Genomic DNA, 115,343 nt, shown 5'->3' on the forward strand with positions numbered 1-115,343 from the left:
TCTCCCTAAATACAAGCGACGACCTCCTATCCCGATACTGTTATGTTTTGGCTACGCTACACCGAACCGATCCTCAACGTGATACGGAAACGACTCAGCCGAGGACAGTTTGTTATGGTCCTTGCAGCGCTTACCGGCATTACTTCGGGTGCAATTGCGGTCTTGCTCAAATCGTCGGTTCACTATATCCAACAGTTTCTAAGCAGTGTTAGTGTTTTTGGTTGGACCTATGTGTTTTTTCCGTTTGCCGGAATCCTCTTAACGGTTTGGGTCATTCAGCAATTTTTTGAAGGAAAATTGGAACGTGGCGTCCCAAGTGTGTTATATGCCATTGCCCAGCGATCCAGTTTCATTCCCCGCGTTAACACCTATCTTCATGCCATTGCCAGTGCCCTAACGGTTGGTTTTGGGGGGTCGGCAGGGCTTGAAGCCCCTATTGTGGCTACGGGATCGGCAATTGGCGCCAATTATGGTAAAATTTATCGAACCAATTACCCAGAAAGAACTCTTTTGCTGGCATCGGGTGCAGCAGGGGGCATTGCTGCCGCATTTAATGCCCCTATTGCCGGGGTGATGTTTGCTATCGAAGTATTACTCACCGAAGCAGCCGTGAGTCACTTCATTCCGTTATTAATCGCATCTGCAACTGGAGCGCTGTTTTCTAAATTACTCCTGAACGAAGGAATCTTATTTGCCTTTAGTATTTCGGATGGCCTCGAGGCGTACCACCTGCCTTTTTATTTATGGCTTGGGGTGCTGGCGGGGCTTCAGAGTGTGTACTACGCCCGTGTTACCCATTGGATTGAAAGCTTTTTTTTACGATATAAACGCCACCCCTACCGACGTGCTGCATTGGGTGGACTGGCCCTGGTTTTATTGTGTACCTTTTTTCCCCCCTTGTTTTCAGAAGGGTATTCCAGTCTTACGCTTCTGGCAGGAAATAATCCCAAAATGCTGTTACAACATCCGTTTCTACCCGATCTTCCGGAGACGGAGTGGATGCTATTGCTATTGGTCGCGGCCATTTGCCTCCTGAAAGTTTTTGCAACAGCCATCACATTGGCTTCTGGCGGCTATGGGGGGAACTTTGCACCTTCACTTTTTGTGGGGGCTTATCTGGGATTCTTCTTTGCCCGACTAATCAACTACTTTGATTGGATTCGGCTACCAGAAGCCAGTTTTACGGTGGTCGGTATGGCTGGTATCCTCAGTGGCGTCATGCATGCCCCCCTGACTGCCATTTTCCTTATTGCCGAAATCACCAGTGGTTATGCATTGTTTATTCCCCTGATGATTGTTGCATCGGTGGCACTGTTCATTTCACGACACTTTGAACAATATGCCATGGACACCAAAAAATTAGCCACCAAGGGCGATATTTTTACCACCGACCGAGACCATAACGTACTCACACGACTTAAACTAACCAAATTATTAGAAAAAGATGTGGCCATTGTCCATCCGGATGGAACGTTGGAAGACTTGGTAGAAGCCATACGCAATAGCAAGCGCAATCTTTTTGCAGTTGTAGAACGCTCCGGCACATTTGTGGGGGTGATTACGCTGGATGATGTAAAAGATGTGATCTTTGACCGTGACCTCTATCATTGGCTCGTAATCGAAGATGTCATGACACGTCCTCCCGTAACTTTAGAAGTACAAGAGGACATGGAAAGCGTCATGAAAAAGTTTGAAGAGACCAATAGCTGGAACTTACCCGTTGTAGAAAATGGGCAATATCTTGGAATTGTCTCCAAGTCTGGTATTTTCAACCAATACCGGCAGTCACTCTCGGCCCCAAGGGAGGTTCTATAGCCATACCGTCTCCGGGATTGTACATCCGCTCTACCATCACTTCGATCGCTTGGCGATGATGTCGAATGTGGTACATGGTGAAATAAATCAATTCGCGGACTGTGATCTTTCCGAGCAATGGATGGGGCACGAGAAACATATCCATCTGATCCTCTTTCCATTTACTTCTTAAAATCTTCAAGTGCAATTCCACTTCCACAGCAAAGGCCCGAAGTAAGGTACTGCGATCGCCGGTTTCATGTGGCTGATAACGTTCGGGGGCACGGCCTCCAGATTTTAAGACGTTCCGGTAGGCTACAACGAGCATTTCATAGGTAAGAGAATCCCGCTGGGATGTGCCAGACATGAGTTTCAGCAACATCTTAGGCAATCGAAGGCCCAGATTGGTCTGATTCAGACAGATATTCAGATGTTCCACATTTTCGGCAATAGACCATTTATCTGGATGAAGTTTGCGGAATAAAACCTCCTCCGGTAGGCTCTCGATATAAATCTGAAATTGCGTAAAGGTGGTCTGAATCTCTCGGATCAGATTACTTTTAGAAGGTTGCATTAGGTTAATCTACTGGTGGGGGCGTTGGTATTCCCTATGATACAGTTGGTCGCAAAAAGGATGAATACAAAAGAGGCTTACAAATATTTTTTGCAAGCCTCTTTTGTATTTTATGAGCATATTGGGTTAACGACGACGGTCGCCGCCACCTCTACGGTCACCACCACCGCCCCTACGATCGTCACGGCGGTCATCGCGACGTGGAGGGCGCGGTGAACGCTCCCGTTCCACATAACCTTCCGGTTTTTCGAGGAAAGGTTTGCGGGAAAGCCTGAGTTTTCCGTCTGGCAACACATCAATCAATTTCACCTTGAGGATATCCCCTACTTTCACCACATCTTCCACATTCTTCACATATTCGTAGCTCATTTCGGAAACATGAAGTAAGGCTTCTTTTCCTGGGAGAATTTCGATCAAAGGCCCAATTTCAAGGATTCGGGTGACAGGGCCTTCAAATTCATCGCCCACTTCAGGCTTGGAGGCAATACCTTTTACAATTTTGGCAGCAGCCTCGGCCTTTAATCCATCCACGGCGGCAATGGTTACATATCCTTTGCCATTCCGTTCGTCTATAGAAATCACAGTTCCCGTTTCACGTTGGATGCCTTGTACTACTTTCCCACCTGGCCCGATCACCGCGCCAATAAAATCGGCATCAATTTCGATCACCGTAAGGCGTGGTGCAAACGGTTTGAGGTCTTCCCGTGGTTCCGAAATGGTCTCGCGCATTTTATTTAGAATGTGCAAACGTCCAGCCTTGGCTTGATTCAGGGCGGTTGCCATTGTTTCGCGGGAAAGAGACTTGATTTTGATGTCCATCTGGCACGCAGTAATCCCGTCTTCGGTACCCGTAATTTTGAAGTCCATGTCTCCAAGGTGATCTTCGGTACCCAAAATGTCCGACAACACCGCAACATGGTCGTCTTCGGCGATCAGCCCCATCGCAATACCCGCAACCATTTTCTTGACCGGAACGCCTGCATCCATCAAGGCCATCATACCCGAACACACCGAGCCCATAGAAGAAGAGCCATTTGATTCGAGAACTTCGCACACGATACGGATGGTATAAGCAAAATCATCAATAGAAGGCAGAATATAAGAAAGGGCACGTTCCGCCAATTTTCCATGACCGATTTCGCGACGGCTGGTGCCTCGGATCGGCTTTGCTTCTCCAGTAGAGTAAGGCGGGAAATTATAGTGCAAAAAGAAGCGACGATCCTGATTTTCAAATAATTGATCTATGGATTGCGCATCTTTATCGGTTCCCAAGGTACAAGAGGCCAGCACCTGTGTTTCACCACGGGTAAAGATGGCAGACCCATGGACGCGGGGCAAATAACCCGCTTCGCACCAGATCGGGCGGATATCAGAGAGGGAACGACCATCTATGCGGCGACCATCATTCAGAATGGCCTTACGCATTACGTCTTTTTCTACGTTGCCTACGGCCTCTTTAATTTGCTTCAACGTCCAACCTTCTTCGGTTGCATCTGCCTGCACCGTACCCGCTTCTTCATCGGTTTTGCCGAGTAGAGTCGCCACCACGGTTTGGGTGATGGTTTCGATGCCTCCATAAAAGTTGGCTTTATTATAAGGTTGGTTCAGGTGTTCATCTATTTCATGCACACACAACCCGGCCACTTTTTCCACCAGGCCTTCCGGCAAAAGGTTGAGAGTATAGGCTTTGGGTTCGATCGTTCCTACTTGGGCAACCAAATCTAATTGTGCTTGCACGACCCCACGGATTACCCCGTGCCCAAAGTCTAATGCAGCCATCATATCTTCTTCGCTCACCTCCTTCATCTCCCCTTCTACCATCACCACCGAGTCGGCAGTACCTGCTACCACGAGATCAAAATCGCTCATGGATAATTGGGAGATCGTGGGATAGGGCACAAATTCCCCACCAATACGCGCAACCCGAACTTGGGCAACCGGTCCATGGAAAGGCGCACCCGACAACATCAGGGCCATCGAAGCCCCCGTAGCTGCAATTACATCAGAATCGTTTTCCCCGTCGGCAGAAAGTACCGTAAGCATAATCTGCACTTCATCCTGGTATCCATCCGAAAACATGGGACGAATGCAACGGTCGGTTAACCGTGCAGAAAGGATTTCTTTTTCACTTGGACGTCCTTCACGTTTGATAAAGCCACCCGGAATCTTCCCGCCCGCCGAAAAGCCTTCACGGTATTCAACGGTTAAGGGGAAGAAGTTAATGCCATCTCGTGGTGGACCTACCACAACGGTACAGAGGACCATCGTGTCTCCCAAACGGACAACAACCGAGCCATCGGCTTGTTTGGCCAAACGTCCGGTCTCAATAGATAATTCCCGGCCATCGCCGAGGTTCAGTATTTGGTTAATACCATTCATGTTTTTTTCCTTCGCGCGTTCACAACATAGAGGGCACAAGCCTAAGCCTGGGAAACATCAACATTACAACGCAGCTTGTTTAGTGGTTGGTTCAACAGACGGATTCCATACCCGCTTCAACTTGTATGACTTTTAACCAAAACAAGTATTTACAGACAGATGGATCCGTTAAAAGAAAGACAGCGACTCCCACCAAGAAGCCGCTGCCATTTTTGGATTCGATTATTTCCGGATACCGAGGTCTTTCAGAATTTGGCGATATTGTTCCACATCTTTTTTGTGGAGATAATCCAACATATTCCGGCGCTTCCCTACCAGTTGGATTAAGCCACGACGAGCGGCATGATCTTTCTTGTTTTTTTGCAGGTGCTCGGTAATTTCAGCAATGCGTTTGGTATAAATGGCGATCTGAACATGGGTTTTGCCCGTATTTTTTTCGTCGCCACCATAGGTTTTCACCAATTCGACAATTTGTTCTTTGGTCATCGTAGGTCTCCGTCTTCCGAATCGTCTATCCGGAAGAAGATTTTTGTGAATAAATTTATATAGACTAATTAATATAAGGAGGAGAAGTATGCTTTGCAATCCATCTCATCTTTCTTCAACGCTTCTTGCAACAAGGCCAGCGTGCCAAACCGTTCATCTGGGCGAATAAAGGCATGAAAATACACCTTGACTGTTTGCTGATAGAGGTTATCAGAAAAGTTAAACAGGTTTACCTCCAGCCCCCGTTCGCCATTGGATTCAACTGAGGGCCGTCTTCCGACATAGGCCATGCCTTGAAGGTGGACGCCACTTTCTAAGGTGGCCGTCACGGCATAGCTACCATTTGCTGGCAAAATTTTTCGCGGGTGTTCTATGAACATATTCGCCGTAGGGAAACCAATGGTTCGGCCCAGTTTACGGCCTACAACCACCACACCACGCACTTCATAGGGCCTTCCCAACAGCCGTGTAGCTTCTTCCACCTGCCCTTTTTTCAGATAACGCCGGATTACCGTAGAGGAAACCACCTCATCCGAGACCATTTGTGCAGGAATTTCGTAGGTCTCAAAACCAAAATCGGGGCCTTTTTGGCGGAGTAAAGAAAAGCCTCCTTCGCGCCCACGACCAAAACGATGATCATGTCCTATCACCAATGCCTTTAATCCGATTTTGTCCACCAGATAGCGACGAATGTATTCTTCCGGAGGAGTCTCTGCAAATTCACGGGTGAAAGGAACAACCACCATGCGGTCTAAGCCCAGATGTTCAAGATACACAGCCCGCTCTCGAATGGTTGAAAGTAGTCCTTGGGGTTGTTGGGTAAGTACCTCTCTTGGATGTGGGTCGAAGGTGACCACAGTACTCACCCCCCCAATCACACCCGCCCTCTGTTTCAAAAATTGAATAATGGCTGCATGCCCGAGGTGAACCCCATCAAAAGTCCCCACGGTCAAAACACTTTCCGGATTGGGACGAATCTGCTCCCAGCCTTCCTCTATTGTCATAATTACAATAATCTTTGATACCGCATACCTTATAAGCATGTTAAAATTAACCCTGCCCTCCGTTCGTAAAGCGGCATTAACGGATAATTCAGAAATATTATCGCCGTTAAGGTATAGAAGACCCTTTAGGAAGCGCTATTTCTCCAAAAAAATCATCACGGGCGCTTGCATATCCACCCTGTTTTATTACTAACTTTAAGAATCATTCGCATGAATGACTTTGCAGATGGCCTTTTACGGGGCCTTATGTTTCACAAAACGAAGGATTTACCTTCTCCGGCTTTGGACGACCCTTACCCTTCTGCTTATTTAGACTGGGCCATCTTTTCTGTTGCAACCCCGTGGTATTTCTTTTTGGAGATCGCCACCTTTGTAACGCTACTCATTCTTTCCGCACTGCTTTCCGGTGCAGAGGTTGCTTTTTTATCCCTTTCCGATCGAGAAAAACGTCGGCTAACCGAAGATTCCTCGGCACTGCACCGCCGGATGCTACACCTTGTTACCACGCCTGGCGAAACCCTCACGTCCATCCTCACGATGAACACCTTGGCCAATGTCGCCTTGGTGTTGTTAGGAACCGAGATCACCCGTCAGTTTACGCTACAACAAGACATTCTGCCAGAATGGGGTTTATTTGTAGAGGTCATTTTACTGGTACTCCTGCTTGTCGCTTTTGCAGAGATCATCCCCAAAATGTTGGCACACCATTTTGCACATGCCTATTGCCGCCTCATGTCTCTTCCGGTGTACTGGACCGTCCAACTAAGCGCTCCTTTTGGACGCCTACTTGCACCCCTATCTTCCCGAATCAATGAGCGGATGAATTATTCCAATGGCGGGTTAACCGCTGAAGACCTCAAATATCTGGCAGACATTGGTGAAAAACACGGCACAATTCTCGCAATGGAGCGCGACATGATCCATTCTATTGCAGAATTCAACGAAACTACCGTTCGGGATGTAATGACGAGCCGATTGGATGTGGTCGCGCTATCCACCGACCTTAGCTTTTCGCAAGTGCTGGATCTGGTCCGAGAGCACGGCTATTCCAGATACCCACTTTATGAATCCAATTTAGACCAGATTGTGGGATTGGTATATGCCAAAGATTTTTTACCTTTAATGAACAATGCTCCCTTTCCAGACAAAGTGGATTGGCAGCAACTCATGCGTCCCGAACCTCTTTACGTACCGGAATCCAAAAAAATCAGCGACCTCTTGGAGGAATTTCGTCAAAAACGCCTGCATATGGCCATTGTAATTGATGAACATGGCGGAACCGAGGGCTTGGTTACAATGGAGGATATTTTGGAGGAAATTGTGGGGGATATCTGGGACGAACTGGACGATGAAGAGGAAATCCTCTTTCGAAAAACCGACAATGGGGCTTTTTTGGTGGGAGGACGTATGCACATAGACGACCTTCAGGCAGAAATTCCGTTCACCTTTGAGGAAGAAGAAGAGGATATACAGACAGTTGCAGGTTTATTCCTTCATCGTTTTGGTGATTTTCCACAAGAGGGTGATTCCATCGCCTTGGATCACTTAAAAATGACAGTTAAAAAAATTACCCAGCACCGCATAGACGAAGTTTTTATAGAACTACTAACCCAAACCACAGCGCCTGAATGATATGAGTGCGACAAAACACCCCAAAAAATCTTTTTCGGCCATTTATACCCTCTTGGAATGGGTCGTTGTTCTTTTCCTGCTCTTTCCTGCACGGGCCGAGGCCCAATCCGTTACGCTCAGAGACCAAGAGGTACCCGCCGCCTATGCAACCACCGATCGGTTATTGGCCGTGCAATTACAGGAAGTCTATCACCCAAATGCTAAGGCAACCAAACCACACGATCCTTGGCTGGGATTCGACAAAGTGCAACACCTTGTTTTCAGTTACCTGCTGGTGCTGGGCAATCAATATGTACTGGTTAATAAAATGACCTTCTCCGAAACAGAAGCCTTAAAGTTCTCGGTAGGCTCTACAGCCATGATAGGATTGTTTAAGGAAATTTATGACCTAAAGCGGAGTAAATCCCGCTATTTTAGCAAACGGGATCTGGTGGCAGATGCCGCTGGCATACTACTTGCCGTCGGGGTGATCCGGATCAAAACCAACCATTCGTCTATCAATTAATCCTTTTCCTATGTGCGGAATTTTCGGAATTATCAATGCAGCAGATGCGGCCCGAAAGACCTATTACGGACTTCATGCGCTCCAACACCGGGGCCAAGAGTCTGCCGGCATCGTAACTACGGCCTATGATGCCTCGCGAAAGCGCCTCACGATGCCGGCCATGCGGAATTTTGGATTGGTGACCGATGTGTTTCGGGACGATTCTGTTTTCCAAAACAAACTTGCCGGGGACATGGCCATCGGGCATAACCGATATTCCACCAGCGGATCTTCGACCAATGCCGCCAACATTCAACCTTTTGTGGTGCATTACCGAAATGGAAATTTGGCCATTGCCCACAACGGAAATTTATCCAATGCGGCACAGTTAAGGCAATTGTTCGACTTAAACGGAACCCTCTTCCAAACCACTTCCGACACCGAGGTAATGCTCCATCTGATCGCGCAAAGCCGACAGTTCCGGCAACGAGACCAGATATTGGATGCGCTTTCACAGGTTGAGGGCGCATTTTCTTTGATCCTGATGACCGATGACAAACTGATCGCTGTACGTGATCCGCACGGATTTCGCCCCTTGATGTTGGGACGAATTGATGAGACCCATAACCAAGGAAAACCGGCATGGTGCGTCGCCAGCGAGTCTTGCGCGTTCGATTTATTGGGGGCAACTTATGTACGGGAAATTCAACCAGGGGAAATGCTGGTGATGGAAAAGGAAGCCTGTCAAACAGGTAATTTTGAATCTTACCTTCTTAAACCCACGTCCCAAACAGCACAATGTATTTTTGAATACGTCTATTTTTCCAGACCCGATTCCCGCATTTTTGGCGAGATGGTGGACAAAGTCAGGCGAAAATTTGGCAAAACCCTTGCACACGAAGCACCCGCCCCGTTCGATCCTAATGGTAAACGCACCATTGTGATCCCGGTGCCAGATTCCTCCAACACCTCGGCCATGGGCTATGCCACCGAATTGAATAAAATTTACAACCAAGAAGGTGACCGAGATCATTTTCGGTTTGAGTTTGGTCTTATCCGAAATCATTATGTGGGCCGGACGTTCATCTCCCCCGGACAAGACGCACGCGAACTGAAGGTCCGCCTTAAATTCAATACCGTAGAAGGCATCCTAAAAGACCGGATCGTGGTGATGGTGGATGACTCCATTGTACGTGGTACTACCTGTCGGCAATTGGTCAAAATGGTACGAGAAGCCGGCGCACGAGAAGTCCATTTTCGTGTAACCTCCCCTCCTGTGATTAGCCCGTGCTATTATGGCATGGATTTTCCAACACCTAACGAACTCTTCGCAAACCAATTCGAAGACATAGACGGGATGGCGGCATGGCTTGGGGTTGATTCGCTGGCCTACCTCTCGGAAGAAGGGCTGTTGGAGGCCGTCCGAGAGACCAATTCTATCCCACCTAATTATTGTACAGCATGTTTCACCAATAAATATCCTGTTCCGGTACAAATGCCCAAAGAGACGGAAAAAGAGGCATTTGAATTTGTATAAACAAGTGTAGTTAACTGGAGATTATAAACACAGAATCATAAATTAAATAGACCATATATAAGATCATTTATTAATTAGATGATGGTGTCGTAGATAAAAGTTTTCCGTCTTCGTATTGTTCGGTTCTTGACAGAATACCGTTCTCGCTATAGAATGTCCATGAGCCATGTTTTTTACCATTAAGCCAACTCGATTTAGATTTCAGCTGCCCGTTTGTGTAAAAAACCCTAAAAATCCCAACAGGAATATCCATATTATAAAACTCTTCTTGTCTAAGAACACCATTTTGGTGGTAGTATTCCCAAAGGCCATGACCCTTACCATTCATCCAATAAGCATTAAACTTTAGTTGACCGTTTTCATACCATTCTTGCCACAAGCCATTTGTGACTCCATCTTTTAACTCTTGCCAAGACTTTGGTTTCCCGTTTTGATATTTTTCTGTAACCACTCCTGTAACAGGTAGCCCCTCATAAAAGGTCAATTCGATACCATCTTTGGATTTCTTTTGGACCATTGAGTGATCCAAAATGGTTTGTCCAAATAAGTCTAAGGTACAAAAGAAAAGAATAAGGATAGAAAATAATTTTTTCATTGTTTTGATTTTTAATTGTTAAACAATTTATTTAGTCCTAAATATTTTGTTTCTACAAAATAAATACTCCAAATGCCATCAAGATTAGGATTTTCTTTTTCTTCTCTAGAAAAAAAGAAATATTTACCATCCCTTGAGAACCTTGCAGATCCTTCTTCATTTTTCGTATTAACAAGTTTACCTATACTTTTGGCTTTAGACCAACCTTTGCCTGTTTTTTGGGCTACATATATGTCTTCTCCTCCTTCCCCTAACGGAGTTCCATAAGCATTGAAAACAAGGTATTTACCATCTGGAGAAAGAACAGGATTAGATTTCCAATATTTGTCCTCATCAAAAAGTCCTTCTATTCGGGTTAACTTCGTAAATTCTTGATCATTTTTTTTCGTTTCAAATAGTTCGATATTTTGGGTTCCTCTTAGCATAGTAGCCAAGTAAAAAACCTTACCATTATGTGAGAAAAATGAATTCTCATTTGAAGATGGCCATTCTTCTTTTTCTAATTGGACTTGGTTAATAGATTCAGGCAATGGTATAGGAGCGCTCCAAATTCCATCAACCAATTCAACTTTCCAAATATTCATATCAAAATTACCCATATTTATTCTGTTTGGAATGGCTCTTTCTGATCCAAAATAAAGGGTTTTTCCATCTGGTGTTATGAACGGGTTTTCATCACGATCAGTTGAAAATGATGCGATTTTTGGTTTCTCCCATCTCTTATTAACAAAACTTGTAACATAAATTTTCTGCTTTTCATTTGCAACTCGTCTTGTAAAATAAGCCTTCTTTCCATCAGGAGAAAAACAAATATCAAATTCACTATTTTGTTTTGTAGAGATAACACCTTCTGCAAATAATTCAGGTATTTTTATTGACTTTTCTGCATAAGGAATCGAAATATTATTAGTTAAAATCGTTGCACAAGAAGATTGCAATAAAACTAATAAACATAATAATATAAATATAGGTATATTTTTACTACTATTACTATACAACATAATTATCGCATTTTTTTGAAACATAATATTTATTTAACTTTATTTTGATTAGTATTTGAACATGCTTATGACAATGATATAAAATTAAATTTGTATAAACAAGACCCAAGACTTTCTTAAAAGATGGATGGTAGGTTTTAAGGGCTGAGCGGTCTATCTGCCAGAAGTTATTGTAAACTTTTAGAGTAAAGGAGGGTAAACAGATGACATCTAACTGGTGTGGTTCTGATACCGGATGTATTTAAAAACTTCCTGTAATCAGCCTTACACATGCTATCTACATTGCACTTTAATAGGTGTAGGCTGTATGTGCTGTCGTACCTGTTTTTGAACTTGCTTCTGGCCGATTCTGTTGTAAATGACCAACTGATTTTGATGACTTCATCATTGCGTTGGTCTTTCCAAGCAAGTGCTTCTTTTTCAAGCATGTCTATCGTTTCAAGACGACGATCCAAGCATTGACGAGATAACGTTGAGAACTCGATTTCTGCCATATTTAACTACGAACCATGTTTGGGCGTGTTATGGATGCTCGATGTGGCGCAGTCCCCCGAAGGCGTTTATCGGGATTAAGCGGTAGTGTGTCCGTAGAACGGGAAGGCATTACAAGAAGAAAAGGGGCGTAGCCCTGACCCCTTCATAGATCATGTCACACGAGACCCCATAAAGGGGCATAGCCCTGACATCAACCATACGGTCAAAACCAAGCAAGATTACAGGGCTAACGCCCTTACCCTCTGTCGTTGTGGTCGCGGTGCTACGATGATTACAGGGCTAACGCCCCTTATAGGCAATAAAACGCGTCTAGGTGCTGCCGAGTCCTAAACGGTGGGTAGCACTACCCTTCGGTATAGCGCAGTTCCCCGAAAGGGTTATTTTGGAATTGTGTGGAAAACACTAAAATATGCAGACTTATCATAAAATATTTTTACGGCATCTTGACTTATCCTACGAACTATTGTAAATTCAACTTATCTCAACTTATCTCAACTTATCTCAACTTATCTCAACTTATCTCAACTTTAGATCTGTTTACGAACATGTGTTACTTTAACTGCAAAAATGGTATTATGGCATTGCTTTCAGTATTCTCCTTTCTTATGTGAGGGTGCGACTTCGCTTACGACGGCAATAAAGTTCCCACAACGCCTTTAGACACTGAGGAATTGCAGTATCTGAGAGGAATGGACACTTTGGCAAAAAGTATTGCTATGTTTACGACAGATACAGGCGTTACAAAGGAAGTGTATAAAAGTGTAAGAAAATCTTTTGATGGAGAAAAGAATGTACTCATGGTGGACTTATTAAACCACGAATCTTTTAAGAGAGGGTATAGCAAACAATTCCAAGACCTAAAGCTACAACAGTTTCAGCGTGCTTTTGAGACGAGGTTTCAGTTAGACCAAACGAAGCAATGGAAAACAGAAAGTGATACTTTGTACCAATGGCTCATTCAGCATAAAGTACAGATTTATTGGCCCTATGAGGAGTCGTGGGATGGGGTTTCTCGGCCTACGCTGGTAGTTGCGCCCCTAGAGGACAATGCAGAGTCGGCTATGGGTTATTCTTTAGATGTGGGAGGTAATTTACAACGTGTATTGGTGGATGAAACTGAAAGCCCATCCCGTCTGGGTGCTTAGCTCAAATGAGAGGGTGGAAGATGATTTAAGTTTGCAACAGACTATCATGCCCCCTGCAAGAATGGGGAAAACCCAATCATGGACTTTGGTGACCATTGCAGAATTGCAGGCAAGTAGCGGCTGGGAGTCTATATTTCAGGGAGGTCCGGAGTTTGTGTTTGTGCGGCCAGATGCAGGGACTTTTCAAAGTGGGGATACGAGCATTGGAGCCATACCTATAAGAAAGACCATAGAGGTTAGCAGTTCTAAAGGAACAACGTGGGGTTGGTATAATGCATTATTTGATGATGACTGGTCCGCAGATAAGACAAAGCTAACATTTTTGGTGTATGAAGCAGACAAAAGTCTGTTTGCATCTAATTATAAATTAGGTCTTGAGGTAAAAGTGGGGCCTGTAAGTTTTAAGTCGGAGATACCAGTTAATATAGGTAATCAAAGCGACCTTGCTTTCATAGAAGATTTTACCAGAGAAAACTTCATGGCCATTGCTCGCAATGGTTGGCCTGAGCCATTAGGTTGGGGCTGCCGCCCTGAATACCTTGCATGCTCAGATCCTAATAGTTGGGGCGTTTGGAAGGGTAGTAACTCAGGCCAAGAGGTTAGATGGACTTTTGCAGTAACCGAATGGTAGAAAAAGCATGCATGGTGGGAGGCATTGCAAAACTTTCTCCAATCAGCCTTACACATACACCACGCTAAATAACCTGTATAATATATGTGTAGCATATTTTAAAACGCATCCAGCGTTGTACGCCTAATCTGATGGTGCTACGGTAAAATGACATTACCATAGCACCCATCACAAAAACAATTACATACTATGAAACAAAACGTTTTACCGCTCGCACTATTTACGTGCATGGCTCTTTTTCCCCAAGTGTACCCGCAAGCGTTAGAACAAAAATTCCTTGGGGGGGCTGGTATCGTGCTACTGGGGACTGGCGACCATTTGGCTAAGGGAAGCTATGCCGGCTACCAACATCCTATCAACCCAATCTTCTATGTACCAATTCATGTAGGGCATTTCGTACATACAGACTTTAAGTGGAACTTTGATCATATTACGCTTGTGTATGGAAATTTGGGCATAGGTATTGTACCCGTTAAGTACGCTAAATTTTCATTGGAGTTAGAGAGTGGGGTAACTGCCCGACGCCGGAGTTATCTTCAAACCACAGACATTGGAATACTTGGGGAGGGAATCCCACCTAAATATGTAAAACATAATTACATAGACCAAATGGATGCGGGGTGGTTTCTTACCTTTGGGCTTAATCACTTGGCATCGGATAAAATAGATATTAAGATCTTAGCCTTGTTACAATCCTATCGCACAGGTACACCTGTTGCAGGATTTAAGATACAAGGTTCATTCAAAGTAAAAAAATAATAATATGAAAATGTTTAAATACGGTTATATTTTAGGATTATTATTTTCGGTATGCTATGGGCAGAAAAAACCATTATTACCGAAAGAAATCGGGCTTAGTGCTGGTGTTGTTACGCTGCCTGTCTATGACACAAGGAGTAGCAATACCCAAAACCTTAATCATATGATTATGGAGCCTTCTCTGTATGTAGGCGTTGTGTATGAGCACCCCTTAAAATCTTCTTTGCTTTGGGTATCCAAAATTGGTTTCATAGATGTTAATTATCATTTTGAAGACCCTTTGCATTTAATAGATCAGCGCTTAATTAGCAGAAAACACAACACCCTGTATAGCGGGCTTTATTATCCATTTCAGATTACAAAGCATTTTAAAAATAAAATAGGCATTGGCTTTGATTATCATATCGTGAAAGTTAATGAATATGATTATTATACGAATGGTAGCATTACTACCCCTGTTTTTCATTTTGAATACAAAGACGATGAAGGAGGTTTAGTGCTTACGTTAGGGGCTAAAAAAGCAATCCTCCCAAGGTTAACCCTTAGTGCAGATGCTTCGGTGCACCTCTTTTTTGGTGTTGAAGATGGAAGCATATCCTCAACAACGCTTTTGGCGCAATTGGGATATACATTTTAGGCAAATCAGTAATATGGGCTTTAGGCAATGGTATTGGTGCCAACTTTTCGGAAAATGGCACACCAAAACAGGCTTCCGTCTTCCTCGTATTCATAGGGCTGCTCTGCCACCGCCCATTCCCTGCCTGAAAAATAAAGTTGTAGCCCAACCGCTGTAAAGGCCAACGAATCCGCCCGTCCGTTTTGCATGGGTTGTTCCGGCGCTATTGCGGGCACACAGACGTACATCCACCCACCGTCCCGAAGCACACGGTGACACTCCTGCACCCAAGACAGGTACTGTGCCTCGGTACGTAGAAGATCAAAACTTCGGTGGGCAATTACCCACTCAAACGCTTCTTCACCTACGGGCAATACACCTTCAGGCGTTGGCGTGACCCATTTGATTCCAGAAGCAAGAGACGCTTCTTCCGCCGCTGATTGAGGTTTATTTGCGATACAAGTTACCCGAAAGCCAAGTTGTGCGAGGGGCAACCAGAGTAGGCGATCTGTAAGAGAAAGGTCTAATACCGGAATACCAGGCGGGATGGCTGCCAGGGTGTGCAACAAATGAGGATTGGCCATGTCATTAACCTGTTTGACGAAGCGAGGGTGCGGATGTTTTGTGCTTTGCCCAAGACTGTATCCAAATTGTGGCCCCATTTTGCTGTCTCAGTACCCAATCATCCGGACGATAAGCTGCTTTTGCTTTTTCCGGTGCGGAAATCTTTCGACAAACCATATCACCCAATGCTTCTAAAAACAAAGGATTTCCTTGAGGTGAGTAACTAACTTCATAGTACGAGACCTCTTTCTCTGTAGCATATGCCCGCAAAACAGTATCCAAAAAATAACTTACCTCAAACCGCTCGGTGATAAACGAAATGGGAACTACCAACACCGCCTGTTTGGCATGACCAGCCAGTTCGGTTACGACTTGTTTAATGCCGGGTAGTCCCACTTTCTTAGTCCCAGAAAGGATTTCAGACATACACCCAATGTGCCAGTCATTAGAGATTCCTTTGGCTTCCAACAATGCAGCAATGGTTTCTTTAATCAGGATAAGGGCTGGATCGTGAGGACTTCTATTGGCAGTTGTACAACCGAATGCTGCAAAAACCAATTGAACATCCTGACGGATATGCTTTGGAAAACGGGAAATGCCTTCACAAATGCGGTCTGCTAGAGCTTGTACATATTGTGGGTGACGGGCATATTCATGAACGAGCGCGATTTTGAACACCGCTCCTGCCCGTTCTATGGCCTCCCGAAAATGGGCCAATACAACCCCAGTGGTACTTTGGCTGAAGTGGGGGTACATGGGCAATAAAACGACGTGCTCGATACCATCCTGCTGAAGTTGTTCCACCACTTTATCATGCGTCGGATCCCCATATGAGTTGGAGATATAGACTTTATAAGTATGTTTCAGCGGATACCGTTCTTCGCGGTTCAAGTACTCATCCAGCATAAAACAAAGGTCTCGACGAATCCGGGCATAGGCTGCGCCCCCGCCCATTGCTTCCAATCCTAAAAGCCAGCTTTGTTTTTCTTTTCGTAAGCGCAGCTTAAAAATAAACTTTCCGATGGCAGATAGCCTGCCCGCAAAGCGACTGTGAAATAAAAAACTTTCTATTTCTGAGATGGAACGTGGTTCTCCGAAACTTAAAAGCACCACAGCCACCCGACGCCCGGACGGCACCTCTAAAGAGCGGGTGGGAAAAATGGCCCCATGTTCTTCGTAGAGGCGGGTTTGGTCGTTCAGATTGCTCAATTCGGTTTGGGCTGCAAGGTTTTGCCCATAATAACGCGAACTATCGGGATTCGGATATAGGAACCGTTGAAAAAAAGGCAAACGAACGTTGAAGATTTACCCCTGCAAAAAGCGCTTTCAAAAATAATTCGTTTTTAACGATTAATGCACGGTAGAAATTCGCACCACAGCACGAATCATTTGCTTCTGCATTTCTAAGTGACCGTGCTCTGCTTCGACGTTTATATATGGAATGCCAAAGTTCCCACAAAAGACCGAAAAAGAACCATCGTCGGTAACCGTGGCATTATTTTGCAAGGCCACATTATAGCCTTCGGACTTTAACAGTCGGAAATGTTTGGGATCGGTTACAAAGAAAAAGTCATCGGCATCACTTCCGGCAACAAAATTTACAGAAGCTGCATCTCGGGCATAGGTTCCTCTGGGCAAATAATCTTTCACGGTATAGTTGTCGGCAGAATTGTTGTGCAGGGCAACCACCAAGTCGCCTCGTCTCAGGCCAAAATCATTCACCAATGCCATAGAAAAGGCTTCTACCTCGGCAGCCGCATCAGAATCAAAACGGCTATTGGTCTCTAAGGTCTTTCGGATTCCGACTGGTGTAAATATCCGGTTAGGATCCACCTGATATTTTTTTCCCTGCACGTTAAAGGTGATATTGCGTTCGCCCGTATGCTGTACCTCTACCAATTTCCCCCCTTTTTCCCGAAGCACCTGCCAACCCGCATCTGCCGAAGTATTTTCATTATCGTGCATATTGAAATAGATCAGCGCTGCACCCGCTTTTTGGGCATAGATCACTCGAATTTGGGCATCTCCCAAATAATAATTATTCGTTACTTTGGGAATGATGTTATTTAATTCGAGCAATACTTGTACCGAGTCTTGTGCTGCTAAAGGGACCGAGGAAGAAAACAAAATCAGCCAATAGCACCGATAAAACGAACGCCCAAACATATAAGAAAAAGATTTCATGCCGAAGCGGGGTCTGGTGAAAAGGAGAATCAAGTCCAATTATACATTTTTTTGTATCTTCCCTTCAACCTTCCCCCATTAATTCATTCTGAACCCAACCGATTATGAAAGAAGCCTTAATTTCCGACCCGATGCTCATCTTGGCCTACCTCTTCACCGTCTTGGCCACGGTATTCGCATTGAGTACTGTAACGGCGTTTAAACGGTTCTTTGATTTTCTGCCCGCTGTGATTTGGGCCTATTTCATCCCCATGATTTCTACTTCGGTTGGGATTATTCCAGACACAAGCCCCCTCTATAGCTGGACTTCAAAATACATTTTGCCTTTTGCATTGTTTTTATTGATGTTAACCATAGACCTTAAAGCCGTTTTAAAACTCGGCAAGACAGGACTATTGGTGATGGTTTTGGCATCCATTTCCGTTTGGATTGCCGGAATAATGGCATATGCCCTTTTTGGCGCGTATCTACCTCCGGAGGCATGGAAAGAATTTGGTGCACTTACGGGTAGTTGGATTGGCGGCAATGCCAATATGGTCGCTGTTGGAAATAGCTTTGAACCTGTGGTGGACCTGAGCCGCATCATTGTAATGGACACCGTAGTGGGCTATGGCTGGTTGGGGATTCTCATCTGGCTTTCTACCTACCAAATGGCCCTTAATAAACATTTTAAGGCAGACACCCGTGTGATTGACGAACTCAATGCCCACCTTGCAGAAGCCGATACGGAAAAAAAACCAATCGAAACACTCCAAATTATGTATATCGTCGGGATTGGCATGGCCGTAACCATTGTTGTGGTTGCTTTGGCACAATTCATGCCCAAAGTTGGCAATCCAACACTGATTAGTGCTTCCACATGGGCCATTTTATTACTCACCACCTTGGGGATTTTACTTTCCCTGACACCCATTCGTAAGATCGAAATTTCTGGTGCATCACGATTTGGATACTTTGCCTTGTACTTTTTGCTTACGACCATTGGGGCACAAGGCGATATTACCAAGATTTTTAACACACCCCTTTATTTGGTAGCCGGTATTTTTTGGATGGTCACTCATGCCGGACTTTTGTATTTGATTGGCAAGATTTTCAAGGCTCCTTCTTTTATTTTAGCCACAGCAAGCATGGCCAATATTGGCGCCGCCGCCAGTGCGCCTGTTGTTGCTGTGGCCTATCAACCCGCAATGGCTCCGGTTGGCGTTTTAATGTCTATGCTCGGCTATGCGTATGGCACCTATTTGGGGCTTTTAGGCGCTTGGGTGATGTCGCAACTACAAGGTTGGTTTTAGACCAAAAGTTCTTCCGCGCCATTGGCCGTTACCACTTCATAAAGTTCGGGGGTTCGGTTAAAGCGGTTTGCATAAGAAGAAGCGATGTTTTGATAGAGAGCCTCCACATGATCTCGGTGAATGAGATTAATGGTACAGCCCCCAAATCCTCCACCCATCATACGCGCACCGAAAACATGTGGTTGTCCCCAAACAGCCTCTACCAGAAAGTCTAATTCTGGACAACTGACCTCATAGAGATACCGAAGGCCCTGATGGGTGGCGGTCATCAGACGGCCAACAGCTTGTAGGTCGTTATCGGATAGGGCTTGACTGGCTGCTTGAATGCGGAGGTGCTCCTCGAGTACATATTGACACCGTCGGTACACCACTGGGTCTAATCGGCTCCGGCTAGCCTGTAACCAAGTAAGCGGGACGGCAGTGAGATTTGTAAGAGTTGGATCAAAGTATTCCTGAAAAAAGGCCAATCCTGCTTCGCATTGTGCCCGACGTTCGTTATAAGCAGAATCCACCAAAGCGTGTTTCACCCCTGTATTGAACAAAACCAACCGAAAAGCCCCCAACGCTAAGGGTACATATTGAAAATCCAAAGTTCGACAATCCAATTTTAAGGTATAACCCGCTTTACCATTTAGGCTTGTGAACATATCCATAATACCACATTTGATGCCAACATATTCATTCTCTGCTTGTTGTACCAACAAAGCCAACTCTTTCCTGCTCAAGCCCAAATAAAAAAGCTCATTCAGACCAAAAGCAAATGCCGCCCCTAATGCAGCAGACGAAGACATGCCCGCCCCAACAGGAATATCTCCAGAGACCACCAAGTTTACAGATGAGACCACCAAGCCTCTTTTTTGGAACTGCTCCATCACGCCCAATAAATAATTGGCCCATGTTTTTTCTACTTGCTTTTGCCAACGAAGATCATCGGTTGTTCTAATGATAACGGACTGGTTCATGTCTAACGAGATCCATTCTCCATAATCGGAAATTGTAGGCAAAACTGCCAAATAAATCCCTTTATCAATGGCTGCCGGAAGTACCCAACCGCCATTATAATCCGTATGTTCACCGATGAGGTTTACCCGTCCCGACGCACGAAAAACACGAGGCATTTCCCCAAATTGGGCCACAAATGCTGCAATGACTTCTTCCTTGGCTACGTTCATCCTTATGATAGCAAAATGGTTGACGGATTCCGACATCTCACAAAGCCAGTACCAATGCCTCGTAGGGCCTTAGCACCGATTTGGCTTCTGGATCTGGATAATTTCCCAACAGAACGCGGGCGTTTTTGAGGTTAATCCCCAAGTTTACGGTTGCTTTTTGGGATTTAAAATTCAACAGAATTAAAAGTTTACGGCCATTCCACTCACGGGCATAGGCATAGATATCCGGATTTTCAGCGTCTAAGAGGGTATATTTTCCATAAACCAATGTTTGTTCTTTTTTCCGAAGTTGGTTCAATTTCCGAAAATAGTTTAACGGCGAATGGGGGTCTTTCTCCTGTGCCTCCACATTGATTTGGTTGTAATTGGGGTTGACGCCAATCCACGGTGTACCAGACGTAAATCCTGCATGTGGGCTTGTATTCCATTGGTGTGGTGTACGTCCATTATCACGATTATAGCGGGCAAATTGGGCCAATATCTGACTTTCCGGTACGCCCTTGTTTTTTAAGTATGTAAACTCGTTAAAAGTCGGTTTGTCTCGGTAGTCTTCGATGCGGCTAAAGCCGATATTCGTCATTCCCAGTTCATCCCCATAATAATAATAAGGCGTTCCACGCATGGTCAGGATAAAGGTACTCAGCATCATAGAAGACAGCGAGCGGAACTCTGGTGCATCATTTCCAAATCGAGAGACCATACGTGCCTGATCGTGATTAGACAGAAAAATAGAAATCCATCCTTTCTCTGCAAAATGGGCATCCCAACGGCTAAAGACTTCTTTAAACTGCGCCAAGGTCCAATTGGGCTTACTGCCTAAATCCACCCCTTCAAACGCATAAGCCATATTGAGTTCGTTTCGGTCTTCATCCACCAGATTATGGGCGTCTTCCATTGTATTACCCGCACCTTCTGCTACACTCATTACGTCGTATTTGCTCAAGACTTCGCGGTTCATTTCCTGTAAATATTCGTGCAACCGAGCCCCCATGGCATAATACTGTAAGAAGTTTTGTTCGTACCCCTCTGGAAAAGGAGGATAGGTGGTATCTTTAGAAACAAATTGAAAAGCATCCATTCGGAACCCATTTATGCCTTTTTTTGCCCAAAAGTGCATAATATCATAGACTTCTTGCCGGACTTTTGGATTTTCCCATTTCAAATCGGGTTGCTTCCGCGAAAAATAATGGAGGTAATACGCATTGGTGGGTTCGTCGTACATCCATGCATCCCGGTTTACATCAAATAAACTATACCGATACGGCGGTTTGCCATTTTCGGCAGGCCACCAATGGTAATAGTCTCGGTAGGGGTTATTACGCGAGGAACGGCTTTGCTTAAACCACTCGTGTTCATCGCTACTGTGGTTCACGACCAAATCCATCACCAATTTAATGCCCCTTTGATGCAAACCTGCCAGCAATTCGTCAAAATCCGCCATGCTGCCAAATTCGGGTTGGATGCTCCGGTAGTCACTAATGTCGTAGCCGTTGTCATCATTCGGAGATTGGTAGATTGGATTCAACCAGACCACATCTACGCCTAAACTTTTGATATAATCCAACTTAGAGACAATCCCTTTTAGGTCTCCAACCCCATCCCCATTGCTGTCTTTGAAACTTCGGGGATAAATTTGATACACCACTGCTTCTTTCCACCATTTCCGGTTTTGCTGGATTTGATCCGTTTTTTGGGGCACAGCCACTTGTTCAACAGGTTTGCACGCGGGCAATAGCAGCACACCTACTAAAACGACCCAAAAAGTCCGACGCCACCCAATACGCTTGGTGAAGAAATCATGGCCGTCTTGGAGGCTACCGACAGCCGCTTTGGTCTCATCCAGAAGACCATATTTATACTTATACATAATTACTAATTTTTGAATAAATTATTAATTCATCACTTATAATGATCCTGGCCGCGTTTTGCCCAACCAGCAACCAGAAGCCATTTCTTTGCATTTTGGATTTAGCACTTTTGTGTGAAGAAAGTACAAATCGAAAGGGCTTCCAATTCGTATGTAAATCCCAATATTTTTTTTTACGAAGCAATGTATGTGGTAATAAGCGCATTTTCAACTGGATGGGTGCAAGCCAGGCGGGTTCCAATTGTCTCAATAGGTCTTGACCTAATTGGAGGGTATTCTTTTTTAGGGCCACGTTTTCGGACATACTTGCTAAAGGCAAGACCCTGAAAGCCCTTCCGATCCATTTTGGTAAAAAAACCCTTTTCTTTGACCATTGCAAAGTGTCTTGAATTTTCATAAAATGCGCGCCGACTCAGCTATGGCCCATTTTGGCCACCTTTTCCCACTGTTTTGAATTCAAGCGGAACCCCTGCTTTTATGACGGACGCAAACACACTCGGATTATGAATCAAGGTATGCAGTTATGGGACTACATCGTCTTTATGCTTTATTTTGCGGTGGTAGCCGCCATTGGTTATTCGATCTACCGTAAACGGGCCAAAACCGCCAGTACAACCGATTATTTTCTTGCGGAAGGCTCCCTCACTTGGTGGGCAATCGGCGCTTCCTTGATTGCCTCCAACATTTCGGCAGAGCAATTTATCGGGATGTCTGGATCTGGTTTTGCGATGGGCCTCGCCATTGCCAGTTACGAATGGATGGCAGCCTTAACGCTTTTGGTGGTCGCCGTTTTTTTCCTCCCGATTTATCTTAAAAACAAAATTTACACCATGCCACAATTCCTGAGCGACCGCTTCGATGGTCGGGTCAGTACTGTAATGGCTGTTTTTTGGCTACTGGTTTATGTTTTTGTGAACCTCTCTTCTATTCTTTACCTCGGCGCACTGACCTTAGAAAGAATGGTGGGGCTAAACTTTATGGTATGCGTGATTGGACTGGCTGTTTTTGCGATTGTTATCACCCTTGGCGGGATGCGTGTGATTGGATATACCGATGTTTTTCAGGTCTTGGTACTCATTATTGGCGGCCTCATTACCGCATACTTGGCCTTAGACTTGGTGGCGCAAAACTTTGGTACAAGTGGTTTTTTTGCCGGACTCAGCATTCTTCATAAAGAAGCACCCGGCCATTTCGATATGATCCTCTCGCCCGATAACAAGTTTTATAGTGAGCTACCAGGACTCACGGTCTTGGTAGGTGGGATGTGGATCGCAAACCTTAGCTATTGGGGAAGCAACCAATATATTACCCAACGGGCTTTAGGAGCAAAAGACTTGGATACCGCACAAAAAGGCTTGCTCTTTGCTGGATTTTTGAAACTCATGATGCCCCTAATCGTGGTCATTCCAGGGATTGCAGCGTATGTGTTACATAATGTGGACCCCGCTTTCAAAGCCAGCATGACCGTAGGGGGCATCGTAAAACCGGACAGTGCGTACTCGACCTTGCTAGACCTTTTGCCGACGGGCCTCAAAGGCATTGCCTTCGCCGCCTTGGTTGCTGCAATCGTGGCCTCTCTGGCTGGCAAAGCAAACAGTATTGCCACCATTTTCACCTTAGACATCTTTAAAAAATTCATGGACAAAGATGCGTCGGAAGATAAGTTGGTACAGATCGGGCAAGTCTCCATCTTGGCCTCTTTTATCATTGCCATTATGGTTGCACCAGCACTCACCAGTTTAGATCAAGGCTTCCAATACATTCAGGAATACACCGGATTTATCACTCCGGGAGTTTGTGCCATTTTCCTCTTAGGTCTTTTCTGGAAAAAAGCCACGCCTACGGCCGCCCTCACAGCAGCCTTGTTAACCATTCCACTCTCTGCAATAATGAAAAGCCTGACGCCTATGGTGCCTTTCTTGGATCGGATGGGGTATGTGTTTCTAATCTTGGTGGCATTGATGGTATTCATTAGTTACCTGAAGCCCGAATCGAGCAAAAAAGAAATTGTAGTGGACCAGGGTTTGTTTGAAACCAGTTTTGGATTTCGGATTGGCGCATTATTGATTATGGGCGTATTGGCTGCTTTGTATATTGCGTATTGGTAAGTATTTATCATTTTAATGATATGATCATCTTTGCAAACTGCCACCTTGTATTAGCATAGACCAAGGTGGCAGTTTGCCTTTTGAATACCCTTCATGATAATTTCTTAAAATGTAAGCGATTCCGGATTTTCGAAACGCTTTCAAAGGTTCTACACAAGAAGTATTTTCCCAGCACACAGATAAAAACGTTTTCTTCTTGTAAAAAAGCACGAAGAATGATTTTTCTTGCCCACCTGTGTCACCCCAACATTCCTAACAACCAAACACTTACCAAACTATGTTGAAAAAACTTTACAGCTTGGTGGCCGTGTTGTTACTTTCGGGAACGTCTTTTGCTTTTGCTCAAAAGACGGTCTCTGGTAAAGTGACAGCAGCCGATTCGGGAGCTCCGCTTCCGGGTGCCACCGTTCAGGTGAAAGGTACCAACACCGGGGCTATAACCGACCTCGATGGTGCCTACTCCATTCGCGTTCCGAACAACAATGCAACCCTCGTTTTCTCTTTCGTGGGCTATGTAAGCAAAGAAGAAGTGGTAGGAGACCGCAATTCCATTAACGTAGCCCTCGGAGAAGACCCCAAAATGATGGAGGTTGTGGTTGTTGGATACGGCATTCAGCGCAAGGCTGATGTGACGGCTGCTGTTTCGTCTGTAAACGTAAACGACGCCAATTTGGGGGTTGTTGCTTCCGTAGATCAATTGATGAATGGCCGTGCAGCTGGGGTTCAAGTAACCCAAAACTCAGGTGATCCAGGCGGTGGCATGACGGTACGTGTACGTGGTGGTGCATCATTGGGTGCCAGTAACGAACCCCTTTATGTAGTGGACGGTATTCCGATGGATACCTCTCCCACAGCAACCAGTAACAGTTTGGGTGCGTCTGGTGCGGGCAATGCTACGTTCCAAGCACGTAACCCGATGAACTTCTTGAATCCGAACGACATCGAATCCATTGACATCTTGAAAGACGCCTCTGCAACCGCTATTTATGGGGCACGTGGCGCCAATGGGGTAGTGCTGATTACCACCAAAAAAGGGAAGGCGGGACTACTTTCTACCAACTATGATGTGTACGTTGCTTCTTCTTCTGCTGCTCGCCGACTGAATCTTTTGGATGCAGCCGAATTCAAAACCCTTCGTACAGCAATGGGCTTAGCAGCCTTACCAGCAGAAGAAAAATATGACACCGATTGGCAGGACGAAATCTTCCGCAATGGCACCTCAATGAGCCATAACCTCAGCTTTGGTGGCGGAACCTCCAATACCCAGTATTTCGCTTCATTGAACTATATCAACCAACAAGGGATTGTTATTTCCTCTGGGTTTGCACGTACAGGTGGCCGGATTAATGTCAACCATAAAGCTTGGGATGGCAAACTCCGCCTTGGCTTGAACATGAGTTCCTCCTATACCTTAGACGATAACGTACCTTCTGGGACTGCTGACGGATTTAGCGGCGGTATGTTTACCAACGTCTTCCAGATGCACCCCACGCAGCCAGTGACGAATGCCGATGGCTCGTACTTTGAATTTGCACGTGCCACCCGTAACCCAGTAGCAATGGCCAATACGGTTGAAGACGGGATCAAAACCACCCGTTCATTGGGAAATATCTTTGCAGAATTAGACCTGATCCCCGGCTTGGTAGGCCGTGTGAGCGCCGCTGCCAGCCGTTCACAAGCCAGCCGTCGTTTCTTCATTCCCAAGAATACCCCATTGGGGGATGAGTCTGGTGGACAGGCCATTCAAGGGAACCGCGAGTTGACCAATCAGGTTTTCCAAGGCCAATTGACCTATAACCCGAAAATTGCGGCCAATCAAAACCTCAGTGTTACCGGGGTTTATGAGTACAACCAATACGAAACAGAAGAATTAAATGCCCTTTCGTATGGTTTTACCACCGACGTAAACAGCTTTAACCGGATGGAGTCCGGCAAGACCCAACAAACCAGCTCCTATCATGCGGTTAACAAACTCATTTCCTTTATCAGCCGCGCCAACTACGACCTAAACGGAAAGTATTACCTGCAAGTAACGGGCCGCTATGATGGTTCCTCGCGTTTTGGCCCGAATAACCGCTGGGCATTCTTTCCCTCGGCATCGGTCCGCTGGCGTTTAAGCAACGAAGAATTTTTGAAAGGCAACAGCACCATTTCAGAACTTTCACTGCGTGCTTCTTATGGCCAATCGGGACAAGAACGCATCGGAGATGACCTGTGGCGCGCCACATTGGCTGCCAATACCAACTTTATCGCAGGTTTGGGCGGTCAACAAATTACGGGATATGCTTCTACGCAGCTTGCAAACCCTGACCTGAAGTGGGAAACCATTTCTTCTACGAACTTGGGGATTGATTTTGGGTTGTTTAACAGCAAGATTCAAGGTTCGCTCGAACTGTATCAAGCAAAAACCAAAGACCTCTTGCTCGCAGTACCACAACCATTTGGCGTCGTAAATACCCGCTTTGAAAACGTTGGTTCTACCGAAAACAAAGGGTTTGAATTTAACCTCACGGGTTATATTTTAGACAAAGACGACACCTCCCTCTCGATTACCGCCAACATCGGTGCCAACCGGAACCAAGTAATTGAATTGGATGGCCGCGAACAATTACCTTATGCGGTGCGCGTTACAGGAGCCGGATATTCCGAAGCGCCTTTACAAGTGGTTCGCGTGGGTTTCCCCGTAACTGGAACCTTTATTGGTAGAAAATACACGGGGTTGGACGCCAGCGGTAAAGAAACCTATGCCGTCGCTCCCACCACGGGCGATACGGCCGTTGGAAATGGCCTTGAAGTACTTGGAACCGCAGAGCCAGATTTTGTATATGGCCTCGCTACGAAATTTACCAAAGGCAATATTGACGTAAACCTCTTCCTCCGTGGCCAAGTGGGTGGGATGGTCTTTAACAACACCGCAGCCGTCTATGGCTATCCGGGTTCCTCACTCAAGCAAGGCCAAAATGGGATTATCCCTTATGACATCACCGAAATTAGCGCATTAGCCAAAATTGAAAGCCCTGGATTTGCCTCCAGCCGTTGGCTTGAAGATGCCAGTTTTCTCCGTGTAGATAACCTTACGATTGGCTATCGGCTGGCCAATATCAGCAAGCGTGTTCGGACTGCCCGCGTATATCTGACTGGTCAAAACCTCTTCCTCCTCACTGGATATTCGGGATACGATCCGGAAGTTGCAGGCTTTGGCAACGGTGGTGGGGTTGGTGTGGACTACTTGGTTTATCCGAAAGCCCGTACCATCACCATTGGTGTAAACTTAGGTCTCTAAAATGGATAACGGTGGAAGCGCCCCTTCTCTCAATGGGTTATTCCTCATGCATCTAACATAAAACCGAAAACTTATATGAATAAATTTTTCAAATCCCTTCGTGCAAAGACGCTGGCGGTTGGAATCGTACTGCCGTCGGTACTGGGGACGGTAAACTTTGCCTGTACGGACTTAGATACCACGCCGTATAGCCTTATTACACCGGATCAATTCTTCAAGAACGATGCCGAATTCTTGGGTGCAATGGCGCCAGTCTATGCCCAATTGCGTGCCCTGCAATGGTCTTACCACAACATTCAGCAGCACTCCACCGACGAAACCATGGTACCGCAACGCGGTGGTGACTGGGGAGACGGCAACCGCTGGAAGCAATTGCATCGCCATACATGGGACAAATCCCATAGCGACATAAACGACGCATGGAACTCGTCTTATACAGGCATTGCGCGCGCCAACTCCTTATTAGAAGCCTTAGATGCCTCAACGCTGGCTTCAGCAGCGGCATATAAAGCAGAAGTGCGGGTATTGCGTGCGTTCTATTATTATACCCTGTTAGATATGTTTGGTGGCGTACCGATTTATAAGGGCGCTACGGCCGACAAAAACAACCTTCCAGCAAGAAGCACCTCCGCAGAAGTGTTTAGCTTCATCGAAACAGAGCTAAAAGAAGCCTCTGCTGTGTTGCCAAAAGCGAAGGTACATGGACGGGTAAACTATTACAGCGCCCAAGCCTTGTTGACCAGAATTTACCTTAACAGCCAATTCTTTACCGGAACCGTTACCACGGCAGGCCTGCAAAAAGGTACTGCAAAATGGAATGAACTCATTGCCGCTGCGGACAATGTGATCAATTCTGGTGAATATGGATTAGAGTCGGATTATTTCGCTTCCTTCATACCAAACAACCAAGGATCGAAAGAAAACCTCTTTGTCTCGGTTAACTTAAATATTGGTGGAAATGGTCTATCCTTCAATCAACGCCAATTACACTACAACCATGCCCTGCCACAAAGTCCTTGGAATGGTTTTACTACACTTGCTGAAACCTACAACAAATTCTCCGAACAAGATTATCGGAAAAATATGTTCCTGATTGGTCAGCAGTGTTCGAACTTTACCAATGCCGACAAGGACGGAAATTGTCCTGCTGGTACGACGAAACTCACCGACCGCCAAGGAAACCCTTTGATCTTCACCTCGACGGTGGCAAACTTTGACAATGCCAACGAAAGCGAAGGCATCCGTGTATTGAAATGGGGTATTGATACTGGTGCTGTCGGTGGAGATTCCAAGAACGACTACGCTTGGATCCGTTATGCCGACATCCTGCTTGCCAAAGCAGAAGCCCTGAACGAAACAGGCAATACCGCAGGTGCTGCCGCATTGGTTAACCAAGTCCGTACCCGTGCAAAATTAGGCAATCTGAGCGCTGCACAAACAGCCTCACAATCCGCCATGCGGACAGCCATTTTTGAAGAACGCGGGTATGAGTTCATTATGGAAGCTGTTCGTCGCCTCGACATGATCCGTGCGGGAACCTATACCAGCGCAGATTGGCAGTTCAAGGAGAAAAAAGAAGCCTTCCGGGTACTGTATCCGATACCACAAGGTGCCATTGACGCCAACTCGAAGCTGACCCAAAACGCAGGGTATTAATTCGGTTTAGCCACTGGCCTGTACATTTATCGTAGAGGGAATAATCCTTGCCTGCCGGTTAAACCGGAATTATCAGGGGTTATTCCCTTTTTGTTTCGTATTTTGAAGCCGTTTATGTCCACGCTTTTTTCCCAAACAACCATGCTCAAGTACGCTATCGGGCTACTTTTTGGCGGCCTGTTGATTTTGACCTTGCCTGCCTGTACCCCCGATCCACACGACCCATACGAACCCCAACGCCCTTTGTTCACAAGATTAACGGCTTCTCGGACGGGAATTGAATTCAAAAACGAACTTTCCCCAACCAAAGATTTCAACATCTTCACCTACCGAAACTTCCACAACGGAGGTGGGGTCGGGATTGGAGATTTTAATGCAGATGGAAAACCCGACCTCTTTCTAACCGCCAACCAGCGTTCCTCCCGATTATACCTAAACAAAGGCAAACTCCAATTTCAAGACGTTACCGAGGCCGCAGGGGTGGCCGTCAACAAAGGCTGGGCAACAGGGGTGGCCGTTGCGGATATAAATGCCGATGGAAAATTAGATATTTACATCTGTAATGCGGGAGATAAAGATGGTCAGGCGCGTGCCAACCAACTCTTTATCAATCAAGGCAATGATGCACAAGGGCATCCCACTTTTACCGATGAAGCAGCGAAGTATGGCATCGCAGATGAAGGGGCAACCACACATGCAGCCTTTTTTGACTATGATTTGGATGGCGATTTAGACCTTTATGTGTTAAACAATTCGTTTCGTCCGGTTTCTTCGTTTGGTATGCGGAACATCCGACACGAGCGGAACGATGTGGGCGGCCACAAACTATATCGGAACGAAGGCAATAACCAATTCAAAGACGTAAGTGCACAAGCAGGTATCTATGGAAGTGAAATTGCGTTTGGGCTTGGTGTGACCGTTGGCGACATAAACCGCGACGGTTGGCCAGATATTTATGTCTCGAACGATTTTTTTGAACGAGACTATCTTTATATCAATCAAAAAAATGGCACTTTTTCGGAAGAGTTAGAAGCCCAAATGCCCTCACTCTCAATGTCTTCGATGGGTGCAGATATGGCCGATCTCAACAATGATGCCTATCCAGAAATATTTGTAACCGACATGTTGCCGGAAGACGATCTCCGGTTAAAAACCACTACCATTTTTGAAAACTGGGATGTACGAAAACTCAAAATAGCCAATGGCTATTGGAATCAATTTACCCGAAATGCCCTGCAATTAAACAATAAAAACAATACTTTTTCGGAAATAAGTGCGATGACCAAAACCGATGCTACGGATTGGTCTTGGGGCGCACTTATGGCAGATTTTGACTTGGATGGTCATAAAGATATTTTTGTCTGTAACGGGGTTTATAAAGATGTGACCAATCAAGATTTTTTGGAATTTTTCCAGAGTGAAGCCGTGGTACGGGAATTTGTGGTGGATCAAAATGCCGACTTCCGACCGCTTTTAGACAAAATCCCCAGCCGACCATTGCCCAATTACCTTTTTCGGAATGAGGGCAATCTTCAATTCCGGAACGTTGCCAAAGAATGGGGATTGGCCGAACCCAGTTTTTCCAATGGCGCCGCCTATGCGGACTTTGATGGAGACGGAGATTTAGATATGGTCGTTAATAATGTGAATGAAACAGCCGCTTTTTACGAAAACAATGCCCGTGCCATACACCCCAACCACTTCTTGCAACTTCAGTTTAAGGGAGATGCTGGAAATATACGCGGGATTGGCGTTCAAGCAACCATCATGGCCAATGGCCAATCTTTCTATCTGGAAAACATTCCACAACGCGGCTTCCAGTCTTCCGTAGATGAAGTGATGACATTTGGGCTTGGCGACATTCAGACCATAGATACGCTCCGTGTGGACTGGCCAAACGGCAAAAGCCAAGTACTTACCCAAGTCAAGGTAAACCAGAAACTGAGCCTCCAACTTGCCCATGCAACCTTAGCCACATCACAGTTCCGCAAAAACCCATCTCCACCGCTTTTGAAAGAGGTAACAACGCAAAGCGGACTTGACTTTACCCATACCGAAGGGGAATTCTCGGACTTTGACCGAGAGTTTTTATTGCATCGTATGCAATCTACCGATGGCCCCCGTATGGCCGTGGGCGATGTAAATGGCGATGGGCACGAAGATATTTACATCGGAGGCGCAAAAGACCAAGCGGGTTCATTGTTCTACGGAACTGGAAAAGGCTTCCGAAAGGGCAATCAAGCCCCTTTCGAGGATGCAAAAGCCGCAGAAGAAGTGGCTGCGGTCTTCTTTGATGCCGACAAAGACCAAGATTTAGACCTCTATGTGGTAACAGGGAGTTCGGAATTTGGACCAGATCAGGCCAATTTACTGGAAGACTTGCTTTACTTGAATGACGGCAAAGGCCATTTCTCGCGGGCGGAAGGCAGAATTCCTGCCCGATACGATGCTGGCTCGGTGGTTGCTCCCACCGATTACGACTTGGATGGGGATATGGACCTATTCGTTGGATCGCGGGTCATTCCAGGACAATATGGCGTAAAGCCTAAATCTGTACTATTGCGCAATGATGGAAAAGGATATTTTACAGATATTACAGCAGATCTTGCCCCTTCCTTAGAACATGCAGGAATGGTGACCGACGCCCATTGGATGGATCTCAATGGTGATAAACGTCCAGACCTGATACTGGTGGGCGACTGGATGCCTGTCACCGCTTTTCTGAACCATAAGGATGGATTAAAAAAACATACCCCGCCGGGCCTCGAAAACACCTATGGATGGTGGAGCCGCATGGTGGTAGAAGACACTGATGGAGACGGTGACGAAGACCTAATCCTAGGCAATTGGGGTTGGAACTCGGTTTTGGGCCAGCCCACCTCGGCCCACCCCACAGAGATGTATGTAGGAGATTTAGATCAAAATGGGCTGAATGAGCAGATTTTGGCGTATTACAAGCCATTAGACCAAAAAACCTTGCCCTTCGCACTGCGTGGTGATTTGGCGCGGCAGATGCCTACCGTCAAGTCCAAATTTCTGAAATATGCAGACTATGCAAACAAAACAGTTCTGGAGATATTTCCCACCGAGGCCCTTAAGAAAGCCCAATTCTTCCGTGCAAATACCTTTGCCACCACCCTCTTCGAAAACATAGGGAAAGGAAGCTTCCGTGAAGTGACGCTACCTGCGATGACACAAATTACCCCGGTTTTTGGTATAGCCGTCTGGGATATAGATCGCGATGGGAAGAAAGACCTGATATTAGGAGGAAACCTCCGGCGTGTGAAACCCCAAATTGGTGAACTGACTGCTGGATATGGTATGGTATTAAAAGGCATAGGAAAAAATCAATTTAAGCCCCTACCCGCCTTCCAAACCGGACTTCGTATCCAAGGCGAGATACGCGACATACGCCCGGTTGGCCCTTTTTTGGTCGTCGCCCGCAGTAATGCAAAAGCCGTCGTTTTGGCGGTCAACCCTTAATAGAATCCCATATGACCACGAAACGTTCTTTTTTTGTTTTTTTATCCGGTGTTTTCTTTATTGCAATGCTTTTTTCTGTGGGCTGTAACGATGCAGAAGGCCCTAAACGCTTTCAGAAAATTCCGGTCACGCAAAGTAATATTGCGTTCAAAAACGAATTACCCGAAGACAAGGATTTCAATATCATCAACTACCTCTATTACTATAATGGCGGCGGCGTAGCCATTGGCGACATCAACCGAGACGGCTTACAAGATATTTACTTCACTTCCAACCTTGGTTCCAATAAATTGTACCTAAACAAAGGTAATTTTGTGTTTCAAGACATTACGGCCAATGCAGGGGTTGGGCTTCGGAATGCCAATTGGAAAACAGGGGTAACGATGGTGGATATCAATGCCGATGGATGGTTGGATATCTACGTCTCTACCGTTTCTGGCATAGAAGGTCGCGCGGGGAAAAACGCCCTCTTCATCAATAATAAGGACAATACGTTTACAGATCGTGCCGCCGATTTTGGCCTCGCACAAGAAGGCTATGGGCAACAAGCTACTTTTTTTGACTACGATAAAGATGGTGACTTAGATGTTTACTTATTGCGCACCTCTGTCCACTCCGAGAACAACTATCGGCCCGTAGCCATCCGTAACACACGCGACCCCAAGTCAGGGGACAAACTCCTCCGAAACGACAATGGGAAATTTACCGACGTTTCTGAAAAAGCTGGAATTTGGGGCGGGAGCATTGGGTATGGACTCGGAATTGCCGTCGGAGACTTAGACCAAAACGGCTATCCTGATCTCTATATTTCGAATGACTTCCATGAAGACGACTATCTCTATCTGAACAATGGCGACGGAACCTTTTCCGAGAAAATAAAAGACGCCATGCCCCATACCTCGCAATACTCTATGGGAACCGATATTGCAGATGTTAACAACGACGGTTTGTTGGACGTGATGACCCTAGACATGATGCCAGACGAGGAACCCATCCGGAAAGCCTCGGAAGGGGCTGATCGAGTAGATGTTTATCGGATGAAGCGCGAATATGGATATCACCACCAATTTGCCCGTAATGCCCTACAACTCAACCGAGGTAATGGCCGATTTTCGGACATCGCGCCGTATGCCAACGTCTTTGCCACAGATTGGTCTTGGGGTGTTCTCTTCGCCGATTTGGACTTGGATGGAAATAAAGACATTTTTGTATCTAATGGGATTTATCGCCGTCCTAATGACCTCGATTTCCTTTTTTATATCTCAGACAAAAGCATTCAGCGGGTGGTTACGCCTCAAAATTTGGAAATTTCCCGTAAAATGCCACAGGTAAAAATTCCCAATTATGCCTTCCGCAATACGGGCAAAACGCAATTTGAGCAAGTTTCAAAGCAATGGGGCTTAGACGACTTGGCCTATTCTAATGGGAGTGCTTATGCCGATCTGGACAATGATGGCGACCTAGACCTGATCACCAATTGCATCAATGAAACGGCGGGAATTTATCGTAACCAAACCCTTGAGCAAGACCAACAACGGTTTTTAACGGTGAAATTGGAAGGAACTGGGCTGAATACACAAGGGATTGGGGCGAAGGTGCAGGTTTTTTCCCGCCAACAAATGCAAGTACAAGAACAAAACCCAACACGTGGTTGGCTTTCATCCGTTACCCCTTTGTTGCACTTTGGTTTGGGTAAGAACGGACATGCAGACTCCATACGGGTTATCTGGCCTGATGGCAAATACCAAACCCTTTCCGCCCCAAAATCCAACCAAACCCTCACCCTCAAACAAGCCGAGGCCACGAGGACTTGGATAGAAACCAAGGCAACCACCGCCGGATTCGGTTTCGAGGACATCACAGCAAGTTCCGGTGTTCGGTATATCCACAAAGAAAATGAATACACGGATTTTAACCGCGAATATTTGATTCCGAAAATGGTTTCGCAAGAAGGCCCTGCATTGGCAACGGGCGATGTAAACGGCGATGGAATCCAAGATTTTTATGTCGGAGGCGCCTCCGGAATGCCTAAACAACTCTTCTTTGGCAAAAAAGAGGGGACCTTTGGCCTAAGTGTACAACCAGTCTTGGCTGCCGACTCGCTCTATGAGGATACGGATGCCATTCTGGTGGATGTAGATCAAGATAATGACCTCGACCTCGTCGTGGCAACAGGCGGCGGTATGTGGCCAAAAGGCGAATTGCTCGCGCAATCTCGGTTGTACCTAAACGATGGAAAAGGACAATTTACCAAAGCCACTGGATGGCCGTTGGTACGTGGTAACGCCGCTGCCCTCGCTGCTGCCGATATGGACGGAGACGGCGATACCGATCTGTTTGTCGGAATGAGGAGCGAGGTCTCTGCCTATGGCATGAAGCCCCGTTCTTATCTTTTGGAGAATACGGGAAAAGGCATATTTAAAGATGTCACTGCTTCAAAAGCGCCAAAACTCGCCCATATTGGTATGGTGGCCGATGCCACATGGCGTGACGTAAAAGGTGATCGAAAACCGGAGCTGATTTTGGTCGGAGATTGGATGCCGGTCACCATTTTCGGCAAAAATGGCGCCGTTTGGGAGGTAATGGATTCCCCCGGTTTAGCAAATACGAATGGCTGGTGGAATGCCCTCCACGTTGTGGATATAGACGCAGATGGAGACAACGACCTAATTGCAGGCAATTTAGGCGAAAACAGCATTTTTAATTCCAGCCTGCCCCTCCGTCTTCATATGAAAGACTTTGATGCCAATGGCAGCCCCGAAGCCATTATGACCTACCGCCGAAACGATACAGAATATGCTACCGACCGCTTAGACGATCTTTTTCAGCAACTTCCCATACTTAAACAGCGCTTTGCAGCATCGTTCACAAAAGCAGGTGAGCAACCCTTTAGTGGCCTGTTTTCATCCGAACAACGATCTGGCGTGGCCGTTCAAGAAGCAACGCTGTTGCAGTCCTCGGTCTTTATCAACGATGGAAAGGGCGGATTTACCCGAAAGGCATTGCCCATGGCGGCACAATTTTCGCCCATTTTTACCATTCAGAGCGCAGACCTCAATGGAGATGGGAAATTAGACCTGATCACCGCAGGGAATTTCTATGGGGTGAAGCCCTCCGTTGGGCGCTATGATGCAGGTTTTGGCACAGTTATGTCCGGTGACGGCAAAGGTGGATTTACGGAAGTTCCTAACCATACAACGGGGCTGTGGCTGACGGGTGAAACCAAAGCAATCCGTTTCATCCAAAACCCCAACGGTTCCTTAACGCTTTTGGTCGCACGAACGGGAGATGCGTTGCACATCTGGCGATATGCAAAACATTAACCAAGATAAATATTACCTTTTATGAAACGATTCTTTTTATGGCTTTTTCTGACGTCATTTACTCCTGTTATTGCGTGGGCACAGTCCCATACGGGCTTTGTTCCACGATTTGACCTCCCACGAAGTGGTCCATCTTTGCAAAGAACCATTCAGAACAGCGCTTTTATGGGGGTCATGGGTCGAAAATCCGCAGCATTTGGCTACGAAAACAAGCCACTTGAAATGTGGGTGTATCCACTCAAATTGGTACATGATTTTAAGTTAGACTTCATCACCGAGTACGAAGAAACCCAAGTTCCGGTGAGTGGCTCCGAAGCCGTAACTTCTATTGAGGTGCGCCCAGAATCAACCATTCTGACTTATCGCCATGCCGCTTTTTTGGTACGTCAGATCATTTTTGCTCCTGTACACGAACCGGGCTTGGTCATGCTCTTGGATATTGACTCACCTCGCCCACTCACAATTCGCGGTTCTTTCCGTCCTGCGTTGTCGCTGATGTGGCCTGCCGGATTGCAAACGGGCAATATCTTCTGGCAACCCGACCAACAACGCTATGGCATAGTAGAAGAATTGGGCAAGTATGTGGGCATCGTTTCGGTTCCGGGCGCACAAGACCGCTCCATCATCCCCTACCAAGAAGAACCCAGAGACACTCCAAATACCTTTGAAATTCGGGTATTGCCCGAAACCCATCGTGGACATTTTATTCCCCTTTTTATTTCCGGTGGAACGGATGGTTGGCAAGTTGCGGAAGAAAACCTTAAACGCCTCCAAGCGAATCCAAAAGCACTCTACGAACAAACAACCGCTTACTACAAAACCTTTTTGTCCCAGACCACGTCCATTCAAACACCCGACGAGCGCCTTAATGCCGCTTATACATGGGCAAAAATCGGAACGGAAAAAGGTGTCGTGGATAACCCTCAATTAGGAACCGGACTTGTGGCCGGATTCAGAACGTCGGGAAACTCCGAAAGACCCGGTTTTGCGTGGTTTTTTGGACGAGATTCCCAGTGGACGGAATTGGCCATGCTCTCGTATGGAGACTTTGAGACCGTTAAACGAGGGCTTAACTTCCTCAAAAAATTCCAGTTTGAGGATGGACGTATTCCGCACGAGATTTCACAGTCTGCCGGATTGATAGACTGGTTTGGAAAGTACCCTTTTGGAAAAGCAAGTGCAGATGCCACGCCATTGTATGTCATCTTGCACCATGCCTATTACCAAGCAACGGGCGATCTTGCTTTTATCCGCGAAAATTGGCACTCCATCAAAAAGGCTTGGGAATGGACTTCAAAAACCGATACCGACCAAAATGGCTTGATAGAAAATACGAATTTTGGACACGGATGGGTGGAAGGCGGAAAACTCTATCCGCCACACGAAGAAATGTATATGCAAGGACTTTGGATAGAAGCGTGCAAAGGAATGGCTAAGTTTGCAAATATAATGTATGAACCTCAGTTGGCCGACCAAGCATCGGATTGGGTACGACGAACCCAAGAAGCCATGGAAAAAACCTATTGGCTGCCCGAAAAACAATACTATGGCTATGCCACATCTAAGCCCGCCGAGAAAGAAAAAACGTTTGTACCAGACGGCCTGATGCCCACCAACCGCGAAACCGATGCACGCGGCTTTATGCAAGAAAGCACCGTCTTACCAGCCGTCCCGATGTGGTTCCGAACCACTGAACCTGATAGGACACAAAAAGCCTTAGACGAAATCGGTTCAGGAAGATTGGCTACCGATTGGGGACACCGCATCTTAAATAGCCAATCTCCGATATACGATCCGATGAGCTATCATTATGGCTCCGTCTGGCCGCTTTTCACGGGTTGGGCCAGCCTCGCCGGATACAACTACGGACGGCCACATATCGGATACCAAGCCCTGATGGCGAATGCCTTGCTCACCTTTCAAGATGCCTATGGTTATGTCACCGAATTGCTCTCAGGAGACTACAATTCTGCTTTCGGGAGAAGCTCACACCATCAAATTTGGTCTGAAGCAATGGTCATCTCACCACTGGTGCGAGGACTTTTTGGTATAGAGGCCCTCAATGGAGGCAAAACCTTGGCCTTTAGTCCCCAAGTCCCCGCCGATTGGGATCAATACAGCATCAAACAGTTGCGTATTGGAGAAGACTGGGTGAACATCAACGCAAACCGATCCCCCAACCGCGACCAATACAACTTCTCTGGTCAAACCAAAGGCACAGAAGTTCGGTTTGAACCTGTGTATCCAAACAACGCCAAAATCAAGTCGGTCTTGGTGAATGGAAAAGCCGCTACCTTCAAAACCGAGCCTTTTGGCGATGGACAAAAAGTGGTCATACCTATTTTCACGGTAGATAAAAGCGAAGTCCTCATCCAGCATGAAGCCGGAGCGGGGGTCTATGTGCGACAAACAGAAGCACCTCTTGGCGGAAAAAACACACAAGTCAAGGTCTTGCGTGCAAAAACGGAAGGCAAAGTACTGACGCTACTGGTAGAAGGTCTTGCCGGAACCCAGCAATCGGTTTTTGTTCGCGGAACGCTAAGCCCGACAGCTACCAATGGCGTAACGATTGATAAACTTTCTAATGGAGATCATGAGGTGCAAATAAACTTTACCGGAAAACAAGATTCGTTCATCCGTCAGACCATTCGTCTGCCTCTTCGTTAGACCAAGAGTAGAACGGTCTTTACCATAACTTTCTACCTACAAATTATTATGAAAAAGCTATTTTTATTGGCACTCTGGATCTTTTTAGCGGGTTGTACCGAAAAAAACTGGCAACCTGTTGTCCAAAGTACGGAACCAATTCTCGGGGCTTTACACACCCTGAACGAAGTAATTTTACACGACGTTTTTTCGCCACCAGTGGCAAGCCGAATTTTGGCCTACTCCTCAATTGCCGCTTATGAAGCCTCTATTGCAGGGAAAAACGACTTTTTGTCTTTGGCAGGTCAACTAAACAGCTTGAAAGAGATTCCCAAACCCAATCCAAACCAACCCATCAGTCCCGAAATTGCGGGGTTTACGGCTTACGTCGAGACCGCAAAAAAATTGGTCTTCTCCCCTGCGATGATGGATGCTTATGCCAATAAGGTTTATGAACGCTATCAACAGGCAGGCATCCCCAAAGACCTGTTGAGCCAGTCTCGAAAGTATGGAGAAAACGTGGCTTTACATATTTTTGAATGGTCAAAGTCGGATCAATATAAACAAACCAGAAGTGCGCCTAAATACACCTTGGTCACGGGCGATCCAAGTCGGTGGATTCCTACGCCCCCGATGTATAAAGAAGCTTTGGAACCCCATTGGGAAAAAATCCGAACTTTTGTCATAGATTCTGCTGCACAATTCACCATGAACCCCTTTCCCCCATACAGTAAAGACAAAAACAGTGCTTTCTACCAAGACCTTATGGAAATGTATGAAATAGGTAAACAACTCACGGATGAACAAAAGGCTATTGCACTCTTCTGGGACGACAATGCCTTTGCCCTTCAGGTTCATGGACATGCCATGTTTGGGGTAAAAAAAGTGACTCCGGGTGGCCATTTTATGAACATCGCGGCCATTACAGCCCGGCACAAAAAACTCAGCGTTGTTCAAACCACCGAGACCTTTGCACGAGTAGCCATTGCCATTGCCGATGGATTCATTGCATGTTGGCAAGGAAAATACGCCACCAACCGCGTAAGGCCAGAAACCGTGATCAACCGCGAATATGATGAAAAGTGGGCGCCTTTCCTACAAACACCACCTTTTCCAGAGTATCCATCTGGTCATAGCACAATTTCTCGTGCTGCTGCTGAGGTACTTACCTTCCTACATGGAGATAATATGGCTTTCCAAGACACTTCTAACGTCCGATATGGAAACAAAGCCCGATCCTTTACCTCGTTCCGAGCGGCAGCCAACGAAGCTTCCATCAGCCGTGTGTATGGCGGAATTCACTACCGTACCGGAACCACTGGAGGCGAAGACTTGGGACGCCAAGTAGGTGATTGGCATAATCGGAATCTCAAGACGCGGAAATAATGGAGGCCTTCTTGGATGTACCGTTTGGTTTTTGACAGAATCCGTAGGTGTCTATTGTGGTTCTGAACATTACCAATCCACAACCAACCGGCTTTATCGCGCATATCTGATCTAAGCGTTTTCTTCTGAAATACGTTATCGAGGGGTAGCATTGCTGTTATAGAAGCAAAAAAGGGACTTTCCAAATGAAGGAAGTCCCTTTTCACTTATTGTCCCACCGTTTAGGCCCGCTTATTCAACCTTCCGGCGGTCTCGGTTAATTCCCGCAAAGACCTCGCCAGATCATCAGAAAACGCATCCGACTTGGCGCGCCATTGCCAGTTTCCAGAGGGGTGACCAGGGAAATTCATGCGTGCGCCTTCATCCAAGGCCAATAAATCCTGCATCGGCACGATGGCCGTATCTGAAGGACAGAAAAAACAAGTCTGGATCAGGTTCCACACCACCGACGATCCATCCGTATTCAGGTATTCACAAAACTTACGCTTTTCGGCCTCTGTTGCATCTTTTTCCCACCATCCTTTTGTGGTGTTGTTGTCGTGGGTGCCAGTATAAGTGACCGAATTGGGTTTGTATCGGTGGGGAAGGTGCGGGTACAAATCAGCCTCCGACGTGGCCCCAATATCCAAAGCAAAGGCAAATTGCAAAATATGCATCCCCGGAAAGGAGAAATGATCCCGTAGGTTATGCACACTTGGGGTCATTAAGCCTAAGTCTTCAGCCATAATAGGTAGTTTTCCAAGAGCATCCAACACGGCCTGAAACAAATCGGTTCCCGGCCCTTTTTCCCATTTCCCATTTACAGCAGTTTCATCCCCTCCAGGAACCGCCCAATACTCGGCAAATCCCCGGAAGTGGTCAATCCGGATAATATCCACCAAATTTAACAACGCACGGAACCGCTCAATCCACCATTGGTAGCCATCTTCAGCCATTTTATCCCAACGATACAACGGATTCCCCCAAAGCTGACCCGTTTCACTGAAGTAATCAGGCGGAACCCCAGCGACAATGGTTGGATTCGCTTGCGCATCAAAATAAAATAATGAAGGCTTTGCCCACGCTTCGGCACTGTCTCGGGCCACAAAAATGGGCAAATCACCAATTATCTCGATGCCCTGGGCATTTGCACGTTGCTTAACCCGCGTCCATTGGGTAAAAAACACCCATTGTTGGTATTGGTACAATTGGATGCTTTCGGAAAGCCTTTCCTTAGCCCCCGTCAAAGCAGCCGGATCGCGTAACTTGAGCGGAAGTGGCCACTCCCACCACGCCTTTCCGCCGAGGTCGTTTTTGATGGCCATAAATAAGGAAAAGTCGTCTAACCAACTTGATTGCTGGGCACAAAATGCTTCGAAATCTGTTTTTTGAGCAACAGTCCCTTCTGCCAAGAAATAGTCAAAAGATTCTCGGAGAATCAATTTTTTGGCCAACACCACTTTTCCAAAATCTACGCGGTCCTCTTCGTCTCCTTTAAACCCTTCTAAAGGCTGCGCTTTAAGCAAGCCATCAGCAATGAGTCGTTCCGGACTCACCAGTAAAGGATTTCCAGCAAACGCTGAAAAGCATTGATACGGAGAGTCGCCATATCCGGTAGGGCCTAGTGGAAGGATTTGCCAGTACCGTTGTCCGGCTTTGTGTAAAAAGTCCAGAAAGCGATCGCACGATTTGCCGAGATCACCAATTCCGGGTGAATCGGGCAAACTGGAAACATGAAGGAGAACGCCAGAGGCACGAGGAAACGCCATTATGTTTTTAGTTCGGGTGAGTAGGTAACAAAGAGGTGCCTGACTTTTTGGATAAATCAGGCACAAATAATTACAAAATATTTAATCTTGTGGAGCCTTACAAATTACAAAAAGCAATACCCACATTAGACGTATCTAAGATGAAAAAACAAGGGTTTGGTTCAATACGAGGCAGCCAATAACTCTGCTTGTTCCAGCATTTCCTCAATGGCCTGTAGTCCCTCTTGCCAGAAAGCAGGATTGGTCAGATCAACACCCAGTTTCCCAACCAAAACATGTGGCCAATCACTCCCACCAGCCCTAAGCAAACTTAGATAATCTTCGGAAAAACCTTGCCCCTGCTGCTGATAGGCTTTGTATAGAGAAAGAACCAATAACTCCCCAAAAGCATAGGCGTACACATAACCGGGTGTATGCAGAAAGTGTGGGATATAACTCCACCAAATTTTGTAATGATCGCCCAAGGTAACACTATCTCCAAACATGGCCTGTTGTGTCTCGCGCCACATACTAGAGAAAGCCTCGGTGGTCTGTTCCCCTTTCTCGCGCCGAGCGGTATGAATTTGCGCCTCAAACCGATTCATGGCAATTTGTCGAAAGACTGTTGCAAATGAGTCATCTAATTTGGACATCAACAATGCAAGGCGGTTTTTAGGATTTTCTTCATTTTGAATCAATTCCTGAAAGACCAACATTTCGCCAAAAACCGAGGCCGTTTCTGCTGTTGTGAGCGGGGTGTCTGCATGAAATACCCCTTGCTCCCGTGATAGATACTGATGCACCCCATGCCCCAGTTCATGGGCCAAAGTCTGAACATCACGCACTCTTCCGGTAAAATTCATAAAAATATAAGGATGCACGCTTGGAACCGCTCCATGGGAATATGCACCGCCACGCTTTCCTGGCGCAACGGGCGCATCAATCCATTGTTGATCAAAAAACAAACCTACGATACGCCCCAATTCCGGATGAAAACGAGAATAAGCCTCCCGCACAATGCGTTCTGCTTCTTGCCAAGTATATTGGGTCTCAGCTTCCCCAATCGGTGCATATCGGTCATAGTCCATCATTTCGTCTAATCCCAATAAATGCTTCTTCAGTTTGTAAAAACGGGAAACCAAGTCATATCGTCCAGTAACGGCTTGTACCAAGGCTTCTACGGTATCATCCTCAATCTCATTGGCCGCATTCCGGCTACTGATCCACGATGCATATCCCCGCAGGCGATCGGAGGAAGCTTTATCTGCCAAAATGGTATTAAAAATGAAGGTTAAAATACGCGCATGCTTTTCCAACCCTTCGGTAAGCGACAAAGCAGCCTCCCTCCGCAGGTCCCGATCTGAATCGCTTAATTTCGTAAGCACCTCTTGTTCTGTTACGTCCTGTCCACGCAACGAAAAAACGGCTGCCCCCAAGGTTTCGTCGAAGAAACGGTTCCACGCCCCTACGCCCGTATTGGACTTTTCGGAAAGAATTTTCTCTTCCGGCTCCGAAAGCAAATGCCTCTTTTGGATTTGTTGTAGTTCCAAATAATGCCGATAACGCATCAAATATGGCGACGCTAAGAGCTTATGGGCTGTTTGGGTGTCTATTGCAGACCACTCTACCTCTACAAAGATTAGGTATTGAGAAACCTTTGTGTATTCCTCCCGAACGGTTTGCAGCAATGCCCCCCGATTAGGGTCGGTGGTTTGGGTGGACCAATCGAGGTAAGCATATGTATAGGCTTTTCCGACCTCGTCGTGCAATTCGGCCAACGCTGCCATCATGTCCGCAAGCCCGCGATCGTCCAATCCGGCGATACGGCCACGATAGGTTTCTGCAAATACTTTTGCTTTTTCAGTAACCACGGTTAACGCCAGAAGTAAGGCTTGCGTATCCGTATAAAGATCTTTTAGGTTCCAACGAACCACCTCGGCTCCGGTTATTTGTGACATAGATTAAGTCCTGAAATGATTGGGTAAACAAGAATAATTTTGAGATTCAAACAAGAGACAACCTTGTGTCTCGAAGTGAATTTAGTGACAAGGCTTGAACCCCTGTTCTTTTTTTCGGTAAGATTCTTCAAAATAATGTTCCAAAACAATCAGCATCTGTCTATGCCACACGCCCAATTTGCTTCCTTATCCAAAACAGAAGAGCTTGATGCCGCCATTAAGGCATCGTTCTCAGAACCAATTGTACTGTTTAAGCACAGCGCAACGTGCTCTATTAGCCTGCGAGCAGAGCGAGAAATGCAATCTCTAAACCAAGCGTCGGACCCCAAGGTATATCAGTTAATTGTTCAACGCTCCCGGAATTTGTCTTTTCACATCGCACAATTTTTTGGTATTGTACACGAATCCCCCCAAATTATTATTTTACAAGACGGAAAAGCCGTTTTTAATACCTCTCACGGCCAGGTGCGTGCACAAGTGGTGCGTGAGTTACTCCAGACAATGACCGCCTAAACCCCACATGAAACAGGTTTACATCCTCACGGGCGTCCTAATGGCCCTTTTGCTGGTATTTGTTCTTACCAAGCCAACCGAAGGGTCTTTTTTGGATCCGAACACCCAAAATGCTACCACCAAAATAAAAGCGTCTGACTTTAGCCTGACCGATATGAACGGCAAAACTGTTCGTTTATCAGACCATAAAGGCAAAGTGGTAATTCTGAATTTTTGGGCAACTTGGTGCGGGCCTTGTGTAAAAGAAATCCCAGACCTCATTGGTCTTCAACACCGATACCAGAACAAAATTCAGGTCATCGGGGTTTCGGTGGATATGAACGGCTTTGAGGATGTTGCCCCTTTTATACAGCAAAAACAGTTTTCGTTAAACTATCCGGTCATTGTGGCCAATCATCCCATGCTGGAAGCCTATAAAAATCCTTCTTTCCTTCCTACTACTTTTGTAATAGACCCAAAAGGATTCCTTCGTAAAGAAAGCGTTGGCGTGATAAATGTCCCGAAGATCAGTCAGGAAATTGATGATTTGATAGACGAAGAGGGCTGATTTTTTTGCTTTAATACCCCATCGCCCGCATACGCTTTTGAATGATACGGCTGTATCGGTTCATCGCCTGTGGCTTTCGTGTAAGGGGCGCAGGCAGGCAGGCGGCCAACCGCGATGCCTGATTTCGGTTGAGTTTTGATGAAGAAATCTTGTAATGGTATCGGGCAGCCGCTTCGGCGCCATAAACGCCTTTACCCCACTCTACGACATTGATATACAATTCCAATATCCGGTCTTTCGGCAAGATCAGCTCCGCTAAGGGTGCAATCGTGAACTCCATACCCTTGCGTAAATAAGAACGATGTGTCGTAAAAAAGAGATTCTTCACAAGTTGCTGGGTAATGGTAGAACCTCCACGAAGGGAATTCCGCTTTTCCGACATAGCTTGTTCGAGTGCATCGAAGTCTATTCCATCATGTTCAAAGAAACGGGTATCCTCGGCTGCCACCACTGCATGGTGTAAATGCGGGGAAATGGCTTCCATCGGACGATATAACATCCGAACTTCCAGCCATTCGCCCCCAAAGGCGGCCTCTACCCGATGTTGAAGTTGTACCGTGGAAAAAGCTGGTGGCAAAAACCGTAAATACACCAACACCAGCACGCAGTAAACATGAAAGCCCCCAAAAACAAACAAGCCCCAACGCAGCAAACGTAACCAAAAAGGACGTTTGCTGCGTTGAGGTGCTTTACTATTTGAGGGGGTGGGCGTGGCTGAATGCGCCATGCAAATAAAATTTGTGAAGAAAAGCTCCCGGTAGTCTATCGGCTGATTTCCAATATCTCAAACTTTATGATACCAGCCGGTACTTTCACGTCCACAATATCCCCAACCGACCGGCCCAGAAGGGCTTTGCCAATCGGACTATTGACCGAAATCTTGTTTTGAGCGAAATTGGCTTCGCGGTCTGAAGTCAGGATATAGGTCACTTCTTGGTTCATTTTATGGTTTTTAACCCTAACCTTAGACAAGATGTAGGCCTTGCTCAGATCCATTTTGCTGTCATCCACCACCCTGGCATTTTGGATCATTTCATTTAACTGAGCAATCCGCGCCTCCAAAAGGCCTTGTGCATCTTTGGCAGCGTCATATTCCGCATTCTCCGACAAATCACCTTGCGCCCGCGCATCTGCAATGGCTTGGGCAATCCGGGCACGCTCTTTCGTTTTGAGAAACTGCAACTCTTCGTTCAATTTATTTAACCCATCTTGGGACAAATACAGCGTCTCGCTCATGGCTCAACTCTCCTTTAGCGTTGTGTACGATAAAAAAAGATCGCCCCACCCGTTTAATACCGTCGGATGCGGCGATCATAAGATATAAAATAAGAACTTTTTCCGCCTAAAAAAAGGGGGGGATATAAAAATGATAGAGACTTCGCGCATTATCAGCCTATTCCGGAACCTCATTTCACATTTTGTCGTTCTCGAAGTCATCAAACAAGCCAAAAAAGGAACCGTTAACATGTCAGAACTTAGCATAACCCCTAAAGCCATTGACAAAATAAAGACGCTGGCCACCACCGAAGGGATAGACTGGAACCAACAATTCCTCCGGGTAGCGGTGGTGAGTGGTGGTTGCTCAGGTCTCACCTATGATCTGGGATGGGACTCCGTAGAGCAGGCAGAAGACCTATTGCTCGAAACCCACGGTGTACGGGTGGCGATGGACCTAAATGCACAACTATATATTGAAGGCTCTACGTTGGATTTCACCGATGGGTTAGAAGGCAAAGGATTTCACTTTAACAACCCACAAGCCGTTCGAAATTGCGCGTGTGGCGAGTCTTTCTCGGTGTGATTTCAACTAAGCTATACAATTAACATCTTGCCATAGACCACACCTTGATGTATCTTAGGTTCTCTTAAAAAATGCGCTTATAGCTCAGCTGGATAGAGCGTTGGATTCCGGTTCCAAAGGCCGGGGGTTCAAATCCTCCTAAGCGCACGCAAAGAGCCTCTCTTATCGAGAGGCTCTTTTTTTTGTACTCCTAAAATCACCAAGCATCGGCACAAAAGCAGGCTTCGTGGATTGGGCAACCGTTTTATTTACGGAATTTGCTGAGCAGACGCAAAAGTTCGATGTATAACCAAACCAAGGTAACGGTCAAACCAAAAGCGGCATACCACTCCATGTATTTTGGCAGACCATAGGCAGGTCCCTTCTCTACAAAATCAAAGTCCAGAATCAGGTTAAAGGCTGCCAGCCCCGTTGCAAACACACTAAACCCAATCCCCAAAATGCCCTTGTCATGAATAAGCGGCATCGGGAAGTCGAAGGCGAATTGCGCCACAAGTGCAATCAAATAAAACGTAAACAATGCCAGTGTTGCGGCAATCAGCACACTCCGGAACATCTCGGTTGCACGGATCCAGCCCAACCGATAAGCGATCAACATCACAAAAAACGTAACAAACGTCAAGCCAACAGCCTGAATCACCAGTCCTGGATATCGAGATTCATAATGGGCCGATAAAACCCCAATGAGCAATCCTTCCAGAATGGCATACACCGGAGCAAGAAAAGCGGACCATGTTTTCTTAAAAACAATTACAAAAGACAAAATTAGCCCTCCCAAGAAACCCAATCCGCCCAGTGCCAAAGCTGCATTTGGATTGGTACTCATTTGGAACCACGTCCAGACCGCTCCAGCAAAAACCAACCCAAGCATAAGGAAAGATTTGTTGAGGGTCCCTTGTTGGGTCATTCGTTCCCCTTGAAGATCGGTAATTTGTTCAAGCGCACGTTCCGAGAAGACAGGATTTGAAGTATTCATCTAAGGCATTTTTTAGGGTTTATTGAATAGATGATGTGGTAAAAGCACCAGAAACAAAGGCTATACGATGATTAGGATAAAAAGTTCATACCTCTACCTCAGATTGAAATTTTTGACTTTTCCTACACTTTTTCTAAACATTTTGCAGTTCTGGTACGCAGACGATGCCAGATACGTTGTATATTTCTGTAACTACTCAGTCCTAACTAACCCGATAAGAAACGCCCTCCCTGCGTACAAACAACTTACGTATCGGTTGTTAGGACTGCACGCACCTTTCATTTTAACCCAATACTTTTTATGAAAAAACTTCTTTACTTGTTGGTCTTGCTTATGGGGACGCTTCCCGCCTTCGCACAAGTAATACGTGTTACTGGACGTGTGACCGACGACTCGGGTACAGCCCTCATTGGTGTCACCGTTCAGGAAAAAGGCACCATGCGGGGGACAGTGACCGATGTTACCGGACAGTTCGGACTTTCTGTCCGTGAAAATGCCACCTTAGTGGTGAGCTATGTGGGATACATAACCAAAGAAGTCATTCTTCAAGGGGATCGCACCCTCACCATTACACTCAGTCAGAATGCCGACTTAATTGGCGGTGTCGAGGTCGTCGGTAGCCGGAGCATGAACCGATCTGCCACCGAGACTTCGGTACCGGTGGACATCATTTCGGTCTCGGAAGTAACGGGCAGTAGTGGTCAGCTGGAAATGAGCCAACTCTTACAGTATGTAGCTCCTTCCTTTAATGCAAACCGCCAGTCAGGCTCCGATGGTTCCGACCACGTTGATCCAGCTTCTTTACGTGGCCTTGGCCCTGATCAAACCTTGGTGCTCATTAATGGAAAGCGCCGCCACCAGTCCAGCCTGATTAATTTTTATGGCTCACGTGGACGTGGGAATACCGGAACCGACCTCAATGCCATCCCTGCCTCGGCCATTGAGCGCATTGAAATCCTCCGGGACGGCGCCGCTGCGCAATACGGATCGGACGCCATTGCGGGTGTAATCAACATTGTGCTTAAAGAAAATACCGACGCTTTTGAGGTGAACGTAAATACGGGAATGTATAGCGCCGGAGATGGCCAGCAGGCTCAAGTAGCCTTAAATTGGGGTAAAAGCTTGCTTAAAGGTGGTTTTGTTCATATTACCGCCGAGGGGATGACCCGCGATTACACCAACCGACCGAATGATGAGGCTCTGTTCCCAGGCAGCAGCGCCCGTGACTTTGTGGGCGATGCCAAGGCTTTGAGTGGGGCCTTCTTGGTGAATATGGCAGTTCCGGTAAACAACATGAAGTTCTATCTGAATGGCGGTTATAGCCACCGGTTTTCCAACAACCACCAATGGACCCGTGGTGCAGACAATCTTCAGCGGAACATCAAAGAAATCTATCAGAATGGCTTTACCCCGCAATTAGAGGGAACAGTAAGTGACCCCTCGGTCTCTTTTGGACTTAAAGGCAAACTAAGTAATTGGAACTGGGATTTAAGCAATTCTTATGGCGAAAACAAATTCGATTATCATTCTACAAACACCCTTAATGCCTCGTTCCAACCCCGTCCTTCTTCCCCAACCGAATTCTATGATGGCGGGTTTAAGTTGACACAAAACACCACCAATCTTGACATCACCCGATACTTCCAGAAGGGCGAAGGCAAGGGCTTTAATGTGGCCTTTGGGGCAGAATTCCGAAATGAGCGCTATCAGATTTTTGCCGGAGAGGAAGCATCTTACAAAAATTATGGGGCTATGGTTATGACCGCCGAGGGGCTTGCGTTGGCGGCAAGTGGCGCACAAGGCTTCCCTGGGTTCCAGCCATCGGACGAAATTGACGAGCGCCGCAGTAACTTTGGGGCCTATGCGGATGTGGAAGTGGACTTGAACAAACAATTATCACTTACGGCAGCGGGTCGCTTTGAAAACTATTCCGATTTTGGGAATACGATTAATGGCAAAGCCTCCTTCCGTTTTGCTTTCAGTCCTGCGATTGCCCTTCGGGGGTCGTTAAGTACGGGCTTCCGCGCCCCCTCTTTGGCACAGATATACTTTAACTCTACGATTACCAACTTTATTGCCGGAAAACCAGTGGACAACCTCATCGCACGAAACAGCGGAAATGTGGCAAAAGCACTGGGAATTCCGGCATTGAAGCAAGAAACCTCTCAGAACATCTCTTTGGGCGTTACACTTACACCCGCAAATGGTTTCTCTCTTACCGTAGATGCCTATCAGGTGAACCTCAAAGATCGCATCATTCTTACGGGCGTATTTAGTGACGAGGACGATGCCATTGGTAGCATTCTAAAGGGCCTTAATGTGGGAGGAGCACAATTTTTCACCAATGCCTTAGACGCGAATACGAAAGGCCTAGACGTGGTTCTGAATCATAGCACCTTTTTGGGCCAAGGCCGATTACGGACAAGTCTGGCTGCCAATTTCAATCAATTAGAAATTGGTGACGTTAAAACCACTACCCAGTTGAAAGGAAAAGAAGACACGTATTTTGATTTGCGTGAACGCTATTTCTTATTGGCTTCTGCACCTCCAAGCAAATTCAACGTGGGCTTTGATTACAAACAGAATAAATTATCTGCAAACCTACGGTTTACCCGTTTTGACAAAGTGACCTTGGCTAACTGGGAGTATGACGAAAACAAGTTGCACGTATATGATGCCCGCATTACAACCGATTTTTCATTCGGGTATGACTTGGCCAAGAATATTCAATTAAACCTTGGAGGTGCCAATATCTTTAATGTGCAACCCACCAAACAAGACCCCGGTCTCACGGAAAGTGGGGGTATGTGGGATGCTGTACAAATGGGCATCAATGGTGCTTTCTTCTTTGCAAAATTGGGATTTCGATTCTAATTGACATGGTTGATCCACGGCCCTGTTGTTTTTACATCAGGGCTTTTTTTGTGCTCTTCAGTAGGTACAAACGCATAAACCACGAAAAATTCGGCGGCAAGAGGTTTTATTCTGATACCTCAAGCACTATTTTAAAGAATTGTATTCAACCATTCCGTTCCACCCTTATAGTTACATGACACGTTTCGGCGCTTTTGAAGCAGTAATCGGCTTAGAGGTTCATGCACAGCTTAAAACGCAGTCTAAAGCCTTCTCGCCAGACTCCGCTGCGTTTGGCGGAGCCCCCAACTCCCATGTGGACCCTATCAGTCTGGCACACCCGGGAACATTGCCCATCCTCAACAAATGCCATATTGAACATGCCATTTTGATGGGAATGGCCACCAACTGCGAAATTGAACGCCGTTCTGTCATTGCTCGGAAGCACTATTTCTATCCCGATTTGCCCAAAGGATACCAGATTTCGCAATACGAAGCCCCTATTTGCGTTAATGGCTGGTTAGACGTTTCATTCGACGGCGAAACTGGCCCACAAACAACCCGAGTGGGCATTACCCGGATACATATTGAAGAAGATGCAGGCAAATCCATCCACGACCACGACCCATATGCTACCCTCATTGATGTGAACCGCTGTGGTGTACCTCTTCTAGAAATTGTTTCGGAGCCGGATATTCGTTCTGCGAAAGAAGCAGCAGCATATCTCCAAAATATTTGGCAAATGGTTCGCTGGCTGGGCATCTGTGATGGGAATATGGAGGAAGGTTCTTTGCGTTGCGACGCCAACGTCTCTATTCGGCCTGTGGGGGATCCACACTTGGGGACCAAGGCCGAAATCAAAAACATGAATTCGTTCCGGAATGTGGAACGGGCCATTGAAGCAGAAATTGCCCGCCAAATAGACGTTGTTTCATCTGGAGGGCATGTTATTCAGGAAACCCGTTTGTGGGATACAGTCAAATTAGAAACCCGCTCCATGCGTTCTAAAGAGCGTGCACATGACTACCGTTATTTTCCGGATCCCGACTTGCCTCCGGTGGTTGTCTCAGACGAGATGCTACGACAGATTTCCCAATCCCTGCCTGAACTCCCACACATGCGTAGGTCGCGCTTGATCACCGATTGGGGCCTACCCGCTTACGACGCCCACCTGCTAACGGGTGATCGGGCCATTGCCGACTATTTGGAACAAACCGTTTCTGCGGTGGATGAGCCAGATGGCGTTACCCTGCAAGACCGGGCCAAAGCCGTATCGAATATCATGATGTCGTATGTTTTGCGCCTCCTCAACGAGGAGAATACCAGTATTTCCAGCTTTAGGATTACTCCAGAACGCTTGGCTGGACTGGTTTCATTGCGCATGGCCAATAAAATAAGTTCCACAGGAGCACAAGAACTTTTCCATCTGCTGCTAACCTCAACAGGAACTGCCATGGAACTCGCAATGAGGCATAACCTGTTACAGGTATCCGATTCGGGAGCATTGCTGCCAGTAGTTCAGGCGGTTTTGTCCGACTTTCCAAAAGAAGTTGCCAAGTTCAAGAATGGAAATCCACAATTAATTGGTTTTTTTATCGGACAAGTTATGAAGCGATTCAAAGGGTCTCCCGACCCCAAGCGATTACGTCAAATGATTGCCGAACAGATAAGCACTTCTTCACCTAATTAAACCACACGCGAAAATGGTTTTCGCCGATACCACTAAACGCAGACTATTATGGGTGCTCTTGGCCACGTTGGTGATGGCAGGTGTGGCCATTGGTGGTACTTGGTGGTGGAGAACCAAACAAGCCCAAGAACGCAAAGCCCGACTCGCCCAAGAAGCCAAAAAGAAACAAAAAAAAACCGAGAAAATCATTCCGATTCGCCCCATCAAAGGCGACTCTATCGAAGCCATGATTCGCTCCAACCGAAAGATTTCCGATTTTTTCCGTGAGGACTTCCGGTTACAGAATTTCCGCATAGACACAACCGTAACATATGCTTATAACTTTGTTGATCTTAATGGGGATGAAAAGGATGAAGCCATTGTTTTTCTCGAAGGGAATGGTATGTGCTACACACAAGGATGTGTGGTTGTCATTTTGGTCCGTAAAGAAGGTAAATACGAACTCAAATCTGCCATTATTCCCGCCGAGCCACCCATCTTTGTTAGTAACCGAAAAACCAACGGATGGCGAGACTTGGTCGTAAACCTGCTTTCTAAAGACTATAGCCCCGCCAGCCAGCGGGTCATCCGATATCTTTCGGATGAAGACGGGTATGGCTATCCGGTGGATCCCAACCGACTACCAAAGCCCTGGCCAGAAGTTATGGATGAAGGCCTTACCATTTTGGCAGAGCAAGGTGAAGAGCTTTATAAATTTCGATTTGTACCTGATACCAAGCAAAAGAAAAAAACCAAACGTTCCAGCTAACCCAACCATCCACAACCGACACGCAAGTGTCCGCTTATTTTATGATACGTGCATTCAACTTCTTACTACTGGTGTTTTTTTTCTGCCTGCCAGTAACACAAGCCCAATCCGTCAACGGAAAACTAACCGGAAAAATCGCAGTTACCAAAGAGTTAGACCCGGCACAAGATTTTTCTGGCTTCCAGATTTTGGTTGGATTTAAAGAATCGGAAGCTGCTGCGGTGGATACAATCGGGTTTGCCATTACAAAAAAAGACGGTTCTTTTTCCATGAACCTAAAAGCCCGTGAGCGGGGTATCTACCCCCTTATGGTCTCACGCCGAGGTGCTATGGCGGCTTCTGGTGAAATCATTGTTGCTGAAGGCGATGAGGCCACGCTCCAAGCCACTTTACCTGCACGCACTTTACGGGTGATTTCTCCGGAAAATGCCGCTTGGATGGCCCTAAAAAATGCACGGGCCCAGCATAAACAATCGTTGATTGATGCCCTGTCTAACAATGAAAACAATACCTCCACCCTCAAAAATGTGGTATTGCTCACCTCAAATCTAATGTGGGATTTAGACAAATCTTTTGGCGCACAATCGGTGGGTGCACAATTAGGAAAAATGGAAGCCATTACCATGCTAGTAGGATGGGACGATTCACTGGCCGTGGCACGCGCCCAGACCATCCCCCCTGATTTTCCGGGTTATGTCGAGATGGTACGCACCCTACGACGCGCCCTTGTACGTGAATTGGGGCAGGAAAAAGGGCTTGCCGCCTTCCGAACATACGTAGATAAACTCCCAGACCTTCAGAAAAAGGCGCCACTTTTTGCCGAACTCATAGTGGCACGAATAGACAGCCTACAAACCAAAGAAGCACTTGCCGCCATCGCCGAAATGGAGCGCACCTATCCAGATGGAAGGTGGAATACGTTTCTACAAAACGCAACCTACGAGGTAAAAAATTTATTACCCGGTCTTCGCGCCCCTGCTTTTTCCCTAAAAGCAAACAATGGCCAAACCTATACCTTAGACGGACTAAAGGGGAAATATGTGGTTTTGGAGTTCTGGAGTCCACGCGATTCGGTTTATCCCAAACAACTACCAGAGGTCATGGCATTGCATCAATCTTTTTCAACAAAAAATTTAGTCTGGCTTTCGGTGGCTTTAGACCCTGAAAAAAGCGTTGTGGACACGTTTGCACAAAACCGTGCCTTACCAGACCTGCAAGTATTGGAATTAGAAGGTACCAAAGCACCTATTGCCAAAGCGTATAATGTCAATTACGTCCCCCTCCGTTTTCTAATTGGCCCCGATGGCAACCTCATTGGTAAGTATGTATCCAATGCCCTTGGTTTATTGACCGATGCCTTGCAAAAACAGGTGAAGTAATTTTTATAATCCTTTATCAATCATGAAAAGCAGAACCTTTCTAATAGCCGGAAACTGGAAGATGAATACCCTCCAGTCCGAAGCCATTGCATTGGCAACACAAATTGCTGCTACCAGCGCGAAAATACTTTCCTCTGTAGAAGTCCTGATCTGCCCACCGGCCCTTCACCTTGCGCCTGTACAGGCCACTGTGGGGGCAACCGGGATTAAAGTAGGTGCTCAAAACATGCACCAAGCCCTTAGTGGTGCCTATACCGGAGAAATTTCCGCACCTATGATCGCTTCTTCAGGTTGTTCCCATGTGATACTGGGACACTCCGAACGGCGGCAATATTTTGGAGAAACGGATGCATTGGTCAATCTGAAAATCAAACAAGCATTGGCCCATCACCTCACCCCCATTGTGTGTATTGGAGAGACCCTCACAGAACGTGAAGCCGGCGTGGAGTTGGCTGTTGTGACCGCACAAGTAAAAGGGGCATTGGCCAGCCTCACCGCAGAGGAAGCACAACAATTGGTTTGGGCCTACGAACCCGTATGGGCCATCGGGACAGGCAAAACCGCCTCTCCAGAACAGGCACAATCTATGCACGCCGCGCTCCGAACTTTGCTCGGAGAATTGGTCAGCGACGAAGTAGCAACTAAGACGCGACTGCTCTATGGGGGTAGTTTAAATGCGGCAAACGCCGCTGAATTACTTGCCCAGCCAGACATTGATGGCGGCTTGATTGGGGGTGCAAGTTTGAAGGCCACAGATTTTGGCACCATCATCCAAACAGCTTTTAGGCTTGCTGCCTAATAACGTGTTCCGGGAGGTGAATGGAACCAAAACAGTTTTGAAACAATTACAAACACTACTCCATTCACCTTTGGATTTCCGGAAAATGATGAAAAAATTCTTTGCAATTACCTTCTTCCTGATCGTTCTGGTAGCTACAGGGTGCTCGGGTACCAAAAAGCCAGTAGATTCCCCCAATGCCGGACGTACCTTGGCGTATGAAGAAGGGGTACCCAATTTCGACATGGAGGCGATCCCTACGTGGCGCGAAGACTCCGCCGGGATAGATCTTTATATAGGATTGCCCTATCGTTCCCTCATTTTCCTTCGAACCGACAATACGTTTCATGGCAAATATGAAGCCGTGGTCCGAGTTCTGGACGACAAAGGAAAGGCGACCATAAAAGAAGAATCGTTCAGTGATACCATTTCCATCACCGATTACGAAAAAACCCAGTCTATTGAGGCGATCTCCCTTCAAAAACGATTTAAAGTTGCTCCAGGAACGTACATCATTGAAGTATCAATAACGGATATTAATTCCAAAAAAGAAGCCCTTCGCCGTCAACGACTTACCTTGAACGATCTTGCCTCCGGAAGTATTAGCCTGAGCCGCATCTTGGTAGAAGGCCGAAACGATGCAACAGGCTTCCGCCCCATCGTGGCCTATCATACCGGATCGGATGTTGACTCGTTGCGGGCCGTTGTGGAACTTTACAATGCCGACGCTGCACCCGAAGTCCAAGCTATGATGATGCTCAGGGCACTCCCTACCGACCGTAACCCAGCCCAACCGCCCTACTGGTTTACGCCCTCGCTTGGCTCGCTTTCCCAACAAGGTGTTTTTTATAACCGAGGAGATACCCTTCAAGTTACTCGTCGTATCATCCGCAATGTATCTCCCGAAGCGGTTATTGAGTTTAATCTTCCAAAATTAAAACCAGGAACATACCGGATTAATATTGCCGTCACTGCACCCCAAAAAGGCAATAGTACCCAGCCCACCCTCTTGTTAAAGGAACAAAGGGATCTTTCCATAAAATCGCCCGGCTTCCCCCGTATCGAAACCCTTCAACACATGGTGGAACCACTGGCTTATATCGCCTACAAACGGGAAATGCAGGAAATCTTAAAAGCCACTTCCGTAGAAGAACTTAAAACACGGTTCGATGCATTCTGGGGAGAAAAGATGCCCAGTCGCCAATCTGGACTTAACACCATCAAGGAGTTTTACAGCCGGGTAGAACAGGCAAATTTATATTTTTCTACCTATAAAGAAGGATGGAAAACAGATCCGGGGATGGTGTACATTGTCATGGGGGCGCCACAATCCGTAGATGAGCAGTTCGATGCTGAAATTTGGCGCTACTCCTATTCTAACCGTGACCCGCTTTCTACTTTTGTCTTTCAAAAAGTACGGCCTTCGGAAGGTGATTTTATCAACTATATCCTTATTCGAAACCCTTATTTCGAGCAGGAGTGGCTCCGACAGATAGAGCGTTGGCGAACGGGTCAGGTATTCTGAGTTAATGCGCCAACTACTATTTTTAAGAAAAAGGAATTGGGATGAAGTATAAGGCAAACAACTAACGGAAGACGTTTCTATGAATGTCTTCCGTTAATCAAGAAAGCTATTTTCGGGACGGTATTGTTGCCTGAAATGCCAGATGGGCAGCACCGAGCAAGCCTGCTTCATTGCCTAATGTTTCTAAGATAATTTCAACCCCATCACGCAAGCCAGGCATTACAAAGCGTAACATTGTCTCCCGTGCAGGCCCCAAAATATAATCGCCCGCAGCAGATACGCCACCTCCTACAATAACCTTGCGGATATCGAGTAGGTTAATCGCTGAACCCAGCATGACTCCTAATTTATGGCCCGCCCAAGCCAAAACTTCTTGTGCGCCAGCATCTCCTGCAAGGGCAGCCTCGTGTAGCATTTTAGGCGTTATGTTCATCAGATCTTCGTCTGCCATCTCGTGAATTACCGAATCTTTCCGATTAAGGAGTTGGTAACGGGCATGTCGGGAAAGAAAGCGCTGCCCCAGATATGCCTCCGCAGCCCCCGCCACACCTGCACGGTCCAAAGGGCCTTCATAGTCCACCGAAATATGGCCAAGTTCACCCGCACCGCCAGTGGCACCACGAAATATCTCGTTTTGATAAATAATGGCTCCGCCCACACCTGTACCCAATGTCACCATGATGAAGGAATCAAATGGACGGCCTGCGCCATAAAATGCAGAACCCAATCCGGCCGCATTGGCGTCATTTTCCACCACTACGGGCAAGTCCATCTCCACTCCCCCACGAATGGCCTCGGCAAGGTTCAGGTTATCCCAACCAGGAAAATTTGGCGGGGCACTTACGGTGGTTCGGTCCCAACTGACGGCGCCAGGTGCACCAATACCAACGGCTTCGATTTGTGACTCTTCCGGAACGGCGTCTAACAGCAACTGAATGCCTTTGCATATCTGTGCCACCACATATTGTGGACCTTCTTCGGCCCCTGTAGGAAGCGACGTTTGATAGATGATGCCTTCTCCAGCGGCCACCAAGCCAAATTTGATGTTGGTTCCTCCCAGATCAACACCGACAACATAATGTTTCATGAAGGTAGCAATTTAGAATTGACTTAGGGCTTATGTGTGGTATCACGGCGTATTTGGTAAACAATCTCGCCCGGACGCCGCATCCCGAACCGTTTTCGGGCAGATTGTTCGATCACTTCGGATGAATCCACATGCAGAATCTGGCTCTCAAGGGCCTGAAGTTCCTGCTTTAGGGCTTTATTTTCCAAAAGTAAGGTTTCTTTTTCTGCTTCCCAATTCATCCGATTCGTAAAACTGTAGCTATCAAAAAACACCACCCAGATCAAACCAAAAAGAAGGATCATACCGGCCAAAAGATACCGAGGTCTGAGCAGATTGGAGAAAAAGTGGTTCATTTGACGGAAGCAAAAGATTGATGATGGTTAGGCATAAGATAACATCACAACGCCACACATCGCAACCCTGTCAAAAGATGGCGGGACGGAGTAAAAGGTTTAGGCGATTACTCCGCCCCAACCAATGGTTTTAGGCAAATCGGAAAGCCTTCATACCCGGATAGAGCGCGGCATTACCGAGCTTCTCTTCAATCCGAAGTAATTGATTGTATTTAGCAAGCCGATCGCTTCGACAACCCGAACCCGTCTTGATTTGTCCGGCATTTGTGGCAACCGCTAGATCGGCAATGAAGTTGTCTTCTGTTTCGCCGGAACGGTGGCTGATGATGCTGGTATATTTATTTTTGTGTGCCAACTCGATGGCTTCAAGCGTTTCGGTCAATGTTCCAATTTGGTTCAGTTTCACCAGAATTGCATTCCCACTACCATTTTCAATGCCCATTTGCAGACGGGCAGAATTGGTTACAAAGAGATCGTCCCCTACCAACTGGCACTTATGTCCTACTGCTTTGGTCAACTTTTGCCAGCCTTCCCAATCGTTTTGGTCTAAACCATCTTCGATAGAGATAATTGGATATTTCTCGACCCAGTCGGTCCAGTAAGCTACCATTTCATCCGACGAAAGTTTCCGATCCGGATTACTTTTGTAGAACACATAACTCCCATCCTGATAGGCTTCGCTCCATGCTGGATCAAGGGCAATGAAAATATCTTTTCCGGCAGTAAAGCCTGCTTTTTCGATGGCTTCCAAAATTACTTCTACAGCTTCTTCGTTAGAGCGTAGGTTTGGGGCAAAGCCTCCTTCATCACCGACAGCCGTATTATAGCCTTTTTTCTTCAACACTTTTTTCAGGGTATGAAAGGTCTCAATGCCCATACGCAGCCCTTCCGAAAAAGAAGCGGCTCCTACGGGCATCACCATAAATTCCTGCATATCCACATTATTGTCGGCATGAACCCCACCATTCAGAATGTTCATCATCGGTACGGGCAACATCCGGGCATTGGCTCCACCCAAATAGCGATACAGAGGAAGCCCAAGCGTACTGGCTGCTGCACGGGCCACCGCCATCGAAACACCCAGCATGGCATTGGCCCCTAATTTGGCCTTATTTGGGGTTCCGTCTAACTGGATCAGCAATTGGTCTATCGCCACTTGGTCATCCACATCCATCCCGATCAGTTCGTCGGCGATGATTTCATTTACGTTTTGAACGGCCTTTAAGACCCCTTTGCCGAGATACTGGCTGGCGTCCTCATCTCGAAGTTCCACCGCTTCGTATTCTCCGGTAGAAGCCCCACTTGGTACGGCAGCACGTCCTAAAACGCCGGATTCCGTTACCACATCCACCTCTACGGTAGGATTCCCCCGGCTGTCTAAAATCTGTCGGGCGATAATGTCGGAAATGTAAGACATAAGATTCTGATTAAGGTGTTGCGGCATATCCGTTCTGCTTACAACCAACCAGTCGGAAATTCTGCCAGATTGAGTTTGCTCCAAAATAAAAAAGGCCGGGAACGCTTTTGGTGATCCTCGGCCTATGTTTCGTTGAACTTTCAGAAAAGACGAAAACCGGAAGCGATTCCAAAAGACAGTTATTGAATTTTAAAACGTTGGAACCACTTTTCACCAAAGTTCAGATAGAGACCCATCTTAAAGTAGAGGTCGCGTACCAACCCGAAATCGGTCGTTCCACGTGCGCCCAACTCCATGTTCACATCCAAGGTTGTACCAATTTTTCGGGTTGGTAAACTGATGCCAGCAGTCAAGGCATTCGTTCGTAAGAAATAATCCTGATTGGCAGCAGGTTTAAAGTAACCACTCTCGGTGTAAAAACCGAGACGATAGGCAGCACGCATTAAATAGTTATCCCTGAAATTTCGCCCAGCAGGGATGTATTCGGCGCCAATTGCAATACGGGTACGGTCTTGAAGTTGTTTATCTGTCGCCATTGCAGGATTATATCCTCCAAATGGAAGACCACTCGAAAATTTTGACCACTGTTCGGATAGCAAGTCCGCAACCAACAAAATATTTTCACTGGGGCGATAGGCCAGCCCAACCGTGGTGGTGAGTGGCAGTTTGGTATCAAATTGCTGTGAAACACTTAAGGTATCCACAATTTCGTTTTCGCCCAGAATCCGGGTCCTACGGGTATTGAGTGTGGCGGGTAAGCCGATGGTAGCGCCAAAGCCAATTTCTTGGTTTTTCTTTTTCCCTAACTTGGTCTTTTCCAAATGCACGCCCAAATTGCCGCCAATGCCATAAAGACGGGTATTGGAGGTGGATAAGCGCTCTGTGAAGTTTTCTATATCACTAAAAGAAGTCCGTTGAATGTGATCTATCTGTCCCGTGTAGAAGCGGACACCACCGCCCACAGAAATCAACTTACCCAACTTCCCCCCTAAACCCACTTCAAACTGTTGTAGGTTTCCACGGCCTTCATAACTGGTTATATATTGGGTTATATCGGCATAACCATCCCCTTTGGGCAATTCACCAGTGGATTGCACGCGGTAACCAGTTCTGGAATACGGCATAAATGAAATCCCAAGACCCAACTTCCGGTCAATGATGGGAAACGAAAACTGAAAATGGTCTATTCCGCCTACACCAAGTTTCGAGTTATTTCCCGCTTTGTCGGAAATCCGATTCGCCTGATAACGATAGCCACCGGCAAAACGGGTAAGCACCTGATAGCCAAGCGTTGCCGGATTCGTAGCCGAGACATAAATGGCATCGCTGTATCCCATCCCCGCACCTCCCATTGCTGCCGATCGGGAATTACTAAAATGGTGGCGCTCTCCCAATCCATAACGGCTATATATGGAACCGTCACTCACAATTTGGGCATACAAAGAGGAACTCATACACAAAAGTCCCATCACAAAAAGCATTTTATACATCTGATTTTTCATTTAGACACTTCCTCTAACGCAATCGTTAATAAAGACTTAGCCATTAGAAGGCAAATAGGTGACAAACAATTGTGGCTTTAGGGCCGCCTGGGTTTCGGTAAACCAAAAAACGGGATTTATAGAACTGGCCCCCACTTCTGGAATAACGATCAAACGTTTTGCGGTGGACTTTCCGATGACCATCCGTTGCAATTCATTGGTCAATCGTGGATCCGAGAACGAAAAATAACCGTCTTTAAACTTAGCACTCGCCAATTGGGCCAAGGTCTCGGTTTCGCTTACCCGATAAATGCCCAGTTGCCGGATGATTGGGCGGACGAACGCCCCACTTGCGTACAAACTGAGGGTATCTGCCGGAACCCGGATCAGGGCCGCGTTTAACGGAAGTTTTTGAAACCTATTCAGGTCTAACGACAGTTTGATGGCATCGCCAGTATTGTCTTGCAATACGTTACGCCCAGCAACCTCTAAAGGCTTCCCAGTGCGTTTAAGAAAGGTATGCGACTTAGAACTGGTGGACGAAAAGCGGAGGGTATCCCCCCCAGCAACCACCCGTAAGTATGAATCGGCGGGCGTAAAGCCAAAAATGGCATTTCCTGAGGCCAACTGAAACTGAAAACCATTAAAGGCTTTGTCAAATGTATTATCCGAAACCGCCCCGCGAAGCAATTGGTCGTATGTTTGTCGCCAGGCAGCGGGAAGGGCAATCTCCCATGTCTTATCACTTGCTTTCAGGTCGCCACTTGTGGTTACCGCAGCACCAGCCACCAATAGCGAATCATATTTTGCATTTGTAGGACTCCATTCGGCATTCATGGCATTCACCGTAAAGCGTACTGGCGTCTCCACGTCGCCATAGATATAAGCATTTTTTAGGACAATGGTCACATCCGAGACCGTCCCTTCTTTAAATTTTGTTGACCGATCGGTATTTTCCAAAAAATCTAAATACCCATAAGCCTCCATTTGCATACCAGAAAGGGGGCCAATTTCGTTTACTTTTCCGGCAAGTGTGGGTAACGCCGCTCCGGTCACATCCCGATACAAGCGCGCTTCGGCAGTCATTTGTAGGCCAGCTTCCACCCGATTGGGTGCATTGGCAATGTCATCAATGGTGGTTAGCCCAACATCACCTGGTGAGTCGCATCCACCAAGCCAGAAGAACAGCAACATTAAAAAAAACAGCACCCTACAAGGGGAGAAGAAGCGGTCGCACCGCCCATCTTGCAAAGAACATTTCAGCATATTCAGAGGATTTATCTTAAGCATAAAAGACTGATTTCAAAGAGAAAGAAAATGCAAGTACCAAGTAAATACCCAAAAAGTAGGCCATCAACCCAGTTCTATGCTCCCAAAAAACACCATTGCCAAGTCCTGCAACAGAAAACCCCATCCGACCGAGTCGTTGGGGCTTCAGATGAAAACTACCTGAAATTTCGTCAGACAAGAGCACCCGTCCCGACTAATTGTTGATAAAGTGCTACCGCAACTTCCAACAACTCATCTTTGGATGCCGCCAACTGCAAAGCCCCTTCCGGACGTTCTGCTTCGCTTTGTGTATAGAAAGCTAGGGCATCACTATATAAAGAAGCGACTTTATTCAGGTTCAAATCTGCCAGACGTTCATCACCCAATTGGTATTGCTTCACCTTAGCAGCCGAGAACTTCACATCCACCCCCATTTCATCCGGCGTATGTACAATTCGGGATTGTTCAAAGAGCGAGGAATCCGCGAGCTTGGTCCGCACCAAATAAGGAACCATAGCGCTCATCCAACCATTGGTATGGATAATGTCTGGCTTCCAGCCCAAGTTTTTGGTTGTTGCCAGTGCCGCATGTGCAAAATAGAGCGCTCGTTCTTCGTTATCCGTGAAAATTTTCCCCTCTTTATCCGCAAATATCCCCTTGCGCTTGAAGTAGAAATTATTGTCCATAAAATACACCTGAAGCCGAATTCCAGGAATGGACGCAACCTTCACTGCAAAACTTTCGGAACGGTTTCCAATCTGTATGCTTGTACCCGAAAGACGGATCACCTCGTGTAAACGATTCTTTCGCTCACTTATTGTGCCATAGCGGGGCATCATGATTCGGATTTCATAGTTACCCAGATCGTTGAGGTATTCGGGCAACTGCCGGAGAAGTTCTGCATTAACGGTATGCTGAACAAAAGGCTTTACCTCGCCGGAGACAAAGAGTATCTTCATGTAGGTCTAAATCCTTTTTGGATTGAACAAATATGACGCGCTGGGTGAAAAACACGTCCGAAAGTGGTCAACAAACGGCAAGCCGGGGTTGTGAGGTTTTTGGGCAGTACGTAATGGCGGAGTACTTGCGTGGCCAACATGCTGAATGGTAGGTTTTTTTATAAGATAAGAATATAAGAAAAATATGTACTTTGTTCAAGTGAAGTACTTCCCCGTCATTTGTTTTGCACCTAAGAACGCAAATCAAAAAAAAGTTTTACACAATCCTCACGACCTTTTTGGTTTTCGGGCCGTAAGTCCATATACTTCTTAGAACTTTTCTGATCCCTGTTGCTTATGAAACGTCCTGCTATGTCATTACCAGATGCTCCGCTTATTCTTTTTGACGGCGTTTGTAATTTGTGCAACGCTTCCATTCAATTTATTATTGACCGAGACCGGAAAGGCTTGTTCCGGTTTGCCTCTTTGCAATCCGATCTTGGTTTCTCGCTCCGTAAATCTTTTGATCTTGCCTCCGAGGAAGTTGATTCGGTCATCCTGATTATGGAGGGGCGGGCCTTTACCCATTCCGACGCTGCGCTAACCATTGCCAAGTATTTGGATGGTGCTTGGCCAATGCTTTTTGGTCTTATCGTATTGCCACGTTTTATCCGGGATGGGATATATCGTTTTATCGCCCGGAATCGCTATAAATGGTTTGGCAAGCGCGAACATTGCCGTATCCCTACTCCTGAACTACGGGCACGTTTTTTAGGATAAGTCCTTGATAATTATGCAGACAGTTTATTATCCATTAAACCGGATGGTTTGAATGGGATCTATTTTGGAGGCAAAACGTGCTGGAAAGTACGAAGCCACCACACATAAGAGCAATGCGAAAAGGGGGACTATAACAAAATCTACACCACTCAGTTCAATGGGTGCAGTATCCATAAAATAGGACTCCACCGGAAGCGGGATGAGGTGAAAACGTAGTTGCAACATGGCCAGCCCCCAAGCCAATGCCATGCCTAGGCCCGAACCCACCATGCCAATCATCACACCCAGCGTTAAAAATAAGCGGCGAATATGCTTTCCCGAAGCTCCAAGGCTTTGCAACATCCCGATTTCATTGGTCTTTTCGAGAATCAACATCAACAGCATCGAAATCAGGTTGAACGCTGCCACCAAAACAATGACCCCAATCAGCAATGGAATGATTTGCTCCTGAAGCCGAGTCCAAGCAAATAAGCCTTCTTGCGCTTCAAATACCGTTTGCACCTGAATGGGTAACTGGAAGCGGCTCGCCAAACCCAATTCACGGTCAACTTTTTGGGCGATTGCATGGGCCATTTCCAAACTTTCTACCCTCACATCCACCCGTGATGCCTCAAATGGACGATATCCCAGCATTTCACGGGCCTGGTGGATGTCCATAAAAGCAAATGCTTGCTCAAATTCCCGCATCCCCGAATCAAAAATGCCGGAAATTCTGAACGTTTTAATCGGAATATTGAGGGCATCTTCGGTGGATAAGGAATCTGACTCTTCGGGTTTAGAGAAAACCGTTACCCGATCATGCAATTTCAATTTCATCATCTGTGCCAATCCGCGACCAATAACCAATCCCGGTAGCCCTTCTTCGTTTGGCTCAAATGCAAAACGGCCTTCCCGAATGGTTCCGGATAAGTCTGGCGGCGGTCTTTCTACGCCACGCACCAACAGACCTTCAATATTCGCATCACCAGGGGCTTTAAGCAAGATATAATCCGAGATAATCGGCTCCACAAATTTCACTTCCGGCATATTATCCAAGCCAATTCGCAATATATCTAACCGAGAAATCGGTGTATTCCGCCAAGAAGTAATTTGTACATGTGACTCGAATGCCACAATTTTCCGCTCGATTTCTTTGCTGAAACCACGGACAATAGACAGGGTCAGTAATAAAGCAGCCACCCCAACGGCAACCCCACCCACCGATAAGTACGTAATAAATCTTAAGAAACGCCGACCTTTCGCTGGGTCTTCTGCGCTTCGTAGGTAGCGCATCGCCACAAATGGGATAAATCCTTTAAACATGCAGAGGGGTGAAGTTTAAATAAAGTCGGGAAGAGTACCCATGTTATTCGTTTAAAAACTTAAATTAAGCTCGGAATGCCTAAACCCTTTACCTTTACATCAATTTTTATGAACAACTCGCTTACCCAGATTCCGCATCCCTCCAATGAGCCCGTTCGTGCTTATGCGCCAGGCTCTCCGGAACGTACCGCGCTCCTGAAAAAAGTACAGGAAATGAAGGCCACGGCACATGAAATTGGGCCAATTGTGGACGGAAAAATGATCTTAACAGGTCTCACTGAAACGATTCATCCGCCCCATGAACACGCCCATGCCTTGGGTATTTTACACAACAGCACGCCCGAAGTGGTGGCACGAGCCATTTCCAATGCTATAGAAGCCCGTCATGACTGGATGCGCATGAACTGGCTGGATCGGGCAGCCATTTTCCTAAAAGCAGCCGACCTACTCGCCGGGCCGTGGCGCGACACCCTCAATGCAGCCACTATGCTCGGACAGAGCAAGAACGTATATCAAGCCGAAATTGACGCTGCCTGCGAACTCATTGATTTTTTAAGGTTTAATGCTTCGTATATGGAATTCATATACGCGCAACAACCCATTTCTTCGCCGGGTGTGTGGAACCGTCTGCAATATCGTGCCTTAGAAGGATTTGTTTTTGCCGTTGCCCCCTTTAATTTCACCGCTATTAGTGGCAACCTCACGGCCTCTCCTGCCATGATGGGCAATACCGTCCTTTGGAAGCCTTCAACTACAGCCGTGCTTTCTTCTTATTACATCTACAAATTGTTTGAGGAAGCAGGCGTTCCACCAGGTGTGATGAACTTTTTACCCGGTCATGGTCCCACCGTAGGCGATCCGGTTTTTGCTTCACCCCACTTATCCGGTTTACACTTCACAGGATCTACCGGGACGTTTCAATACATGTGGCGTACCATTGGCCAAAACATTGCCCACTATCGCAGTTACCCAAGGATTGTCGGAGAGACGGGGGGCAAGGATTTTGTAATGGCACACCCTTCAGCAGATACAAGAGCAGTTGCAACGGCCCTAACTCGTGGTGCATTCGAGTATCAGGGACAAAAATGCTCGGCGGCATCTCGTGCATACATTCCACAAAGCCTCTGGCCAGCAGTCAAGGAAGAATTACTCGCCCAACTCGAAGAAATCCAAATAGGCTCCATCGAGGATCCAAGCAACTTTGTGAATGCGGTCATTGACCATAAATCGTTCCAGAAAATTACTGCATATATCGAAGAGGCACGTAATACCCCCGGCGTTTCGATCATTGCAGGAGGGACTTATTCCGACCAAATAGGCTATTTTATTGCCCCAACGGTATTGCTCACCGATAATCCCAAGTACAAAACCATGTGTGAAGAAATCTTCGGACCAGTTCTCACCATATTTGTATATGAAGATGCTAAGTTTGAAGAAACCTTAACACTTCTGGATCAGACATCACCTTATGCCCTAACAGGCGCTATTTTTGCACAAGATCGCGCTGCGCTGACACATATGACCGATGTTCTGACCGATGCCGCTGGCAACTTCTACCTCAATGATAAACCAACAGGAGCAGTGGTGGGCCAGCAACCCTTTGGCGGTGCACGTGCTTCGGGCACCAACGACAAAGCAGGATCGTACCTTAACCTCATCCGTTGGACGTCTCCAAGAACCATCAAAGAGACCTTTGCCCCGCCCCATAACTACCGATACCCATTTTTGGGCTAAAATTTCGCCCCTGTGCTAAGTACAGGGGCTCTTTTTGCAACAGCCTCTTTAAATTCACAACGGAAGCCCCTATCTTTCGCCATCTTACATCCCGCATATCCGCAAAACCATGATAGACCTTACCAAACAGGAAAACATTTTCATCTACCATGGCGGCCAGCAATACGGCCCCATGACGTATGCACAAGCCCGCCAGTTTATGTCTAAGCGCCCGCCAACACCATCAGATCTCTTCTGGGCGGATGGTATGAAAAACTGGGAACCCTTGCCAGACTCCTTGCTTTCGCAGTCGGCACTCGAAAATTTAGGGGGCCGAAGTGGATTGCTTTTGGAAACCGTTGGCGCCACTGACATGGACCAAGCCTCTAACCCAAACCAGACCCGCGCCCTTGCACAACCTCCCTTACAAACAACTGCCGAAACCCGCAAGCCAGAATCCCAAACGGAACAACCCACCCGCTTGCCCCATCAAAAAAAAGAAGAACCCACCTTAAAACCAGTTCGGACAGGACTGGGTGGCTTTTTTATCCCTGTAGCCTTGGTCTCATTGGTTTTTCTGGGTATTGCGGTTTATGCATTCACAACTTTTCTTGGCGCATTTTTGGCAACCCTGTCTTCTACTGCCTTAAGTGAAGCCCCAGACACCCAAAATGTCCGCCTACTGGCACTATTTGCCTCGTTTGGTAGTTTTGCAGCGGTTTTCTGGACGATTATGCTTAACGTGTATCTTTTCCGAAAAAAACAAGTCTTTCCCTCTATGTTCAGGGCCACCATCGGTGTATTGGCGCTGTTTGGTAGCCTTGTTTTTGGTTTTATGGTTGCCGAGAAATTAGGTCTCTCCAATGTATTAAAAGGACAAGTACCAACGGTTAATCAATGGATGCCTTCTACCCTTACCCTTTGGGGCCAAGTTTACGATTCCTCGTTGTTCATCTTAACGGCTTCCTTGGCTCTTTTGCTTATTTTAATGTATTTGGTTATTTATATAAGTCGTTCTAAACGGGTTAGACATACTTTTATTCGATGAAATAAAAGGCATCTTTTTAAGAACTTGAACATTATTTATGATTCAAAAAAGAATAATAATATAAGCTATTAACACAAAATATTAAATCCAATTTTTATGAATGATAAATTCATTTTCATAGCCTTGACCATCACTCTATTAATGACAGGATATAACCACTATATCATTAATATAAATAGCAAGACCAATAAAGACCCAAGGGATGACTATTCAGCCAAGATTGATAGTTTAATAGAAACAAAAAATCCAAGAAATTTTAATGGTATTGTTTTGATAACCCAAAAAGGTAAGATAAAATATGTAAAAGCCATCGGCTATTCAGACTTTGATAAAAAAACACCTCTGACATTAAAAGATAACTTTAGGATTCAATCGAATAGCAAGCAAATAACAGCTGTTTTAGTCCTAAAAGAAGCTGAAAAAGGAAACCTAAGTTTGGAAAAGCCAATTGGGGCCTATTTACCAAACTTAAACCAAACATGGGCGGATACGGTAACCGTATGACAGTTACTAAATATGTCTGCTGGTATCGTAAGCCTCGACAAACCATTGGCTTTTAAACCGGGAACGGGCTTCCACTATAGTAACCCAGCTTATGGGTTATTAGGGAACGTGATTGAAAAAGTCACGGGTAAAACATTTGTAGAGGTTGCCAATAACCTTTTTAAAGAGCTTGGAATGAATAATACATATTGCTATGAAATGAATAAACCGAATATTGGTCTTGTTAATGGATATTGGGTGACAAAAAATTCCATTGAATTGGTCAACTTTAAAAGTATGAATTTTACGGATAAAAGTTGGCAAATTTCATTCCTTCCGGAGGTATTATCTCTAATGCACTTGATTTAAATACTTGGGATTCAAAACTTCACAATGGAAAAATCTTACAACCGAAATCCTATGAAGCAATGACAAATTCAAACATTATAGATTCCGATTTTACTTTTAGTGAAGAAAAATCAAATTATGGCTATGGAATTAATATTAATGAAGCCCAACCGCTTAAATATATTGGCCATGCAGGAAGAGGAATAGGATTTGTAAGTCTTAAATTTTATGTACCAACTAAGAAATTATGTGTAATTATTTTGGAAAATATTTATGAACGAGATACCAATATCGTATATCATTTTCAAAAAAAATTAGACAAATTGTAATGAACAGTAATCTCATAAAATAATCAAAGGACACCGATATTATATTGACAATAGTTGAGTGGATTTCCCATTTTAATTTATTCACTACCATCACGATATAAAAGCCTGAATTAGGTTCACACCTGCTCCACTGCGTTTGTCCTGTAACCAATAATCAAGTGCCCGTTACAGCTTTTCACTCGTAGCAAAGAATACGAACTTTCGACAAATTGTAGCCACTATCTCACAGCACAGGTTCACTTTCGTTTGTCTCCCTCATTCCTACCTGACTACTCAAGATAGCCTTTTCCTATATGTTAGCCACTTTTATTTCGGATAAAAAGTCAAAAAAGATAATTTATTAAAGAGCTAAACATCAAAAAATCTAATTCTTTAAAAAACATGATCAGGGAAAATTTTTCAAAACCACGTCTTTGTGAATTTTAATCAATTTCACACTTATTAAGGTTTAGATAAATAGGACAATATGTTATTTTAATTTATTTTTCAAGGTTGCAAATCATCTTAAGACTTAATTAATTTGACCAACATATAGCTATTTATGGCAGATAAAAATCTACAAAACCTGTTGTTTTATCTACGCTATACCATCCCTGCGTTGCAGTATGTCCGATATTTTCGTTGGTGATCACCTCGTAACACCGGATAATATACTTCCCCTTGTCCATATGATTGACCTCAATAAATGCTTTTGCACCCTTAGATTGTAATAAACCTAACCATTCTTTAACTTCTGGAATTAGGCGAACACGGTCTATGGCTTGTTTTTCGGACAGAGGGTTACGAACAGGCGGGAAGTAGGACTGGTCTATCGGAACGGGGGCATCGGGCACTTCATACGCCGATGGATCTACCAAACGTTCGTCGGGCGGACCATCTGCTACAGATACACGTTTACATTTCAGGATAACAGGTTCGGTGGGCATATCTGGGAGTTCGGTAATTTGTAGATCGGTTTTGTCATCACTCAGCACCAACTTCAGGCGGTATTTGGTGTCTGGAGACGTTTTTTCCCATGTCTCACACGTTATTTCATGGCCAACGAGAGAAGAACAAGTCGTTTCGAGGTCTGCGCCTCCGGATGTATTGGATCGTGGATATATCTTAAGTTCTGAACCGCGCACCTCAATAAACAGATCGTCGTCTGGATTTCCGATGCGAATGTCCTGCTGTTGCGAACTATTGGCCCAGTAAGCCCGCCAAACCCCGTCAAAATCGGCCAGTTGAAAACCTTTGGATGCCTCTGGTGCGGGCGCAAGTTGTGGTTTTTGATCCGAATTAAGTGGAAGTTGTGGTTTTTCTACCGATGTTTTGTTATACCACCAGTACCAGCCTCCTAAAAAGACCACCACCACTATGCCCAACATCAAAAATTTGGGAATGATAGAGGGCTTGGGTGGGTTTGCATTCCTCACCAACATAGGTGTGGCATCCAAAGAGGACATTGGTTCAATGAGTGGCTCCTCTGGAAGGGGTTGGGTGGGTGGAATCGGAGAAGCGGATTTTTCTGGTAAAGAGCCTATCCAAACATCAGGAATAGGGGTTACGGGGCGGGTTGGATCGCCCGAAGTCCAAGTAGCAGGGTTCTGTAATGGCTCGGGCTTTAGCTCCAATCGTAACCCACAAGAGGGGCAAAACACATCGCCCGACACCAATTTAGTGCCACAATTTGGGCAAAAGTTAAGATTCGTCATCTTCGTCCTCTATTTGGTGTGCAGAAAATCGTCCATTATAGCGCTTCATTACCTGACGTGCTGCGGGCAAGTTCACTTCGGGGACGGGAACCAAAAAGGCATCCTCTGCCGAAACAGTTGGGCCACTCATATAAGTATATGGAAAAACAAGTAGATAGGGGTTTTCTTCGGTTTCTAAAAACACTTGTCCACGTGCTACGGTCATCATGTCCCAAAAGACAAACCGTCCACCTGCATAAGCCCCTTTTTCTCCCAAAAGCACCATCCGGTTCTGGCGTTGTTGATAACGATACCAGTGGGGTGCCAAAAAAGCGGGAATGATCGCAACAAGTGCAATTCCAAGCCCAATCAACAAGAACAAGGGATCTGAAGAAACGATTGTCAAAAAGATCACGATCACCAAGGTAATCACTAATATTAACCGTAAAACTACCATATTGCGTGATTTTTGTGTTTTATAACTGATGTTCAAATACGCTTCCCATTCTTCTGGCAAGACTTCCCATTTTGCCCAAGTCCCTTCATCGTTCAGTAACTTATCTAATTCCCTTGCCTGTCGCGTATAATAATACGCCGTTACCAAAGTCATTATGATTCCAAACAGGCACAAAAACGCTACGCCAAACCCCCATTTCATCATATCGGCATCCAACTGTGCAGGTAGAATCATTCCAAGTAGAAACAGAAACGCAAAGAAATAAGCACCTTTTACAACATTCCAATTACGATTTTTCATGTTTTCATCCTCCTTATAGGCCTTAGTGGGTGGGTACATGTTTTGGAAGGTTTAGGCGGCGAATGAGGTCCTCGGCATTGTTTACGCCATGAGACTTTAGTATTTGCAACGCCGAATGAGGGTCTTTTTGTGAGGCCACCTTCATCACCAAATTATAGGTGGCAGTATCCACCTGATGCCCATCTTTGATGGCTCTTGCACCATATTTCACCATTTGGTTGAGGTTGTTTTGTTTGGCGGCCTCTGCCACGTGCCCGAGTTGACTCCTGACCGAGGCGGCTTTTTGGGCAGTACTTAGAATAGTGGGTTTTCCCATTTGTTGGTGTACAGGCAGGACACTCCGGCCAGGTGCCGAAACGTGATCACCAATCACCACACGACCATCACGGCTTACATGTACCTGATGATAACCAGAGCGCCCCGGCTCGCGTTGTAAACTCCTGACCAACCAGGATTCACTATTGGGGGCTGGCCCTTTGGCATCCATCAGCCTTCCTGGGCGCGGGGTGTAGATATTGGTATCCAACGTCTTTTGGCTAAAACCCAGATTACCACATTCTTCTTTAAGGATTTGGTTCATCCTTTGTGCGCGGACGTGCTTCATACCCAGTACAGTCTGGTCTAAATCGCAGGCCACATTCGAGCCGTTAATGGCCACGCGGCTACCTTCGGTGGAGTTTGCCGTAAAGAAACGTTTGGGTATGGGCGAACCACTTTTTTGCAAAGCCGCCACTTCTTCGGCAATGGCCCGCCTTACGGCATTGTTCACGGCTTGCTCTTGAAGTTGTAGTTTCCGCGCCGTAATAAGGGTATGGGCATCCTTGCTCATCACACCGTTTATTCGGATATTATATAACGATCCCGAACCACCATCGGCTCTGATGGCCGAATCTATCGCATCTCGGAGACCTGTATTTTTGCCGAGGTAATTTTGGGCGGTTTTGAAGTTCATGGTGGCGTTTGGTGGAGCGCCCGCATGACCAATCAGATTTTCTACCTGTTGAACTGCCCGTCCGGAATTGGCCAGCGTCTGGGCTTGTTCGATGGCTTTTTTGGTTTGGGCAATCCGATCCGCCAAGCCTCCTTTTGCCATTGCAGAAGCACCCTGTTTGGCAGCGGCAGACTCCATGCCTGCTAAGTTTTTTTGTAATTGCGCCACTCGGCTGGCGGCGAGTTCGGCTGTTTTGGCCGCAGCCAAGCCCGGATTGGCACTTTTGATTAAGGTGGTACTTTGTCCCAAGCCCGGCACAGGCGTTTTGGCGTATTTTGTGGGCAACAAAAGACTGGCTATTTTCACCGCAGCCGAGGGGATTGCCCAGAGTTTTTCCTCCGTACTCGCATTTTTATCGAAGAATGACTTCACCTCTTCGTAAGGCAAAACTTCTTTCAGAATGCCCGCTATCCCTTTTCCAACCCCTAATACAGCCGAGGCCAGCAGCTTTCCTTCCGTCACCAGAACGGTTTTTACGGCATCTAAGTAGCGCCCTTCTTTAATGGCCTCCACAAATTGTTTGGGGGCATTGGGTGCATTGGTTTTGATCCAATTTTTGAAAGACTCATTCACGCCTCGTACAAAATAGCCCGGATTTAAGACGGCATCGCCAATGGCCATGATGCCCTTTCCGGCAGCTACTACCCCATCTTTGATCCCAATCCCGATGTTTTTTACCGCGCCACCCACTTCCACCGCTACGTCTTTTACGGTTCTCCCAATCGCTTTAATGGCCTCCACTGCCGTGCCCGTTGCCCCTGATTCTGGCTTGGGAGCTACTGCATCTTTAAGCGCTTGTTTGATGGCCTCCCATTTCCCGGTAATAACTTTCCCATCGGGTGTAAAACACGTATTTTTAGCCTGATTTACCAAATCTCTAATTTTGGGATCCTTCATCAAGACCGTTCTTCCCTCCACGTATTTCAACGTCTGTTTAGCGGAAGTTGTGGCGGGGTCATTGGGCGGTTTAGGTTTTTCTGGGTTTTTATTTTTATCGGAATCTGTTTTGGAGTTTTTGCCTTTTTCTGGTTTTTTGGGAGATTTTGGGTCTTCCGGTTTTCGGGTTTGATCCTTCTGCTCTATGGGTTTGGAAGGCCCTACTGGCGGTTTTCCGCCTTTAGGAACGGTGGGGGGTGGCGTCTGACCTCCGCCCAAGATACCGCTTAGCCATCCACCAAGAATGCCCAAGATGCCCGGCCCAATAACACCTAAAACACCCTGAACCACGTTTTTAGGCCCGGGAATAGCACCAACTGGCCCCAGTCCGGGGGCAACCGGAATACTTGCGCCCACTTGTGTATTCCCGTCTGCCCCCGTTGTCATATTCCCAACAAATTGGCCTGATGCACTTATGGTTACATTTTGCTCTGCACTTTTTTCGTCCGCATTGTCAAAAACGATCCTAAAGGTATTTTCCGCACCCTTGAAGAAATCGCACGAGGCGGTAAAACGGCCATTGGCATATTGAATGTGGCCTTGAACCGCAGCACCACCCGATGCACGAAAAATGGTGGCCGAGGTAATCGCCGATTTACTTTTATACGTTCCGGTAATCCGTACTACGTTTGCGGTTGTATCCAATGCCGCACTTGTTATGGCAATCAGAACTCGCTCTGGATCGTCCCCGCCTTGCACTTTGAATTGCAGATTCATCAAAACCTGCTCTAAAGTGCCACAGTAGGAGGGTTCGCACATCCCTACTACCAAAAATGCTATGTTTTCTATATTTATGGCCAAAGCCCGTTTGTGCGTTGGGCGCGAAGCATTCTCGTGGTCTCCCATCCGAATAAGCCAGCCTGCGTACCCATCCACTGTTACATTGGCGGTACTTTGGTAAAAAGACCGTTCATAGACCACATTCCATGGGGTTTCCTCGGAGGCAACCAAGGGATCTTGGGCTTCCTTTTCGTCCACCCCATCATCTCGTTGCAAGTGGCGCATAAACAATGCGACTTTTCCGTCCTCATTAATTCGTTCAAAGTAAAAGCGACGCAACGCTTCGTCATTCTCGAATTGTTGTTCAACCCTAATGACAGTGGCCGAGGCGAACGTTGTCGTATATCCTTCTTGTTCCTCGGTACTATGGCTTGCATACATAGGCCCTTTGACCGTCCAGCCAGTAGGTAAATCTGGCCAAATCACTTCCACTTTTGCGGTTTGCGACCATGCCACTTGTGTTACGATAAACCAGCCAAGCAAACCTATTTTTCTGAAGCGTGTCATGACCTTTTCAGGTTTGGTGAAACGAATTAGTGAACAGCAAGACCGCACTTTGTACAAAAGTTTACCCCTTCGCGCAGGGGTGTTCCGCAGGCTGTACAAACAGGTACAACTGCTTCCTTGGCATGTGTAGGTGTTCCGCAACGGGCACAAAAATGAGCATCGGGCAGCAATGGATACCCACAATGTGAACATGTCCCAATCGGCGACTGATCCGAAATACGCACATCCACCTTGCCTTGGCCTAATGGAGCCGGAATGGTAACAACAGGATTGGCCTGCATAGGTTGGGGTTTTCGGGTATCCAACAATGCACGAGCAAGAAAGTCGGGATGATAGCGGGTATCGGAAATATAGGGTGCGTAGTCGGTCGTCTTCGCTTCGGTTAATAAGGCTTCTAAGGCCGTCGCTACAAAATGGGGGCCAACTAAAAGGAGTTCTACATAACCCGTTGCAAAGTCCGCAAAATCTGCCAACCAAATTCCGGAGCTGCTCCGCCAACCACCCAAGACGCTATACACCACCTTTTCGGGTTGAGGAATGGTTTGTACAACCAATCCGAACAATAACGCAGAAGGAACCAAGGTTTGGAAAAATGTCTCCAATGCCTCGTCGAAAATAAAGATCGGATCCGAGTCGGATTCTTCATCGGGTAGCAGTTGGGTAAGCAATCCTGCAGTTTCCAAGCTATGCAAGACATCGGGAAGTGTGTCCTCGAACTGCACCGGAACCTCATCAGGCAAGAGGGTGGCATACATCGTAACCGCCCAGCCGAGGTCTCGCTGCGAACATCCCAAAACCCATGCTTCACGTAATAAGGCTAAAGGAACGCCTTTCGGGAAGCCACCTTTTCGCAATAAACGATTCTTCAAGAGCGCCATTCGATAAGCATCCAAGAGCGTTAGAACACCCCAGAATTCTTTTTTAGACAGCCGAATGCGCAACGGATCGGTCTCGGGCAAGCCAGAAAGTTGCAACGTTTCCAATAAACCCATTAGCACCATTTCCGATGAAACGGGGCCTTCTACTGTTATATCCGCTGGTTCCACCCCCACCCGAATCCCCGGCAACAGCCCAAATGGGTCTTCCCAGAGGTATTGTCCCAAAATAGACGTATCAGTATCCCCCATAAGTAGGGTGACGGCCTGATGTGGATTTAGGAGCGCAGGCGTAGCCCAAGTCCAAATGTCGTGATCTTGTTCCCAGCTACGCAAAAGCGCTGCTGGATCGTCTCTTTCGGAAGTAGCCTGAAGATGCGCCAATGGCGAGAGCGGGCTTACCACCAAGTGGGGTATGCGTCGGAGCGCCTGAAGAGCTGCTCGGTTTAACTGGCCTTCCTGAAGGCGAGAAGGAGTGCCTTCTATCGTAAGGATGTTATTTGTTTCCATACAATTCCTGCGTAAATAGTCTTCGTTTAGCCAAAAAGACTCGTTTTAGGAGAGTGCTACTGTAATCATCATCCAAATGGCCGATCCGCAAAAAGCCCAAGCCATCGGAATCACAAAGCCACCAAATTTGGATGCACCTTTAGAAATTAAATAAGCTCCGCATGATGCGCCCATTGCCGATAATCCTGCCGAAAAAAATGCCTGTGCCGCATGCCACTCAAATACAACATCCGAGGCAATGGCCAGAATAGCAAATGGCACAAAAAATGCTAAACCTTGCCGGGCCGCTGCCTGCCCAATTTCGGGGTTCTCGCGGATCATCTCGTTGTATTTCGTCAGAAGTATTTGTAAAACACCAATGCCCACCGTTCCAAATACAAGAGAGAGCATTACCAGCAACCATCCGGCTTCGTGATTTATGGCCGCTAAAAAACCAAAAACACTAAAGAGGAATGCAGCGCCAAGAGTTGTTTGTTGTTTCATTGCGCTCCTCCCAAAAATGCCCAACCGATTAGCATAAGCAGGCCACAAAGGGTGGTCAGAACCACAGCGGGCAATATTTTATCTTCACAAAAATGTCGGATGGTGGCCGAAATTGGATTGAGTGCCCATAAAAGCCCTGTCACCCCAAAGGCCACCGCTGTATTCCACTCCAAAACTAAATTTACTATCAAGCCACAAACTGCATAAATCAACGTAGGACTATATGCCAATGCAAAAGCCCGCAATACATCTGGCAAAACTTGCTTGTGCCCCAAACCTTGTATGCCCGCCCAAGCCACAAAGCCCACAAAAATCACCCCGATCGTACCAAAAAACAGTCCTAAAACTGACAAAAGCACCACTTCTTCACTATCCATTCGTCCGGCACGCATTAAGTCTAAGCCCGTTTGTAGGAAAAATAGCAGAAAAGCCAGGCCAGAAACCCCATAGGCCAACCCCCATGATACTTCTGAGAGGGATTTTTGCAAAACCTGTCCGGGTGCGGCCATCATGCCAAACACCATGCCGAAGAATGAGGTTTTCTTTCCGGTATCTGAATCAATGGCTGTATTCATAACATTACTCCCAAAAAATTATTCAAAAAACAGCCGTGCGGCATCGGTTGCAAGCATTTCTGCCTCCATGCTTCGCAATGTTCCGGCGCGATAAGTTTCCCGAATTTCGGCATGTGGATAACGTACTTCGTCCGAGACAATGGTCAATAATCGCTGGTAGTCTGGCTTATACACCACCCGCAACCTAACCCAAGAGCCGCCTGCGTCGGGTTTCCCTTTTCCTTTATTAATTTGGATAGACCAGGCTCGTTTTTCCCTTTCTGCAAGTTGAGTGATAGGAGCCGGAGCGGGTGTTTCCACCACCAAGTCCTCCGAGGATTCAAAGTAAACCACCATTTCCCGTAGTGTACCAGTACATGCTTCGATACTCCCTAACAAGATGGCAGGAGCCTGTACCGGACGTTTCCCGTCCGAGGATTCCAAATTCACGGCTATACTTTGTGGGTAGGGATAATACAAAAAGGGATCACCCCCATTCGGGATTAAAGGGCAACCAAATAGACCCAAAACAAGCGAAAGTAGCAATAGGTGTTTCATAAGCGTAACCATTTGCTACACGTCAAAATCGTTCTTTTTATTCTATCTGTTGCACGAACTCATGGGATTAATCTTGTAGGAGGAAATTTTAATACGTTGTAAGGAAAGACAGCAAAAGAAAAGCTTATGTTTATGTTGATAAAATCACAATCAAACACTCTATGTAGGTTGATGGATAGTTTTGAAGAGCATAACTACGAGGTATTACAGAAATCTATTAAGACGAAGAACTGCTCAACGAATGAAAATGACCTCTGACATGCCTTTGATTCTTCGCCAAGTACCTGTATATAAACCATTGCACATCATCGCCCTATACTTTTTTTGAGTAAGCGATAGCATTTATCTTCGTTCCGCCTATTCCCGTAAAACAAAAGGGTAGGCATCCAAACAGACAAGATAGCCATGTCCTCCCTGAGGGAATGACCCTAATTGCAGATAGGGAATAAGTGAATAAGTATTATTTTAAATCACTAATAAGTAATAAGATAAACTTTATTAAGCGTCTAAAAAAAGAGATTATGAGGTGGCATAGAACGGGGATAATACGACCAGGCTTGGGCAAAATGCCTTCGCACGGGCAAGGTTTCGGCTACGACGATAGAACGGCTTTTTATCCCCTACACATTCGTGATGTGCCTAAAGAGGAACAGCAAGGCAGGCTACAAAGCCATCTTCTTCCTCTCGAGCTTGAAAGGCCGCAAAGCGATTGCCCAGACGTACCTAATGAAGTGGAAGATAGAACGAATGTTCAAGCGTTGAAGAGCGAGGGGTATGACATCGAAGCCGTCAACCTGAAGACCCCTGCAAGGCGGTGTCTGCTTATTCTTGCCGCCTACATCGCCTTGGCCTTACCGGTGGTTGCGACTTTTTGGGGGATCAAAAATTCAAAATCATTCACAGAAAGGACAGCTCGGTACACATAGTGAAGTTCGTCTTCCAAATCGGCCTAGGATTGATCGCTAAGCAAAGCCATAACTTCAAGGAATTTGGGAATATGTTGACAAACCGACCGAACGGTAAACAAAAAAACCGCCCACGAGGATCGTGTAAATTGGAAACTAAAGACGGAATCAAAAAACTTGTTACTCCAACAGAGCAATTTATTTATCTTCTTGATCGGCAATCAACATGTTTTTTTCCGCACCAAGATCCATATAGCATTTTTGGGTTTCAAATGTAATCTTCAAAGGATCATCCGTAACGACCCAATTCAAATATCAGCTTCTGATGCTTCTATTACAGATTTGTGATAAATATCGCGTACTGGCATAAATACTTCAAAGGTTGACTTGTTTTGTAAAAAACGCCACTTGTATAATATTGTTTCAAAAACAATTCGCAAGAAACGGATAGTTTTGGGTATTTTCAATAATATTCAAACACACCTTATCTGGTAGCGAATGAGGTCTTACAGAAAATTTTCTGATACAAAATGCAAACTGACTCTCACTATTGCTTCAATAACAACCCAAAATTATCTATTACTATATTGCCTTAATTGACAGATGAAGTCTTAAGCAACTCCGGGAAATGCCGGATCGCATTCCGGTATCTAGGAATCGAAACATTGACCACATACGGATTTTCGGGATGTTGCCGAACATAGTCTTGATGGTACGATTCTGCTTTATAGAAAGGCATTTCGGGCAATAACTGAACCGACAAAGGCTTCTTAAACTTTCCGGAAGCCGTAAGTTGTTGCATATAACTTTCTATCTGACTTTTTTGGGCAACATTTTTATAAAAAAGGATAGAACGATATTGTGTGCCTCTATCTGGCCCTTGCCCGTTTACTTGTGTAGGATCGCCCGCATGAAAAAACACGTTTAGCAATTGGGAATAGGAGATGACGGATGGGTCATAGGTTACTTCCACAGCTTCGGCGTGTGTGGTATTACCACTGCCAACTTGTTCATAGGTTGGGTTCGGCTCTGTTCCGCCTGCATAACCGGAAACAACATCTTTTACCCCTTTTAGGCTCTCAAAAATCTCTTCCACACACCAGAAACAACCTTGTGCAAAAACGGCTTTTTCTAATTTACTGGTAAGTATTTCCTTTTGAAATTTCAAAGATAAGCCATTCATGCAATAACGTAAGCCTGTGGGAGCGGGGCCATCATCAAACACATGACCAAGATGGGCACCGCATCGGGCACACGAGACCTCTTCCCGAACCATGCCAAGCGAATGGTCCTTTGTCAATTTTACACTTTTGCGGTGATACGGCTTCCAAAAACTGGGCCAACCCGTTCCAGAATCAAATTTGGTTTCGGAAGTAAATAATGGATTTTCGCAATCTGCACAATAAAAAATTCCTTTTTCATGCACCTTATTATATGGATGGGAAAAAGGAGGTTCGGTACCATGTTCGCGTGTGATTCGGTACTGATCCGCCGAAAGAAGCGATTTCCACTCAGCATCAGTACGTCGGATGGTTTCTGTCCAAGTGGTATCATGCACAACCCAAGTTGCTGGTGCAACACGAAGACTCACTTCTTCTGTAGGCGTACCCACTGGATGAGTGCAAGCAGCGAAAAGAAGGCATGTCGCCAAAAACCAAGATGAAGAGCGGAATAAAAACCAATTCATAATTATAAGCTATTTTTTCTACGATAGGTCAATTGCTTGCGTGTGTATGCTGATTTATTCGTGTTCAATCATTAAAGATTGTTACACCATAGGACAAATGTCGTTCTTACTTAAATTTGCCTTAACTCCTATTTCACGCATACATACTGGGCCTAAAATCCCTGCTTCCCTACAAAAGTTCCTTACACACGCCCAAAGGTCACAACGGTGCGACAAGTGAACTTTGGAGCTATAATACACCCTTACACCAAATAAACAACTTGGTATAGAATTATGTAAATTAAATACTTACCACAAATATTTCTTTGCCCGCCTTGCTGTTTTTGGGAAAGCCTTTCCCCTGGCTTGGGGATCACACGAAAAAAATCTGTCTATTTATAATTGCCCATGTAAGCATTTTCCCTACCCCCTTTGTACGATCCTGACCTACACTTCACATCAACCATTCCGTTCTTTTTATGAAACAGCCATGCCGGATTTTTGAGCAAGGCTTAGGCCTTCCTGTTTCACCAAACCGGCAATAACGATAATGCAAGCACACGAAACGCCAAACGAATCTGTTACCGTAGCTGAAGGCAGCGCGAGTGAACAGTACACTGGGCGTACAGTCTCGTTTTCTTACGATGACCAAATAGTACGCTATTTCCTATGGGCAACTGCCATCTGGGGAGTTGTAGGGATGTTGGTTGGGGTCATCATTGCCCTTCAAATGCCCTTATACCAAGCCAACTTAGGTCCTTACCTCACCTTCGGACGCCTAAGACCGCTGCATACCAACGCAGTGATTTTTGCTTTTGCAGGAAATGGTATTTTTGCGGCCATTTATTATTCCACACAGCGGCTATGTAAAACCAGAATGTTTAGCGACATGCTGAGCAAAATCCAATTTTGGGGCTGGCAATTGATCATTGTTTCGGCAGCGATCACCCTACCTCTTGGACTCACCACCAGCAAAGAATATGCTGAATTGGAATGGCCGATTGACATCGCCATCACCGTGGTCTGGGTTATTTTTGCGATTAACTTTTTTGGTACGTTAGCCATTCGTCGCGAAAAACACATGTATGTGGCCTTGTGGTTCTACATTGCGACCATCATCACTGTTGCCGTTCTTCACTTGGGCAATAGCATGGCACTTCCCGTGGGTATCTTTAAGAGCTACTCCCTATATGCAGGTGTTCAAGACGCACTGATTCAATGGTGGTATGGGCACAATGCAGTGGCTTTCTTCTTAACCACCCCCTTCTTGGGCTTGATGTATTATTTCATGCCCAAAGCCGCTGAGCGCCCCGTTTTTTCTTATCGTCTTTCCATCATCCACTTTTGGACATTGGTTTTCATCTACATCTGGGCTGGCCCACACCACTTGAACTATACCGCTGTTCCTGAGTGGGCCGCAACCTTGGGGATGACGTTCTCCGTGATGCTATGGATGCCAAGTTGGGGTGGGATGATTAATGGTCTCTTTACCCTTCGTGGTGCTTGGCATAAACTACGCGATAGTGTTGTCCTCAAAATGTATGTTTTAGGGATTACCTTCTACGGCATGTCCACCTTTGAAGGTCCCATGCTCTCGGTAAAATCGGTTAATGCACTTGCACACTATACGGACTGGATTATCGGTCACGTACATGCTGGCGCCTTAGGCTGGAATGGATTTATGATTTTCGGGATGATCTATTGGCTGTTGCCTCGGTTGTGGAAAACCGAAATTTGGAGCCAAAAATTGGCCACCACCCACTTCTGGATTGGTACGATTGGTATGTTGCTCTATGTTTTCGCCATGTATGCATCGGGCGTTACCCAAGGTTTGATGTGGCGTGCTTTCGACGAGACAGGACGATTGATGTATCCAGACTTTATGGAGACGGTTGTACAGATTGTACCGATGTATTGGGCACGCTTCATTGGTGGCACCCTCTATCTGACAGGAGCCATTCTGATGCTGGTCAATATGTTTATGACTGTTCGCAGCGCACCCAAAGAATTACCAGACACCGAAGTAACCCTTGCGGTAGCTTCTTAAGCTGCTCTTTATATTTCAAAACGATTTTCAAAAAAAACGTCGTGAAGGGAAGAGGGTGAAATTTAGGGGTAAGGGACACCTTCTTCCTCCTTCCGACGCTAAAATCCAAAACCATTATGAGTACGCACAAAGAAACGTTTCACCGTAAGATAGAAGGTGCTTGGATCCTTTTCTCTGTACTCACCCTGCTTTCCATTTTGGTAGGTACGGTGATCGAAATTGCACCTATGTTTCTGGTGAAAAGCAATATTCCCACCATCAGCACCGTAAAACCTTTAACACCGCTCGAATTAGCAGGCCGTGATATTTATCAACGAGAAGGTTGCGTAAACTGCCATTCGCAAATGGTTCGTCCGTTCCGTGACGAGTTAGAACGCTACGGAGAATACGGAAAGCCGGGCGAATCTGTATATGACCATCCGTTCCTTTGGGGATCCAAACGGACAGGCCCAGACTTATCGCGTGTAGGTGGGAAGTACCCAAACCTGTGGCATGTCCGCCACATGGAAAACCCCCGCTCAACGAGTCCGCGATCGCTGATGCCAAACTATTACTGGTTGTTGGAATACGACTTAGACCTTTCCAGTCTCTCCGCGCATCTTTCGGGGCTTCGTACCCTTGGTGTTCCCTATTCGGACCGCGAAGTTAGCAATGCCGTTTCATTGGCAAAAGAACAAGCGAAAGTCATTGCAGATGATGTAGCCGCAAATGGAGGCCCCAAAGGCTTGGCAAGCAAGGAAATTGTTGCAGTAGTGGCCTATTTACAACGCCTTGGAAAAGACCTAAAAGCAGCGCCGACCGCCAGTGCCTCCGGATCCACAACCAATGGAGGGTCATAAGCCATGATGAAGGAAGTCATTCGCGCCCTCGAAGTGGGTAGTCTTTCCGAAGTTGCGCTGTTCGCATTTATTGTGGCGTTTGTAAGTGCCTCCATTTTGATGGCTGCCTACACCAAGTCACAACGGTCGGCAGCCAAAAACCTGCCATTGGATGACGGCACGATTCAGGATGCCTTCGTGCCCAAAACACCCGGTAGCTAATGCTTTCGCCCTCAATTAACAGACCATTTGCAATTTAAATCTTTTCAACATGAGTACGCCAAATACCGATAAACCCAAAAAAAATGTGGACGTTGTCATCCACACCTATGATGGCATTCAGGAGTATGACAACATGATGCCCGGATGGTGGGCACTTATTTTTGTCATTACCATTTTTTGGTCTGCCATTTATGTGATTATTTATTATGATCGCGACACCTATCAAGAAGACCTGACTGCCGGGCTTGAAGAAGTAAATGCACTACGTGCAAAAGCGGATCAGTCTGGCTTTGGTAAAGACGTTACAGAAGAAAAACTAAAAGGCTTTACGGATGACAAAGCCCAAGCTGCTAAAGGAAAAACCGTTTATACGACCAATTGTGTGGCCTGTCACGGCGCCAACGGCGAAGGTGGAATTGGTGCAAACCTAACAGACGAATATTGGCTGCATGGCGGCGACCGCGTGGCAGTTTTTAATACCATCACAAAAGGCTTTGTCGAAAAAGGAATGCCCGGATGGGAAGCCTCGATCTCAAGCACCGATCGTGCGGCTTTGGTTGCCTATGTGTATAGCTTGGCCGGAACCAACCCGCCCAATGCAAAAGCACCACAAGGTGAAAAATTTGTAGCGCCCGCCGCAGATGCCCCTGTAGCACCTGCAAAACAATAACAGATGTTTTTTCCGGTGGCCTAAAGAGCGGTACGATACAATAGGCTTTGCTATTCTGCCAAGCCTAAATAAAAACATAACACAACCATGTCTAAGTTCTTAATAGAAAACATTGAAATACTCGACGCACCAGAGGCAGCCAGCAGTACCATGACGAAAGAGGGTAAACGCAAATGGATGTACCCGATCAAAGCCTCTGGAAGGTTCTACAATGCTCGTTTGGTGGTAGGTTGGTTGTTGATTGTATTTTTTGTATCGTTACCAATAATCAAAATCAATGGTCAACCCGCTGTTTTGATTGACTTTATCCACCGGAAATTTGCTTTATTTGGCCTGATGTTTTATCCGACCGATACCTTCCTGCTCTTGCTCTTTATGGTTGGAAGCATCTTGTCGGTGATCATAGGAACGGCCTTTCTGGGTAGGGTTTGGTGTGGATGGGGATGCCCACAAACGGTATATTTGGAATTTGTTTACCGCCCAATAGAGCGCTTTCTGGAAGGGCCAGAGCATGTTCGGCGGCGGCGCGACAATAGCCCCATGACGTTTGATACCTTTTGGCGAAAAGCCGTCAAGTTTGTACTCTATCTCTTGATAAGTTTTGCCTTGGCAAACGTTTTTGTTTCCTACTTTGTCGGTTGGGATCGCTTAGCAGAATGGATGCAAGGTTCACCCTTTGATAACATTGGCTTTTTCATCCTGATGGCTGGCACGACTGCCCTGATGCTGTTTGACTTTGGGTATTTCCGTGAACAAATGTGCGCCGTCACATGTCCATACGCCCGGATGCAATCTGTACTCTTAGACAAAGATTCAATGATTGTGTCCTATGACCCTGGACGCGGAGAGCCACGCGCCAGACGCGGGAAAAAGGCCCTACAGCAAGAAGCCGAAGGGCTTATTGAGGCCAAAGGCGATTGCATTGACTGCGCAGCTTGTGTCCGTACATGCCCAACAGGGATTGACATTCGGGATGGACTGCAATTGGAATGTATTGCTTGTACCCAATGTATTGATGCCTGCGACCAGATCATGGACAGCATCGGAAAGCCACGGGGACTTGTCCGCTACACTTCGGAACACGAAATTGAAGGCACACCTACCAAGATTATTCGTCCAAGAACCATCATCTATTCCACCTTGATTCTTGCGATTTTCGTGGCCCTGTTTTCCTTATTGGCGATGCGTAAACCGATTGATGTAAATGTCGGACGCGATGTTGGCGCCCCTTTCATTCAAATGACCCCACAAGAAGTGGCGAACCGGATTCGGTTCCGCGTACACAACCAAGGTAGCGAAAATCTGACTTTCACAATCAAAGCCCTGTCTCCTGCAAATGCAAAAATTATTGTTGTAGGTGCACCTGTAACAGCACTCGCAGCAGGTGAAATGAAGCGGGTGGATACCTTTGTTACGGTTCCAAATGCCACCTTCACTGGAAAAGATCAGGTTCCGGTAAAATTCGAGGTCACCTTCTCGAATGGATATAAGAACGTGTCTGACTTTACCTTGCTTGGACCGTCTGTGCAAAAATAATATGTTGGATGCTTATGCATTCATCGTGTTGCTTATATTATCAAAGAACGAGGTATTCTATAATACCTCGTTCTCTTTTTTAACCTTTCCCTAAAGACTTATGCCTGCTCCAAACGAAAAAGGCTATTATCGCTGGCCTATATTTATCATTGCCCTCTTGGCTATTACCATGATTGGGAGCATCAGTGTGTTGTTCATCGCCAATTATGACGGTGGGGCGAAAGTGGTGGACAATTATTATAAAAAAGCCCTCGATTTTGACAAATCCTCCGCCCTAATACATGAGAGTGAAAAATTAGGCTGGCAGGTAACATTGCTTCCCATACAAAATACCGCAGCACAGGTCTCCACATTGGTCTTCATGATTACCGACCGAGACGGAAATCCGTTGCAAAATCTCTCTGGAAAACTTAAAGCCGAACGTGTTGGTACCACCATCAAAGCCGAGACGTCCCTAATCACCGATCTCCAGCCCGGAAAAATGAGTAGTAAGCTAAAACTTATGCCGAAAGGACTTTGGGATTTTACCCTCTTGCTCTCCAATGGGCAACAAGAATTTAAACAAGTCATCCGTCAGGAGATTCTATGATAGAACCATTTTAAACATTCTTCCATAATGATATGAAAAGAATATTTTTTATATGGTTACTTCTATTTGCTTCGGCCAATGTAACCCTTGCACAGGTGTGCGATGGTTCTGCGGTGAAAGTCATCCGTGCATCCTCTAGTCCCAAATTTGATCGGCTCGTTTTTGAGTTTTATGGAGATACCGTTCCTCCTATTGAGTCTTTGGCCTATGCCAAGCCCCCATTTATTGGACCATCGGGCGAACCAGAAAAAGTGACCGGAAAGTTTTTTGTGGAGGCATTTTGGCATACGCCCATGGATACATGCAGCGTGGGCAAAAAACAATTTAACTTACCCATCTTGCGAAGTGTGAAAGTCTATGACCTCTTTGAAGGCGACATCCGCTATATCATCAGCCTGAAGAAAAAAGCCACCTTTACCACAACCAAATTGACCAATCCTGGACGCTTAGTGCTAGATTTTGCCAAGTAAAAAACGCCGATTCCTAAAGGCTTTAACACAAAAACTCCGGAAATACCCATCATTCCAACTCACTTTCTCGGGAAACGTGCCGATTTTTTGTAAAAAGACGCCCGCAAGGAGTCGGCAAGATGTTGATTTTGCTCAAAAAGTCCTTCGTAGAAGAAGAATACCTCACCGTGCAGGCCTTTTTCACGGTTATAGCGGAGGGCTTCTTTCACATACACGGGGTCATTAAACCGAGGCCCAGCCTTGATCAAGATACCCGGAGCCATGATCATTTTCCGTGTTTTCAGGTCTAAGCCTGACTCCCGAATCATGTCATCAATGGTACTTTTGTAGCGCTCAATTTCGTATCGGTACGCTTGTGGATGCAGCATATCCACTTGGCCACGCCGAATCCACTCTGGCCAATCTTGCAGATATTCCTCTAAAGACCACGGATAGATACTAGGAGAAAGCGAAACAATGAGGTTTGGGTTCTGAGACTTTACCATTTGGTACAATCGTCCCCCAAAATCTGAGAGTTTATCCGCACGCCATTGGAGCCAAGCAGGATCTTTATAATCATGGGGTGGAGTTTCGCCATTATGCTCTTTGCGATACAACGAGACCGTGTAATCATCGTAGCCACCAGAGGACGGGAGTGCTGGAAGGCGGTCATCCCCTTGAATCCCATCCACTTTGTACCGCTCTATAACCTCTTGAATGATCTCCAAAACGAATTGCTGCACCTCCGGATGAAAGCCGTTGAGCCACGTAAAGCCATTTTTTTTAAGAATATTCCCCTCACGGTCACGCCCAGCCCATTGTGGATATTTCGCCAGAATATTATCAGGCGGATTGTATGAACTGGAAAATCCAAACTCGAACCAAGGAATCACTTTTAGGTTGTATTTTTGGGCTTCGCGAATAATTTCGGCCAATGGATCTATGCGATTCGCCGCAAAAACGGAATCTTGACGGTTCGCCTCCCCAAAATACTTCACCATTACATTGCTGGGGTGCATGGTATAACCGTCATTATAGACCACCGGATATACCACATTAAATCCCGCATCGGCAAGACGTTTGATGCCCACCTGAATATTCTGACGTGTAAACATCACTTCGGAATCAATGTTCGTTAGCCAAACGCCCCGAATTTCACCAGATCCCCAATTTTTTCCATGTATGGAGGGTTTGATCGTGGAGCAACCCAGCCCCAAACTGCCGAAAATGATCAGCAAGCAGCTTGCGACAATGGAATAGTTCATCCTATTAACAAATTTTATTTGCGGTTAACCATCCTCGTTCCTTATCCTTATCGGGTAATTTATCCCAATAGTTTATCATACAAGATACGCCATGAGTAAGCCAATTCGTGTATTTGCGTCCATTTTCCTAATCTTCCTTACCCTATCCAAAAATGCGGCACCTGTGCAAGGTCAATCTTTGCCCGTCTATAAAAAAGAAGTACGCGGTGTCTGGATTACGAACGTGGCGTCGGATATCTTAAACTCTCGGGAAAATATTGCCCGTGGATTAGATTATCTTGCCCAAAACGGCTTTAATGTCATTTTTCCAGTAGTCTGGAACAAGGATTACACCCTCTTTCCAAGCAATGTAATGGTACGCCATTTCGGAGCCGAACGGCGGTTAGATCCAGCCTTTGCTGCTCAAAAACGGGATCCACTCGCCGAGCTTATCGTGGAAGCACATAGCCGTGGAATGGAGGTCATTCCGTGGTTTGAATATGGTTTTGCCTCTAATGGGTTTTTGGTAAATGCTAAGCCGGACTGGGCAACTCTCGGCACGAATGGCAAAGTCGTGAATAAAAACGGTTTTTTCTGGATGGCAGCCATTAATCCAGACGTTCAACAATTCATGCTCGACTTGATGAAGGAGGTGATCGAAAACTACGATGTGGATGGCATACAAGGAGATGACCGCTTGCCTGCAATGGCAGTGGAAGGCGGCTATGATGAATACACGGTTCAGCTCTATAAACGAGAACACAACGGGATTGCCCCTCCAACTTTCCAAAAAGACCCCGATTGGGTGCAGTGGCGCTCAGACAAATTAACCACTTTCCTAGGTAAACTTTATAGAATGGTCAAAAAACAAGACCCCAATCTGACCGTCTCCATGTCTCCTTCCATTCTGGATTTTGCCAAATACGAGTATCTCCAGGATTGGACCCGGTGGCTGGATTCCACCTATGTGGACTTGGTACACCCACAAGCCTACCGATATGATCTTTTTGGATATCAGAGCATTGTTGGGCAGATGGTCGGTGCTACCCCAACATCTTCCGGTTATGTAAAACAGACATATAAGCATAAAATTTCCCCAGGGATTGTCACAAAAGCTTCTCAGATCAATGGTCCCAATTTGGTAAGGCAAATGGTCAACTACCACCGAAACTTGGGCGTGATGGGAGAGGTGTTTTTTTATTATGAAGGCATGGGCGCACAAAACCAGTTTTTGGCTGATTCTCTGCGGAAGTACTTCTACAAAGAACCCGCCGTTATGCCCAACCGGAACTCCGTCTGGCGTCCCATTCCAACCATTCAAAATGAAACGGATGCCACCGTCCTTAAATCGGGCACATGGGAAGCCAACGCCGGAGCCGGATACGCGGGAGCGGTACTACGTGGCAAACAAGGAACAAATCCTGTCATTACATACCGCTTTAGCCCGCCCTATTCTGGCTTTTTTGATGTTTTTGTTTGGGTTGCTGGTGGACGTAGCGATGCCTCTCAGATTGCACCATATAGCATCAAGAACAATAACGGATTACAATATACCGAATTTGTCAATCAAGTGTCCGCTGATAGCCGTTGGGTCAAACTAACCGGCATTCCGGCTGTTTTCGGAAAAGACATTGAAATTGTGGTATTTGCAGACGATGTGGCAGATGGAGGCGCCGTCTATGCCGATGCGGTTATGTTTAAGCTCAACCGTAAAAAATCTCCAGAAGTACAAATACAATTCCGCACACCAATAGACCGCGACCCAGGGCTGCCCCAACAAATTGACTTAGACCAGAATTACCCAAACCCTTTTAATCCAACCACCACCATCCGCTTCCGATTGGAGAAAACCGAGTCGGTACGCCTCACCTTATACGACATGCTGGGCAGACGAGTAGGTACTTTGGTAGATAACCGGCTGTTAACTGCTGGCGAACATCAGGTGGTAGTGGATGCACAACACCTTCCTAGTGGTCACTACCATTATCGCCTCGAAACCCCCACAGGTGCCTTAATTCGACAAATGACCTTGATCAAGTAATTCTTTCATCTTTTTCCCCTTTACCCATGCATTGGATAGATTATAGCATCGTTGGTATTTACCTCGCCATCCTCGTCGGCATCAGCTATTATTTTCAACGCCTTGCCACACGCAATACCAACAGCTTTTTCCTCGGCGATAACAACCTGCCGTGGTGGGCCTTGGGCGCATCCGGAATGGCCTCTAACTTGGACGTGAGCGGTACGATGATTATCGCAGCAATGGTTTACGTATTGGGGGTTCAAGGGATTTTTATTGGCATTCGTGGCGATGTGGTCCTCATTCTCGCCTTCCTGATGATTTTCACGGGCAAATGGAACCGCCGAAGCAATGTTATGACCGTCGCAGAGTGGATGGAATTTCGCTTTGGTACAGGAAAAGAAGGCCAGCTTGCAAGGCTTCTTTCCGCCATTTCTGCATTGGTTTTTACCGTCTGGGCATTGTCCTACTTTAATACCGGAAGCGGCATCTTTTTTAAAGAGATGTTGGGAATTGATCCGCTTTATGGCATGATCATCATGATTACCATCTCTTTACTTTATGCTGTTTTGAGTGGTCTATATGGGGTGGTTTATACGGAAGTTTTTCAGGGCGTTCTGATTCTCATTACCATTATATATGTGGTGATACGGGTAATGGTTTCCTATACCTTGCCCGAAACTTTCACGGTATCTGTCCCAATTGAAGGCGGAGGTTTTCAGGAAATTGAAACGACTCTTGCCTCTTGGACGCAATTGCTACCCAGTTGGTCTTTAAGTCTGCCCAAAGGCCCATATGAACAGTATAATATTTTGGGGTTGGCTACCCTTTATTATTTATTTAGAACCGTTCTGGACGGCGCAAGTGGCGCTGGTGGATATATTGCACAACGATTTTATGCCGCCAAAAACGAACGTGAAGTGGGTCTTCTGAGTGTTTTCTGGGTGTTTCTGCTGTCTTTCCGCTGGCCATTTGTCATTAGTATCGCCATATTAGGTATTTTCTGGGGCATCGAAGGCAATGTAATCGCAAATCCGGAAGCCGTACTCCCCGTAGTGATGATGAATCTGTTTCCGGTTGGACTAAAAGGACTGGTGGTGGCAGGATTAATGGCAGCGGCCATGAGTACCTTTGTTGCATTGGTGAACTCCGGTGCGGCATACTGGGTCAACGACCTCTATGTCCGGTTTTTAAAGCCTGATGCCACGAATAAAGCCCAGATCACGCACAGCCGAGTAGCCTCGGTTGTCGTTGTTATTTTAGGATTGGTCACCACCTACCTTTTTAACAGCCTAAATGATGTCTGGGACTGGCTATTAATGGGATTTGGGATCGGAATGATCATTCCCGGCGTTTTCCGTTGGTATTGGTGGCGTTTTAATGGATATGGCTATGCTGCCGGGGTTGTTACGGGTCTATTATTTTCTACAGGTCAACGCCTTTTTGACTTCCAATTAGATGCTTTTACTACGTTTTTCCTTACTGCAGGCATCACAACCATTGCTTGTATCATGGCCACCTTGCTTACACCCGCCACCGAAATGGACACGCTCGTCAAGTTCTATCGTCAAACCCGCCCATTTGGTTTTTGGAAGCCCGTAAAGGCACTTGTAGCACTAAAAGAAGTAGAAAGCATCCACGCCGAAAACCGTAAAGACCTCTTGGCCACTCCTTTTGCAATGGGATGGCAGATGTCTTTGTTTATTATGATGATGGTTTTGCCCACCAAACAATGGGCCCAATTTGGGATTGCCTTCCTCGTATTTGCCTTTTTTTCCGCTGGCCTCTACTTCACCTGGTTCCGTAACCTTAGCAAAAAACCTTCTTCAACCGCATTGGAGACCTCATGAACCGTCGGAATTTTATTCAGTCTTCCTCGTTTGCATTGGCAGGATTGCCTTTTGTGATCGGCCCTTTTTATCGCGGCACACAGCGTCTCGAAACCCAAATACTGATCTATGGCGGTGGTGCGTCTGGCATTTGTGCCGCCATCCAAGCTGCCCGAATGGGTATGGATGTAACCGTGATCGAAAATACCCCGTGGATTGGTGGGATGCTCACCAGTGCTGGCGTGAGTGCTCTGGATGGCAACAAATATGGTGCTGGTGGCGGCCTGGTGGCGGAATTCCGAGATTACCTAATCCGACATTATGGCGGAGAAAAACAAACATTTACGGGCTGGATTAGTCTCTATTGCTACGAACCGAAAATTGGACATGCCGCCTTGCAAAGTTTGGTAAAACCATTGCCGAACCTCAAAATCTTGTACGAGGCCGATGTCATTGGATATGAAAAGACCGATAGCCGCGACCGAAAAATCACCGTCCGTACAAAAGAAGGCCAGAGAACCGAGGTAATCTGCCAGATATTTATGGATTGTACCGAATATGGCGATGGCATGAAATTAGCTGGCGTGAAGTACCGATTGGGGCGAGAAGCCCAACACGAATACGAAGAAGCCGCTGCGCCATTGGTAGCCGATATGGAAATGCAGGATTTAACCTATGCTGCTACGTTGGTCAAAACAACAGAAGGCAAAGCCATGCCCTTTAGTGCTTTAGAAGAATCCTATTGGGACAACATGTTTCGGTGTAGCACCCAGTTGGATTGTTACTTGCCAGACCTGAACGACAAAAAAGTCCTGAACCATACCATTCATACGTGGCAAAGTTTTATTACCTATGCCGCCCTGCCCAATAACAAATATTTACTCAACTGGCCCCACCATTCTAATGATTATGCAATTGCCGAAGCTTTTTTTGAAGATTTGTATTACCGCAACTATGTATTACAGTCGGCGAAATTGCACACCCTCCAGTTTGTTAAATACATGCAGAACAGACTCGGACATCCCGAATGGCAATTAGCCACCGATGAATACCCTACCAAAGACCATCTACCGATGATTCCATATATCCGGGAAAGCCGTCGTTTGGTGAATCAACATGTGCTACGGTTACAAGACATGATTCCGGTGAATGGCAATAAGCGGGCGCCCTTCCGTCCAGACGCCATTGCTGTAGGCGATTATTTTATAGACCACCATCATGCCAAGTCTAATCTGCCAATAGAGCAACGCCTCATAGAAGATTATCCAGACAATGGTCCCTTCCAAATTCCGCCCTCGGTATTCTTTCCAGAAAATGGGGACGACAGTTTTATGGTAGGCGAAAAAAGCATTGCAGTTACCCACATTGTAAATGGCTGTACGCGTCTGCAACCAGCCGTTATGCTGATGGGACAAGCAATGGGTGCAATCGCAGCCATTGCCCTTCAAAAAGGCATCGCGCCTGCACAGGTCCCTACGTCCCTCGTGCAAGAAATCCTTATTGGTGCGGGTTGCCAATTGTATATTCTATACGACATTCCGAAAGGCCACGCCCTCTTTAGCACCACCCAAAAATTAGCGTTGAGGGGTGTCTTAAACGAAGAGGATGCCTTGGTTCTCGAAGCCGATAAAAACATACCAACCGCACTCGCCCAGAAGTGGAGCAGCCGTGCGAAATGCGATGCTCTTAAGCCGGGCCTCATAGCACAAGAAATAACGCCCAAAGACCTGATGCCCCCGTACCGAAAAATGCTTCCGGCCTCACAAAAACCCCTTACCAAGGGTGCATTTATCAGAATGCTGGGCCAAGCCCTCAAACTTATATGAAGCGCTATTTGTTTACACAAACCTTGGCGCTTGGCTTTTTTACCATTGCCTTCAGCCAAGTGAACACCGAGCGATTACGTGTCTTTGGGGACAAGCCTGGTTGGAACCACAGCTTTCAGGCCGCATTTGCTTATGCCTCTGGGAATTCAGATTTTGCCCGTCTTAGTGGAACTTGGCGTACCGATTTTGAACGCAAGCCCCGCGAATTACTGCTCGTTGCCAATTTTGAGCGAGGTATTTCTAATAACAACAGGTATGTCAATAAGGGTTTTGGGCATGTCCGTGCCCTCTATCGTGTCACAGAACCACTTAAAGCAGAGATCTTCCTACAAAAAGAATACAACGAATTTACCCGTTTACAAGACCGTCAGTTAGCCGGAGCAGGACTCCGTTGGAAAATGATTAGCCATGCGCCAATGGGCCAAAATCCCAAATCAGGGTTGTGGATGTACCTTGGTGTTGGGGGGATGTACGAAGTAGAACAGATCAAAGATGAGCCTACTGAAACCACTCGCCTCTTCCGTTCCACCAATTATCTCACCTTTTACATAGACTTGGGAAACCAAGTATCCCTAAATACGGTCGGCTATTTCCAAATCGCACCCATTCATCCTAAAGACTTCCGCATTTTGGCAGAAAACAATGTGACCGTGACATTAGCCAAAAACATTGCCCTCACCTCTGGAATATCCTTCCGTTACGATAACCAACCACCTACAAAGGTGAAACCGTACGATTTTTCACTCATGCAGGGATTACGGGTTGCACTCTAAAACCACAGACATCATCGGAAGACATCAAAAGGATTGATACGGTGCGTTTTGGGTTTATGGGTTGTACGGTGCAAAATCAGGGTACAAAAACCTTCACTATACAACTCATCGGAAATATAGTCATCTAAAGCGCCAGACTCAATCAGTTCATACAACTGATACTTGATGGTCCGGTTGCGGTACAAAGTCTCGCTGGTAGAGTTGCCGTGTACAATCTTCATGCTGATACGGCCATATTGAAAAGCCAGCCGCAAGGCACGTAAAACCAAAGCCTCGACATCATCCACCCGCACACCATGCAGGTCTAAGGTCACTTTAGCGCCATCATCCTCCCAACGCATAAGACGATTAATCTTCTAATTTACGTAATTCCTCTTCTTCTTGCCCTCCCGGCCCAAAAACCCGTCGTTTTGCGCGTGCATGACCTTCCGGTGTATCCATGCGCAAAATTTTTCGTATCTCGGCGAGTGGCAGTGTATCAAAACTCCCGTCCTGTACTTCGTACCAGACCAATTGTTTGAAAATATCTAATTTGGTGATATACGCACGACCCTTGGGACTATTAAATCCAATCCCAATGTCTGGATATTCATTTAGGGCTTCTATGTATTGATCCAATTCATAGTTTAGGCAACATTTCAGCCGGCCACATTGCCCGCTAAGCCGTGTTAAATTGAGGGGCAGACTCTGCGATTTTGCCGCCGTCGTAGAGACAGGCTTAAACTCTTGGAGCCACGTAGAACAGCACAATTCCCTGCCACATGAACCAAGGCCACCAACACGAGCAGCCGCATCTCGTGCCCCAATTTGCCGAAGTTCAATCCTTGTAGAAAGTCGGGCAGCCAAATCCCGAACCAGTTTGCGAAAATCTACCCGTTTGTCGGAAGTAAAGAAGAACGTGACCTTATTTCCATCAAACTGCCACTCCACATCCACCAACCGCATCATCAAATCATGTTTTTCTATGAGGTCACGACACATGACAAAAGAGGTGCTTTCGCGCTCGGCCCGCTTTTCGGCATGTTCTATGTCTTCCAACGTGGCCGCACGAATAATACCCGGAAAAGGTGTTGTAGGATCGGTTTTTTTAGACCGCAACCGCAAACGTACCATTTCGCCCGTCAGGTTGATGCTCCCATAATCTACACCGCGATCCGCCTCAACCACCACTGGATCGCCGATGGCTATGTCTAAATTATTGTTATTGACATAAAAGCCACGACGCCCGGCTTTAAATGCAACTTCATACACCCCAAACTCTGTACCAGGGCGTTCCAAGTCCACCACATTCAACCAGTCGTGGGCAAACATTGACGGGCATGTTCCAGCCCCTTTTTTGGTTGAGCATCCACCACTGCTACACCCCCCACTTCCACAACCGCCCGTTCCACAAGATCCACAAGCCATATTTTTATGGTTAAAAATGAATAATACCCTATCGAACCGCAAGTCGCTACGGTCGGTTCCCTCAATCTACCGCAACCAACGGCACATAAAGAGCACCAGTAGCATTCCCCCGCATGGCCTGAGACAATCGTTCCTGCAAAACAACAAGAATCAGTGCTTCGCTCACATTTCGCTCTATCAAGCTATGGGCTTCTTCCAAGACATCGGCCATATAAGCCATTTGGGCCTTAGGAACACCATTACAAAAGCGCATAATAACGTCCGAAAAATCAACGTTGACCAAATGCGAAACGTCTCCGGAAGATTGAAAAGTAGCGAGATCGCGTACCCAAAGCAACATCAACCGCATAAGATTTTTCAGGGCATCTCTGCCCATTTTTGCCATGCGTTCATTAAACTCTGCTAATTGATTGATATTTCGGCTATATACTGCCCGAAAATAGTCCACAATCAGTTCTCTTAATGCCCGAATCTCTGTGTCGGCAGCCAGAGTAAGGGCTTTATTGTATGAGCCGTTGGCCATACGGGCATACAATTGGGCTTCTTCTGGCTTAAGACCTGCATGGTCTTGCAGGGCAGTTGCCAAGTCGTCCGTCTGTAATGGATCAAAACGTACTTGCTGACACCGTGAAAGGATGGTGGCCAAAAGCCGTTCCGGCCTACTCGATGTCAGAATGAACACCGTATGGTCGTTCGGTTCTTCCAAAATTTTCAGGAACGCATTCGCCGCTTCCACGCGCAGATAGTCCGCTTCCAACAATAAAACCACTTGCAAACGTCCTTCACTGGGATGGTATTTCACACGCGGTTTAACCCCTTCATTGATGCGTTCCACAGAATAGAACGATTGCTTTCCGCCTTTCTTTCCCACTCCCACCTCTGGAAGCCTTACCGGATCCACATGGCGATAAGGGTTTTCATACAAAAGCCGTAGCCTTTCCGAGATTTCTTTTTCGTCTATATCTTTGGGGGTCGGAAAAAAAACATGGATGTCTGGGTGTAACCCTTTTTGTGCTTTCCGAAACCCCAAAACCGTTTCGGGCTGGGTCAATGATGCTGGCTCACACTGTAAAGCAGCAGCCATATACAAGCCCATTGCCTGTTTCCCCACCCCTTCTGGCCCATAAAAAAGGTATGCTTGTGCCACCCTCCCAGACGAAAGCGCCTGCAAAAGCGTTTCCTTAACCCGCTTTTGCCCAATAATGTCCGCCCAGTCCATGAAAAATTTGATTTGATGATGAACGTATTGCACAAGATACGGGAAAATACCTATTTTGGCAATCTGATTTCGGCGCGGTAGCTCAGATGGTTAGAGCGTAGGATTCATAACCCTAAGGTCGGGGGTTCGATTCCCCCCCACGCCACAAGCCTCCTTTATTATTAGATGGAGGCTTTTTTATTTATTGTGCCTTAATATTTCGTACCATCATGCGTTCTCTCCAAGACCTTGCCTCTGCAAGTACCCATTTTCCGCGAACGCCGCCCATGCCACTCCTGTTCTTGGGACATGGCAGCCCCATGAATGCCATCGAAGAAAATGAATTCGTGGTCGGTTTCCGGAGGCAAGCCCAAAATCTACCGCGACCTCATGCCATTTTGTGCATCTCGGCGCATTGGCTCACGAATGGTACCCACCTAACAGCCATGCCGGCCCCACGCACCATCCACGATGTTTATGGGTTCCCACCCACACTCTACGAGGTGAATTACCCCGCACCCGGTAGTCCTGCATTGGCCGCTGAAGCCCAACAACTGCTTTCTCCAAGTATCGCCCAATTGGATATGCACTGGGGCTTAGATCACGGGGCTTGGAGTGTGCTGAAGCATCTTTTTCCAGCGGCAGATGTTCCAGTTGTACAAATGAGTATAGACTATCATCGCGCGCCCTCCCATCACTATGAATTGGCGAAACGCTTGTACCCACTTCGTGAGCGGGGTATTCTGATTGTGGGAAGCGGAAATTTGGTACATAACCTCAGCAAAGTGGACTTTTCACGAGTCAATGAGGTTGGCTATGGCTATGATTGGGCACACGAAGCCCGTAATCGAATAAACAATGCAATGGATGACGAGGATTTAGACACGCTTTTACATTATGAGCGGCAAGGACACGCCTTCCGCATGGCCATCCCTACACCCGATCATTATTTCCCATTGCTGTACTGTATGGGATTAAAACAGAAACATGAATCGGCTTTTCGCTTTAATGACCAGTTACTTGCTGGTTCCCTCTCCATGACCAGTGTCAGATTCAACTGATTTAGGAGCCATGTGAAGGCAGTTTTTCATCATGCGCTTCACGGTTTTTCAGAGAAAAGAGTCCTTCTGGTCGTCTTATACCATTCTCATTTCCACAAAAACGTGTCTCAAATACTGTCGAATGGCTTCTGTAAAATGTTTTCCGGTTTCACTTAAAGTCTTGGGTTGGCTGATTACATATTTATGATAAGCCGAGTAAAACTGCATCGAAAACGCCATTTCTGCTTCCGAGAACGATTCTCCACGCCCTGTTATCAATAGTGGTGGGAACGAAATTTCATATCCCTTTTCGGTATCAAACCGTACTTCACACAACAGGGGTTCATGAAACGTAAAGATAAACTCGTCAAAACGAAGCAACGAGGGAGCAAACTCCGGAAGGGCATAAACAGGACTTGGAGGCGGGGGCGGTGTTTTTTTCCAGAATAACATAGCAGACCGACGGTGGTTAGGTAAGCAAACAGGGATCTCAATGAGACCCCTGTACTAAAATACATCTTTTACCTTCAATCTTCAATAGCCTTATCAGCAGTTTCCTCGTCACCAGATTTCTTTTGCCGCTTTGTCTTTTTGGGCGGTGTCTTGTCTTTTGGCGTAAACAGGAGTGCTTCTGCGTCTTCTTCTTTGCGGTAAGCGATTTCCAGAATGTCTCCTTCGTTCAAATTGGCCGAAAGAATGGCTTCCGCCATAGGGTCTTCCACATATTTCTGTATCGCCCTGCGTAAAGGTCGCGCCCCGAATTGGGCATCGTATCCTTTCTCTACCAAAAACTCTTTCGCTTGAGGGGTAAAGGCAATTTGAATACCGAGGTCTTTAACCCTTTGGAACAAGTCCTTGGCCATAACATCAATGATTTCCAAGATATGTTCTTTAGACAATGGTTGAAAGACAATCACATCATCAATCCGATTGAGAAATTCCGGATTAAACACCCGCTTCAACGCATCTTCCACGGTGCTCTTCATGCTTTGGTAATTAATTTGCGACTTTTCCTGAGCAAATCCGATACCTTTGCCAAGATTTTTAATGTCACGCGCCCCAATATTCGAGGTCATAATGATGATGGTATTCCGAAAGTCCACCCTACGGCCCAGACCATCTGTCAAAACACCGTCATCCAGCACCTGTAATAAAATATTAAATACATCTGGATGGGCTTTTTCGATCTCATCCAACAAAATAACTGAATAAGGTTTTCTCCGCACCTTCTCCGTCAGTTGCCCCCCTTCTTCGTAGCCCACATATCCAGGGGGCGCACCAATTAACCGACTGACGGCAAATTTTTCCATGTACTCAGACATGTCAATCCGGATCATGGCATCGGGCGAATCAAACAAATATTCAGTCAGCACCTTGGCCAATTCGGTTTTTCCAACGCCCGTTGGCCCCAAGAAAATAAAGGATCCGATCGGTCGTTTGGGGTCTTTAAGCCCTGCACGTGTCCGACGAATGGCACGCGCCAATTTTTCAACGGGTTCTGTTTGACCAATAACCCGGCCTTTCAGGGCCGTTTCCATCTCCATGAGTTTTTTGCCCTCGGCCTGCGCGATTTTATCTACCGGAATCCCAGTAATCATCCCCACAACTTCGGCAATATCCTGAAGGCTCACATCATGGACTTCACTTTCTGCGCGTTGCTCCCAATCGGTTTTTGCGCGGTCTAAGTCTTCGAGCAACCTTTTTTCTCGGTCACGTAAGCGTGCTGCTTCTTCAAATTTTTGACTTTTTACGACACGGTTTTTCTCTTCCCGAATTCCTTCAATCTCTGCTTCGAGGTCGAGCACCTCTTTTGGCACTTTGATATTGGAAAGATGTACCCTTGCACCCGCCTCGTCCATTACATCAATGGCTTTATCTGGCAGACATCGTTCAGTAATATATCGGTCACTTAATTTGACGGCCAATTCGATCGCTTCATCGCTAAAGCGTACATTATGGTGTTCTTCGTATTTTGACCGAATGTTTTTCAGAATATCTACCGTTTCTTCCGGCGTCGAAGGATCAACCATGATCTTCTGGAAGCGTCGGTCTAATGCACCATCTTTTTCGATATATTGACGATATTCATCTAACGTAGTCGCCCCGACACATTGGATTTCGCCACGGGCGAGCGCTGGCTTAAACATGTTGCTCGCATCCAAAGAACCGGAAGCACCGCCCGCTCCCACAATGGTGTGCAACTCGTCTATAAACAGGATCACATCCGGACTTTTCTCCAATTCATTCATTACCGCTTTCATCCGTTCCTCGAACTGTCCCCGATACTTGGTTCCTGCCACTAAACCTGCTAGGTCCAAGGTCACGATGCGTTTATCAAAGAGAATTCGGCTCACTTTGCGCTGTACGATTCGGAGGGCCAGCCCTTCTGCAATGGCTGTTTTCCCTACACCCGGCTCCCCGATCAAAACAGGATTATTTTTCTTGCGGCGGCTCAAGACTTGTGCCACACGTTCAATTTCCCGCTCGCGACCCACCACCACATCCAACTTGCCTTCCTCGGCCAGTTTGGTGAGGTCGCGGCCAAAATTATCCAATACCGGTGTTTTACTTTTTTCCATTTTGCTTCTTTCTTTTGAAGAGCCGGAAGTAGGGCGATTGCTACGACTCTCCGGATTTCGTTGGCTCCCCACGATTGGCTTATTGCGCCCGTGCGAAGTGCCGCCGCTGATAATGCTATCTAATTCCGCCCGTGCCCCGTCGTACGTAATTGAAAATGCCTGTTGCATGATTTGTGCGGCCAGGTTTTCGTCGTCGCGAAGCAGGCTGAGCAATAAGTGTTCGGTACCAATCACTTCACTTTTATAGAGTTTGGCCTCCAAGTAGGTGATTTTCAAAACTTTTTCGGCCTGTTTGGTCAACGGGATGTTTCCCGCTGTAAGCGTCCCGCCAGAAGCCCGTACCGTATCTTCGATGGCAAGGCGAAGCCGATGCAAGTCGCATCCTAAGTTTCGGAGAATTTTGATGGCGATGCCTTCTCCTTCCCGAATGATGCCCAAAAGCAGGTGTTCGGTACCAATATAGTCATGTCCCAATCGAATGGCTTCCTCGCGACTGAATGAAATGACATCCCGAACCCTATTTGAAAAATTTCCTTCCATGTTGGTGTCACCGCAGAATTGCGGTTTAAGTGGTCTATTGATCTTACAAAACGATCTGTTCAATAACAAACGGAAAACCCCAAAAAACGCCGTTTGTTGAAAAAAAGGAGCGTCGGCAACTGCGACCGCTCCTTCAACACTTTAGCCTCTGTTTGTATGCTTAGGCAGCAAAACTAGAGCCACAGCCACACGTTGAGGTGGCATTTGGGTTATCGAAAATAAATCCTCGGTTGTTAAGCCCGTCATGATAGTCCACCGTGGTGTCTAAGAGGTACAGACCGTGGCGTTTATCCATTAACACCTGAATGCCTTCTATTTCAAACAATTGGTCAAATTCCTTTTTTTTGTCAAATCCCAACACATACGACATGCCGGAACATCCTCCACCTTTAACCCCCACGCGCAGGGCATATCCTTCTGGAATTTGCTTCGCTACCAAGATTTTCCGGATTTCTTCGGCGGCCTTGGTGGTAATTTTGATTGGAGCATCTGCAATTACGGTACTCATTTTTTAGATTTCGGCTTGGTTTTTAATTTAGCCCTCTAACCAGCCTTACCCGAATGGGTTCCGAACGAAATTGCAAAGTCGTTCTACGGCCAGTGAATAACCTAATCAGAAGCTTCGGGCCAATACCACGGGAGCCTTATATGCCTCGGTGGTACCCGTAGTGCGATCTACGGACTCCAAGAGGACGATATATATCCCTACACGAAGCGATTGGCCCGCCTCGTCTAATCCATTCCAGAATAGGGTTCCTTCTTGTGTACCCAGAACCGCTTCCTCAAGTGTACGGACTAATCTTCCCGTACTGTCATAAATGCGGACACGGATCAACGAGGTGGCGGTGGAGAGTTTGTATGAAATGGCGGCAACATCGTCTTTGCCATCCTGATCAGGCGAAAATGGAGAGGGGCCAATACTGATCTTGCCACTATTTTGTGGCACTTCTCCGGTTGTGTACACACTATTTCGCTTACCGGGAGTTCCTCCTTGAAGTCCGGCGCTGCTTGTCCAATTATTCGCCTTATTGGAAGTTGCCAAAGGGCTTATACGTTCCAGTGCCACTCCTTTCGTGACCAAGATATTGGGGTTATGCCAGTTCGGCAAATAGGTTACTTCGTCCAGAACCGTTTTGTCGGGGCGGTGCAAACGAATGGTTTCGCCAGAATTGGTTAGGCTAAGAGAAGTCCTATCTATGGGAACAAACGTGAGATTAGGATCATCAAATAAAATTCCGCCAAATGCTTTCGCCAATTTCGAGGTACTGGCAGGTGCTGCCGCATTAAAGCCAGATTCTGAAGAAATTACCACATAACCGCCCGGCGCCACAGAGCGGCTTCCAGCCGAGACCCGAATAGTATCTGCTTTTCCATTTTCATCCGGCGCATTGGTCCAGAACAAATTTGTGATGTCCAAAGTAGCAGTAGAAGTATTGACCAATTCAAAATACTCGGTTTGATCCGGGATATTGTCCTTTGTATCGGCCAGGGGGTCGAACATAATTTCATTGATAAGGAGTTCACCGGGTTGTGGGAATCGCGCAAGGGTCACTTGAAGGGTAGAAACGGCATTTTTGGCTAAATCTTGCACGCCAGTGATGCTTAACGTTCCCGCAGTCACTGTTGCAAACGTAAGGGTGACGGAAAGCCCATCTGCACTGAGGGCAACAGCATTAGCTGCTACACCACCCAATTGAAAACCAGCAGGCCGTACGGATGTCCCCAGTAGGGGTTCATTAAAAACGACCTGTACGGTAGTATTGGTAAGTTGTCGGGCGATTAATACCTTCGGAGGATCCACATCGGGTTTATAAATGCTGTTTTGTTTGCCGGGGGTGGCCTTTGCCGGATCGGTACAAGAACCCCAATTAGCGGCATTGTTTGAAGCACTATTGGGATCAATCCGCTCCAGAGAAACGTCTGCCCCTCCCCATGAGCTTCGATACGATACTTGGTCTATGGTTGTATTTCCATAGAGCAGTGTCACCACTTCGGAATCGTTGTTGAGTGCTGGCCATGAAGGGGGGATAAGGGCTTTTGCAGCCGGGTAGGCGGCAGGAAACAACGTACCGTCTTTTGCCAAAACCACATAACTACCCGGAACCAGTAGTGTAGAGGTATTGGTAATGGTACGAATGGTCGCCGTATCGTCCTTAAACCGGAAGTCTTTCAGATCAAAGGTCTTATTGGAAATATTGTACAATTCCAGAAATTCCAAGTCATCCGCACCCGACGGATTATAGTGGATTTCGTTAATGACTACCTCTAATGGTAAGGGAACGGCTTGTGCGACGCTTTTTGCGGGCATAATACACACCAGCCCCAGCAGAAGAAATACAAAACGCTTCATGATCGTAGGTTTCTGGGCTTCGAAGAGCCCTTAGGAGCAATCAGACACCCCATTCCTATTATAGAAAGGGGATTATTCAGGTGTGTAATATAGGGGTATTTGACAAAAATCCCGAATGATATCGCTAAGATTCCAGAAAATGAATCAGGCTCTCGGTCATCAGTTCAATGGCTGGCTGGAGTGCGTGCTCATCTGCATCAAAACGGGCATCATGCAGCGGAAATGCTGTTGAAGCACTGCTTTGGGTTCCTAAGCGGACCAAATAAATGGGTAGGTACTCGCCATAATGTGAAAAATCCTCCGCCCCCATACTTGGACGCGGGATTTTGAATATGGCCTCGCTCCCAAAAAGCCGTTTGGTTGTTTCTGAGACCACTTGGTGTAATCTAGGGTCATTAATAACGGCCGGTGCGCCAAACTGATACGCAACTTCGGGGATAGCACCGTACAATGTGCCAATCTGTTCTACGGTCTGTATCAGGTGATGACGGAGTTTCAGGCGGTCTTGCTGATCCGCCACGCGCAAAGTTCCGCCAAAAGAGGCCGTTTTAGGGATAACATTTAAGGCTTTGCCTGCTTCGAGCGTGCAAATGGTCAGAACAGCCGGATTTCTGCTGTCGGTAATACGCCCCACTAATTGATATAAGGCATTCATGATCTGGGTAATAATCCAAACTGGATCCCCCGATTCATGAGGTCTGGCGGAATGGCCCGTTTTTTCGCCAGAAACCCGCACCTGAAAGGTATCGGCGGCAGCCGTAGAGGCCCCTACTTTAAGACCAAACATCCCTGTTGGTAAAGTCGGATCTACATGCAACGCAAAAGCAGCGTCTAAGCCATTCAATACACCATCACGAATCATTAGAGGCGCGCCACTGGGCGAGGTCTCTTCGGCAGGTTGAAAAAAAACCCGAACCTTCCCCCGAAAAGATGTACGGCGTGCCAATAGCGCCAAAGCCACCCCCACCGCTACCGTGCTATGAATATCATGCCCACACAAGTGGGCCTTGCCATTTGTTTTTGATGCGTATGGTACTTTTTTGAGGTCTTGAATGGGTAGTGCATCCATATCTGCCCGATAACCCACCGCCCGCCCATTAGGCAACCCCACAATATCCACAAAAAACCCTGTCTTCCCAAGAGGAGTACTTGGGGTTAAACCCGCTTGACGGAGAATATGCCGCAAGAACTGGGCGGTATTAATTTCATGAAAACCTAATTCGGGGTGTTGGTGAAGGTGTCTTCGAACGCCAGACAAAAAATTAAAACTGCCAGCCCCTTTCGGGAAAAGCGAAAAGTCCGGCAACACCAACTCGGGGAAAGCGATGGTTTTGTGCATGGTCTATTTTGCAGAAAACATTCGGACAAATTGTTCACTCATCATTTGGGCCTCGTTTTCAATCAAAGCCAATTCTTCCGGTTTTTTGGCATATTTACGTTTCAGCACCATCAAAAGCCGAGGTTTTTCGGACTCAGGTGATCGGGCGTACTCCCAATAGTCGGCGGCTTTGCTAAACGATTCATCAAAGGCATCGGGGTCTGCGGGGTCAATTTTTTCCAACAAAGGAGCCGCAAACCGAGCAAGTACATCGGGCGACTGTGCCATAACGTCGTCATCGCCATCGTCCGCCAGAAAAATTTCGGTGGTTGCTGGCGTAGGCTGATCAGCTTCTAAGGCTTCAATGACTTGCTGAAAGGTTTGGGTTTTATATCCGCTGTTTTCCTCGGCCTGTTGAATGGCAGTTTTGGAAAACCGCTTAAACCCTGCTTCCATTTTTTCTACCAGTTCCCGAAAATCTTCCTGATCTTCCGGTTCGGGTGCTTCGCCCAACATACGGTCTTCCAGCATTCCCAGCGTTTCAGCTTTCTCTTCCTTTGGTGTTCTGAAATAGGCCCAAAAAAGTCGTGCAGATTCTAAGATAGAAACTGCTGTATCCATCAGGTCTAAATCCTCGGCATATTCCAGTTCATCCAGAACGGCGGATTTTTCCAAGCCATAAAAAACCCACAGCGGTTCAGAAAAACGGCTGAGCGCCTCAAAGGACAGCCCGGTAGTCCCGGATTGCAAGGTCAGATATCGGCTTTGTAGCCATAAAAAGTCATCCATTCAACTTCTCGATAAATCAAGGGGAAATCATATTACGCTCTTTGATGCCTATTCAACACCCAAAATCTTATAAGATTAAGAGAAAATGTTATAAAAGACCATTGCGTTTTCTCAGAAACCACTCCACCGAGAGGAGCAAAACAAGGATAAGCAGGAGCCACCACAGCGTCCAAGGCTCCAGATCGGTTTCTTGTTTAGAAAAAGTTGGTTTTATTTTACCCGATTCTTTTAGGCGTTGGATGAAGGACCCTGCATTTTTTGCATGTAAAAAAAGCCCGTTAGAGCGTTGCGCCACCCCCCGCATCAAACCTGCATTTGCAGCAGTTTCCTGAAACTCTAAGCTTAAAGCCCCCACAGCAAAGGCACCTGCATCCGATCCCAATGTTTGTTCTCCCAATTTTGCCGTTGCCCGATAGGTGTAACTACCAGGTGGAAGCGTGCCCGCATCGCCAAAATAGCGCCCACTGCCTAGTCCTCCTAACGTCAAAGGGATTTCATCGCCATCGGGTCCTGAAATGGTCAACTGTACCAATGACCGATCAATAGGATTCAGGCTTTCATCAAAGACTTGGCCTGAAAACTGTACGGCTTCACCGCTTCCATAAAGGGTGCGTGTTGACCGCACCCGAACGGGCTTATCATCCTGACGCGAGGTTACCCAGCGTAGGCTATTCAGGGTGAGGTTCGGCAAAAACCCTTTCAAGGCATCTAAATCTTCAGGTAAACTCCGCCAACGAAAAATGCCAGCCCCCAATAAGGCTGCGGATCGGATTTTCCCGCGTGACCGTACCGCCAATAGAGGATCCGGCAATATCACCCCATTGATCTGGGGCGATGCCAAAATGCGCGTTTCTGGTGCCAATTCCCATCGGCTTTGGTTAAACAGCAAAGGCGGCAATTGCTTCCATAGGTCTATTTTAGGTGCTTCCATTTCAAGTATCGGATGTACCGCCCCCCCGGCAGATGGGCTAAAGAACGCTTCGACATAAGTATTCCGAACCACTGTGGGCTTTGCAGGCAGAACATCACCCAATCCGTCCCGAAGCAATCCAAGATTGGTTTGTTGACTCATAAAAAAGAACAACGGTTTGCCTTCACGGGCGGCATTGGCCACTTTTTGGACTTCTGCAGCTGAAGTACCAGGCCCCGGATAGCCATGCAATATGAATAAATCATAACCAGAAAAATTATCCGGGAAACCACCAAAATAATATTGTCCGGGTGCTTTTTGAACCAATTGAGAAACCTCCAGGTTCGGATCGCTCAGCAAAACCTGTTGGAGCGCGGAAAGATCTGGACTCGGCGCACCACCTAATAACAAGACCCGCAATTTATTGTCCAGCACCTGAACAGTCACCGTGGTTTGGTTGTTTTCGTGGGTCAATTCACCATCAAACCGCGTGACCGATGCGGTTAATCGCCGCAATCCCGATTGAGAAGGCTGGAAGGAGACCTCCGAGGTCACTTCTTGCCCAGCCACCAATTTGATGGTAGTACTGCCAACCACCCGCCCATTGTCACTAAGGGTTATGGTTGCCGTTTGGCCGTCATAACCATCGTTCCGAACCCCTACTTGTACAGGCACAACGGTGTTGAGATATACAAATTCATTGGTAATCGCCTTCCGAATTTGGACATCACGCGATCGGGTGGAGTCTCCCACCACAACAGTATGGATTGGAACAGGAAACCGTTCTGCCAAAAAGAGGGGGTTGCGGCCTGTGTTGTACTGCCCATCCGATAAAATGACCACACCGCCCAAATTGTCATCCCCCAATTCTTCTCGGACTTTGACGAGTGCCGTAGAAAAATCCGTCCGTTCACCGCGAAGGGGAGTTTGGGATAATTTTTCTAACGCCTGCGGCTTCGTTGCCGAGTCGAACGTATAGACTTTTATGGTGGCGTCTAACTCTGACCAATTTAATTTTTGAAGCGCTGTACGAAGTTCTTTTTCCCGCAACCCTACACTTTTGGAAGTATCTACCAGAAAGGCAATCACGGGGCGTTTTGGTAGCTCCCGAATCATACGCAGAATGGGCTCGAAGAGCAATACCAAGACAATGGCCAGCGTCAAAAAACGCAATGCAGATAATAAGAACCGTTTCGGCAGTGATAATGCAGGACGGCTACGCCCATAAGTCCACCAAGTGAAGGCGGCGGCAACCAGTAATGCTGGTATTAATATCCAAGGTGAAAGGCCAAACGTAAGGCTCATGCAGGCAAGTTCAGTTCAGGAGTGGGCGTCGCGTGGAGATCAGGCAGCGCATTTTTTAATTAATCGAACGACGTTCCTTCGTTTTTCAGGGTGTCGCCAGTAAACGAAAAAGGCAGCAAATCCCGTACCTTTATCACAAAGGGTGCTTCTAAGCCCCGGTCCATGACAAGTTCCATATCTGGCGCAAATTCTATCATCACCTGGCGACAAGCCCCGCAAGGAGTTCCAGAAGGATCTTTGGGACAACTCAGATACATAACAGACCAGTTTTTAAATCCATAGGTTACGGCAGTGCCCAAGGCATTCCGCTCCGCACAAATAACGCGCTGCCAATCTGATGACTCCACATTACAACCCGGCCACATATAACCCTCTTTGCTCAGGACAACACAGCCAACGGGAAAATCAGACTCCGGAATAAATGCTTGTTGTGCTGCAAAACCTGCCGAACGAAGCCCGTCTTCCCTTCGCTGAATATTGGCCGGATAATAAGGAATAAGAGGCTCCGTAGGTTTAAGCAGTTGTCTAACCGTCCCAACCAACAAAACATCTTCATAAATTAAAGACACCGAAAGCCCCATTACTCGTTCCAGATAAAGCATTTCCTCGCGTTCAATGGGGTAACTTGCCACCATAGCAACAACATCTTTCCGACCCATCGCAACGGCAGTAGAAAAAGCATTGATGGCTGCGGGAATCACCAACGAATAAGACGCATTTTCAACCCGCGATCCGGCCACCCAACTCCCATCTGAAAGTTGAAGGATAACGGCCTGTTTTTTTTGGGAATAGGGTGCGTAGGCCCGTTCTACAAATGGCGTCAAATGACGACGCAACGAAGCCATAATGGCGGCTTGATCAGACTTCATGACAGCACTTTTTCTCTAAGATACGGTCAAAAGTAGAAAATTAACATCTTTACAATTGATTTCTTTGCCGAGCTTCCTTACATTGAGAGTCCTGTTTAGCCGAAGTGGCGGAATGGTAGACGCAACGGACTTAAAATCCGTCGGTAAGCGATTGCCGTGGGGGTTCGAGTCCCCCCTTCGGCACACAACAGTAAGCGCGAACTCCTCAAAGTTCGCGCTTTTTTATGACCCTACCAGCTTCATCATTAATCGTTGTACCTTTGAAGCAAGCTTCGTTGGAGGTTTTCCACCGAATAATTTGTGACATCGCTGCCCGTGGTGTTTAGACGCTTTCCCGAAGTTACCTCAAAAAGCAATTTATCTTCCCGCATTTCATACGTTGCCGTCAGGTAGAGGCCCTTAACGTCGAACAGATGAAATAACTTACCTCCCAAAAAAAAGGCATCCAGTATAATACCATCACCTTCGTCCACCCTAAAATGTCCCTTGGTAGCCTCTACAGACTTGAGCACATAATCTTTGATGACTGTATTTTGAGGGGATAAGTACGTTGTTTTCCATTGCCACGTATTCGGTTCCTTAAGGGGATTAATGTGCATCTCGACCTGCACCGAATCCCTTAACTGTCCCTGCGCATACCTGTACATTTTACCTTTCCATGTCCCAACCCACATACCCGGAAAGTCTGAAGTTTGGGCATAAACCACCGTCGAAGCAATGAGGAAGGCACATAAAAACAGTGGCCATCTCTGGTAGATGGGTTTTTTAATAATCGAGAACATACGATTAACCCTTCAGCATGGGCCTCTCAAGCGTTTAATTATCTGGATTAGTGAGTATAGGTGTCATATCATCAGGATTTTGTGACGATACTACATGTCCTTTTACCTTTAGCATATATTCGCCCACTTTTTCATTGGTTACGAGGGTCACTACCTTTGTAAAAGGCCCTACTCGTAGCGTATCGTATCGTAACTGCATCTCGGTGGTCCTGCCAGGTAGTATGTTTATGCCGTCATACACCTTAGGAATCAAACATCCACAGTTTGACTTTGCCGACTCAATGGTCAAAGGCTTATTGCCTACGTTTTTAATGATGACTTTCCGATAGGGATTTGAACCTCTCTCTATTTTACCGTAATCAACATGTTCAACGTCCAACATCAACTTGGGGCCATCAATGGGAGCCTCATTTTGTTGTGCAAAAACACTTATCACGCTTATCAATAAGGCGAAAAATGGTAGGAAAAGTTTTTTCATTTTTGTATTTGTTTTGTGATACTGCCTTTCTGGCGTTTTTATTTACACACTTTAGTCGTAGAAATCGTAAAAAGGTTTATTCGGGCCTACTAAATTAAGTACCTGAAACCGGTCTTCCATAACTTGCCGTTTAAACCTGATATCACATGCGTTTGGCCTTGAGCTGATGTTGGTTTTATGCAACAGGTTCCATAATTAGTTTAAAAAGATTTGCCAAGTACGACTTCAGGTTACGGCGGTCCACCACATCATCCAGAAAACCTTTTTCCAACAAAAACTCCGAGCGTTGAAAGCCTTCCGGCAAATCTTGGCCAATGGTCTCGCGGATCACTCGAGGCCCAGCAAACCCGATCAAGGCGCCTGGTTCTGCGATATTCACATCGCCCAACATAGCGAAAGAAGCAGACACACCGCCAGTGGTTGGATCCGCCATGACCGAAACATAGGGCAATTTATGCTCGGCCAATACCGCCAAATTGGCACTCGTTTTGGCCAACTGCATGAGGCTTAGCGAGGCCTCTTGCATTCGTGCGCCCCCTGAACGCGAAATAATGACCACTGGACACTTTCGCTCTACGCCACGACGGATGGCACGGGTCAGGACTTCCCCAACGACCGACCCCATAGACCCCCCAATGAACGAAAAGTCCATACAGCCAACCGAGACGGGTATGCCTCCAATGGTTCCAAAAGCACCACGGGCCGCATCCGTCAGGTTGGTTTTTGCTTTTGCGGCTGCAATCCGTTTATGGTAGGGTTGCCGATCCACAAATTCGAGGACATCCAGTGCTCCCAAATGGGCATCAAAAATGTCAAATACTCCGTCATCAAACAACATCTGAAAATACCCTTCGCTATCCAAGCCCATGTGAAAACCACATTTAGGACAAACATGCCATTCGTTGGCGAGCTGGCGCTGGCTCAATACTTCATTACAAGAAGGACAGTTTTTCCAATATCCTTCGGGAGCGTCAATGGTTTTGGTGCTTGCTGGGCTGATGCCGGTTGATTTTCGGCTAAACCAAGTGGCCATGGGTGTGTTGGTTTGGGGTTGTTAGGTTAATCGTTTTGTGGTGTCCGCTCTCGGATGGTGCGGGAGGGTTTGGCCGCAACAAATACTTTATAGTAAAAAGGTTCCATATCTCTTACGTTTTGCACATCTTCCGGCGTTAAAACGGTTACACATTGGGCAATAGCCCGTGCAGTTGGGAAGCAGGCTGATTCGGGTAACAAGTTTAGACGTCCCCTCCAACCAGCGGCTTCCAAGGGTTCGATGCACTTCCTTGCGCCATCTCCCACGAGCCAAACCGACTGTTTGGGTGGAAGGCTTTCTGGTGCGAGCCAGTCCTTCAACTCGGCAGTCACCAAAGCCGTGGTATCTTTTTCCCCTTCCAAAACAGGGCCTTTTTTCCTAAAAGCGGCGGCATAGACCTCGTCGCGGCGAGCATCTAAAAAGGAACAGACCAGATCGCCGTCAGCCATAAATGGATCTACCAATTGGGCCAGACCCCGCAAGCTATTCACGCCCACCAGCGGCTTTTCATGGGCAAAGGCGATGGCTTTGGCCGCCGATACCCCAATCCGAAGTCCAGTATAAGAGCCTGGTCCCACGGAAACCGCAATGCCGTCCAAGTCTTTCCACACAAGACCGGAAAAGTGCATCACCTGCTGAATCATATCTGGTAAATGGGTGGCATGGCTACGTGGTTGGTTCAGGGTTAGCTCTGCCAATACGTGCTGTTCTGCAACCAAGGCAACGCTGCAAAAGGCTGTTGCTGTTTCGATGGCTAAGATTGTGGGCATGACTTATAAGAGATTCCACGAAAGATACGTACTAAACCAAAAATCTATCGGGTCTTGGCGCAAGTTTTAAACTGGGACTTGATATTTTGATACGGGGTTGTATCTTGCAGGTGCTTCATGAATTAGTTGATTGATAGCGTTTCCAATTCATTTCACCCAGTATAAAGGAGAAACGATCTTATGAAAGTCTATGATGCAGATCATACACGGAATATTGCTTTGGTTGGGCACTCTGGAAGCGGTAAAACCACCATTGCAGAGGCCATGCTTTTTAATGCCGGGGTAATCAACCGGATGGGAACCGTGGAAGAAGGCAATACCGTGAGCGATTATCACAAAAGCGAACAAGATCGCCAAATGTCTATTTTCACCTCTATTCTTCATACGGAATGGCAGGAGCACAAGATCAATATTTTTGATACACCTGGTTACTTGGATTTCACCGGCGAGGTCATTGCTGCCCTTAAAGTGGTTGATACCGCAGTATTTGTCATTGATGGGGTTACAGGCGTACAAGTAGGAACCGAAGCGGCTTGGCAATTTGCAAAAGACTTCCAAACGCCCAGTATGTTCTTGATTAACGCCCTAGACAAGGAGGAGTCCAGTTTTGAAACCCGTATTACCGAAATTCAGGAACGATTCGGAAGAGGAGCTGCTGTGGTTCAGGTAGCCGCTGGCCAAGGAACGCGCTCTATTATTGATGTACTGCTCATGAAATATATCACTTTTCCCACTGGCTCAAGGGAGATGGTCGTTCAAGACATCCCCGAACAGTTCAAAGAACGGGCAGAAAAACTTCACAATGACTTAATTGAGAGCATTGCCGAGAACGACGAAGGGTTGATGGAGTTGTATTTTGAAGAAGGTACCCTTAGCGAAGACCAAATGCGAGAAGGGCTACACAAATCTATGCTAAAGCGTGAATTATTTCCTGTTTTTGTATGTAGTGGCAAACACAATATCGGCATAACGCGCTTCATGCAATTTGTGGACAAAACCTGTCCGCGCCCATCCGAAATGCCTCCTCCGCCTATGGCCTCCGGAAATCCTATAATGCCTGAATCCAACGGTGCGCCCGTTGCGTTCATTTTCCGGACCATGGCCGAAGAACATGTGGGTGAATACTCTTTCTTCCGCGTCTATCATGGAACCATTGAAACCGGAATGGACCTTGAAAATGCCCAAACCCGTGAAATAGAACGGTTAGGACAGATTTATTCCTTGAACGGCAAACAACGGGACACCGTGCAAAAAATTGTTGCGGGCGATATTGGGGCTGTGGTAAAACTTAGAAATACCCATACCAACAACACCTTGCGTGCAAAAGGAACCGAATACGAAATCCAACCCATCAACTTCCCCAATCCACGCTTTATGGAGTCGGTGGTGACGCTGAAGCAAGGCGAGGAAGACAAGTTGGCACAAGGCATTCATCGCCTGCACGAGGAAGATCCATCGTTGGTGGTTATTCATGACGCCGACCTTCGCCAAACCTTACTCGGCGGACAAGGCAATATGCACTTAGACGTGGCCAAAGAACGCTTATTAAACCAATTCAAGGTGGCGATTCAGTTCAAAAAACCCAAAGTTGGCTACCGCGAAACCGTGACCGTTCAAGCAAGGGCACAATACCGTCATAAGAAACAAACAGGCGGGGCAGGCCAATTTGCAGACATTTCGATGCTCGTAGAGCCGCTATTAGGCGAATTTGTGCCGCCAGCGGACATCCAACCCCGAAATGTAGCGGTGATCGAAACGGCTTGGGGGTCTAAAATTGAGTTTATTGATGCGATCGTGGGGGGGGTGATAGACATGCGCCGTTTCTTTGGCGCCATCCAGAAGGGCGTAAGCGAACGTCTGCAAACCGGCCCGCTCGCCGGATATCCAGTGGGCGATGTGCGTGTCGTGATCCATTATGGCGGGATGCACGCCGTGGACTCGAACGAGAATGCCTTTAAGACGGCCGCCAAAATGTGCTTTATCCAGGCTTTTAATGCTGCAAAACCTGTCCTGCTGGAGCCTATTCATGAGGTAACTGTGACTATTCCGGATTTGTTTATGGGGGATGTGATGGGCGACCTTAATACTCGTCGGGCACGTATTCTGGGCATGGAGTCCGTGGGGGCGCTACAAGCCATTACCGCCTTGGTTCCACAATCCGAACTCTATCATTACTCTACGGATTTGCGGTCCATCACCCAAGGACGCGGCATCCATAAGGAACAATTCCATTCTTATGAAAATATGCCCCGTAATGAACAGGAAAAAGTCATTGCTTCGGCTGAAAAAATCAAAGATGAGGAATGATAAACATGGGCTAAAGATGGTTCTTAAAAACACCCTGTTTTACGAAATAGGGTGTTTTTTTATTGGGTTCAACGTTCAGAATGTTAAATACCTTTTCACCTCATGACCAACGGACGATATGCTGAAACCCATCAAATTTAGGGTTTTTCCAACTCCGCAAAATCTCGTTGTACTTGCGCCTAGTATTTTTGGTATTTCACCACGATAATACCTCTTACACCAAGGCTTCCCAGAGTGCAGCGGTTTTACGGAATTATCCAGCGATTACGCAATGTTTGGCGCGGTAAAAATAGGACGTGGGAATAAAATGGCATCTTTGAGCAAACAGCGGCGGAGTTTGTGGGGCTTTATAAAAATGCGATAACCCTTAATTAATAATACCATGATTGATCCCCAAATATTGAAAAAAGAAGAGCCGGATATTAGAACATTTACGGTTCCACCCACCGAAGCTTCGCTTATTCATGCCGATACTACTTGATGGGGTGGGGCAATGATACGGGACACCAAAAGAACTTCAGGCATTGAGGAAAATAAAACGGTATTGGGGCGCAGGAAGGCTTAATGAACTACGAGCGATCGCTGATATGCTAGTCATAGATGAACGTTTTTCCATTGGTATATAATCCACACCAAAACATCTATAAAGTATTAACTTTAATCAACTTTATTTATTTTCATAGTAATAAATACCAATACAGCTATGCCCTTTAAAAATCTAAGCGAAGAGAAGCAGCAGGCATAAAAGGAGTGAGGGTACGTTCTTGGAGTCGGTATTCGTATCCAGAAAGACCAATCTGGGGCCGTTCGAACCACCACTCAGCCACATTTTTCCGGTTGAAGACATTGAGCAATTCCACCCGCGTCTGAACTGTGACTTTTTTTAGCACACGGGTATAAGAAATTCCGGTATCCCACTGCATAAACAAAGGGAGGGCATGCGCTTCCGGCGTTTGCAGGTTATAGGCCCCAAAGACGGCTTCCATGCCAGAATTTGTGAGGTAGTCGTAGTAGGCTTTACGAAAGGCCCACAGCCGTCCCTTGCTGACGCGGCCATTGAGCGTCCACTTCCAATGTGTGGCAAATGCCGCTTTTGTGGCAAAGAGCCAGCGGCCCGGCTCCGACCATGCCACAGGTTTTGCATCGGCGTGTACCAACTGGTTTACGGCTGCAACGGGTTTAATGGTACGCAAGGCACGGGCATAATCGTACCGAATCACCCCTTCGGCCATTGCACTTCGGGCCTTGAGTTCCAATCCAAAGCCGACGGCTTGGCCCCATGCAAACCCCGTCAGTGCTTCGATCTGGGTGGCGGTTTGGTGCGACTCA

At 46.5% G+C, this 115,343-nt stretch carries 94 protein-coding genes and 3 tRNA genes (1 of these 97 only partly in view); 48 read left to right on the forward strand and 49 right to left on the reverse strand.

Going from position 1 to position 115,343, the window contains the following annotated elements; genetic code table 11:
- Positions 1-42 precede the first annotated feature (42 nt).
- Positions 43-1,815 carry a chloride channel protein gene (locus JNN12_10020; protein MBL7978665.1) on the forward strand — a complete coding sequence of 591 codons (1,773 nt, stop codon included), beginning with the start codon at positions 43-45 and terminating at the stop codon, positions 1,813-1,815.
- Here the strand turns inward: JNN12_10020 and JNN12_10025 are convergent.
- The 4 genes from JNN12_10025 to ribF all read right to left on the reverse strand — a co-directional run bounded on the left by JNN12_10025 (position 1,769) and on the right by ribF (position 6,237).
- Positions 1,769-2,368: a DinB family protein gene (locus tag JNN12_10025; GenBank protein MBL7978666.1), complete on the reverse strand. Its 600-nt coding sequence runs from the start codon at positions 2,366-2,368 to the stop codon at positions 1,769-1,771. The two genes, JNN12_10020 and JNN12_10025, sit on opposite strands and share 47 nt — an antisense overlap.
- A gap of 126 nt (positions 2,369-2,494) precedes the next feature.
- Positions 2,495-4,747, reverse strand: coding sequence for a polyribonucleotide nucleotidyltransferase (gene pnp, locus JNN12_10030; protein MBL7978667.1), 2,253 nt, complete (start codon positions 4,745-4,747; stop codon positions 2,495-2,497).
- A 222-nt stretch (positions 4,748-4,969) separates the two neighbouring features.
- A complete protein-coding gene (gene rpsO / locus JNN12_10035; protein ID MBL7978668.1) occupies positions 4,970-5,233 on the reverse strand; it encodes a 30S ribosomal protein S15 in 264 nt (87 codons plus the stop codon).
- A 68-nt stretch (positions 5,234-5,301) separates the two neighbouring features.
- Positions 5,302-6,237, reverse strand: a complete 936-nt coding sequence (gene ribF / locus JNN12_10040; protein MBL7978669.1) for a riboflavin biosynthesis protein RibF — start codon at positions 6,235-6,237, stop codon at positions 5,302-5,304.
- A 210-nt stretch (positions 6,238-6,447) separates the two neighbouring features.
- Between ribF and JNN12_10045 the strand changes: the two genes are divergently transcribed.
- From JNN12_10045 to JNN12_10055, 3 genes are read left to right on the forward strand one after another with little or no spacing between them, the layout of a single operon-like run.
- Positions 6,448-7,869, forward strand: a complete 1,422-nt coding sequence (locus JNN12_10045; GenBank protein ID MBL7978670.1) for an HlyC/CorC family transporter — start codon at positions 6,448-6,450, stop codon at positions 7,867-7,869.
- Position 7,870: 1 nt separating this feature from the next.
- Positions 7,871-8,374, forward strand: a complete 504-nt coding sequence (locus tag JNN12_10050; protein MBL7978671.1) for a hypothetical protein — start codon at positions 7,871-7,873, stop codon at positions 8,372-8,374.
- A 10-nt stretch (positions 8,375-8,384) separates the two neighbouring features.
- On the forward strand, positions 8,385-9,890 hold the full coding sequence (locus JNN12_10055; GenBank protein ID MBL7978672.1) for an amidophosphoribosyltransferase: 1,506 nt from the start codon (positions 8,385-8,387) through the stop codon (positions 9,888-9,890).
- 70 nt (positions 9,891-9,960) lie between these two features.
- Here JNN12_10055 and JNN12_10060 read toward each other — a convergent pair whose 3' ends face one another.
- Complete coding sequence (locus tag JNN12_10060; protein MBL7978673.1) at positions 9,961-10,485, reverse strand: toxin-antitoxin system YwqK family antitoxin; 525 nt, start codon at positions 10,483-10,485, stop codon at positions 9,961-9,963.
- 11 nt (positions 10,486-10,496) lie between these two features.
- A complete protein-coding gene (locus JNN12_10065) occupies positions 10,497-11,510 on the reverse strand; it encodes a PD40 domain-containing protein (protein MBL7978674.1) in 1,014 nt (337 codons plus the stop codon).
- Positions 11,511-12,697: 1,187 nt separating this feature from the next.
- Here JNN12_10065 and JNN12_10070 point away from each other — a divergent pair.
- From JNN12_10070 to JNN12_10085, 4 genes are all read left to right on the forward strand, one after another.
- Complete coding sequence (locus JNN12_10070) at positions 12,698-13,126, forward strand: hypothetical protein (protein ID MBL7978675.1); 429 nt, start codon at positions 12,698-12,700, stop codon at positions 13,124-13,126.
- Positions 13,092-13,757, forward strand: a complete 666-nt coding sequence (locus tag JNN12_10075) for a hypothetical protein (GenBank protein MBL7978676.1) — start codon at positions 13,092-13,094, stop codon at positions 13,755-13,757. Before JNN12_10070 ends, JNN12_10075 begins: the two co-directional genes overlap by 35 nt.
- A 189-nt stretch (positions 13,758-13,946) precedes the next feature.
- The gene (locus JNN12_10080) at positions 13,947-14,516 is read left to right on the forward strand and encodes a hypothetical protein (GenBank protein ID MBL7978677.1); all 570 of its coding nucleotides are present in this window, start codon (positions 13,947-13,949) and stop codon (positions 14,514-14,516) included.
- A 4-nt stretch (positions 14,517-14,520) separates the two neighbouring features.
- A complete protein-coding gene (locus JNN12_10085; protein ID MBL7978678.1) occupies positions 14,521-15,153 on the forward strand; it encodes a hypothetical protein in 633 nt (210 codons plus the stop codon).
- 20 nt (positions 15,154-15,173) lie between these two features.
- On the opposite strand, the gene JNN12_10090 is transcribed toward JNN12_10085, so the two are convergent.
- From JNN12_10090 to JNN12_10100, 3 genes are read right to left on the reverse strand one after another with little or no spacing between them, the layout of a single operon-like run.
- Positions 15,174-15,716 (reverse strand): methyltransferase domain-containing protein, encoded by a 543-nt coding sequence (locus JNN12_10090; protein ID MBL7978679.1) that lies wholly within the window; start codon positions 15,714-15,716, stop codon positions 15,174-15,176.
- 4 nt (positions 15,717-15,720) lie between these two features.
- Positions 15,721-16,986: a ferrochelatase gene (hemH, locus tag JNN12_10095; GenBank protein ID MBL7978680.1), complete on the reverse strand. Its 1,266-nt coding sequence runs from the start codon at positions 16,984-16,986 to the stop codon at positions 15,721-15,723.
- A 60-nt stretch (positions 16,987-17,046) separates the two neighbouring features.
- Positions 17,047-17,880 (reverse strand): hypothetical protein, encoded by an 834-nt coding sequence (locus JNN12_10100; protein MBL7978681.1) that lies wholly within the window; start codon positions 17,878-17,880, stop codon positions 17,047-17,049.
- A gap of 104 nt (positions 17,881-17,984) precedes the next feature.
- Between JNN12_10100 and JNN12_10105 the strand changes: the two genes are divergently transcribed.
- Positions 17,985-19,172: a DUF819 family protein gene (locus JNN12_10105; GenBank protein MBL7978682.1), complete on the forward strand. Its 1,188-nt coding sequence runs from the start codon at positions 17,985-17,987 to the stop codon at positions 19,170-19,172.
- Here the strand turns inward: JNN12_10105 and galK are convergent.
- Positions 19,169-20,344 carry a galactokinase gene (gene galK, locus JNN12_10110; GenBank protein MBL7978683.1) on the reverse strand — a complete coding sequence of 392 codons (1,176 nt, stop codon included), beginning with the start codon at positions 20,342-20,344 and terminating at the stop codon, positions 19,169-19,171. The genes JNN12_10105 and galK overlap by 4 nt on opposite strands.
- A 37-nt stretch (positions 20,345-20,381) precedes the next feature.
- Positions 20,382-22,211, reverse strand: coding sequence for an alpha-glucosidase (locus tag JNN12_10115; GenBank protein MBL7978684.1), 1,830 nt, complete (start codon positions 22,209-22,211; stop codon positions 20,382-20,384).
- Between the two features lie 503 nt (positions 22,212-22,714).
- Between JNN12_10115 and JNN12_10120 the strand changes: the two genes are divergently transcribed.
- From JNN12_10120 to JNN12_10150, 7 genes are all read left to right on the forward strand, one after another.
- Complete coding sequence (locus tag JNN12_10120) at positions 22,715-24,319, forward strand: sodium/sugar symporter (GenBank protein ID MBL7978685.1); 1,605 nt, start codon at positions 22,715-22,717, stop codon at positions 24,317-24,319.
- A gap of 277 nt (positions 24,320-24,596) precedes the next feature.
- Positions 24,597-27,602: a TonB-dependent receptor gene (locus JNN12_10125; protein MBL7978686.1), complete on the forward strand. Its 3,006-nt coding sequence runs from the start codon at positions 24,597-24,599 to the stop codon at positions 27,600-27,602.
- A gap of 75 nt (positions 27,603-27,677) precedes the next feature.
- Entirely contained in the window at positions 27,678-29,258 is a 1,581-nt protein-coding gene (locus tag JNN12_10130; GenBank protein MBL7978687.1) for a RagB/SusD family nutrient uptake outer membrane protein, read from the forward strand.
- A gap of 141 nt (positions 29,259-29,399) precedes the next feature.
- The gene (locus JNN12_10135; protein MBL7978688.1) at positions 29,400-32,741 is read left to right on the forward strand and encodes a VCBS repeat-containing protein; all 3,342 of its coding nucleotides are present in this window, start codon (positions 29,400-29,402) and stop codon (positions 32,739-32,741) included.
- An 11-nt stretch (positions 32,742-32,752) separates the two neighbouring features.
- Positions 32,753-36,064, forward strand: a complete 3,312-nt coding sequence (locus JNN12_10140) for a VCBS repeat-containing protein (GenBank protein ID MBL7978689.1) — start codon at positions 32,753-32,755, stop codon at positions 36,062-36,064.
- 21 nt (positions 36,065-36,085) lie between these two features.
- Positions 36,086-38,731, forward strand: coding sequence for an amylo-alpha-1,6-glucosidase (locus JNN12_10145; GenBank protein ID MBL7978690.1), 2,646 nt, complete (start codon positions 36,086-36,088; stop codon positions 38,729-38,731).
- Positions 38,732-38,779: 48 nt separating this feature from the next.
- Positions 38,780-40,096 carry a vanadium-dependent haloperoxidase gene (locus tag JNN12_10150; protein ID MBL7978691.1) on the forward strand — a complete coding sequence of 439 codons (1,317 nt, stop codon included), beginning with the start codon at positions 38,780-38,782 and terminating at the stop codon, positions 40,094-40,096.
- Positions 40,097-40,317: 221 nt separating this feature from the next.
- Here the strand turns inward: JNN12_10150 and malQ are convergent, their stop codons facing one another.
- Complete coding sequence (malQ, locus tag JNN12_10155) at positions 40,318-41,847, reverse strand: 4-alpha-glucanotransferase (protein MBL7978692.1); 1,530 nt, start codon at positions 41,845-41,847, stop codon at positions 40,318-40,320.
- Between the two features lie 158 nt (positions 41,848-42,005).
- Complete coding sequence (locus JNN12_10160) at positions 42,006-43,781, reverse strand: M3 family oligoendopeptidase (GenBank protein ID MBL7978693.1); 1,776 nt, start codon at positions 43,779-43,781, stop codon at positions 42,006-42,008.
- Positions 43,782-43,916: 135 nt separating this feature from the next.
- Here JNN12_10160 and ytxJ point away from each other — a divergent pair, with 135 nt between their 5' ends.
- Positions 43,917-44,294 carry a bacillithiol system redox-active protein YtxJ gene (ytxJ, locus tag JNN12_10165; GenBank protein ID MBL7978694.1) on the forward strand — a complete coding sequence of 126 codons (378 nt, stop codon included), beginning with the start codon at positions 43,917-43,919 and terminating at the stop codon, positions 44,292-44,294.
- Between the two features lie 7 nt (positions 44,295-44,301).
- A complete protein-coding gene (locus tag JNN12_10170; GenBank protein MBL7978695.1) occupies positions 44,302-44,841 on the forward strand; it encodes a TlpA family protein disulfide reductase in 540 nt (179 codons plus the stop codon).
- A gap of 10 nt (positions 44,842-44,851) precedes the next feature.
- Here JNN12_10170 and mtgA read toward each other — a convergent pair whose 3' ends face one another.
- Positions 44,852-45,568 (reverse strand): monofunctional biosynthetic peptidoglycan transglycosylase, encoded by a 717-nt coding sequence (gene mtgA / locus JNN12_10175; protein ID MBL7978696.1) that lies wholly within the window; start codon positions 45,566-45,568, stop codon positions 44,852-44,854.
- A 35-nt stretch (positions 45,569-45,603) separates the two neighbouring features.
- On the reverse strand, positions 45,604-46,077 hold the full coding sequence (gene greA, locus JNN12_10180) for a transcription elongation factor GreA (protein MBL7978697.1): 474 nt from the start codon (positions 46,075-46,077) through the stop codon (positions 45,604-45,606).
- A gap of 229 nt (positions 46,078-46,306) precedes the next feature.
- Here greA and JNN12_10185 point away from each other — a divergent pair, with 229 nt between their 5' ends.
- Together JNN12_10185 and JNN12_10190 are read left to right on the forward strand one after the other, a co-directional pair.
- Positions 46,307-46,642 (forward strand): iron-sulfur cluster assembly accessory protein, encoded by a 336-nt coding sequence (locus JNN12_10185; protein ID MBL7978698.1) that lies wholly within the window; start codon positions 46,307-46,309, stop codon positions 46,640-46,642.
- Between the two features lie 73 nt (positions 46,643-46,715).
- A tRNA-Arg gene (locus JNN12_10190) sits at positions 46,716-46,789 on the forward strand.
- 97 nt (positions 46,790-46,886) lie between these two features.
- On the opposite strand, the gene JNN12_10195 is transcribed toward JNN12_10190, so the two are convergent.
- On the reverse strand, positions 46,887-47,618 hold the full coding sequence (locus JNN12_10195; GenBank protein ID MBL7978699.1) for a Bax inhibitor-1/YccA family protein: 732 nt from the start codon (positions 47,616-47,618) through the stop codon (positions 46,887-46,889).
- Between the two features lie 300 nt (positions 47,619-47,918).
- Here JNN12_10195 and JNN12_10200 point away from each other — a divergent pair, with 300 nt between their 5' ends.
- The 6 genes from JNN12_10200 to JNN12_10225 all read left to right on the forward strand — a co-directional run bounded on the left by JNN12_10200 (position 47,919) and on the right by JNN12_10225 (position 56,591).
- Positions 47,919-50,492, forward strand: coding sequence for a TonB-dependent receptor (locus JNN12_10200; protein MBL7978700.1), 2,574 nt, complete (start codon positions 47,919-47,921; stop codon positions 50,490-50,492).
- Positions 50,493-50,667: 175 nt separating this feature from the next.
- Positions 50,668-52,161: an Asp-tRNA(Asn)/Glu-tRNA(Gln) amidotransferase subunit GatB gene (gatB, locus tag JNN12_10205; protein MBL7978701.1), complete on the forward strand. Its 1,494-nt coding sequence runs from the start codon at positions 50,668-50,670 to the stop codon at positions 52,159-52,161.
- A gap of 13 nt (positions 52,162-52,174) precedes the next feature.
- Entirely contained in the window at positions 52,175-52,909 is a 735-nt protein-coding gene (locus JNN12_10210) for a hypothetical protein (GenBank protein MBL7978702.1), read from the forward strand.
- Positions 52,910-52,935: 26 nt separating this feature from the next.
- Positions 52,936-54,288, forward strand: a complete 1,353-nt coding sequence (locus JNN12_10215; protein MBL7978703.1) for a TlpA family protein disulfide reductase — start codon at positions 52,936-52,938, stop codon at positions 54,286-54,288.
- A gap of 22 nt (positions 54,289-54,310) precedes the next feature.
- Complete coding sequence (locus tag JNN12_10220) at positions 54,311-55,087, forward strand: triose-phosphate isomerase (protein MBL7978704.1); 777 nt, start codon at positions 54,311-54,313, stop codon at positions 55,085-55,087.
- A complete protein-coding gene (locus tag JNN12_10225; GenBank protein ID MBL7978705.1) occupies positions 55,077-56,591 on the forward strand; it encodes a GWxTD domain-containing protein in 1,515 nt (504 codons plus the stop codon). The genes JNN12_10220 and JNN12_10225 overlap by 11 nt, the downstream gene beginning before the upstream one ends.
- A gap of 106 nt (positions 56,592-56,697) precedes the next feature.
- Here JNN12_10225 and JNN12_10230 read toward each other — a convergent pair whose 3' ends face one another.
- The 6 genes from JNN12_10230 to JNN12_10255 all read right to left on the reverse strand — a co-directional run bounded on the left by JNN12_10230 (position 56,698) and on the right by JNN12_10255 (position 63,139).
- Positions 56,698-57,678 (reverse strand): ROK family protein, encoded by a 981-nt coding sequence (locus JNN12_10230; GenBank protein ID MBL7978706.1) that lies wholly within the window; start codon positions 57,676-57,678, stop codon positions 56,698-56,700.
- 23 nt (positions 57,679-57,701) lie between these two features.
- The gene (locus JNN12_10235; GenBank protein MBL7978707.1) at positions 57,702-57,962 is read right to left on the reverse strand and encodes a septum formation initiator family protein; all 261 of its coding nucleotides are present in this window, start codon (positions 57,960-57,962) and stop codon (positions 57,702-57,704) included.
- A 181-nt stretch (positions 57,963-58,143) separates the two neighbouring features.
- Positions 58,144-59,430 carry a phosphopyruvate hydratase gene (gene eno / locus JNN12_10240; GenBank protein MBL7978708.1) on the reverse strand — a complete coding sequence of 429 codons (1,287 nt, stop codon included), beginning with the start codon at positions 59,428-59,430 and terminating at the stop codon, positions 58,144-58,146.
- Positions 59,431-59,609: 179 nt separating this feature from the next.
- Positions 59,610-60,920, reverse strand: a complete 1,311-nt coding sequence (locus JNN12_10245; GenBank protein ID MBL7978709.1) for a hypothetical protein — start codon at positions 60,918-60,920, stop codon at positions 59,610-59,612.
- Between the two features lie 48 nt (positions 60,921-60,968).
- Entirely contained in the window at positions 60,969-62,177 is a 1,209-nt protein-coding gene (locus tag JNN12_10250; GenBank protein ID MBL7978710.1) for a hypothetical protein, read from the reverse strand.
- Positions 62,178-62,371: 194 nt separating this feature from the next.
- Positions 62,372-63,139, reverse strand: coding sequence for a glycogen/starch synthase (locus JNN12_10255; GenBank protein MBL7978711.1), 768 nt, complete (start codon positions 63,137-63,139; stop codon positions 62,372-62,374).
- A gap of 336 nt (positions 63,140-63,475) precedes the next feature.
- Between JNN12_10255 and JNN12_10260 the strand changes: the two genes are divergently transcribed.
- Complete coding sequence (locus tag JNN12_10260; protein MBL7978712.1) at positions 63,476-63,898, forward strand: thiol-disulfide oxidoreductase DCC family protein; 423 nt, start codon at positions 63,476-63,478, stop codon at positions 63,896-63,898.
- Between the two features lie 27 nt (positions 63,899-63,925).
- On the opposite strand, the gene JNN12_10265 is transcribed toward JNN12_10260, so the two are convergent.
- Positions 63,926-65,200 (reverse strand): ABC transporter permease, encoded by a 1,275-nt coding sequence (locus JNN12_10265; protein MBL7978713.1) that lies wholly within the window; start codon positions 65,198-65,200, stop codon positions 63,926-63,928.
- Between the two features lie 108 nt (positions 65,201-65,308).
- Between JNN12_10265 and pruA the strand changes: the two genes are divergently transcribed.
- The 5 genes from pruA (at position 65,309) to JNN12_10290 (ending at position 69,121) form a co-directional block, all read left to right on the forward strand.
- Positions 65,309-66,934 carry an L-glutamate gamma-semialdehyde dehydrogenase gene (gene pruA / locus JNN12_10270; protein ID MBL7978714.1) on the forward strand — a complete coding sequence of 542 codons (1,626 nt, stop codon included), beginning with the start codon at positions 65,309-65,311 and terminating at the stop codon, positions 66,932-66,934.
- A 109-nt stretch (positions 66,935-67,043) separates the two neighbouring features.
- Positions 67,044-67,961, forward strand: a complete 918-nt coding sequence (locus JNN12_10275; GenBank protein MBL7978715.1) for a DUF4339 domain-containing protein — start codon at positions 67,044-67,046, stop codon at positions 67,959-67,961.
- A gap of 96 nt (positions 67,962-68,057) precedes the next feature.
- The gene (locus JNN12_10280) at positions 68,058-68,465 is read left to right on the forward strand and encodes a beta-lactamase family protein (protein MBL7978716.1); all 408 of its coding nucleotides are present in this window, start codon (positions 68,058-68,060) and stop codon (positions 68,463-68,465) included.
- 12 nt (positions 68,466-68,477) lie between these two features.
- Positions 68,478-68,813: a beta-lactamase family protein gene (locus JNN12_10285; protein MBL7978717.1), complete on the forward strand. Its 336-nt coding sequence runs from the start codon at positions 68,478-68,480 to the stop codon at positions 68,811-68,813.
- Positions 68,762-69,121 (forward strand): serine hydrolase, encoded by a 360-nt coding sequence (locus JNN12_10290; protein ID MBL7978718.1) that lies wholly within the window; start codon positions 68,762-68,764, stop codon positions 69,119-69,121. Before JNN12_10285 ends, JNN12_10290 begins: the two co-directional genes overlap by 52 nt.
- A 539-nt stretch (positions 69,122-69,660) precedes the next feature.
- Here the strand turns inward: JNN12_10290 and JNN12_10295 are convergent.
- The 7 genes from JNN12_10295 to JNN12_10325 are packed head-to-tail and all read right to left on the reverse strand — an operon-like array spanning position 69,661 to position 77,745.
- On the reverse strand, positions 69,661-70,815 hold the full coding sequence (locus JNN12_10295) for a zinc ribbon domain-containing protein (protein ID MBL7978719.1): 1,155 nt from the start codon (positions 70,813-70,815) through the stop codon (positions 69,661-69,663).
- Positions 70,802-71,551 (reverse strand): hypothetical protein, encoded by a 750-nt coding sequence (locus tag JNN12_10300; GenBank protein ID MBL7978720.1) that lies wholly within the window; start codon positions 71,549-71,551, stop codon positions 70,802-70,804. Before JNN12_10300 ends, JNN12_10295 begins: the two co-directional genes overlap by 14 nt.
- Positions 71,552-71,573: 22 nt before the next feature.
- The gene (locus JNN12_10305) at positions 71,574-74,765 is read right to left on the reverse strand and encodes a hypothetical protein (GenBank protein ID MBL7978721.1); all 3,192 of its coding nucleotides are present in this window, start codon (positions 74,763-74,765) and stop codon (positions 71,574-71,576) included.
- A gap of 26 nt (positions 74,766-74,791) precedes the next feature.
- Positions 74,792-76,150: a zinc ribbon domain-containing protein gene (locus JNN12_10310; GenBank protein ID MBL7978722.1), complete on the reverse strand. Its 1,359-nt coding sequence runs from the start codon at positions 76,148-76,150 to the stop codon at positions 74,792-74,794.
- A 45-nt stretch (positions 76,151-76,195) separates the two neighbouring features.
- Positions 76,196-76,633, reverse strand: coding sequence for a hypothetical protein (locus JNN12_10315; protein ID MBL7978723.1), 438 nt, complete (start codon positions 76,631-76,633; stop codon positions 76,196-76,198).
- Positions 76,630-77,208: a hypothetical protein gene (locus JNN12_10320; protein ID MBL7978724.1), complete on the reverse strand. Its 579-nt coding sequence runs from the start codon at positions 77,206-77,208 to the stop codon at positions 76,630-76,632. Before JNN12_10320 ends, JNN12_10315 begins: the two co-directional genes overlap by 4 nt.
- Positions 77,209-77,226: 18 nt before the next feature.
- Positions 77,227-77,745 (reverse strand): hypothetical protein, encoded by a 519-nt coding sequence (locus JNN12_10325; protein MBL7978725.1) that lies wholly within the window; start codon positions 77,743-77,745, stop codon positions 77,227-77,229.
- Between the two features lie 557 nt (positions 77,746-78,302).
- Between JNN12_10325 and JNN12_10330 the strand changes: the two genes are divergently transcribed.
- Positions 78,303-78,671, forward strand: coding sequence for a hypothetical protein (locus tag JNN12_10330; protein ID MBL7978726.1), 369 nt, complete (start codon positions 78,303-78,305; stop codon positions 78,669-78,671).
- Between the two features lie 177 nt (positions 78,672-78,848).
- On the opposite strand, the gene JNN12_10335 is transcribed toward JNN12_10330, so the two are convergent.
- Together JNN12_10335 and JNN12_10340 are read right to left on the reverse strand one after the other, a co-directional pair.
- A complete protein-coding gene (locus tag JNN12_10335) occupies positions 78,849-78,962 on the reverse strand; it encodes a hypothetical protein (protein MBL7978727.1) in 114 nt (37 codons plus the stop codon).
- Between the two features lie 280 nt (positions 78,963-79,242).
- Positions 79,243-80,337: a bifunctional methionine sulfoxide reductase B/A protein gene (locus JNN12_10340; protein MBL7978728.1), complete on the reverse strand. Its 1,095-nt coding sequence runs from the start codon at positions 80,335-80,337 to the stop codon at positions 79,243-79,245.
- Between the two features lie 529 nt (positions 80,338-80,866).
- Between JNN12_10340 and ccoN the strand changes: the two genes are divergently transcribed.
- From ccoN to JNN12_10375, 7 genes are all read left to right on the forward strand, one after another.
- Positions 80,867-82,363 (forward strand): cytochrome-c oxidase, cbb3-type subunit I, encoded by a 1,497-nt coding sequence (ccoN, locus tag JNN12_10345; GenBank protein ID MBL7978729.1) that lies wholly within the window; start codon positions 80,867-80,869, stop codon positions 82,361-82,363.
- Positions 82,364-82,479: 116 nt separating this feature from the next.
- A complete protein-coding gene (gene ccoO, locus JNN12_10350; protein ID MBL7978730.1) occupies positions 82,480-83,202 on the forward strand; it encodes a cytochrome-c oxidase, cbb3-type subunit II in 723 nt (240 codons plus the stop codon).
- Between the two features lie 3 nt (positions 83,203-83,205).
- A complete protein-coding gene (locus JNN12_10355; GenBank protein MBL7978731.1) occupies positions 83,206-83,403 on the forward strand; it encodes a hypothetical protein in 198 nt (65 codons plus the stop codon).
- Positions 83,404-83,452: 49 nt separating this feature from the next.
- A complete protein-coding gene (locus JNN12_10360; protein ID MBL7978732.1) occupies positions 83,453-84,073 on the forward strand; it encodes a c-type cytochrome in 621 nt (206 codons plus the stop codon).
- 87 nt (positions 84,074-84,160) lie between these two features.
- A complete protein-coding gene (gene ccoG, locus JNN12_10365; protein MBL7978733.1) occupies positions 84,161-85,609 on the forward strand; it encodes a cytochrome c oxidase accessory protein CcoG in 1,449 nt (482 codons plus the stop codon).
- Between the two features lie 100 nt (positions 85,610-85,709).
- Positions 85,710-86,198: a FixH family protein gene (locus tag JNN12_10370; GenBank protein ID MBL7978734.1), complete on the forward strand. Its 489-nt coding sequence runs from the start codon at positions 85,710-85,712 to the stop codon at positions 86,196-86,198.
- A gap of 32 nt (positions 86,199-86,230) precedes the next feature.
- The gene (locus JNN12_10375) at positions 86,231-86,668 is read left to right on the forward strand and encodes a hypothetical protein (protein MBL7978735.1); all 438 of its coding nucleotides are present in this window, start codon (positions 86,231-86,233) and stop codon (positions 86,666-86,668) included.
- Positions 86,669-86,727: 59 nt separating this feature from the next.
- On the opposite strand, the gene JNN12_10380 is transcribed toward JNN12_10375, so the two are convergent.
- Positions 86,728-87,912, reverse strand: coding sequence for a family 10 glycosylhydrolase (locus tag JNN12_10380; GenBank protein MBL7978736.1), 1,185 nt, complete (start codon positions 87,910-87,912; stop codon positions 86,728-86,730).
- 91 nt (positions 87,913-88,003) lie between these two features.
- On the opposite strand from JNN12_10380, the gene JNN12_10385 reads away from it, so the two are divergent.
- The 4 genes from JNN12_10385 to JNN12_10400 are packed head-to-tail and all read left to right on the forward strand — an operon-like array spanning position 88,004 to position 94,339.
- On the forward strand, positions 88,004-89,932 hold the full coding sequence (locus JNN12_10385) for a family 10 glycosylhydrolase (protein ID MBL7978737.1): 1,929 nt from the start codon (positions 88,004-88,006) through the stop codon (positions 89,930-89,932).
- Between the two features lie 26 nt (positions 89,933-89,958).
- Positions 89,959-91,761 (forward strand): hypothetical protein, encoded by a 1,803-nt coding sequence (locus JNN12_10390; protein ID MBL7978738.1) that lies wholly within the window; start codon positions 89,959-89,961, stop codon positions 91,759-91,761.
- Positions 91,758-93,566, forward strand: a complete 1,809-nt coding sequence (locus JNN12_10395; GenBank protein MBL7978739.1) for an FAD-dependent oxidoreductase — start codon at positions 91,758-91,760, stop codon at positions 93,564-93,566. Before JNN12_10390 ends, JNN12_10395 begins: the two co-directional genes overlap by 4 nt.
- Positions 93,563-94,339, forward strand: a complete 777-nt coding sequence (locus JNN12_10400) for a DUF481 domain-containing protein (GenBank protein MBL7978740.1) — start codon at positions 93,563-93,565, stop codon at positions 94,337-94,339. The genes JNN12_10395 and JNN12_10400 overlap by 4 nt, the downstream gene beginning before the upstream one ends.
- Before the next feature lie 11 nt (positions 94,340-94,350).
- Here JNN12_10400 and JNN12_10405 read toward each other — a convergent pair whose 3' ends face one another.
- From JNN12_10405 to JNN12_10415, 3 genes are all read right to left on the reverse strand, one after another.
- Complete coding sequence (locus JNN12_10405) at positions 94,351-94,680, reverse strand: Smr/MutS family protein (GenBank protein MBL7978741.1); 330 nt, start codon at positions 94,678-94,680, stop codon at positions 94,351-94,353.
- 7 nt (positions 94,681-94,687) lie between these two features.
- Complete coding sequence (locus JNN12_10410; GenBank protein ID MBL7978742.1) at positions 94,688-95,746, reverse strand: Signal peptidase-like protein; 1,059 nt, start codon at positions 95,744-95,746, stop codon at positions 94,688-94,690.
- 61 nt (positions 95,747-95,807) lie between these two features.
- The gene (locus JNN12_10415; GenBank protein MBL7978743.1) at positions 95,808-96,965 is read right to left on the reverse strand and encodes a DNA polymerase III subunit delta'; all 1,158 of its coding nucleotides are present in this window, start codon (positions 96,963-96,965) and stop codon (positions 95,808-95,810) included.
- A gap of 71 nt (positions 96,966-97,036) precedes the next feature.
- Here JNN12_10415 and JNN12_10420 point away from each other — a divergent pair.
- Positions 97,037-97,110 (forward strand) — tRNA-Met (locus tag JNN12_10420).
- Positions 97,111-97,174: 64 nt separating this feature from the next.
- Positions 97,175-98,005, forward strand: coding sequence for a 4,5-DOPA dioxygenase extradiol (ygiD, locus tag JNN12_10425; protein ID MBL7978744.1), 831 nt, complete (start codon positions 97,175-97,177; stop codon positions 98,003-98,005).
- A gap of 75 nt (positions 98,006-98,080) precedes the next feature.
- On the opposite strand, the gene JNN12_10430 is transcribed toward ygiD, so the two are convergent.
- The 8 genes from JNN12_10430 to JNN12_10465 all read right to left on the reverse strand — a co-directional run bounded on the left by JNN12_10430 (position 98,081) and on the right by JNN12_10465 (position 108,644).
- Positions 98,081-98,437, reverse strand: coding sequence for a hypothetical protein (locus JNN12_10430; protein MBL7978745.1), 357 nt, complete (start codon positions 98,435-98,437; stop codon positions 98,081-98,083).
- Positions 98,438-98,511: 74 nt separating this feature from the next.
- Positions 98,512-101,103 carry an ATP-dependent Clp protease ATP-binding subunit gene (locus JNN12_10435; GenBank protein ID MBL7978746.1) on the reverse strand — a complete coding sequence of 864 codons (2,592 nt, stop codon included), beginning with the start codon at positions 101,101-101,103 and terminating at the stop codon, positions 98,512-98,514.
- Between the two features lie 160 nt (positions 101,104-101,263).
- A complete protein-coding gene (locus JNN12_10440; protein ID MBL7978747.1) occupies positions 101,264-101,611 on the reverse strand; it encodes an iron-sulfur cluster assembly accessory protein in 348 nt (115 codons plus the stop codon).
- Between the two features lie 105 nt (positions 101,612-101,716).
- Complete coding sequence (locus tag JNN12_10445) at positions 101,717-103,453, reverse strand: lamin tail domain-containing protein (protein ID MBL7978748.1); 1,737 nt, start codon at positions 103,451-103,453, stop codon at positions 101,717-101,719.
- A 124-nt stretch (positions 103,454-103,577) separates the two neighbouring features.
- Positions 103,578-104,792, reverse strand: coding sequence for an amidohydrolase (locus tag JNN12_10450; protein MBL7978749.1), 1,215 nt, complete (start codon positions 104,790-104,792; stop codon positions 103,578-103,580).
- A 3-nt stretch (positions 104,793-104,795) separates the two neighbouring features.
- A complete protein-coding gene (locus tag JNN12_10455; GenBank protein MBL7978750.1) occupies positions 104,796-105,560 on the reverse strand; it encodes a hypothetical protein in 765 nt (254 codons plus the stop codon).
- An 88-nt stretch (positions 105,561-105,648) separates the two neighbouring features.
- The gene (locus JNN12_10460; protein MBL7978751.1) at positions 105,649-107,775 is read right to left on the reverse strand and encodes a hypothetical protein; all 2,127 of its coding nucleotides are present in this window, start codon (positions 107,773-107,775) and stop codon (positions 105,649-105,651) included.
- Positions 107,776-107,834: 59 nt separating this feature from the next.
- Positions 107,835-108,644: a cytidine deaminase gene (locus tag JNN12_10465; protein ID MBL7978752.1), complete on the reverse strand. Its 810-nt coding sequence runs from the start codon at positions 108,642-108,644 to the stop codon at positions 107,835-107,837.
- 98 nt (positions 108,645-108,742) lie between these two features.
- Between JNN12_10465 and JNN12_10470 the strand changes: the two genes are divergently transcribed.
- Positions 108,743-108,827, forward strand: a tRNA-Leu gene (locus JNN12_10470).
- A 62-nt stretch (positions 108,828-108,889) separates the two neighbouring features.
- Here JNN12_10470 and JNN12_10475 read toward each other — a convergent pair.
- From JNN12_10475 to tsaB, 4 genes are all read right to left on the reverse strand, one after another.
- Entirely contained in the window at positions 108,890-109,426 is a 537-nt protein-coding gene (locus tag JNN12_10475) for a hypothetical protein (protein ID MBL7978753.1), read from the reverse strand.
- 34 nt (positions 109,427-109,460) lie between these two features.
- Positions 109,461-109,904 (reverse strand): DUF1573 domain-containing protein, encoded by a 444-nt coding sequence (locus JNN12_10480; GenBank protein ID MBL7978754.1) that lies wholly within the window; start codon positions 109,902-109,904, stop codon positions 109,461-109,463.
- Between the two features lie 175 nt (positions 109,905-110,079).
- A complete protein-coding gene (locus JNN12_10485; protein ID MBL7978755.1) occupies positions 110,080-110,937 on the reverse strand; it encodes an acetyl-CoA carboxylase carboxyltransferase subunit beta in 858 nt (285 codons plus the stop codon).
- Positions 110,938-110,963: 26 nt separating this feature from the next.
- Positions 110,964-111,707: a tRNA (adenosine(37)-N6)-threonylcarbamoyltransferase complex dimerization subunit type 1 TsaB gene (gene tsaB / locus JNN12_10490; GenBank protein MBL7978756.1), complete on the reverse strand. Its 744-nt coding sequence runs from the start codon at positions 111,705-111,707 to the stop codon at positions 110,964-110,966.
- A 180-nt stretch (positions 111,708-111,887) separates the two neighbouring features.
- Between tsaB and JNN12_10495 the strand changes: the two genes are divergently transcribed.
- A complete protein-coding gene (locus JNN12_10495) occupies positions 111,888-114,014 on the forward strand; it encodes an elongation factor G (GenBank protein ID MBL7978757.1) in 2,127 nt (708 codons plus the stop codon).
- A 710-nt stretch (positions 114,015-114,724) separates the two neighbouring features.
- Here the strand turns inward: JNN12_10495 and JNN12_10500 are convergent.
- On the reverse strand, positions 114,725-115,343 hold the final stretch of the coding sequence (locus tag JNN12_10500) for a hypothetical protein (GenBank protein MBL7978758.1). It continues 2,114 nt past the right edge of the window; the window shows 619 of its 2,733 coding nt (coding positions 2,115-2,733); its start codon lies off the right edge, out of view — the gene reads right to left on this strand; the stop codon is at positions 114,725-114,727.

Source organism: Bacteroidetes Order II. bacterium (assembly GCA_016788705.1).
GTDB lineage: Bacteria > Bacteroidota > Rhodothermia > Rhodothermales > UBA2364 > UBA2364.

What these genes read in the sequence shown, in the direction of transcription:
- JNN12_10120 (MBL7978685.1), top strand. Translation starts at nt 22,715, where the DNA reads ATGAATCAAGGTATGCAGTTATGGGACTACATCGTCTTTATGCTTTAT.
- pnp (MBL7978667.1), bottom strand. Translation starts at nt 4,747, where the DNA reads ATGAATGGTATTAACCAAATACTGAACCTCGGCGATGGCCGGGAATTA.
- JNN12_10340 (MBL7978728.1), bottom strand. Translation starts at nt 80,337, where the DNA reads ATGAATTGGTTTTTATTCCGCTCTTCATCTTGGTTTTTGGCGACATGC.
- JNN12_10375 (MBL7978735.1), top strand. Translation starts at nt 86,231, where the DNA reads ATGAAAAGAATATTTTTTATATGGTTACTTCTATTTGCTTCGGCCAAT.
- JNN12_10255 (MBL7978711.1), bottom strand. Translation starts at nt 63,139, where the DNA reads ATGAAGATACTCTTTGTCTCCGGCGAGGTAAAGCCTTTTGTTCAGCAT.
- JNN12_10390 (MBL7978738.1), top strand. Translation starts at nt 89,959, where the DNA reads ATGCATTGGATAGATTATAGCATCGTTGGTATTTACCTCGCCATCCTC.
- JNN12_10295 (MBL7978719.1), bottom strand. Translation starts at nt 70,815, where the DNA reads ATGACGAATCTTAACTTTTGCCCAAATTGTGGCACTAAATTGGTGTCG.
- JNN12_10450 (MBL7978749.1), bottom strand. Translation starts at nt 104,792, where the DNA reads ATGCACAAAACCATCGCTTTCCCCGAGTTGGTGTTGCCGGACTTTTCG.
- JNN12_10125 (MBL7978686.1), top strand. Translation starts at nt 24,597, where the DNA reads ATGTTGAAAAAACTTTACAGCTTGGTGGCCGTGTTGTTACTTTCGGGA.
- JNN12_10465 (MBL7978752.1), bottom strand. Translation starts at nt 108,644, where the DNA reads ATGAAGTCTGATCAAGCCGCCATTATGGCTTCGTTGCGTCGTCATTTG.
- JNN12_10305 (MBL7978721.1), bottom strand. Translation starts at nt 74,765, where the DNA reads ATGACACGCTTCAGAAAAATAGGTTTGCTTGGCTGGTTTATCGTAACA.
- JNN12_10480 (MBL7978754.1), bottom strand. Translation starts at nt 109,904, where the DNA reads ATGAAAAAACTTTTCCTACCATTTTTCGCCTTATTGATAAGCGTGATA.
- JNN12_10250 (MBL7978710.1), bottom strand. Translation starts at nt 62,177, where the DNA reads ATGCTGAAATGTTCTTTGCAAGATGGGCGGTGCGACCGCTTCTTCTCC.
- JNN12_10220 (MBL7978704.1), top strand. Translation starts at nt 54,311, where the DNA reads ATGAAAAGCAGAACCTTTCTAATAGCCGGAAACTGGAAGATGAATACC.
- JNN12_10235 (MBL7978707.1), bottom strand. Translation starts at nt 57,962, where the DNA reads ATGATCCTTCTTTTTGGTTTGATCTGGGTGGTGTTTTTTGATAGCTAC.
- pruA (MBL7978714.1), top strand. Translation starts at nt 65,309, where the DNA reads ATGAACAACTCGCTTACCCAGATTCCGCATCCCTCCAATGAGCCCGTT.
- JNN12_10495 (MBL7978757.1), top strand. Translation starts at nt 111,888, where the DNA reads ATGAAAGTCTATGATGCAGATCATACACGGAATATTGCTTTGGTTGGG.
- JNN12_10410 (MBL7978742.1), bottom strand. Translation starts at nt 95,746, where the DNA reads ATGGCTTGTGGATCTTGTGGAACGGGCGGTTGTGGAAGTGGGGGGTGT.
- JNN12_10405 (MBL7978741.1), bottom strand. Translation starts at nt 94,680, where the DNA reads ATGCGTTGGGAGGATGATGGCGCTAAAGTGACCTTAGACCTGCATGGT.
- JNN12_10430 (MBL7978745.1), bottom strand. Translation starts at nt 98,437, where the DNA reads ATGTTATTCTGGAAAAAAACACCGCCCCCGCCTCCAAGTCCTGTTTAT.
- JNN12_10090 (MBL7978679.1), bottom strand. Translation starts at nt 15,716, where the DNA reads ATGGCCAATCCTCATTTGTTGCACACCCTGGCAGCCATCCCGCCTGGT.
- JNN12_10170 (MBL7978695.1), top strand. Translation starts at nt 44,302, where the DNA reads ATGAAACAGGTTTACATCCTCACGGGCGTCCTAATGGCCCTTTTGCTG.
- JNN12_10310 (MBL7978722.1), bottom strand. Translation starts at nt 76,150, where the DNA reads ATGGAAACAAATAACATCCTTACGATAGAAGGCACTCCTTCTCGCCTT.
- JNN12_10150 (MBL7978691.1), top strand. Translation starts at nt 38,780, where the DNA reads ATGAAAAAGCTATTTTTATTGGCACTCTGGATCTTTTTAGCGGGTTGT.
- JNN12_10455 (MBL7978750.1), bottom strand. Translation starts at nt 105,560, where the DNA reads ATGGATGACTTTTTATGGCTACAAAGCCGATATCTGACCTTGCAATCC.
- JNN12_10300 (MBL7978720.1), bottom strand. Translation starts at nt 71,551, where the DNA reads ATGAAAAATCGTAATTGGAATGTTGTAAAAGGTGCTTATTTCTTTGCG.
- JNN12_10355 (MBL7978731.1), top strand. Translation starts at nt 83,206, where the DNA reads ATGATGAAGGAAGTCATTCGCGCCCTCGAAGTGGGTAGTCTTTCCGAA.
- JNN12_10185 (MBL7978698.1), top strand. Translation starts at nt 46,307, where the DNA reads ATGTCAGAACTTAGCATAACCCCTAAAGCCATTGACAAAATAAAGACG.
- ytxJ (MBL7978694.1), top strand. Translation starts at nt 43,917, where the DNA reads ATGTTCCAAAACAATCAGCATCTGTCTATGCCACACGCCCAATTTGCT.
- JNN12_10080 (MBL7978677.1), top strand. Translation starts at nt 13,947, where the DNA reads ATGAAACAAAACGTTTTACCGCTCGCACTATTTACGTGCATGGCTCTT.
- JNN12_10230 (MBL7978706.1), bottom strand. Translation starts at nt 57,678, where the DNA reads ATGAAACATTATGTTGTCGGTGTTGATCTGGGAGGAACCAACATCAAA.
- ccoO (MBL7978730.1), top strand. Translation starts at nt 82,480, where the DNA reads ATGAGTACGCACAAAGAAACGTTTCACCGTAAGATAGAAGGTGCTTGG.
- JNN12_10265 (MBL7978713.1), bottom strand. Translation starts at nt 65,200, where the DNA reads ATGTTTAAAGGATTTATCCCATTTGTGGCGATGCGCTACCTACGAAGC.
- JNN12_10100 (MBL7978681.1), bottom strand. Translation starts at nt 17,880, where the DNA reads ATGAAATCTTTTTCTTATATGTTTGGGCGTTCGTTTTATCGGTGCTAT.
- JNN12_10070 (MBL7978675.1), top strand. Translation starts at nt 12,698, where the DNA reads ATGTTTACGACAGATACAGGCGTTACAAAGGAAGTGTATAAAAGTGTA.
- JNN12_10130 (MBL7978687.1), top strand. Translation starts at nt 27,678, where the DNA reads ATGAATAAATTTTTCAAATCCCTTCGTGCAAAGACGCTGGCGGTTGGA.
- JNN12_10060 (MBL7978673.1), bottom strand. Translation starts at nt 10,485, where the DNA reads ATGAAAAAATTATTTTCTATCCTTATTCTTTTCTTTTGTACCTTAGAC.
- JNN12_10115 (MBL7978684.1), bottom strand. Translation starts at nt 22,211, where the DNA reads ATGTATAAGTATAAATATGGTCTTCTGGATGAGACCAAAGCGGCTGTC.
- JNN12_10380 (MBL7978736.1), bottom strand. Translation starts at nt 87,912, where the DNA reads ATGAACTATTCCATTGTCGCAAGCTGCTTGCTGATCATTTTCGGCAGT.
- gatB (MBL7978701.1), top strand. Translation starts at nt 50,668, where the DNA reads ATGACACGTTTCGGCGCTTTTGAAGCAGTAATCGGCTTAGAGGTTCAT.
- JNN12_10385 (MBL7978737.1), top strand. Translation starts at nt 88,004, where the DNA reads ATGAGTAAGCCAATTCGTGTATTTGCGTCCATTTTCCTAATCTTCCTT.
- JNN12_10050 (MBL7978671.1), top strand. Translation starts at nt 7,871, where the DNA reads ATGAGTGCGACAAAACACCCCAAAAAATCTTTTTCGGCCATTTATACC.
- mtgA (MBL7978696.1), bottom strand. Translation starts at nt 45,568, where the DNA reads ATGGCGCATTCAGCCACGCCCACCCCCTCAAATAGTAAAGCACCTCAA.
- JNN12_10315 (MBL7978723.1), bottom strand. Translation starts at nt 76,633, where the DNA reads ATGAAACAACAAACAACTCTTGGCGCTGCATTCCTCTTTAGTGTTTTT.
- JNN12_10085 (MBL7978678.1), top strand. Translation starts at nt 14,521, where the DNA reads ATGAAAATGTTTAAATACGGTTATATTTTAGGATTATTATTTTCGGTA.
- JNN12_10280 (MBL7978716.1), top strand. Translation starts at nt 68,058, where the DNA reads ATGAATGATAAATTCATTTTCATAGCCTTGACCATCACTCTATTAATG.
- JNN12_10075 (MBL7978676.1), top strand. Translation starts at nt 13,092, where the DNA reads ATGAAACTGAAAGCCCATCCCGTCTGGGTGCTTAGCTCAAATGAGAGG.
- JNN12_10055 (MBL7978672.1), top strand. Translation starts at nt 8,385, where the DNA reads ATGTGCGGAATTTTCGGAATTATCAATGCAGCAGATGCGGCCCGAAAG.
- JNN12_10020 (MBL7978665.1), top strand. Translation starts at nt 43, where the DNA reads ATGTTTTGGCTACGCTACACCGAACCGATCCTCAACGTGATACGGAAA.
- JNN12_10400 (MBL7978740.1), top strand. Translation starts at nt 93,563, where the DNA reads ATGAAGCGCTATTTGTTTACACAAACCTTGGCGCTTGGCTTTTTTACC.
- JNN12_10105 (MBL7978682.1), top strand. Translation starts at nt 17,985, where the DNA reads ATGAAAGAAGCCTTAATTTCCGACCCGATGCTCATCTTGGCCTACCTC.
- JNN12_10135 (MBL7978688.1), top strand. Translation starts at nt 29,400, where the DNA reads ATGCTCAAGTACGCTATCGGGCTACTTTTTGGCGGCCTGTTGATTTTG.
- ribF (MBL7978669.1), bottom strand. Translation starts at nt 6,237, where the DNA reads ATGACAATAGAGGAAGGCTGGGAGCAGATTCGTCCCAATCCGGAAAGT.
- JNN12_10145 (MBL7978690.1), top strand. Translation starts at nt 36,086, where the DNA reads ATGAAACGATTCTTTTTATGGCTTTTTCTGACGTCATTTACTCCTGTT.
- JNN12_10245 (MBL7978709.1), bottom strand. Translation starts at nt 60,920, where the DNA reads ATGTATAAAATGCTTTTTGTGATGGGACTTTTGTGTATGAGTTCCTCT.
- JNN12_10285 (MBL7978717.1), top strand. Translation starts at nt 68,478, where the DNA reads ATGTCTGCTGGTATCGTAAGCCTCGACAAACCATTGGCTTTTAAACCG.
- JNN12_10435 (MBL7978746.1), bottom strand. Translation starts at nt 101,103, where the DNA reads ATGGAAGGAAATTTTTCAAATAGGGTTCGGGATGTCATTTCATTCAGT.
- ygiD (MBL7978744.1), top strand. Translation starts at nt 97,175, where the DNA reads ATGCGTTCTCTCCAAGACCTTGCCTCTGCAAGTACCCATTTTCCGCGA.
- ccoG (MBL7978733.1), top strand. Translation starts at nt 84,161, where the DNA reads ATGTCTAAGTTCTTAATAGAAAACATTGAAATACTCGACGCACCAGAG.
- JNN12_10485 (MBL7978755.1), bottom strand. Translation starts at nt 110,937, where the DNA reads ATGGCCACTTGGTTTAGCCGAAAATCAACCGGCATCAGCCCAGCAAGC.
- JNN12_10160 (MBL7978693.1), bottom strand. Translation starts at nt 43,781, where the DNA reads ATGTCACAAATAACCGGAGCCGAGGTGGTTCGTTGGAACCTAAAAGAT.
- JNN12_10360 (MBL7978732.1), top strand. Translation starts at nt 83,453, where the DNA reads ATGAGTACGCCAAATACCGATAAACCCAAAAAAAATGTGGACGTTGTC.
- JNN12_10320 (MBL7978724.1), bottom strand. Translation starts at nt 77,208, where the DNA reads ATGAATACAGCCATTGATTCAGATACCGGAAAGAAAACCTCATTCTTC.
- JNN12_10200 (MBL7978700.1), top strand. Translation starts at nt 47,919, where the DNA reads ATGAAAAAACTTCTTTACTTGTTGGTCTTGCTTATGGGGACGCTTCCC.
- JNN12_10475 (MBL7978753.1), bottom strand. Translation starts at nt 109,426, where the DNA reads ATGTTCTCGATTATTAAAAAACCCATCTACCAGAGATGGCCACTGTTT.
- JNN12_10440 (MBL7978747.1), bottom strand. Translation starts at nt 101,611, where the DNA reads ATGAGTACCGTAATTGCAGATGCTCCAATCAAAATTACCACCAAGGCC.
- rpsO (MBL7978668.1), bottom strand. Translation starts at nt 5,233, where the DNA reads ATGACCAAAGAACAAATTGTCGAATTGGTGAAAACCTATGGTGGCGAC.
- JNN12_10195 (MBL7978699.1), bottom strand. Translation starts at nt 47,618, where the DNA reads ATGAATACTTCAAATCCTGTCTTCTCGGAACGTGCGCTTGAACAAATT.
- galK (MBL7978683.1), bottom strand. Translation starts at nt 20,344, where the DNA reads ATGAACGTAGCCAAGGAAGAAGTCATTGCAGCATTTGTGGCCCAATTT.
- eno (MBL7978708.1), bottom strand. Translation starts at nt 59,430, where the DNA reads ATGTCTTACATTTCCGACATTATCGCCCGACAGATTTTAGACAGCCGG.
- JNN12_10460 (MBL7978751.1), bottom strand. Translation starts at nt 107,775, where the DNA reads ATGAGCCTTACGTTTGGCCTTTCACCTTGGATATTAATACCAGCATTA.
- JNN12_10445 (MBL7978748.1), bottom strand. Translation starts at nt 103,453, where the DNA reads ATGAAGCGTTTTGTATTTCTTCTGCTGGGGCTGGTGTGTATTATGCCC.
- JNN12_10210 (MBL7978702.1), top strand. Translation starts at nt 52,175, where the DNA reads ATGGTTTTCGCCGATACCACTAAACGCAGACTATTATGGGTGCTCTTG.
- JNN12_10025 (MBL7978666.1), bottom strand. Translation starts at nt 2,368, where the DNA reads ATGCAACCTTCTAAAAGTAATCTGATCCGAGAGATTCAGACCACCTTT.
- JNN12_10370 (MBL7978734.1), top strand. Translation starts at nt 85,710, where the DNA reads ATGCCTGCTCCAAACGAAAAAGGCTATTATCGCTGGCCTATATTTATC.
- JNN12_10140 (MBL7978689.1), top strand. Translation starts at nt 32,753, where the DNA reads ATGACCACGAAACGTTCTTTTTTTGTTTTTTTATCCGGTGTTTTCTTT.
- JNN12_10325 (MBL7978725.1), bottom strand. Translation starts at nt 77,745, where the DNA reads ATGAAACACCTATTGCTACTTTCGCTTGTTTTGGGTCTATTTGGTTGC.
- ccoN (MBL7978729.1), top strand. Translation starts at nt 80,867, where the DNA reads ATGCAAGCACACGAAACGCCAAACGAATCTGTTACCGTAGCTGAAGGC.
- JNN12_10065 (MBL7978674.1), bottom strand. Translation starts at nt 11,510, where the DNA reads ATGTTTCAAAAAAATGCGATAATTATGTTGTATAGTAATAGTAGTAAA.
- JNN12_10415 (MBL7978743.1), bottom strand. Translation starts at nt 96,965, where the DNA reads ATGGACTGGGCGGACATTATTGGGCAAAAGCGGGTTAAGGAAACGCTT.
- JNN12_10045 (MBL7978670.1), top strand. Translation starts at nt 6,448, where the DNA reads ATGAATGACTTTGCAGATGGCCTTTTACGGGGCCTTATGTTTCACAAA.
- JNN12_10260 (MBL7978712.1), top strand. Translation starts at nt 63,476, where the DNA reads ATGAAACGTCCTGCTATGTCATTACCAGATGCTCCGCTTATTCTTTTT.
- greA (MBL7978697.1), bottom strand. Translation starts at nt 46,077, where the DNA reads ATGAGCGAGACGCTGTATTTGTCCCAAGATGGGTTAAATAAATTGAAC.
- JNN12_10395 (MBL7978739.1), top strand. Translation starts at nt 91,758, where the DNA reads ATGAACCGTCGGAATTTTATTCAGTCTTCCTCGTTTGCATTGGCAGGA.
- JNN12_10275 (MBL7978715.1), top strand. Translation starts at nt 67,044, where the DNA reads ATGATAGACCTTACCAAACAGGAAAACATTTTCATCTACCATGGCGGC.
- tsaB (MBL7978756.1), bottom strand. Translation starts at nt 111,707, where the DNA reads ATGCCCACAATCTTAGCCATCGAAACAGCAACAGCCTTTTGCAGCGTT.